This is a genomic window from Herbidospora sp. RD11066 (assembly GCF_054661255.1).
In genome coordinates this window covers 113,406-228,331 of sequence record NZ_BAAGDO010000012.1, presented here as the reverse complement: position 1 = coordinate 228,331, position 114,926 = coordinate 113,406, and the positions used below count along the sequence as shown (strand labels likewise).

At 69.8% G+C, this 114,926-nt stretch carries 99 protein-coding genes (2 of these 99 cut by a window edge); 64 read left to right on the top strand and 35 right to left on the bottom strand.

What is annotated here, in order from left to right; translation table 11 throughout:
- Positions 1–336, top strand: partial view of a hypothetical protein gene (locus ACYQ78_RS35105; RefSeq protein WP_459805276.1) — the 3' portion only. It extends 12 nt beyond the left edge of the window; only the last 336 of its 348 coding nucleotides appear in the window; its start codon lies off the left edge, out of view; it ends in the stop codon at positions 334–336.
- A gap of 429 nt (positions 337–765) precedes the next feature.
- On the opposite strand, the gene ACYQ78_RS35100 is transcribed toward ACYQ78_RS35105, so the two are convergent.
- A complete protein-coding gene (locus ACYQ78_RS35100; RefSeq protein WP_459805275.1) occupies positions 766–3,951 on the bottom strand; it encodes a DUF7824 domain-containing protein in 3,186 nt (1,061 codons plus the stop codon).
- Positions 3,948–5,276 (bottom strand): SWIM zinc finger family protein, encoded by a 1,329-nt coding sequence (locus ACYQ78_RS35095; protein WP_459805274.1) that lies wholly within the window; start codon positions 5,274–5,276, stop codon positions 3,948–3,950. Before ACYQ78_RS35095 ends, ACYQ78_RS35100 begins: the two co-directional genes overlap by 4 nt.
- A gap of 232 nt (positions 5,277–5,508) precedes the next feature.
- On the opposite strand from ACYQ78_RS35095, the gene ACYQ78_RS35090 reads away from it, so the two are divergent.
- Entirely contained in the window at positions 5,509–6,378 is an 870-nt protein-coding gene (locus ACYQ78_RS35090; RefSeq protein WP_459805273.1) for a DUF1707 SHOCT-like domain-containing protein, read from the top strand.
- Here the strand turns inward: ACYQ78_RS35090 and ACYQ78_RS35085 are convergent.
- The gene (locus ACYQ78_RS35085; RefSeq protein WP_459805272.1) at positions 6,366–6,638 is read right to left on the bottom strand and encodes an ArsR/SmtB family transcription factor; all 273 of its coding nucleotides are present in this window, start codon (positions 6,636–6,638) and stop codon (positions 6,366–6,368) included. The two genes, ACYQ78_RS35090 and ACYQ78_RS35085, sit on opposite strands and share 13 nt — an antisense overlap.
- 18 nt (positions 6,639–6,656) lie before the next feature.
- Here ACYQ78_RS35085 and ACYQ78_RS35080 point away from each other — a divergent pair, with 18 nt between their 5' ends.
- The gene (locus ACYQ78_RS35080; protein ID WP_459805271.1) at positions 6,657–7,190 is read left to right on the top strand and encodes a carboxymuconolactone decarboxylase family protein; all 534 of its coding nucleotides are present in this window, start codon (positions 6,657–6,659) and stop codon (positions 7,188–7,190) included.
- Here ACYQ78_RS35080 and ACYQ78_RS35075 read toward each other — a convergent pair.
- Positions 7,185–7,409, bottom strand: a complete 225-nt coding sequence (locus tag ACYQ78_RS35075) for a LuxR C-terminal-related transcriptional regulator (RefSeq protein ID WP_459805270.1) — start codon at positions 7,407–7,409, stop codon at positions 7,185–7,187. The genes ACYQ78_RS35080 and ACYQ78_RS35075 overlap by 6 nt on opposite strands.
- Before the next feature lie 49 nt (positions 7,410–7,458).
- Complete coding sequence (locus tag ACYQ78_RS35070) at positions 7,459–9,228, bottom strand: BTAD domain-containing putative transcriptional regulator (RefSeq protein WP_459805269.1); 1,770 nt, start codon at positions 9,226–9,228, stop codon at positions 7,459–7,461.
- Positions 9,229–9,378: 150 nt separating this feature from the next.
- Between ACYQ78_RS35070 and ACYQ78_RS35065 the strand changes: the two genes are divergently transcribed.
- The 7 genes from ACYQ78_RS35065 (at position 9,379) to ACYQ78_RS35035 (ending at position 16,396) form a co-directional block, all read left to right on the top strand.
- Complete coding sequence (locus ACYQ78_RS35065; RefSeq protein WP_459805268.1) at positions 9,379–10,305, top strand: ABC transporter ATP-binding protein; 927 nt, start codon at positions 9,379–9,381, stop codon at positions 10,303–10,305.
- Positions 10,302–11,111, top strand: coding sequence for an ABC transporter permease (locus ACYQ78_RS35060; RefSeq protein ID WP_459805267.1), 810 nt, complete (start codon positions 10,302–10,304; stop codon positions 11,109–11,111). The genes ACYQ78_RS35065 and ACYQ78_RS35060 overlap by 4 nt, the downstream gene beginning before the upstream one ends.
- 18 nt (positions 11,112–11,129) lie before the next feature.
- Entirely contained in the window at positions 11,130–12,269 is a 1,140-nt protein-coding gene (locus ACYQ78_RS35055; RefSeq protein ID WP_459805266.1) for a YcaO-like family protein, read from the top strand.
- The gene (locus ACYQ78_RS35050; protein ID WP_459805265.1) at positions 12,269–13,480 is read left to right on the top strand and encodes a TfuA-like protein; all 1,212 of its coding nucleotides are present in this window, start codon (positions 12,269–12,271) and stop codon (positions 13,478–13,480) included. Before ACYQ78_RS35055 ends, ACYQ78_RS35050 begins: the two co-directional genes overlap by 1 nt.
- Positions 13,480–14,586, top strand: a complete 1,107-nt coding sequence (locus ACYQ78_RS35045) for a cytochrome P450 family protein (protein WP_459805264.1) — start codon at positions 13,480–13,482, stop codon at positions 14,584–14,586. Before ACYQ78_RS35050 ends, ACYQ78_RS35045 begins: the two co-directional genes overlap by 1 nt.
- On the top strand, positions 14,583–15,569 hold the full coding sequence (locus ACYQ78_RS35040; protein WP_459805263.1) for a methyltransferase: 987 nt from the start codon (positions 14,583–14,585) through the stop codon (positions 15,567–15,569). The genes ACYQ78_RS35045 and ACYQ78_RS35040 overlap by 4 nt, the downstream gene beginning before the upstream one ends.
- Before the next feature lie 122 nt (positions 15,570–15,691).
- The gene (locus ACYQ78_RS35035; protein ID WP_459805262.1) at positions 15,692–16,396 is read left to right on the top strand and encodes a response regulator transcription factor; all 705 of its coding nucleotides are present in this window, start codon (positions 15,692–15,694) and stop codon (positions 16,394–16,396) included.
- On the opposite strand, the gene ACYQ78_RS35030 is transcribed toward ACYQ78_RS35035, so the two are convergent.
- The 4 genes from ACYQ78_RS35030 to ACYQ78_RS35015 all read right to left on the bottom strand — a co-directional run bounded on the left by ACYQ78_RS35030 (position 16,353) and on the right by ACYQ78_RS35015 (position 19,670).
- Positions 16,353–17,567: an NAD(P)/FAD-dependent oxidoreductase gene (locus ACYQ78_RS35030; protein WP_459805261.1), complete on the bottom strand. Its 1,215-nt coding sequence runs from the start codon at positions 17,565–17,567 to the stop codon at positions 16,353–16,355. The two genes, ACYQ78_RS35035 and ACYQ78_RS35030, sit on opposite strands and share 44 nt — an antisense overlap.
- Positions 17,567–17,842 carry a PqqD family protein gene (locus tag ACYQ78_RS35025; protein WP_459805260.1) on the bottom strand — a complete coding sequence of 92 codons (276 nt, stop codon included), beginning with the start codon at positions 17,840–17,842 and terminating at the stop codon, positions 17,567–17,569. Before ACYQ78_RS35025 ends, ACYQ78_RS35030 begins: the two co-directional genes overlap by 1 nt.
- Before the next feature lie 14 nt (positions 17,843–17,856).
- Positions 17,857–19,299 (bottom strand): StsB family radical SAM/SPASM domain sactipeptide maturase, encoded by a 1,443-nt coding sequence (stsB, locus tag ACYQ78_RS35020; protein WP_459805259.1) that lies wholly within the window; start codon positions 19,297–19,299, stop codon positions 17,857–17,859.
- An 80-nt stretch (positions 19,300–19,379) separates the two neighbouring features.
- Entirely contained in the window at positions 19,380–19,670 is a 291-nt protein-coding gene (locus tag ACYQ78_RS35015) for a StsA-related sactipeptide RiPP (protein WP_459805258.1), read from the bottom strand.
- A 185-nt stretch (positions 19,671–19,855) separates the two neighbouring features.
- On the opposite strand from ACYQ78_RS35015, the gene ACYQ78_RS35010 reads away from it, so the two are divergent.
- The 6 genes from ACYQ78_RS35010 to ACYQ78_RS34985 all read left to right on the top strand — a co-directional run bounded on the left by ACYQ78_RS35010 (position 19,856) and on the right by ACYQ78_RS34985 (position 27,460).
- Positions 19,856–20,056 (top strand): aroma-sacti cluster domain-containing protein, encoded by a 201-nt coding sequence (locus tag ACYQ78_RS35010; protein WP_459805257.1) that lies wholly within the window; start codon positions 19,856–19,858, stop codon positions 20,054–20,056.
- Positions 20,053–23,067 (top strand): AAA family ATPase, encoded by a 3,015-nt coding sequence (locus ACYQ78_RS35005; RefSeq protein WP_459805256.1) that lies wholly within the window; start codon positions 20,053–20,055, stop codon positions 23,065–23,067. Before ACYQ78_RS35010 ends, ACYQ78_RS35005 begins: the two co-directional genes overlap by 4 nt.
- Positions 23,068–23,069: 2 nt before the next feature.
- Positions 23,070–23,939 carry a S8 family serine peptidase gene (locus tag ACYQ78_RS35000; RefSeq protein ID WP_459805295.1) on the top strand — a complete coding sequence of 290 codons (870 nt, stop codon included), beginning with the start codon at positions 23,070–23,072 and terminating at the stop codon, positions 23,937–23,939.
- Positions 23,929–24,525, top strand: a complete 597-nt coding sequence (locus ACYQ78_RS34995) for a GAF domain-containing protein (protein WP_459805255.1) — start codon at positions 23,929–23,931, stop codon at positions 24,523–24,525. The genes ACYQ78_RS35000 and ACYQ78_RS34995 overlap by 11 nt, the downstream gene beginning before the upstream one ends.
- 112 nt (positions 24,526–24,637) lie before the next feature.
- Positions 24,638–27,232, top strand: a complete 2,595-nt coding sequence (locus tag ACYQ78_RS34990) for a LuxR C-terminal-related transcriptional regulator (RefSeq protein ID WP_459805254.1) — start codon at positions 24,638–24,640, stop codon at positions 27,230–27,232.
- An 81-nt stretch (positions 27,233–27,313) separates the two neighbouring features.
- Positions 27,314–27,460: a hypothetical protein gene (locus ACYQ78_RS34985; protein WP_459805253.1), complete on the top strand. Its 147-nt coding sequence runs from the start codon at positions 27,314–27,316 to the stop codon at positions 27,458–27,460.
- Here ACYQ78_RS34985 and ACYQ78_RS34980 read toward each other — a convergent pair.
- The gene (locus ACYQ78_RS34980; protein ID WP_459805252.1) at positions 27,457–30,441 is read right to left on the bottom strand and encodes an AfsR/SARP family transcriptional regulator; all 2,985 of its coding nucleotides are present in this window, start codon (positions 30,439–30,441) and stop codon (positions 27,457–27,459) included. The two genes, ACYQ78_RS34985 and ACYQ78_RS34980, sit on opposite strands and share 4 nt — an antisense overlap.
- Positions 30,442–30,670: 229 nt before the next feature.
- Between ACYQ78_RS34980 and ACYQ78_RS34975 the strand changes: the two genes are divergently transcribed.
- Positions 30,671–31,579, top strand: coding sequence for a carbohydrate ABC transporter permease (locus ACYQ78_RS34975; RefSeq protein ID WP_459805251.1), 909 nt, complete (start codon positions 30,671–30,673; stop codon positions 31,577–31,579).
- Positions 31,576–32,403, top strand: coding sequence for a carbohydrate ABC transporter permease (locus ACYQ78_RS34970; protein WP_459805250.1), 828 nt, complete (start codon positions 31,576–31,578; stop codon positions 32,401–32,403). The genes ACYQ78_RS34975 and ACYQ78_RS34970 overlap by 4 nt, the downstream gene beginning before the upstream one ends.
- On the opposite strand, the gene ACYQ78_RS34965 is transcribed toward ACYQ78_RS34970, so the two are convergent.
- Positions 32,400–33,545 (bottom strand): XylR family transcriptional regulator, encoded by a 1,146-nt coding sequence (locus ACYQ78_RS34965; protein WP_459805249.1) that lies wholly within the window; start codon positions 33,543–33,545, stop codon positions 32,400–32,402. The two genes, ACYQ78_RS34970 and ACYQ78_RS34965, sit on opposite strands and share 4 nt — an antisense overlap.
- 79 nt (positions 33,546–33,624) lie before the next feature.
- On the opposite strand from ACYQ78_RS34965, the gene ACYQ78_RS34960 reads away from it, so the two are divergent.
- The 8 genes from ACYQ78_RS34960 to ACYQ78_RS34925 all read left to right on the top strand — a co-directional run bounded on the left by ACYQ78_RS34960 (position 33,625) and on the right by ACYQ78_RS34925 (position 41,248).
- The gene (locus ACYQ78_RS34960; RefSeq protein ID WP_459805248.1) at positions 33,625–34,728 is read left to right on the top strand and encodes a Gfo/Idh/MocA family protein; all 1,104 of its coding nucleotides are present in this window, start codon (positions 33,625–33,627) and stop codon (positions 34,726–34,728) included.
- Positions 34,721–35,551: a DUF6807 family protein gene (locus tag ACYQ78_RS34955; RefSeq protein ID WP_459805247.1), complete on the top strand. Its 831-nt coding sequence runs from the start codon at positions 34,721–34,723 to the stop codon at positions 35,549–35,551. Before ACYQ78_RS34960 ends, ACYQ78_RS34955 begins: the two co-directional genes overlap by 8 nt.
- On the top strand, positions 35,548–36,501 hold the full coding sequence (locus ACYQ78_RS34950; RefSeq protein ID WP_459805246.1) for an NAD(P)-dependent oxidoreductase: 954 nt from the start codon (positions 35,548–35,550) through the stop codon (positions 36,499–36,501). The genes ACYQ78_RS34955 and ACYQ78_RS34950 overlap by 4 nt, the downstream gene beginning before the upstream one ends.
- Positions 36,498–37,445, top strand: a complete 948-nt coding sequence (locus ACYQ78_RS34945) for a Gfo/Idh/MocA family protein (protein WP_459805245.1) — start codon at positions 36,498–36,500, stop codon at positions 37,443–37,445. Before ACYQ78_RS34950 ends, ACYQ78_RS34945 begins: the two co-directional genes overlap by 4 nt.
- Positions 37,446–37,457: 12 nt before the next feature.
- Positions 37,458–38,852 carry an ABC transporter substrate-binding protein gene (locus tag ACYQ78_RS34940; protein WP_459805244.1) on the top strand — a complete coding sequence of 465 codons (1,395 nt, stop codon included), beginning with the start codon at positions 37,458–37,460 and terminating at the stop codon, positions 38,850–38,852.
- A 63-nt stretch (positions 38,853–38,915) separates the two neighbouring features.
- The gene (locus ACYQ78_RS34935; RefSeq protein WP_459805243.1) at positions 38,916–40,106 is read left to right on the top strand and encodes an MFS transporter; all 1,191 of its coding nucleotides are present in this window, start codon (positions 38,916–38,918) and stop codon (positions 40,104–40,106) included.
- A gap of 234 nt (positions 40,107–40,340) precedes the next feature.
- Positions 40,341–40,604, top strand: coding sequence for a hypothetical protein (locus ACYQ78_RS34930; protein WP_459805242.1), 264 nt, complete (start codon positions 40,341–40,343; stop codon positions 40,602–40,604).
- 362 nt (positions 40,605–40,966) lie between these two features.
- Positions 40,967–41,248, top strand: a complete 282-nt coding sequence (locus ACYQ78_RS34925; protein WP_459805241.1) for a hypothetical protein — start codon at positions 40,967–40,969, stop codon at positions 41,246–41,248.
- A 66-nt stretch (positions 41,249–41,314) separates the two neighbouring features.
- Here the strand turns inward: ACYQ78_RS34925 and ACYQ78_RS34920 are convergent, their stop codons facing one another.
- Positions 41,315–41,971, bottom strand: a complete 657-nt coding sequence (locus ACYQ78_RS34920; RefSeq protein ID WP_459805240.1) for a DUF305 domain-containing protein — start codon at positions 41,969–41,971, stop codon at positions 41,315–41,317.
- 160 nt (positions 41,972–42,131) lie between these two features.
- On the opposite strand from ACYQ78_RS34920, the gene ACYQ78_RS34915 reads away from it, so the two are divergent.
- Together ACYQ78_RS34915 and ACYQ78_RS34910 are read left to right on the top strand one after the other, a co-directional pair.
- Positions 42,132–43,931 (top strand): hypothetical protein, encoded by a 1,800-nt coding sequence (locus tag ACYQ78_RS34915; protein WP_459805239.1) that lies wholly within the window; start codon positions 42,132–42,134, stop codon positions 43,929–43,931.
- A gap of 121 nt (positions 43,932–44,052) precedes the next feature.
- Positions 44,053–45,393: a cytochrome P450 gene (locus ACYQ78_RS34910; protein ID WP_459805238.1), complete on the top strand. Its 1,341-nt coding sequence runs from the start codon at positions 44,053–44,055 to the stop codon at positions 45,391–45,393.
- Positions 45,394–45,397: 4 nt separating this feature from the next.
- Here ACYQ78_RS34910 and ACYQ78_RS34905 read toward each other — a convergent pair whose 3' ends face one another.
- The gene (locus tag ACYQ78_RS34905; protein WP_459805237.1) at positions 45,398–45,562 is read right to left on the bottom strand and encodes a DUF5999 family protein; all 165 of its coding nucleotides are present in this window, start codon (positions 45,560–45,562) and stop codon (positions 45,398–45,400) included.
- A 182-nt stretch (positions 45,563–45,744) separates the two neighbouring features.
- Here ACYQ78_RS34905 and ACYQ78_RS34900 point away from each other — a divergent pair, with 182 nt between their 5' ends.
- Positions 45,745–47,109: a hypothetical protein gene (locus ACYQ78_RS34900; protein WP_459805236.1), complete on the top strand. Its 1,365-nt coding sequence runs from the start codon at positions 45,745–45,747 to the stop codon at positions 47,107–47,109.
- Here ACYQ78_RS34900 and ACYQ78_RS34895 read toward each other — a convergent pair.
- Positions 47,061–47,945 (bottom strand): HEAT repeat domain-containing protein, encoded by an 885-nt coding sequence (locus ACYQ78_RS34895; protein ID WP_459805235.1) that lies wholly within the window; start codon positions 47,943–47,945, stop codon positions 47,061–47,063. The two genes, ACYQ78_RS34900 and ACYQ78_RS34895, sit on opposite strands and share 49 nt — an antisense overlap.
- 110 nt (positions 47,946–48,055) lie before the next feature.
- Positions 48,056–48,595 (bottom strand): matrixin family metalloprotease, encoded by a 540-nt coding sequence (locus ACYQ78_RS34890; protein WP_459805234.1) that lies wholly within the window; start codon positions 48,593–48,595, stop codon positions 48,056–48,058.
- A gap of 207 nt (positions 48,596–48,802) precedes the next feature.
- On the opposite strand from ACYQ78_RS34890, the gene ACYQ78_RS34885 reads away from it, so the two are divergent.
- Together ACYQ78_RS34885 and ACYQ78_RS34880 are read left to right on the top strand one after the other, a co-directional pair.
- Entirely contained in the window at positions 48,803–52,270 is a 3,468-nt protein-coding gene (locus ACYQ78_RS34885) for a WD40 repeat domain-containing serine/threonine protein kinase (RefSeq protein ID WP_459805233.1), read from the top strand.
- A gap of 4 nt (positions 52,271–52,274) precedes the next feature.
- Positions 52,275–53,150 (top strand): hypothetical protein, encoded by an 876-nt coding sequence (locus tag ACYQ78_RS34880; protein ID WP_459805232.1) that lies wholly within the window; start codon positions 52,275–52,277, stop codon positions 53,148–53,150.
- A gap of 11 nt (positions 53,151–53,161) precedes the next feature.
- On the opposite strand, the gene ACYQ78_RS34875 is transcribed toward ACYQ78_RS34880, so the two are convergent.
- From ACYQ78_RS34875 to ACYQ78_RS34860, 4 genes are read right to left on the bottom strand one after another with little or no spacing between them, the layout of a single operon-like run.
- Positions 53,162–53,884, bottom strand: coding sequence for a phytanoyl-CoA dioxygenase family protein (locus tag ACYQ78_RS34875; RefSeq protein ID WP_459805231.1), 723 nt, complete (start codon positions 53,882–53,884; stop codon positions 53,162–53,164).
- Positions 53,881–55,929 carry a spermine/spermidine synthase domain-containing protein gene (locus tag ACYQ78_RS34870; RefSeq protein WP_459805230.1) on the bottom strand — a complete coding sequence of 683 codons (2,049 nt, stop codon included), beginning with the start codon at positions 55,927–55,929 and terminating at the stop codon, positions 53,881–53,883. Before ACYQ78_RS34870 ends, ACYQ78_RS34875 begins: the two co-directional genes overlap by 4 nt.
- A complete protein-coding gene (locus ACYQ78_RS34865; protein ID WP_459805294.1) occupies positions 55,926–56,369 on the bottom strand; it encodes an RNA-guided endonuclease InsQ/TnpB family protein in 444 nt (147 codons plus the stop codon). The genes ACYQ78_RS34870 and ACYQ78_RS34865 overlap by 4 nt, the downstream gene beginning before the upstream one ends.
- Complete coding sequence (locus ACYQ78_RS34860) at positions 56,351–57,193, bottom strand: nuclease/transposase family protein (protein ID WP_459805229.1); 843 nt, start codon at positions 57,191–57,193, stop codon at positions 56,351–56,353. Before ACYQ78_RS34860 ends, ACYQ78_RS34865 begins: the two co-directional genes overlap by 19 nt.
- Positions 57,194–57,261: 68 nt before the next feature.
- Between ACYQ78_RS34860 and ACYQ78_RS34855 the strand changes: the two genes are divergently transcribed.
- Positions 57,262–58,320, top strand: a complete 1,059-nt coding sequence (locus ACYQ78_RS34855; RefSeq protein ID WP_459805228.1) for a lytic polysaccharide monooxygenase — start codon at positions 57,262–57,264, stop codon at positions 58,318–58,320.
- A 47-nt stretch (positions 58,321–58,367) separates the two neighbouring features.
- Here the strand turns inward: ACYQ78_RS34855 and ACYQ78_RS34850 are convergent, their stop codons facing one another.
- Both ACYQ78_RS34850 and ACYQ78_RS34845 read right to left on the bottom strand, forming a co-directional pair.
- Positions 58,368–60,224, bottom strand: coding sequence for an MGMT family protein (locus tag ACYQ78_RS34850; RefSeq protein WP_459805227.1), 1,857 nt, complete (start codon positions 60,222–60,224; stop codon positions 58,368–58,370).
- Between the two features lie 103 nt (positions 60,225–60,327).
- The gene (locus ACYQ78_RS34845) at positions 60,328–60,567 is read right to left on the bottom strand and encodes a hypothetical protein (RefSeq protein WP_459805226.1); all 240 of its coding nucleotides are present in this window, start codon (positions 60,565–60,567) and stop codon (positions 60,328–60,330) included.
- Positions 60,568–60,744: 177 nt separating this feature from the next.
- Here ACYQ78_RS34845 and ACYQ78_RS34840 point away from each other — a divergent pair, with 177 nt between their 5' ends.
- Positions 60,745–61,518 carry an FHA domain-containing protein gene (locus tag ACYQ78_RS34840; RefSeq protein WP_459805225.1) on the top strand — a complete coding sequence of 258 codons (774 nt, stop codon included), beginning with the start codon at positions 60,745–60,747 and terminating at the stop codon, positions 61,516–61,518.
- Here the strand turns inward: ACYQ78_RS34840 and ACYQ78_RS34835 are convergent.
- Positions 61,515–62,870, bottom strand: a complete 1,356-nt coding sequence (locus ACYQ78_RS34835) for an aldehyde dehydrogenase family protein (RefSeq protein ID WP_459805224.1) — start codon at positions 62,868–62,870, stop codon at positions 61,515–61,517. The two genes, ACYQ78_RS34840 and ACYQ78_RS34835, sit on opposite strands and share 4 nt — an antisense overlap.
- A gap of 229 nt (positions 62,871–63,099) precedes the next feature.
- On the opposite strand from ACYQ78_RS34835, the gene ACYQ78_RS34830 reads away from it, so the two are divergent.
- The 5 genes from ACYQ78_RS34830 (at position 63,100) to ACYQ78_RS34810 (ending at position 72,660) form a co-directional block, all read left to right on the top strand.
- Positions 63,100–63,924, top strand: a complete 825-nt coding sequence (locus tag ACYQ78_RS34830; protein WP_459805223.1) for a helix-turn-helix transcriptional regulator — start codon at positions 63,100–63,102, stop codon at positions 63,922–63,924.
- Positions 63,925–64,122: 198 nt separating this feature from the next.
- On the top strand, positions 64,123–65,388 hold the full coding sequence (locus tag ACYQ78_RS34825) for an ROK family protein (protein ID WP_459805222.1): 1,266 nt from the start codon (positions 64,123–64,125) through the stop codon (positions 65,386–65,388).
- A gap of 244 nt (positions 65,389–65,632) precedes the next feature.
- Positions 65,633–71,305: a ThuA domain-containing protein gene (locus ACYQ78_RS34820; RefSeq protein WP_459805221.1), complete on the top strand. Its 5,673-nt coding sequence runs from the start codon at positions 65,633–65,635 to the stop codon at positions 71,303–71,305.
- 92 nt (positions 71,306–71,397) lie between these two features.
- Positions 71,398–71,955, top strand: coding sequence for a hypothetical protein (locus ACYQ78_RS34815; RefSeq protein ID WP_459805220.1), 558 nt, complete (start codon positions 71,398–71,400; stop codon positions 71,953–71,955).
- A 108-nt stretch (positions 71,956–72,063) separates the two neighbouring features.
- The gene (locus ACYQ78_RS34810; RefSeq protein ID WP_459805219.1) at positions 72,064–72,660 is read left to right on the top strand and encodes a S1 RNA-binding domain-containing protein; all 597 of its coding nucleotides are present in this window, start codon (positions 72,064–72,066) and stop codon (positions 72,658–72,660) included.
- Between the two features lie 4 nt (positions 72,661–72,664).
- On the opposite strand, the gene ACYQ78_RS34805 is transcribed toward ACYQ78_RS34810, so the two are convergent.
- Entirely contained in the window at positions 72,665–73,570 is a 906-nt protein-coding gene (locus ACYQ78_RS34805) for a hypothetical protein (RefSeq protein ID WP_459805218.1), read from the bottom strand.
- Between the two features lie 395 nt (positions 73,571–73,965).
- On the opposite strand from ACYQ78_RS34805, the gene ACYQ78_RS34800 reads away from it, so the two are divergent.
- Positions 73,966–77,070 carry a CHAT domain-containing protein gene (locus ACYQ78_RS34800; RefSeq protein WP_459805217.1) on the top strand — a complete coding sequence of 1,035 codons (3,105 nt, stop codon included), beginning with the start codon at positions 73,966–73,968 and terminating at the stop codon, positions 77,068–77,070.
- On the opposite strand, the gene ACYQ78_RS34795 is transcribed toward ACYQ78_RS34800, so the two are convergent.
- The 4 genes from ACYQ78_RS34795 to ACYQ78_RS34780 all read right to left on the bottom strand — a co-directional run bounded on the left by ACYQ78_RS34795 (position 77,058) and on the right by ACYQ78_RS34780 (position 81,342).
- Positions 77,058–78,092, bottom strand: a complete 1,035-nt coding sequence (locus ACYQ78_RS34795) for a COG1470 family protein (protein ID WP_459805216.1) — start codon at positions 78,090–78,092, stop codon at positions 77,058–77,060. The genes ACYQ78_RS34800 and ACYQ78_RS34795 overlap by 13 nt on opposite strands.
- A 62-nt stretch (positions 78,093–78,154) precedes the next feature.
- Entirely contained in the window at positions 78,155–79,135 is a 981-nt protein-coding gene (locus tag ACYQ78_RS34790) for a hypothetical protein (protein WP_459805215.1), read from the bottom strand.
- A 36-nt stretch (positions 79,136–79,171) separates the two neighbouring features.
- Positions 79,172–80,095: a purple acid phosphatase family protein gene (locus ACYQ78_RS34785; RefSeq protein WP_459805214.1), complete on the bottom strand. Its 924-nt coding sequence runs from the start codon at positions 80,093–80,095 to the stop codon at positions 79,172–79,174.
- A gap of 89 nt (positions 80,096–80,184) precedes the next feature.
- The gene (locus tag ACYQ78_RS34780; RefSeq protein WP_459805213.1) at positions 80,185–81,342 is read right to left on the bottom strand and encodes a HupE/UreJ family protein; all 1,158 of its coding nucleotides are present in this window, start codon (positions 81,340–81,342) and stop codon (positions 80,185–80,187) included.
- A gap of 129 nt (positions 81,343–81,471) precedes the next feature.
- On the opposite strand from ACYQ78_RS34780, the gene ACYQ78_RS34775 reads away from it, so the two are divergent.
- Positions 81,472–82,119: a hypothetical protein gene (locus ACYQ78_RS34775; protein ID WP_459805212.1), complete on the top strand. Its 648-nt coding sequence runs from the start codon at positions 81,472–81,474 to the stop codon at positions 82,117–82,119.
- Here ACYQ78_RS34775 and ACYQ78_RS34770 read toward each other — a convergent pair.
- A complete protein-coding gene (locus ACYQ78_RS34770) occupies positions 82,085–82,702 on the bottom strand; it encodes a DUF4386 family protein (RefSeq protein WP_459805211.1) in 618 nt (205 codons plus the stop codon). The genes ACYQ78_RS34775 and ACYQ78_RS34770 overlap by 35 nt on opposite strands.
- A gap of 82 nt (positions 82,703–82,784) precedes the next feature.
- On the opposite strand from ACYQ78_RS34770, the gene ACYQ78_RS34765 reads away from it, so the two are divergent.
- The 4 genes from ACYQ78_RS34765 to ACYQ78_RS34750 all read left to right on the top strand — a co-directional run bounded on the left by ACYQ78_RS34765 (position 82,785) and on the right by ACYQ78_RS34750 (position 86,646).
- Positions 82,785–83,366: a TetR/AcrR family transcriptional regulator gene (locus ACYQ78_RS34765; protein WP_459805210.1), complete on the top strand. Its 582-nt coding sequence runs from the start codon at positions 82,785–82,787 to the stop codon at positions 83,364–83,366.
- A 186-nt stretch (positions 83,367–83,552) separates the two neighbouring features.
- Positions 83,553–84,716, top strand: coding sequence for a family 2 encapsulin nanocompartment cargo protein terpene cyclase (locus ACYQ78_RS34760; RefSeq protein WP_459805209.1), 1,164 nt, complete (start codon positions 83,553–83,555; stop codon positions 84,714–84,716).
- 18 nt (positions 84,717–84,734) lie between these two features.
- Positions 84,735–85,571 carry a geranyl diphosphate 2-C-methyltransferase gene (locus ACYQ78_RS34755; protein ID WP_459805208.1) on the top strand — a complete coding sequence of 279 codons (837 nt, stop codon included), beginning with the start codon at positions 84,735–84,737 and terminating at the stop codon, positions 85,569–85,571.
- 55 nt (positions 85,572–85,626) lie between these two features.
- Positions 85,627–86,646 carry a hypothetical protein gene (locus tag ACYQ78_RS34750; protein WP_459805207.1) on the top strand — a complete coding sequence of 340 codons (1,020 nt, stop codon included), beginning with the start codon at positions 85,627–85,629 and terminating at the stop codon, positions 86,644–86,646.
- On the opposite strand, the gene ACYQ78_RS34745 is transcribed toward ACYQ78_RS34750, so the two are convergent.
- The 4 genes from ACYQ78_RS34745 to ACYQ78_RS34730 all read right to left on the bottom strand — a co-directional run bounded on the left by ACYQ78_RS34745 (position 86,647) and on the right by ACYQ78_RS34730 (position 89,214).
- Positions 86,647–87,411 carry a hypothetical protein gene (locus ACYQ78_RS34745; protein ID WP_459805206.1) on the bottom strand — a complete coding sequence of 255 codons (765 nt, stop codon included), beginning with the start codon at positions 87,409–87,411 and terminating at the stop codon, positions 86,647–86,649.
- Between the two features lie 2 nt (positions 87,412–87,413).
- Positions 87,414–87,893, bottom strand: a complete 480-nt coding sequence (locus tag ACYQ78_RS34740) for a hypothetical protein (RefSeq protein ID WP_459805205.1) — start codon at positions 87,891–87,893, stop codon at positions 87,414–87,416.
- Entirely contained in the window at positions 87,893–88,495 is a 603-nt protein-coding gene (locus ACYQ78_RS34735) for a GTPase domain-containing protein (protein ID WP_459805204.1), read from the bottom strand. The genes ACYQ78_RS34740 and ACYQ78_RS34735 overlap by 1 nt, the downstream gene beginning before the upstream one ends.
- Before the next feature lie 167 nt (positions 88,496–88,662).
- Entirely contained in the window at positions 88,663–89,214 is a 552-nt protein-coding gene (locus ACYQ78_RS34730) for a hypothetical protein (protein ID WP_459805203.1), read from the bottom strand.
- A gap of 169 nt (positions 89,215–89,383) precedes the next feature.
- On the opposite strand from ACYQ78_RS34730, the gene ACYQ78_RS34725 reads away from it, so the two are divergent.
- The 19 genes from ACYQ78_RS34725 (at position 89,384) to ACYQ78_RS34635 (ending at position 109,922) form a co-directional block, all read left to right on the top strand.
- Positions 89,384–89,707 carry a thiocillin family RiPP gene (locus tag ACYQ78_RS34725; RefSeq protein ID WP_459805202.1) on the top strand — a complete coding sequence of 108 codons (324 nt, stop codon included), beginning with the start codon at positions 89,384–89,386 and terminating at the stop codon, positions 89,705–89,707.
- 143 nt (positions 89,708–89,850) lie between these two features.
- A complete protein-coding gene (locus ACYQ78_RS34720; protein WP_459805201.1) occupies positions 89,851–90,150 on the top strand; it encodes a hypothetical protein in 300 nt (99 codons plus the stop codon).
- Between the two features lie 199 nt (positions 90,151–90,349).
- Complete coding sequence (locus ACYQ78_RS34715) at positions 90,350–91,003, top strand: hypothetical protein (protein WP_459805200.1); 654 nt, start codon at positions 90,350–90,352, stop codon at positions 91,001–91,003.
- A 101-nt stretch (positions 91,004–91,104) separates the two neighbouring features.
- A complete protein-coding gene (locus ACYQ78_RS34710; protein ID WP_459805199.1) occupies positions 91,105–91,392 on the top strand; it encodes a hypothetical protein in 288 nt (95 codons plus the stop codon).
- A 94-nt stretch (positions 91,393–91,486) separates the two neighbouring features.
- Entirely contained in the window at positions 91,487–91,765 is a 279-nt protein-coding gene (locus ACYQ78_RS34705) for a hypothetical protein (protein ID WP_459805198.1), read from the top strand.
- Positions 91,762–92,475, top strand: coding sequence for a hypothetical protein (locus tag ACYQ78_RS34700; RefSeq protein WP_459805197.1), 714 nt, complete (start codon positions 91,762–91,764; stop codon positions 92,473–92,475). The genes ACYQ78_RS34705 and ACYQ78_RS34700 overlap by 4 nt, the downstream gene beginning before the upstream one ends.
- The gene (locus ACYQ78_RS34695; RefSeq protein WP_459805196.1) at positions 92,468–94,633 is read left to right on the top strand and encodes a cysteine peptidase family C39 domain-containing protein; all 2,166 of its coding nucleotides are present in this window, start codon (positions 92,468–92,470) and stop codon (positions 94,631–94,633) included. The genes ACYQ78_RS34700 and ACYQ78_RS34695 overlap by 8 nt, the downstream gene beginning before the upstream one ends.
- Positions 94,630–97,149, top strand: a complete 2,520-nt coding sequence (locus ACYQ78_RS34690; RefSeq protein WP_459805195.1) for an ATP-binding cassette domain-containing protein — start codon at positions 94,630–94,632, stop codon at positions 97,147–97,149. The genes ACYQ78_RS34695 and ACYQ78_RS34690 overlap by 4 nt, the downstream gene beginning before the upstream one ends.
- A gap of 1 nt (position 97,150) precedes the next feature.
- Positions 97,151–100,252 (top strand): type 2 lanthipeptide synthetase LanM, encoded by a 3,102-nt coding sequence (lanM, locus tag ACYQ78_RS34685; RefSeq protein WP_459805194.1) that lies wholly within the window; start codon positions 97,151–97,153, stop codon positions 100,250–100,252.
- Between the two features lie 19 nt (positions 100,253–100,271).
- Positions 100,272–102,512: a TOMM precursor leader peptide-binding protein gene (locus ACYQ78_RS34680; protein WP_459805193.1), complete on the top strand. Its 2,241-nt coding sequence runs from the start codon at positions 100,272–100,274 to the stop codon at positions 102,510–102,512.
- Complete coding sequence (locus tag ACYQ78_RS34675) at positions 102,509–103,831, top strand: SagB/ThcOx family dehydrogenase (protein WP_459805192.1); 1,323 nt, start codon at positions 102,509–102,511, stop codon at positions 103,829–103,831. The genes ACYQ78_RS34680 and ACYQ78_RS34675 overlap by 4 nt, the downstream gene beginning before the upstream one ends.
- A 104-nt stretch (positions 103,832–103,935) precedes the next feature.
- The gene (locus ACYQ78_RS34670) at positions 103,936–104,250 is read left to right on the top strand and encodes a hypothetical protein (protein WP_459805191.1); all 315 of its coding nucleotides are present in this window, start codon (positions 103,936–103,938) and stop codon (positions 104,248–104,250) included.
- Positions 104,251–104,364: 114 nt separating this feature from the next.
- On the top strand, positions 104,365–104,661 hold the full coding sequence (locus ACYQ78_RS34665) for a hypothetical protein (RefSeq protein ID WP_459805190.1): 297 nt from the start codon (positions 104,365–104,367) through the stop codon (positions 104,659–104,661).
- Positions 104,658–105,566 carry an ABC transporter ATP-binding protein gene (locus ACYQ78_RS34660; RefSeq protein WP_459805189.1) on the top strand — a complete coding sequence of 303 codons (909 nt, stop codon included), beginning with the start codon at positions 104,658–104,660 and terminating at the stop codon, positions 105,564–105,566. Before ACYQ78_RS34665 ends, ACYQ78_RS34660 begins: the two co-directional genes overlap by 4 nt.
- Positions 105,563–106,285 (top strand): ABC transporter permease, encoded by a 723-nt coding sequence (locus ACYQ78_RS34655; RefSeq protein WP_459805188.1) that lies wholly within the window; start codon positions 105,563–105,565, stop codon positions 106,283–106,285. The genes ACYQ78_RS34660 and ACYQ78_RS34655 overlap by 4 nt, the downstream gene beginning before the upstream one ends.
- Positions 106,264–107,448: a sensor histidine kinase gene (locus tag ACYQ78_RS34650; protein ID WP_459805187.1), complete on the top strand. Its 1,185-nt coding sequence runs from the start codon at positions 106,264–106,266 to the stop codon at positions 107,446–107,448. The genes ACYQ78_RS34655 and ACYQ78_RS34650 overlap by 22 nt, the downstream gene beginning before the upstream one ends.
- A complete protein-coding gene (locus ACYQ78_RS34645) occupies positions 107,445–108,080 on the top strand; it encodes a response regulator transcription factor (protein WP_459805186.1) in 636 nt (211 codons plus the stop codon). The genes ACYQ78_RS34650 and ACYQ78_RS34645 overlap by 4 nt, the downstream gene beginning before the upstream one ends.
- Before the next feature lie 68 nt (positions 108,081–108,148).
- A complete protein-coding gene (locus ACYQ78_RS34640) occupies positions 108,149–109,297 on the top strand; it encodes a sensor histidine kinase (protein ID WP_459805185.1) in 1,149 nt (382 codons plus the stop codon).
- Between the two features lie 13 nt (positions 109,298–109,310).
- Positions 109,311–109,922, top strand: coding sequence for a response regulator transcription factor (locus ACYQ78_RS34635; protein WP_459805184.1), 612 nt, complete (start codon positions 109,311–109,313; stop codon positions 109,920–109,922).
- Here the strand turns inward: ACYQ78_RS34635 and ACYQ78_RS34630 are convergent, their stop codons facing one another.
- From ACYQ78_RS34630 to ACYQ78_RS34620, 3 genes are read right to left on the bottom strand one after another with little or no spacing between them, the layout of a single operon-like run.
- Complete coding sequence (locus ACYQ78_RS34630; RefSeq protein ID WP_459805183.1) at positions 109,923–112,193, bottom strand: hypothetical protein; 2,271 nt, start codon at positions 112,191–112,193, stop codon at positions 109,923–109,925.
- Entirely contained in the window at positions 112,190–113,143 is a 954-nt protein-coding gene (locus ACYQ78_RS34625; RefSeq protein WP_459805182.1) for a hypothetical protein, read from the bottom strand. Before ACYQ78_RS34625 ends, ACYQ78_RS34630 begins: the two co-directional genes overlap by 4 nt.
- An 8-nt stretch (positions 113,144–113,151) precedes the next feature.
- Positions 113,152–114,537 carry a hypothetical protein gene (locus ACYQ78_RS34620; RefSeq protein WP_459805181.1) on the bottom strand — a complete coding sequence of 462 codons (1,386 nt, stop codon included), beginning with the start codon at positions 114,535–114,537 and terminating at the stop codon, positions 113,152–113,154.
- Positions 114,538–114,728: 191 nt separating this feature from the next.
- Here ACYQ78_RS34620 and ACYQ78_RS34615 point away from each other — a divergent pair, with 191 nt between their 5' ends.
- Positions 114,729–114,926, top strand: partial view of a DUF4407 domain-containing protein gene (locus tag ACYQ78_RS34615; RefSeq protein ID WP_459805180.1) — the beginning only. It continues 1,176 nt past the right edge of the window; only the first 198 of its 1,374 coding nucleotides appear in the window; it begins with the start codon at positions 114,729–114,731; the stop codon falls past the right edge of the window.

Sequence of the window (114,926 nt, the reverse complement as noted above, 5' to 3'; positions counted from 1 at the left end):
CTCACCCTGAAGACCCCGCTCGCCTTGCGGCCCTTGGGCTCCCCGCTCGCCCTGCGGTCCTTGAGTTCCGCGCTCACCCTGCGAGCCCTGCTCGCCCTGCTCTCCCCGAGCGCCCTGCTCTCCCTGTTCGCCTTGCGCGCCCTGCGGACCTTGAGCGCCGGGTTCGCCCTTCGCGCCCGGAGCGCCCTGCGCACCGGCGGTCCCCTGCTCGCCCTGCGGACCGGCGGCGCCCGGCTGGCCGGGGGCGCCTTCGGGTCCGGCTTTGTTCCAGGAGATCTGCTGATAGCCCGTCGGGCAGACGCCCGTGGTGGGCGCCACGGTCGGCACCGGCCGTAACATCGTCTGCTCGATCCGCCCCGGTACCCGGAGCACCCCGTCAGCCCCCACACACGCTGTGATCTGCGTGTCCTCCGCCACCGCGACCGCCACCCCGGCCCCACCGGTGACCAGCCCGGCGGCGATCCCCACGGTCAGCCACATCGCACGTTCTCTCCGTCGACGCATGTCATCTCCCCTACGAGACAGAAGCCGACGTCAAAAGGTAGGCGGACAGACATCGCGGGCTCGTCCCCCTGACAGCACCCTCCGATCACCCGCCAGGTGGACCTTTCGTCCCGACCGTCCAGGACATTCAGCGCCGTCCGACCTGGATGGCCGCCTCGATTGCCGACAGCGTGATCGCCCACGTCAACTGGATGGGTGCGGCCGGTAGGGCCCGGCCGCGCCAGGGTCGGAGTGGGTCGGGTCTGGTCGATGGTGTCAGTACTACGGCGGGGTGAGCTGGTCGCGGAGGCGGCGGCACTCTCTTGCGAAGCGGCTCCGGCTCTTGCCTGCCGCGTAGGCCGTGATCTCCGGGATCTCGCCGCTCGCGCCGGTCCAGGAAACCACGTCGTTGGCGAAGGCGAGGGTCTCCGTCTGGGGAGTCGTGGCGCGTTCGCCCTCGCGGGGCAGCAGGTCCGGCAGGAGGACGCGCAGGATGTCCCACACCTGGCGGGGTGCGCCCGCGCGGGCCAGGTCGGTCAGGGCGGTGAGGAGCAGGGGGAGCTCCAGGCACTCGCGGCGGACCAGCACGCCCAGTTGCCTGCCGAGGGCCTTGGTAGGGAGGGCGTCGCGGGCGGCCAGGTTGAGCATGAGGCGGACAACCGCGTCGAAGGTCGCGTGGTTGGCCAGGGACAGGCCGAGCACGACGGCCGACGCGTCGCCCATCGGGCCGTCGGTGGCGAGGCTTCCCCGGAAGGTTTTCACGCTGAAGGGCGCGTGGCGCCACGACTGCATGACGTAGGGCAGGTAGTTGACCGACGCCACCTCGCGATGCGACGGCACCATCGAGGCGAACCACTTCTTCGTGTCGGGGAAACCGTCGTAGTCGCGCGGCTGCGGAGCCGCCAGCAGCACGTCGTCGATCAGCCGGTGGCCCGTCGGCGCCGTCGGCCGCAGGATCGGGCGCATCCGACGGTTCCCCGGGTGGGAGACCTCGGGCCATTCGAGCCCCGCCACCGGGTCGGGCATGCCGTCACCGGCCAGCCACTCGGCCGCCGAGCGCGCCGCCGCCGAGCCGACCTTCGCGGCCCGTTCGGCCGCCGCCGGGTGGGAACCTCGCGGGAGGCGCATCAACGCCTGCGCCAGGTCGGCCGGGAGCGGCTCGATCCCGGCTTCGGCGCAGGTCTCCAGACGTTCGACCAGGACGTCGGGGTCGAGGTGTCCATTGTCGAGCGTCGGCGTCGCCAGCAGCACGGGCGGGAGCTCGTCGGCCCGAAGCGCGCTGAGGAGCTCGTCGAAACGGTGTAGCAGGAACAACTGCATCGGCGGGATGTACCGCGCCTCCGGCAGTCGCACGCCACTCCGCCGCATCTCCCCGGGATGAATCCACGCATCACCCGAAAGATCGCCCACCGAGGAACCGGCCATCCCGTCGGTAGCGGCGACGTAGTGAGCCACGCCCATGTGCGATTCGCCGGTCGTCTCGTCAAGGCCGGGCCCGAAGAGGTGAGCGGCGCCTACATGTGGCTCGCCGGTCACGTTGTCGGGACCTGGTTGGAGGAGGTGAGTGGCGCCCACGTGTGGTTCGCCGGTCACGGTGTCGGGACCGGGTTCTAAGTAGTAGACGGCACCCGCCCTCGATTCGCCGAGGATTCTTGTGAGGCCTGAACCCAGGACCCGGTATGAGCCGCCCACTACCTTTCCGTAGTCGGTGATTCCCGGCTCTGATCCGGCTTCGGGCACCTCGTCTACGAGACCAGGTGTCGCATCGGCGGCTCCCTGCATCGGGTGGCCCCGGTCGTTTCCGATGGTGTCTTCGTTAAAGGTCGCGGACATCGCCGCGTGGTTGACCTGCTCCATGAAGGCGGCGTGGGCCTGGAACATCTCGGTCATCTCTTCGGCGGACATCGGGGCGGAGTCGGCGTCGAGGGGGAGCGTGGTGATGGTCAGGACCTGTTCGAGGTCGACCACTCGGCCGTCGTCAGGGCGCCATGTCGTCGGTTCGTCTGCGGTCGCGCCGGGGGTGATCAGTTCGATCGACAGGGCTCTGACCCAGTCGCGGGGGTGGGCCCACACGCCGAATGCGGGCTGGGCCGAGCGCAGGTGCAGGCGGCGGCCCAGGTCGGTGCGCAGGGCGTCGCGGTCGGTGGTGGCGCGGGTCACGAAGGCGGCCAGCCACGATTCGGCCTGGATCCAGGCTCCGGCCGCCTCGTTGTCGGGCGACACGGCCGGTTCGGGGAACGGGCGGGGTTCGCGGACCTCGGGCAACGGCGGGAACGTCACAGCGGGAGGGGGTTCCACCTCGGGCGCTTCGCCGCCGAAGCCAGCTGTGAGGCGGGTGGCCAGGTCGGTGGGGAGGGTGGTGATCGCGTCGGCGATCAGGGATGCGTCGGTGAGGTGTTTGAGGGTCAGGTCGACCGCTCTCGACTGGACGTCGAAGGACGTGTGGCCGTAGGCCATCGTCAGGGCCAGGACGAACTCCTCGGCCGCCGCAGGGGCGCGCTTGAGTTCGGCGTCGAGCCATCTCAGGCCGATCGTCGCCAGTTTCGCCTCGGGGCGGAAGGCCAGCGATTCGACGGCTTCCACCAGGTCGGCGCGGTCGAGGGGGAACAGGTGCTTGACCTGCTTGGCGGCGAGTTCGGCCACGGTGCCGGGGGCCGACGGTAACAGGCGCAGGTAGTCGCGGAGCCTCCCCGCGGTCTCACCGGGGGTGGGGGCGAGGAGGTCGTGGAGGCGGACGAAGAAGCGGAGGTCCTGGGCGTCGCCGCCGCGCAGGAAGCGGCTGACGCAGCCTTCGATGGCCCGGTCGCGGGGGAGGTCTCTGCGGACGCGGGCCAGCCAGCGGGTCGGCGCGGGGGTGGCCTTCTCGTCACGTAGCTGACGGCCGGCGCCTTCGGCGTCGAAGATCCGGGGGAGGAGTTTCGGGGTCAGCGGGTCGCCGGGGTGGGTGATCATCCGCAGCCAGGCGGACACCAGCGGGTCGTGGTTGGGGGGCTCGGCGCCGGAGGCGCGCAGCAGGGCCACGGCCAGGGGGGCGATGCGGTCGTCGGGGCGGCGGATGCGGAGGGCCAGGCGGACGGCGACGTCTCGCTGCCACTCGATCGGGCGCGAGGCCGCTACCGCGACGGCGTCGGCCACGTTGACGTCGACGGCCCAGCGGCGGTTGACGTCGCGGCTGGTGATCCACGTGACGGCGGCGGCCGGGCCGGTGATGGTGCCCAGGCCCGCGAGCAGCAGGGCGGAGGCCAGGTTGTCGAGCAGGTCGTCCATCGCGGTGCGCAGTTCCCAATCGCGCTCCCACTCGTCGAAATTCCGCTGGTCGAGGTCCGCGGTTGCCTCGGCTCGGAGCTCTTTGACGAGGGCCGGGAGGTCGCGGCCGATCTCGCCGCGTTCGGGTTCGGTCAGGGCGATCAGGCGCCTGCGCAGTTCGTGGAGCTGGTTGCGTCTGATCAGGTCTTCGATCGGGTTCACAGGGTCACCGCCACGTCGGCGCGGGCCAGGATCCGGGCGGCGAGGACGTGTTTGCACGGGCCCCGCGACCCGCGGTGGTCCCACCACCACGGGCAGGTGCACGAACCGTCGGCCAGCGACACCTCGCGCGGGCCGCCCGAGGTGGTCACGGTGGCCTTCTCGCCGTCGAGGCGCACGGCTCCCTTCTCGACCAGGGCGCGGGCCGCCGCCAGGCGGGGGTTGAGGCGGGTGACGTGGACGCTGTCATAAGGGAGTTCACGGTGGAAGTGGGCCGCCTCGGCCAGGTCGTAGCCGACGCGGCCGGCCACGCCCAACTGGGTGAGGGCGGCCTTGACGCGGTCGACGGGCAGGCCCGACCGGTCGGCGAGCAGGCCGATCTCGACCTCGGGCTCGAAGTTGAGCAGCATGCCGACCACGTCGGCGTCGCTTTCGGCCTCGTCGGTGGACAGGTCGTTCAGCACCGCGCCCTCGCCGGAGAAGCCGCGCCAGCGTTCGGGCGACAGGGTGAGCGTGTAGCGCATGCCGGGCAGTTCGAGCTCCCATGCGCTGGAGGCGGCGTCAGTAGGGCCGTACACCCTCAAGGTTTTCGCGAAGCGGAGGAGCGGGAGCAGGGTGGCGAGGCGGTGGGTGCCGCCCAGGTAGACCGAGCCGGGTGCCTCGTGGTCGAAGACGCGCAGCTCACGGCCCGTGTGGGCGACCCAGACGTCGGCCCTCTTGGGCAGGCCACGCAGGAAGCGGACGGCGGCCATTCCGGCCGACTCGCCGCGCTGGTCCATGCCCGCCGCGATGACCTGCACCTCTGCGAAGCCGCGCAGCCAGCGCTCGGGGAGCGGCACCTTCTTCTCGACGACCGCGCCGTCGAACGTGGTCACGACCAGTTCGTCGGCGCCGACGCCCAGGTGGAGCGGGTCGCGGCCGCCCACGCGGGCCAGCGCCTCGCGCAGCGGCGGGTTGACGTCGACGTTGGTGGTGCCCCGGTCGAAGACCTCGCCGTCGAGCGCGCCGCCGAGCAGGTCGAGCCGGGCGTAGACCCCGCCGCAGGCCGAGAACGACTCGAACCGCAGCCGGTCGCCGTTGCAGGTGACGACCGGGTCGCGCACCCAGCTGGGCCGCGACTGCGCCTGGTGGTAGCGGGCCAGCGCGACATCGGCGACGCCGAGCAGGGCCGCCGCCGCGGGCGCCGCCTGGGTGACCAGGCCGCTGAAGAATTTGGGGGCCACGGCCGGACCGGAAAGGGCCCGCCCGCCGGACGTCGAAAGCCCGAGTCGCCCGTCAACGAGGGAGGAGGGCGCGGCGTAGCTGTACGCCTGCGTCGCTGAGGTCATGCCCCCGGACCCTAGGCGCCCCGACCGACAAACTCGCGAACCCGCAGGTCAGGCAAATGTAGAGATTGTGTGCAGTCGAGGGAATTACCGATCGCGCGTTCTGGCTGGTCAGGCATTCAGCGATATTTCAGGAAATGGGAATCGCCGCCCCACGCGTCTTCCCGACCCCAAAGAAGCCGAATCATCTCTTGGCCCTTGAGCTAGTTTGGAGGGCATACAGGGGAGGTCGGAATTGCAGCACATCCGTGTTTCCGACGTGGAGCGCGACCGCGCCTGCGCCATTCTGCGTGAACACTACGCCGTCGGGCGACTCGACGACCCGGAACTGTCGACCCGGCTCGCGGCCGCCCAGACGGCCGTCACCTGGGGCGACCTCCACGAGCTGATGAACGACCTGCCGCAGCTCCCCGGCATGCCCCTGATGCCGTCGGTCTACCCGCCGCCGCCTCCGCCCCCGGTCGCCCCCTACCCGCCGAACGCCTACGTCACCTACGCGCCGCCGGTCTACCACCCGCCACCCCCGCCGCCGGTGAGGCCGCCGGGCATGCCGGATCCCGGCAAGGCCTACGCCAGGGCCGCGACGGTCAGTTTCATCCTGGGGTTCGTCAGCTTCGGCATCATGTGGGCCCCGGCGCTGATCTTCACGGTCCTCGCCAAGAGGGCCAGGGAGCGGTGCCAACGTGACCGGAACACCGGCAAGGTGATCGCCTTCGTGTCCGCGGCGGCCGTGATGACGGCGCTGGTGGTGATGCCCGCCGCGTTCCACGTGCCCGACGACCCGACGCCGGGTTACATGGCGCTGCCGCCTCCGATGGAGCCCGATTTCGAGACCCACGAGGTCGGCCTGGAAGTGGTGTCCGACCAGCCGGACGCGACCGCCGACAACCTGATGATGAGCACCGAAGGGGAGACGACCGTCTCCGGCAAGGGCATGCGGCTGCCGGTCGAGCGGACGGTGGAGGTCGAGTCCCTCTCCGAGATCGTCGTGGAGGCCGACGCGCCCAAGGGGGTCCAGATGACCTGCCAGATCACGGTCGACGGAGAGGTCGTCGCGGAAGGCAAGTCGAAGAACGGCATGTGCGAGGCCGCCTACAACGGCTGACCCCGATAGCGGGTCAGCCACCTGTCGACCTCCGCGAGGGGCGCGGGGTCGACGGCGTAGAGCCGGCGGGCGCCGTCGACCCGCACGGTCGCGAACCCGTTCTCCCGGAGTACGCGCAGGTGCTGTGACACCGCCGGTTGGGTGATGCCGAACTCTTCTTGGACGATCGCGCCCACCTCCCCGGCCGGTCGTTCACCGTCGGCGAGCAGTTCGAGGATCCGGCGGCGCACCGGGTCGCCCAAAACGTCGAAGGCGTGCATGGCCACTACTTTATATAAGTGGCCACTGATATGAACCGCCTGCCCGACCCCATGACCGACGCCCAGCGGGCCGCCGTCGAGCGCATCGCCGCCGGTCCGCGCGGGGAGATCTCCGGGCCGTTCGTCCCGCTGCTGCGCAGCCCCGAGCTGATGACCCGGCTCCAGCTCGTCGGGGAGACGATCCGGTTCGGCGGCGTGCTCGACGAGGACCTCGTCGAGCTGGTCATCCTCACGGTGGCCCGTCATTGGAACCAGCCGTACGAATGGGCCTTCCACCACCCGATCGCCGTGGCCAAGGGTGTGCCGGTGGAGGCCGTCGGCCGGCGCGAACGTCCCGAGGACGAACGTCACGGCGTCATGTGGGCGCTCGTCGAGGAGTTGCAGCAGGTCAAGGAGGTGTCGGTGGAGACGTACACGAAAGCCGTTGAGCTTTTCGGGGAGGAGCGGGTGGTCGCGGCGGTCGCGACGGCGGGCTACTACACGACGCTGGCCATGGTCATGAACATGGCGCGCACCGAGCCGCCGGAGGGCGGCGCCCGGCTGCCGTCATGACGAGCGGGGCGGCCACGCGCCGACGCTGAGGACCCGGTGGGCGTAGGAGTAGGCGACGAGCTGGCTGCGGTTCGAGCAGGCGAACTGGTCGAGGAGTTTGCTGATGCGTTCGGCCACGGTGTAGCGGCTGAGGTGCATCTCGCGGGCGATCCTGGTGGTCGTGTAACCCTGGGCGAGCATGATGATCAGAGAACGGTCGCGATCGTTTACAAGATCCATTCTGACTCCTCGCGTGATCGCTTGCTGGTCCGAGCCTAGGTTTGCGCGCTTAACCGCCGGTATTGCGAGGCCTTGCGGCCGGTTTGCCCATCAGGATCGACGTGTAGAGCTGCTTGAGCACCGGGCTGGGGTCGATGCCCAGCTCGGCCGACAGCCTGATCCGCACCGCCTCGAACTGCGCCAGCGCCTCCGGAACGCGGCCGCAGTGGGCGAGCGCGGTCATCCGGGCGGCGATCAGGCGTTCGCGGGCGGGGAAGAAGGCGGCCAGGCCGTCGAGGCGGTCGAGCACGTCGACGAACCGGCCGCGCTCGATCTGGAGCTCGGCCCAGTCTTCGTTGAGGGTCAGGTAGAGCTCGGTCATCCGGCCCACTGCGTCGTCGACCAGGGGAACCCCGGCGAACTCGGCCAGCGGACGGCCGCGCCACAGGTTCAGCGCGCGGTCGAGCAGGGTCAGCGCCGCGTCGCCGGCGCCCCGGCGGCGCATCTCGCGGCCCGCCCCGGCGAGTTCGCGGAAGCGGAGCAGGTCGAGTTCGTCGCGCTGGGCGTCCAGGCGGTAGCCCCAGCCCTCGTACGAGATGCGGTCCCCGAGGCGTTTGCGCAGCTCCGAGACGTACACCTGAAGGTTCTTGCGGGCCGTGGCCGGGGGGCGGCCCGACCAGAGGGAGTCGATGAGGCCGTCGGTCGGGACGACGTCGTTGGGGTTGGAGAGGAGGATCGCGGCCAGCAGGCGCGACTTGCGGGCGCTGATCTGCACGGGGGCGCCGAAGCGCAGGTCCAGCGGGCCGAGCACCCGCACGTCCAGGGCCGGGGGACGGCCGCCGAGCAGCAGGAACCCGGCGAGGTCGATGCGGGTGGTCTCGCGGTGGAGGCCGCGGACCATCGCCAGGGTGGCCATCGAGATGTCGTCCACCCCGGCCTTCGACTCGAACCAGCGCCAGTCGCCGTCGGGGTTGACCTCCAGGAACACCGGCCCGTCGGGGGTGAGCAGGAAGTCGAAGGCGCCGTAGCGCAGGCCCCACAGGTCGGCCAGACGGGTGACCGCCTCGGCGACGTCGGCGGGCACCGCGACCGGGGTCACGGTCACCGAGCCCTCGTCGCGCCAGATCGCCGCCGGTGACGGCTTGTCGACCCGGAAGGCCCTGATCTCGCCGTCGACGTGGTAGACGCGCAGTTCGGCGCTGTGCTCGACGTACTCCTGGACGATCATCGGCACGTCCCGCGCGTGGAAGGCCGTCCGGTCGCCGATTTCCGGGAAGACGCCTTCGAGCAGGCCCGGCTCGGCCTCCACGAAGTGCCGGTTCAGCGCCTTGACCACGACCTTGCGGCCCGGGAACGGCGCACTCGCCGGGTCGGTGGTGACGATCGTGCGCGGCACCCGGATGCCGGCCTTCGCGGCGCCGTCGAGCTGGGCCAGCCTGCCGGGGTCGAGGCCGTCGGGGATGCGTACCGAGGAGAGGGCGGTCACCTGGTCGACCAGGGCGGCCCATGATTCGGCGCGGAACAGGGAGCGCGCCTCGTTCTCGCCGCACGGGCCGAAGTGGCGCACCCACACGACCGTCGGCCGGATGCGGCGGCCGTCGATGGTGAGGGAGCCGTCTTCGTGCCGGGTCAGCGCCGCGACCGAACCGGCGTCGATGCGGACGCTCGGCACGCCCAGCGTGCGCAGGCCACGTTGCAGACCTGCGAACTCGCCCATTCCGGCGCGGTCGGCCAGCACCACACAGGGGAGCGTGGCCCGGGGATCGGTGTCGTCGGGGAGCCGCCAGCTCACGCCGCGCGTCGCCACCGGCATGCGCAGGGTGTACGAGCCCGTGTCCATGCGCCGATGGTGTTCTCACGAAGCCGGACGGCACAATCGGGCCTCTGCCGTTCGGCATAAGCCCACTTTCGTGGGGTTGTCCGGCCCCGTGATCACCGGCCCATACTCAAGCCACAACCCGCTCCCGAGAGAAGAGGGTGGAGTATGGCCGTGTCGAGTGACGTGGTGACGGCCTCGGGGCTGACCAAGCAGTACAAGGGGATGGACCGGCCCGCGGTGAACGACGTGTCGTTCGACATCGCGCGCGGCGAGACCTGCGGACTGCTCGGCCCCAACGGCGCCGGAAAGACCAGTCTCATCAAATTGATCTGCGGTGTCACCGCCCCCACCTCGGGCGACATCCGCGTGTTCGGCGTCGACCCGATCCGTCAGCCGGTCGAGGCCAAGACCGGCATCGGCGCGATGCACCAGACCGCGCCCTTCGACATGATGCTGCCCGCCCTCGACAACCTGCACATCGCGGCCAAGTTCCGCGGCCTGAAGTGGCGCACGGTCGAACCGTGGGCGATGGAGGTGGTCGAGTTCCTCGGCCTGACCGAGGCCCTCGACCGCATGTGCTTCCAGCTCTCGGGCGGCCAGCGCCAGCGCCTCCAGCTGGTCAGGGCCCTGTTGAGCATCCCCCAGCTGCTGATCCTCGACGAGCCTTCGGCCGGTCTGGACGTCGCCGGCCGCCGCCAGGTCGAGAAGTTCGTCACCTGGCTCCGCGAGGAGCACGGCGTCACCATCCTGTGGACGACGCACCACATCGAGGAGCTGGAGCGCAACTGCCAGCGGGTGCTGGTCATCAACAAGGGCCAGGTGGTCAGGTTCGCCAAGCCCCGCGACATCGTCGAGGAGTTCGGCAGCACCCACGTGCAGGTCACCGTCGAAGACGCGCTCGCCCGCCAGATGGTCGCCGACTGGGCGACGGGCGCCGGGCACGAGACCACGCTCGGCGAGAACGAGGTTCGCGTTCACGGGGCCAAGGCCCAGGAAGTGCTGCCCGCGCTGGCCGGTCTGGCCGTCACGGGTGTGTCGACCGTGTCCGACTCGCTGGAAGAGGCGTTCCTGCGGATGACCGAGAAGGTGACCGCATGACCATGACCTTCCAGCACAAGCCGCCCGCCGCCGGCACCGCCCGGCAGGCCGACCTGGGCGCCGTGGTCTACCGCGAGTGGGCGCTGCTGGCCCGCAACCGGGTCTACCTGATCCTGGGTCTCGCGCCGATGCTCATCTACTTGCTGCTGGTCAACACCTCGCTGAGCAACCTGGTGCAGACCGTGGAGTACAAGGGCCTGGCCGTCGGGTTCGCGGTGTTCCTGCTGCCGATGACGCTCGGCATGTCGGTCGTCAGCGCGGCCGGAACGTCGGCCATGGCGATCTTCCAGGAGGAGATGAGCGGGGTCGCGACGCAGCTCTGGTCGTACCCGCTCAGAAGGTCGCGGTTCCTGCTCGGCAAGATGATCGCCGGTGTCTCGCTGGTGCTCGGGCAGAGCCTCCTCGGTCTGGTCGCCGCCGTGCTGATCTTCGAGTTCCCGTTCGACCTGGAGGGCTGGCTGGCCCTGCTGGTGACGCTGGCACTGGCGTCGCTGGCCATCAACGGGCTCTACCTGGCGGCGGCCATCACGGTCACCGACTACCAGGCGTTCATGGTCGGCTCGAACCTGTCGCTGCCGGTGCTCGTGTTCAGCGCGCCGTCGATGTACACCTACGACTCGATGCCGACGGTGCTGCAGTGGTTCTCCCACGTCAACCCGCTGACCTACGCCATCAACGGCATGCGTGACGCCAGCCTCTTCGGCTTCGGCGAGGCCGGGCGGGACATGGTCATCCTGGCCGTCATGGCGATCGTCGGCTACACGATCGGCGGCCGGGCGCTGCTGAACCGCGCACGCAACATCTGACTCCCAAGGGGCGAGACGATGTCCGACACCACATGGCTGCGCTCGGCCGCCGACACCTCGAAAGTGCTGCTCCCCGGCACCGACAGGGCGGTCGGACCGGCCAAGACGCTGGAGATGGCCGGTCAGGCCGCCCCGCTGGTCGGGATCACCCGGGTGGCCGACATCACCCGGCTCGACCACATCGGCATCCCGACCTTCCAGGCGATCCGGCCGGCCTCCCGGACGCTGGCGGTCTCCCAGGGCAAGGGGGTCACCCCCGACCTGGCGAAACTGTCGGCGATGATGGAGTCGATCGAGCTCTGGCACGCCGAGCAGCCGATGGAGGCGCTCACCGTCTCGCCACCGAGGGAGCTCCATCTCGGCTACGACGTGAAAGCCCTGCCGCTGTCGTCGCCGACCGTCCTGCACGAAGGGCTGCCCATCGCCTGGGTCGCCGGACGGTCGCTGACCGACGGCACCGAGACGCTGGTGCCGCGAGACACGGTCGCGTTCCGGCTGACCCGCAAGACCGGCTGGAACGCCCCCGTGTTCTTCGAGTCGACCAACGGCCTGGCCAGCGGGAACACGCTGATCGAGGCCACCCTGCACGCTCTCTACGAAGTGGTCGAACGCGACGCCGTTACGGGGTGGCTGACCGGCAAGGACAAGGGGGAGATCGTCGATCCGGTCTCCCTCGACGCACCGGTGATCAACGTGCTTCATGAGCTGATGGCCCGCGCCAGGGTCACGATGGAGTGCCGCGCCGTGCCCTCGCCCACCGGGCTGTCGGTGTTCGTGGTGAGGATCACCTGCGACGACTATCCGCCGCCCTTCATGGGTTACGGATGCCACCTCAGTGCCGAGATCGCGCTGTCGCGGGCGATCACCGAGGCGGCGCAGTCGCGGCTGGCCTACATCTCCGGCGCCCGCGACGACCTCAAGGCCGGGGCGCAGAAACAGCTCGCCACCGACTATCCGGCCCTGGTCGAGGGCGGCGCCGGGATCCAGGAGGTGCCCGCGCGCGGGAGCCTCGCCGACGACCTGGAGGACGTCGTCAAACGGTCCGCCGTCGCGTTCGGCCACGCCCCCATGGTGGCCGACCTGACCCGCGCGGACATCGGGGTGCCGGTGGCCCGCGTGCTGGCCCCCGGCAGCCGTGTCATCCCGGAGGTGTTCTGATGAAGGTCGTCGTCTACACCGGGCCGACGCTGTCGGCCCACGACGTGCACTCCGTGCTGCCGGGCGCGATCGTGGCGCCGCCCGCCGCGCGGGGTGACCTGCTCAGAGAGGAGTGGGGGCCCGACGACACCGCCGTCATCATCGACGGCTACTACCGCGAGCGGCTCTCCGTCGGGCACAAGGAGATCCTCTGGCTGCTCAACGAGGGCGTCCACGTCATCGGGGCGGCCTCGATGGGGGCGCTGCGCGCGGCCGAGCTCTCCCCGTTCGGGATGAACGGGGTCGGCGAGGTCTTCGAGATGTTCTCCTCCGGCGTGGTCGACGGCGACGACGAGGTCGCCGTGCTGCACGGCCCGGCCGAGCACGGCTACCAGGCCGCTACGGTCGCCCTGGTCAACCTGCGCTACGGGGTCGCCCGGGGGACGGTCGACCCGGAGGCGGGAGCCAGGATCGTCGCCGCGGCCAAGGCCCGGCCGTTCACCCACCGGTCGTGGGCGGAACTCTCCGACGCGCTCGATCCCGGGGACCGCCCGGCGCTGGCCCGGCTGAGAGACGAAAAGTGGGACGTCAAACGGCTCGACGCCCTGGCCGCCCTCGACGAGGTCAGCGGTGAGCGCCCCGACGTCGCCGGGGCCTGGTCGGCCGACATCGCGCTGACCGGGATCACCCACTACGAGGCGCTCAAGTGGCGCTCGGCCCGCGACCTCGACGTCATGAACGCCGCCAGGCTGTTCGCCCCCGAGTATCCCGACCTGCACGTCACCGTGCTCGAAGGGATGCTGGCCGAGTTCGGCGGGGAGGCGTACACGAGGGAGAAGCTCGGGGTGTACGGCGACGAACTGCCCCCCGAGCTGGAGACCTGGCTGGCCCCCGAAGAGCACGCCCTGCCGATGGCCGACCGGCTGAAGCTCGTCATGATCCGCGTCTGGCCGGTCTGGCAGTCGGAGGACTGGCGGCGGGCCGTGCTCGACCGGCTGCGCGCCCACGAGAAGTGGGACGAGTGGGCGGGCATCCTCGTCGCCGCCAAGCTCGCCCGCGCCACCGTCAAGGCCGCCACCCCGCCCCCGGAGTTCTGCGCGCGGCTGTTCCTGCGCCACTGGAAGACCGCGTCGCCGCAGGTCGAGATGGCCAGGCGCGGCTTCTACGGCATGGACGACCTCGGCCGCACCGTCGCGCCGTTCTTCCCCCTGGACGCCCAGCGGAGACGCTGATGGTCATCCCGCGCGCCGACCCGCATCCGGTGCTGCACCGGATGCGGGAGGAGACGCCGGTCCACCGGATGAACGGCGCCTGGTACCTCACCAGGTACGCCGACGTGCAGCGGGCGCTGCTCGATCCGGCCATCGGCCGGCAGGTCACCGTGCACGAGGGCGTCGACGACCCGCTCGCCATGGTCCGGCGGAACATGTTCAACCTCGACCCGCCCGACCACACCCGGCTGCGCCGCCTGATGGCGCCCGCGTTCGGCCCGCGCACGGTCGCCCGGCTCGACCGGCGCATCGGCGAGATCGTGTCCGCCCTGGTCACGGGCCTGCACGGTGAGGTCGACGTGATCGAGCGGGTGGCGTTGCCGCTGCCGATGCTGGTGATGGCCGATCTGGTCGGCTTCCCCGCGGCCGACGCCCCGAAGCTGCGCGTGTGGAGCGACGCGATGCTGCGCAGCTACCACGCGCCCCGGATCAGAGCGGCGGGGCTGGCGTTCGTCCGGTACATCGAGAAGCAGGCCGCCGCCCGCCGCGAGACACCCCGCGACGACCTGCTGACCCGGCTGGCGATCAGCGGCGAGCTCGACCACGAGGAGCTCGTGTCGAGCGTGTTCCAGCTGGTCATGGCCGGTGACGAGACGACGGTCAACCTCATCGGCAACGGGATGCTGGAACTGCTGCGGCATCCCGGGGAGCTCGACCGGCTCCGCCGCGATCCCGGGCTGATCGGCTCCGCGGTCGAGGAGATGATGCGGTTCAACGGGCCGGTCGGGCACTCCCGGCCGCTCTACGCGCTCTCCGACGTGGCGTTCGGCGACGTGGTCATCCCGCGCGGGGACATGATCATCCCGGTGCTGCTGGCCGCCAACCGCGACCCGGCCGTCTTCCCCGACCCCGACGTGTTCGACATCGGCCGCACCCCCAACCGGCACCTCGGCCTCGGCCACGGCATCCACTTCTGCCTGGGCGCCGCACTGGCCCGGTCGCAGGCCCGCGCGGCGATCGGCGCGCTGACCCGGTTCTCTCTCGAACTGACCGGCGACGACCTGGAGTGGACCCCTGACCTGTTCATTCACGGCGTGCGCCGCCTTCCCCTGCGAGTGGGTCCATGAATCTCTCCGCCCTTGCCTTCGGCTTCGCCGGTTCCCAGATCCTGTACGCCGCCACGAAGCTCGGCCTGCCCGAGGTGCTGGCCAGAGGGCCGATCACGGTCGAAGCCCTGGCGGCCGAAACGCGGGCAGAGCCGGACTCCTTGCACCGGCTGCTCCGCGCGCTGGTCGTCCTGGACGTCGCCATCGAGATCCCCCCGGGACGCTACGCGCTGTCGGCCTTCGGGCAGCCGCTCCGCGCGGGGCACCCCCGTTCGATCAGGTCGAGCGTGCTGCTCCTGGGCGACCCGGCGACCTGGCAGGCGTGGGGCGCGCTGACCTCGGCGGTGCGGACGGGCGAGACCGCCTGGGACCACGTGCACGGCAGGCCGCTCTTCGAGCACCTCTCCGCTTCGGAGGAGCTTTCGACGATCTTCAACACCGCCATGCGCGAGGGCACCGGGCAGGTCGCCGAGTTCGTCCCCTATGACTTCGCCGGCCAGACGGTCGTGGACGTGGGCGGCGGGAACGGCACCCTCCTGGCCACCCTCCTGGCCCGGAACCCCGACGCGCGCGGTGTCCTCTTCGACTCGGCCGAGGGCACCGCCGACGCTCCGTCCGTGCTGCGGGAGGTCGCCGACCGGTGCCGGATCGAGAACGGCGACTTCTTCGACGCCGTGCCCGAGGGTGACGTCATCATCCTGAAGGGCATCCTGCACGACTGGGACGACGACACCTGCGTCCGGCTGCTGAGGGGTTGCCGTAAGTCGCTGCGGCCGGGCGGACGGTTACTGGTCATCGAGCCCGTCATGCCCGAGAGTCTGGCCGCGCCCGAGGCGTCGGGGGTCGTGATGAGCGATCTGGCGATGCTCGTCTACACCGGGGGCAGGGAACGTACCCGGACCGGGTTCGCGGCCGTCCTGGACGCCGCGGGGTTCACGTTGACGCAGGTCAGCGAGTGTCTGGGCCGGTCGGCGATTCGCGTCGTCGAGGCCGTGGGAAGCTGACCGGCCTGAGTATGCCGTCCCTGCGGGCGGCTCTCATGAGTAATCGCCCTGCTCTGGTGAGCATTTTCGTATGCGCGCATCCTGTGCCTTGTGTTGCAAAAACGGGCAAATCAGGTAGTCAAGTGACACATCAGGCAGCCCTCGCGGTCGAGACGATGCCCGTCAGGGTGGTCGTCGGCGAGCCGGACCGCGGGGTTCGGGCCAGGCTCAGGGGCTCGCTGCACATGGGCACCGGGGTCTACGTCGTCGGCGAGGCCGGCGCCGCGACCCGGCTCGGCGACCTGGTGGCCCGGCAGCGGCCCCGGGTGGTCGTGGTCAGCGCCGGGCTGCTCTCCGGCGTCGACTTCGCGCTCACGGTCGGGGCGCTGACGCGGTGCCGTACTCAGGTGGTGCTGGTCGCCGACGAGCTCGACGAGGAGCTGCTCGGGCGGGCGCTGCGGGAGGGCGTCGGCGGGTTCGTCCACCGGGAGTCGCTGCTCGCCGAGATCGTGCCGGCGATCCGGCTGGTCGCGGCCGGGCACACGTTCATCTCCACCGCGATGATCACCCGCCTCCGCGACCGCATCGCGGGCGCCATGACCGGCGTCGACCATCACCTGGCCGCGCTGACCCGCCGCGAGGCCGAGGTGCTCGCCTTGGTGGCGACCGGTCTGTCGAACGCTCAGATCGCCGACAAGCTCGGCATCGGCGCCGGGACCGTGCGGTCGCATCTGGCCCGCATCCTCGACAAGCTCCAGGCGGCCAACCGCGCGCACGCGGTCGGCATCGCCTACGAGCTCGGGTTCATCGGCCCCAATCGAACCGGCCGATCGCCTGTTCACGGGTGAGAGGCTCCTCCAGGTCGTTGACCATGGCCTGGAAGATGGCCTGATGGTCGCGTACGGCCGGAATGAGCGCCTGCCCGTGGAACAGCTCGGCCGCGAGACCCGCACTGCTCAGCGTGGCCCGGCCGACCTTGGCGTTCCCCTTGCCCTTGACCGGCTCGGCGACGGCCATCCGCCACGACCTCTCCGCCTCCTCGGCGACGGCCTGCTGGCTGGGGCCTTCCTTGGCGATTCTCAAAGCGGTCAGCGCGGCGACGGACATGCCGTGTGAGTAGACCGGGTTGACGGTGACCACACTGTCCCCGACGGCGAGGAACCCTTCGGGGAGCCGGGCCCTCTCGAAGTAGCGCCGCCGGTTGGCGGTGTCATGGCAGGGGCGAATCGGCCCGACGGGCTTCGCATGCTCGATCAGGTCGGCGATCACGGGATCCCTGAGCTCTCTCGCGTACGAGAGGAAGCCCGCTTCGTCGAGGGGAGGATCACCGGTCATGGTGACGATCCAGCGGTCACCCTCGATGGGGAACAGGGTTCCGCCCCTGGCCGGGGTGTACTTGGGATGCACCATCACGGCCGGGATGGTGCCGGGGCCCTCGTAGAGGCGGGTGGCGTAGGAGACACCGGAGGGCACTTTGACCTCTTCGACCGGGTCCGCACCGAGCGCGGGCAGCCAGTTGAGCGCCTGAGATCGGCGGCCAGTGGCATCGACCACGAGGTCGGCGGATATCGCGCTCGTCGCGATACGGACTCCGGTGACCCTTTTCGCATCCCCGGTCAGCCCGATCGCGGTGGTGCCCTGGATGATCTCGACATCGATGTGTCTCCTGACGACCTCGTCCAGGAGGGGTCTGCTGCAGGCGATGAGGTCGGCATCCGTGCGGACCCGGTGGAACCAGCCCTCGCCGGAGAAGATCAGGCAGTCGCCCGGCATGTTGCGGCGGTGGGCGCCGGCGTTGAGGAGGTCGTCCACGACCCCGGGCAGTAACTCGTCGAGGGCGCGGATGCCGCCCTCGACGAGCACGTGGTTGTGGTGGGACTGGGGGAGCCCCCGCCTCGGGCGGGGGCTCGGCGGGTAGTGGTCGCCTTCGAGGACCACGACCTCGTCGGTGTGCCGGGTCAGCGCGGCGGCGGCCAGCACACCGGCCAGGCCGCCGCCCAGCACCACGGCGCGGGACATCACGCCTCTTCGAGGATCATGCCGTTCTCGACCATGTCGCCGATGAACTGGTTGACCTCGGTCACGATGCGGTGGCTCACGGCGTCGTTGCCGCGCGCGTAGGCCCGCGACATCGTCAGCGCGATCGGCTCACGCTCACCGGCCTCCTCGACCATCATCCAGATCTTGGAGCCGGTCTCGTTCAGCGTCGAGAAGTGGCCGGTCTCGGTGTGGTAGAGCGACACGCCGTCGGCGGTCTCCTGCCAGATCACGGAGTCGCTGATCGTCAGGGACATTCTTCGCACCTCACTTATACCGGGGTGATGGGGAGCAGCTTGCCGACCTTGATGGGTTCGCGCATCGGCGGGACGTACCGGGTCCAGTCGTCGAAGACCGGGTGGATCGAGCCGTCCGCCACCAGGCGCGGGGTCGTCATGGTCTCGTTGTCGCGGGCCAGGTCGGCGCCGCCGACGCCCGACTCCAGCCAGAGCTGGGTGGCGATGCCGTGGCGCAGGATCCTGCACTGGTGGCGGCTGTTGCGCTTGATGTCGAGCGACTCGGCCATGTGGGAGGCGCGGCAGCCGCCGCCGCACGACGCCTTGATGTAGCAGCGGGCGCAGTCGGCGTGGTATTCACCGCCGAGGACCGAGCTGGTGCGCATCTCCTTCAGGACCGGTGCGCCGAAGATCTCCGCGAGCGACTGCTCGCGCACGTTGCCCGCGTAGTGCTCGTGGCCGGTGACCAGCTTGCACGGATAGACGTCGCCGAGCGAGTTGATGTAGATCTCGTTGCCGCCCATGCCGCAGTTGGCCTTCACGGCGCACGGGCCGAGCGGCTTCGGGCCGTCGGGGCTGAGCTTGCCGGCCGCAGGAGAGGTCCACGCGATCTCCTGGATCCGCATGTGGTCCTGCCAGCCGAAGTCGGCGTTGTCGTCGACGCCCCGGCCGAGCTTGTTGTGGTACATCAGCCGGATGCTGTGGACCTCCAGCCCTTCGATGAACTGGGCGAAGTCCTCGAGCTCGTCGATGTTCTCCGACGTCACGATGTGGTTGATCTTCGGGATGACGCCGACCTGGTTGAGCAGCTGCAACGCCTTGTGGGTCTTGGCGAACGAGCCCGCGCCACGCGTGCGGTCGTGGGTCTCGGCGGTGCCGCCGTCGACGCTCACGGTGACCGAGTTGAACAGGTCGGCGAACCTCTGCGCGGTCTCCAGCTTCCTGATCATCGTCGCGTTGGTGACGATGTTGCACTTCAGGCCCAGCGACTTGGCGTACTCGACGATCTGGAACAGGTCCTTGCGGAGCATCGGCTCGCCGCCGGTGAAGATGACGTACTCGGCGCCGAAGTCGGCGATCTCCTCGATCAGCTTCAGCGACTCGGCCGTCTTCAGCTCGTTGGGCAGGCACTTCTCCGACGACGCGTAGCAGTACGGGCAGCGCAGGTTGCAGCCGTCGGTGATCGCGTAGTAGGCCTGCTTGAGCTTCGGCTCCTGGAACTGCACGTTCGGGCGGTGGCCGTCGTAGTAGGCGACGTAGTTCAGGATGAGCTTGGCCAGCGCCTTCTCGTTCTCCATCGTCTCGTCGAGGGGGAGCTCGCGGGCGAGTGCCGTCAACACGTCGAACTCCCGCGTCGTCAGCACCACCCGGCCGCCCGAGTGCGGGTTGACCACGAGACGGCGGTCGTCGTGGACGAAATAGGTGAGGCCCTCGGGGACCTCGAACAGGGCGCGGTTCTTGACCAGCTTCCCCGGCATGTCGCTCTCCCTCCCTCGTCACCGCGTGGACGCGGCCCCGCTTTCGGCGTCCGGGGCCGCGTCCACGAACTGGTGTCTACCTAGTTGGCCGCACCGGAGCCGGAACCCGACCAGGCGCCGCAGAGGCAGTCGGCCGCAGCGGCCATGGTGTGGGCGACGACCTCGGGCTCGCTCCACTCGCCGTCGGCGCTGGCGCCGGCGGAGACACCGGCCAGCACGCCGGGCAGGGCGTTCGGCAGCTTGTCCTTGAGCGAGATGAGCAGGTCGACCTCTTCACGGGTCAGGGTGGCGAACGCCTCCTCGACCTCGGCGGCGAGCTGGGAGTCGAGAATGCCGGCCTGACGCAGTTCCTCAGTGGGATCGAAGGACATGCCTTCACCTCTCTAGCAGATGGGCTTGCGTTGCGAGTCGAGTATGTGCCGGTGACGCGAGGCCCGGACAACCCCACAAACGTGGGCTGACCTGCTGGAAAGAACCCACGAATGTGGGGTGGCCGACCGCTCGGCCCGCTTTCAGACTTACGCAAAAGCGGACAATTTCCCGGTTAGGACGAGTGATGAACAGAACCGGTTCGGGGGCGTTCGACGCATTGGCCGATCTACGTGCCGCAGGGCACCCCATCGATCTGCTCGACGAGCGGCAACGTGAGGTGTTCGCCTCGCTCAACGAGACCGAGGTCATCCTGCTGAACTCCATCAAGCGCCGCCTCGACGACGTCGCACCCGAAGTCGAGGGCCAGGAGCTCAAGCTCGTATGAGCACCCAGGGGTCGCGGCCCGCACGCCGCCACATCGTGGTTCTGTTCATCGACCTGTCCGGGTCGACCGAACTCGCGGAGCGTCTCGACCCCGAGTTGCTCATGCAGATCCTGGAGCGCTACTACGCGGGATGCAGGGAGGCGATCTTCGCCAACGGCGGCGTGATCGAGAAGTACATCGGTGACGCCATCATGGCCGTCTTCGGCATCCCGCTCAGCCGCGAGGACGACGCCCTGCGCGCCGTGCTCGCCGCCCACGGCGCGATGAAGTCGGTGTACGAACTGGCCGACCAGCTGGAACGGACCGTCGGTGTCCGCATCGGGGCCCACGTCGGTGTGGCGTTCGGCGAGGTCATGGTGGTCGGGAACACCGGCACCGACGTACGGGTGATCGGCGACACCGTCAACACGGCCGCCCGCATCCAGTCGGCCGCCAAGGAGGGCGAGATCCTCCTGGGTGACGACGTGGCCCGGCTGGTGCGCCGCCACGCGGTCATGGAGGAGGTCCCGCCGCTCACGCTGAAGGGCAAGAAGGACCCGGTCCGCGCCTGGCGGCTGGTCGACGTCGAGCCCGACCGCGCGGGTGACGAGGGCACCGACACCGTCCCGCTGATCGGCAGGGACGACGAGCTCGCCCAGCTCACCCGCCTGCACGACCGCGTGATGAGGGAACGGCTCTGCGGGATGGCGACCCTGCTGGGGGTGCCGGGCATCGGCAAATCCCGGTTGGTGCGCGAGTTCCTGCACCGGCTCCCGGCCGACGTGCGGGTGCTGACCGGACGCTGTCCCTCCTACGGCATCGGCGCCACCTACCGGCCGATCGCCGAGATGCTGGAGGACGTCAACGGCGACTGGCCCGCCGTCGCGGCGGCCGTCGGGCCCGACGGCGAGCGCACGCTCAAGGCCCTGGCGGGCAACGGCCAGACGCCCGGCGTCAAGGAGATCGCCCGCGCGGTGCGCAGCTTCCTGGAAGTCATGGCCGACAACCGGCCCCTCGTGGTGGTGCTCGACAACCTCCAGTGGGCCGAGCCGACCCTGCTCGACCTCATCGACGACTGCGTGTCGTGGCTGACCGACGTGCCGGTGCTGTTCGTCTGCGTGGCCCGGCCCGAGATCTACGAGCTGCGCTCCGGCTGGGGCGGCGGCGTGGCCTGCGGGATGTCGCTGGAGCTGGGGCCGCTGGGCGGGGCGGACATCGCGCGGCTCGTCCAGGAACTGTGCGCGGAGCGCGTCGAGGTGATGGCGCACGCCGACGACGCCCTGCACTGGCGGGTGGCGGTCAGCAGCGACGGGAACCCGCTGTTCGCCGAGCTGATGCTGGAGACCCTGACCGAGGGCGACGGTTCGCTGCCGCCGACGATCACCGCGCTGCTCGGCGCCCGGCTCGACCGGCTCGGCGGCGACGAACGCGAGGTGCTGGAGCGGGCCGCGACGATCGGCCAGAAGTTCACCCTCGGCCAGGTCGAGCTACTGGGCACCGAGACGCCGTCGGTGCCGGTGCGCAGCCTCCAGCGCGACCGCCTGGTCAGGCGGGGCTCCCAGCCCGGGGCCTTCGAGTTCACCCAGACCCTCACCCGCGAGACCGTCTACTCGCTGACCAGCAAGGAACTGCGCGCCGACTGGCACCGCCGTCTCGCCGACTGGCTGACCGAGCAGGATCCGGCCGACGACACCCCGTTCCGGAGCTGGACGTCCGGCGACATCAGCCGCCACCTCCTCGCGGCCTGCCGCTTCACCCGGGAGGTCCGCCCGTTCGACCCCCTCCTCGACGACCTGACCGACCGGGCCGCGACCGCGCTGATCCGCGACGGCGGCGAGGCCCTGCACCGCAAGGACCTCCCGGCCGCCATCGCCCTGCTGGAACGCGGGCGGGAGATCCTGCCGAAGGGCCGCGAGGAGCACCGGCGGCTGGCGGTCCTGATCAGCGACGCCGAACTCGCCCGTGGGGAGGCCGGAAAGGCCGCCGCCGCACTCGACGTCGCCGAGGAGATGCTCCCCGGTGACGCGCGCAGCGCGCTGACCTGCACGATCCAGCGCGAGATCATGGGGATGCGCTCAGGTCGTACAACAGATCTGGAAGCGTTGAGAGAACGGCTGGAGCCGGGCGACGACTTCGGCTGGTGCCGGTTCCACCAGCTCGAAGCCTGGACGCACATCGACGCCGGCCGCTTCGGCGCCGCCGACCAAGCCCTGCGCGACGGGCTGGCGCGGGCCCGCGCGATGGGCGACCGCTACGAGGAGGACCGGCTGCTCGGCGGGCTCTGTGAGCTGGTGCAGTGGTCGCCCACCCCGGTCGACGAGGGGCTCCTGCTCTGCGCCGACCTGCTGGAGCGGTTCGTCGGCGACCGCGCGCTGCTGGTGCCGGTGCTGCTCACCAAGGCCCGGCTGCTGGGTCTGTCGGGCCACATCGACGAGGCCCGCGAGACCCTCGACACGACGGCCCGCTATGTCGACGAGCTCGACCTCGGCCTGCCCGCCATCGCGGTCACCCAGGTCAGGGGCCTGGTCGAGTCGCTGGCAGGCGACCACGACCGGGCGCGGATGCTGTTCCGCGACGCCGCCGCCGCCCTGCACGCGGCGGGGCACGGCGGGGCAGCGACGACGCTGGAGATCTACGCCGCCCGCGAGACCCTCCGTCTGGGCGATCCCCGTCTGGCCGCCCGCGAACTCGCTCGCCGCGAGGGCCCCCGCCAGCTCAGAGGCGAACTCACCGCCCTCATGCTGCGAGCCGCCATCGCCTCCCAGGAAGCCGGCCAGAGCGCCTCCGGAGAGGCCGGCCGCACCGCCGCCTTGGCCGAAGCCCTCGACACCGCCGACCGGGCCGCCGAGTTGATCGAGACGACCGACGATCCCTGTCTCCGCGGGGACATCTTGGTTGAGATCGCCCACATCCGGCGGGCGGCCGGGCGTGACCCCTCCGGCGCCCTGCGCGAAGCGCTCGACGCCTACGACAGCAAAGGGGCGAGCCTGCTCGCCCACCGGACCCGCGAACTGCTGGGGGATCCCTCGTGACCATGACCACTCCGCCCTGGCGGCGGGAGCAGCGTGACCACTTCCCGGGTGTGCCGGCCTGGGGGCTGGCCACCCGCAGGGCCTCACCCGAACCGTTCGAGATCAGCCGCCTGGAGACGGTCGACAAGGACTGGGCCTACGGCGGCGCCGACGGGACGGGGGTGCGGGTCTGCGTCCTGGACACCGGGGTCCAGGCCGACCATCCCCATGTCGGCGGGCTGGAGGCGTCGTACCAGGTGGTCGCCGACGACGCCGGGAAGCTGTCGGTCGTCGAGTGCGAACCGCACGACCCGGCCGGGCACGGCACCGCCTGCGCCTCGGTGATCCGCCAGGTCGCGCCGGGGTCGTCGATCAGCTCGCTGCGGGTGCTCACCGACGGCAAGAACGGCAGCGGCGACGCCCTGCTGACCGGGCTGCGGTGGGCCATCGAGGCCGGGTTCGACGTCATCAACATGAGCCTGTCGACGACGAAGTCGGACTTCCGGCACACCCTCCAGGAGCTGGCCGACCGGGCCTACTTCCGGCGCTGCCTGCTGGTCGCCGCCGCGCACAACATGCCGGTGCTGAGCTTCCCGTGGACGTTCAGCTCGGTCGTGTCGGTGGCCAGCCACGACCAGGCCGACCCGATGACCTACTTCTACAACCCCTCGCCACCGGCCGAGTTCCACGCCCGCGGGGTCCGGGTCCCCGTGGCCTGGACCGGCGGCAAGGTGGTGAAGAGCACCGGCAACAGCTTCGCCGCCCCGCACATCGCCGGGATCTGCGCGCTCATCCTGAGCAAACACCCCTGGCTGACGCCGTTCCAGCTCAAGACCGTGCTCTATCTCGCCGCAGACAACACCACTCAGAACGGAGAGCCCGATGTCCACTGAGGACTTCGACAGCACCGAGCGCAAGTTGCTGCAGTCGATCGTCGAGGTGGCCCGCCACATGTTCGGCGCGGCCGCCGCGTCGATCTTCCTGGTGGACCCGGAGACCGGCGAGCTGGTCTTCGAGGCCGTCTCGGGCGAGGGGGAGAAGGAGCTGGTCGGCAGCCGGTTCCCGGCCGGGACCGGGATCGCCGGGTGGGTGGCCACCAGTGGTCAGCCGATGGTCGCCGACGACCTCCAGACCACCAAGTTCGACCAGGACGCCGCCGAGTCGACCGGCTACGTGCCCGCCACGATCATGGCGGCGCCGCTGATCAGGTTCGAGGAGTGCGTGGGCGTGCTGGAGGTGCTCGACCGGGCCGAGTCGCGCAGCGACCTCGACGACATCGAGCTGCTCGGCATGTTCGCCACCCAAGCGGCCTGTGGCCTGGAGTTCCTGCTGCGGGTGCGGCAGAGCACCGAGCCCCGCACGATCGACGCACGGGCTGTGCTGGGGCGGATCGGCGACCGCCTGCCGAACGGCGACGGACCGCGTGACGTGGCGGCGCTGAAGCTGTTGGCGCTGGCCGACGAGCTGCTCGCCCTGTGAATACCCGAATCGCGCCAGATTTCTGACATTTCTTGACATGGCGTCAGTCAGTGGAGTTCTCGTCTACTCGAATGGTCACCGCGGCATTCGAAGGGACGAAATGGGACCTGACGTGCGCCCCAGAAGTTCATGGCCGCTCGTCGGACGCGCCGCGGCCCTTCGCGTCATCACCGAATCGGCGGCGCAGCCCGACATCGAAGGCGTCGTGGTCGTCGGCCCACCGGGGGTGGGCCGCACCCGCCTGGCCAAGGAGGCGGTGACCCGGCTGACGGCCGCGGGCCATCCCGGCTTCTGGGCGACCGGCACCCGCGCCTCCGGCACGATCCCCCTCGGCGCGCTGCTCCACCTGGCGCCCCCGGGCGAGGCGCTGGGCACCTTCGCCCGGATCGTGGACCGCTTCAGCGCCCCCGGCGGAAAGCGACCGGTGCTGGTGGTCGACGACGCCCATCTGCTCGACTCGGCCTCGGCCGCGCTGATCTTCCAGCTCGCCGTGCACACCCGCACGTTCGTGCTGCTCACCGTCCGGCAGGGGCAGACCGCGCCCGACGTGGTGACCGCGCTGTGGAAGGAGCGGGTGGCCCGCCGGGTCGAACTCCAGCCGCTCGACGACGACGAGATCGACGCCGTCCTCGAACGCGGCCTGGGCGGCCCGCTCGACGCCGTCACCCGGCGCAGCCTGCGCCGCCTGTCGGCGGGAAATCCTCTGGTCCTGTACGAACTGGTCCAGTCGGCCCTGGAGGGAAAGACCCTCCGCAACGTCGACGGCCTGTGGCACCTGGAAGGAAATCTGCGCGTCACCGGCAGGCTGGGCGACCTCATCGAGGCCCAGATGGACGTCGACGACGCCGCCGTGCTGAGCGTCCTGGAGGTGCTGGCCTGCAAGGAGCCGCTCAGCCAGCCCGTGGTGGAGGCGATCACCGGCCACGCGGCCGTCGTCGAGGCCGAACGCCGGGGCCTGGTCATGCTCGAACGGTCGGGCCTGCGCATCCAGACCCGGCTGAGGATCCCGGCGTACGCCGGGGTGATCAGGGCCAGGATGCCCCGCGCCCGCTACCGGGCGATCTGGGAGAACCTGGCCGAGTCGCTCGGCAAGACCCCGCGCCGCCGCGCCGACGACGCGCTGGAGCTGGCGGTCGCCCGGCACCGGGCCGGGCTCGGCTCCTCGGTCGGCGAACTGCTCGCCGGGGCCCGCCAGGCCGCCGAGCACCTGGAGTTCGACATGGCCGAACGGCTCGCCATGGCCACCCGCGACGCCGGTGGCGGCGTCGACGCCGACCTGACGCTGGCCGAGGTGCTCGCCTGGCAGGGCCGCTACGAGGCGGCGGCCGGCATCCTGCCCGAGCCGGAGGACTGCCCCGACGAGGAGAGCTCCGACCGCCGCGCCATGCTCCAGGAACGCATCGACTACTGGCACCGCGAGGCCGCCCCCGCCGGAGGCCACCCCACCGGCGAACGCGCCGCCGAAGCGGTGTCGACGTGGATCACCCTGCTGGAGGGCCACGTCGCCCGCTCGATCGCGGTCGGCACCGCCCTGCTGGCCCCGCCCGACCCGCAGCTCCCACCCCGCGCCGTCACCTGGGCCGCCACGGCGGTCATGGTCGCGGCGGGCCTGGCGGGCGACCGGCGGCTCATCGACCAGGCCGCCGCGACCGGCCTGCGCGTCGCGATCGACCACCGCAACACGCTCCCGAGGGCGCAGAGCCAGGTCCGCAGCGTCCGCTGCGTGGCGCTGGTGGTGGCGGGGGCGCTCGCCGACGCGTCCGCCGCCGTGGAGGCGGGTTACGAGGAGGCCGTCGAGACCGGCCTGCCGCAACTCGTCGGCATCTGGACGGGCCTGCGCGGCATCGTCGCCAAGTCGCAGGGCCGGATGACCCTGGCGCAGCAGGCGCTCCGCGAGTCGATCGTGCTGCTCGAAGGCCACGACCCGCTCCGCCTCCAGCGCCTCTACCTGTCCGAACTCGTCGGCGCCCACGCCATGGCGGGCGACACGGCCGGCGCCGACCAGTGGCTGGCCCGGATGGACGACTCCCCGGCCCCGCCCGGCGCCCTGGTCGACCCGTGGATCAACCGCAACCGCGCCTGGGCCGCCGCCGCGGCCTCCGACCTGACGCGCGGAGTGGAACTCGCGGTCACCGCCGCGAAGGAGGCCCGCAGAGCCGGGGCGCCGCTGCTGGAGGCGCACGCGCTGGCCGACGCCTGCCGGATGGGCGGCGCCGCCTCGGTCCGCGAGCGGCTGGCCGAACTGTCGGCCGTCACCCCGACCCCGGTGACCAGGGTGTTCGCCGCGATGGCGACGGCCTACGCCGCCGAGGACCCCGATCTGCTGCTGGAGTCGGCGGTGCCGCTGCACCGGCTCGGCCACACGCTCGCGGGCGCCGAATGCGCGGCGACGTCATATCGGTTACTCGTGGCGGCCGGACGACGGACGGCCGCCAAGAACGCGCAGACCCTGGCCAGAGAACTCCTGGCCGATTGCGGCGGGGCGAGGACGCCGCAGTCGGAACTGTCGGGAGGCGAGACGGCCCTGACCCCCCGCGAACTCCAGATCGCCAAACTGGTGGTCTCGGGCCTGTCGGGCCGGGCGGTCGCCGACCGCCTCGACCTGTCGCTCCGCACGGTCAACAACCACCTGGGCCGGGTCTACACGAAACTCGGGGTCTCGGGCCGCCAGGCGCTGGCCCAGGTGCTCGGCCCGAATGACCCCTGACGACCGGGCCGGTATACGGGCCTTATACGCGATCTGTGCGAGCGTGAAGGGAAATCGGACCTAGTAGAGGGAGTCTCCCGGATGTCGGCGAAGATTCGGAAGTCGGCGGTCGCGCTCATGTCGGCGCTCGCGGTGATGGCCGTGGTGCCCGCGCCGTCCGCGCCGGCCGTGCCCGAGGGGCCCGTGCTCGCCAACATGCTGTGGGGTACCAGCCTCAAGAAGATCTAGCCGATCCGGCTGGAGACCTCTTCGGCCTGCCGGAGCAGGCTCCTGGTGCGGTCGTGGTCGCCACGCGTCTCGCTGATGGCCGCCAGCGCCCGTAGCGCGCGGGCCCGCCAGGGGTCGTTGCCCATCGCGGTGAAGATCGCCAGCGCGCGGGCGACGTGGTCACCGGCCTCCGGCCGTCCGGTCCGCAGCTCGCCGAGCGCGAGCAGCGCCGACGCCCGCGCGAACGGTTCGTCGAGCGTCTCGGCGATCTTCAGCGCCGCGCGCAGCGTGTGGTCGGCCTCGGCGGTCGCGCCGAGTTCGGCCTGCGCCTGGCCGAGCCCGCGCAGCACATAGGCCTCGCCCAGCAGGTCGCCCAGCCCTCTGACCAGCGGCAGCGCCGCCCCGAAACACTCGGCCGCCGCCTCGTGACGGCGGCGCCGCAGGTGGTTGTCGCCGAGCCGGAACCGGGCCTGCGCCTGGCCCCGCACGTTGCCGACCTCCTCGAAGACGGCCAGCGACTCGCGCAGCAGCTCCTCCCCGGTATCGAACTGGTCGCGGTCGAGGCTGATCTGGGCCAGCCCCGCCAGCACGTGGGCCTCGGCGACCCGGTCGCCGGTCGCGCGCAGCAGCGGGAGGGCCGTCTCCGCCGCCGCCGCGGCGTCGTCGAGGCGTCCGGTCGAACGGTCGAGGATGGCCAGGTTGCGCAGGGTCAGCGCCCCGCCGTGGCTCTCGCCGACCGAGGCGAACAGGTCGCGGGCCTGGTCGAGCAGGCGCCGCGCCTCGGGGTAGCGCTGGCGGGCGAGGGCGAGGCTGCCCAGGCCGTAGAGCATGGCGGCCTGGCCCCGGACGTTCCCCGCCGCCCGGGTGGCGGCCAGGGCGGCCTCGTGGGTGGTCTCCCAGTCGGCCAGGTGGAAGTGGGACTCGAAGAGGGTCACCGAGGTCATCGCCAGGTCCCACGCCAGGCGGTGGTCGGTGGTGTGGACGATCGCCCTGACCAGCGACGACCGTTCGATCTCCAACCAGCCGAGCGGGTCGGCCAGCAGCCGGTCGACGGTCGCCCGGTCGGGGCGCCAGCGGGGGGCGTCGTCGTGGAGGACGACGTAGTCGCCGCCGTACACGCGGATGTGGGCCTCACCGGCGAGGGCGAGCAGGCCGCCGTAGGCGCGGGCCAGGGCGGCGGCGCGTTCGGCGGGGGGCTCCTCGGCCAGGGCGCGTTCGCGGGCGTAGAGGCGGACCAGGTCGTGGAAGTGGTAGCGCGGCGGGTGGTCCGGCGACCAGCAGTCGACTTCGAGGAGCTGGGCGTCGACGAGCCGTTCGATGAGGCCGTGGGCGGTGTACGGGTCGCCGTCGAGGAGGGCGGCGCCGACCCAGGTGCCGAACGAGGTGGTGTCGAGCAGGCCGAGCAGCCGGAACAGCCGGGCCTCCGCCGGGTCGAGGCTGCGGTAGCTGAGCGCGAAGTGGGTGCGCAGGCGCACGTCGCCGTGGGCCAGTTCGTCGAGGCGGCGGCGTTCGTCGGCGAAGCGCCGGGCCAGGTCGGCGGCGGTCACGTCGGGGCGTCCGGCCAGGCGGGCCCCGGCGATGCGCAGGGCCAGCGGCAGGCCGTCGCACAGGGCCGCGAGCCGGGCCGCCGCCGGGTCGCGGCGTAATCGGGCCGTTCCCGCGACGTCGGCGAGCACGGCCAGCGCGTCGCCCGGCGCGAGGGTGCCCAGCCTGACCACCTGGGCGCCGTCGCGGGAGACCAGGCCGTCGAGGCTGTCGCGGCTGGTCACGATGGCCGCGCAGGTCGCCGAGCCGGGCAGCAGCGCCCGGATCTGGGCGGCGTTCCTGGCGTTGTCGAGCACCATGAGCACCCGCCGCCCGGCCAGCGCGCTGCGCAGCAGACCGGTCCACTCCTCGGGGTCGGCCGGGATCCGGTTGCCCGGCACCCCCAGCGCCCGCAGGAACCCGTCGACCACCTTCTCGACCGCCACCGGCTCGATGTGCTCGGCGTATCCGTGCAGGTCGGCGTAGAGCTGCCCGTCGGGGAACAGGTGCGCGACCCGATGGGCCCAGTGGACGGCCAGGCCGGTCTTGCCGACCCCGCCCATGCCGGTCACCCCGAGGAACGCGGGCACCCCCTGGGCCGACCGGTCGGCGAGGATCCGGTCGAGCGCGGCGAGTTCGGCGTCGCGGCCGGTGAACCCGGCCACGCCGGGCGGGAGCTGCGCGGGCACCGGCACGAGCTGCTCGGCCGGGCCGGATGTCCGCACCACGGCGCGGGGCGGTTCGAGCGACGGGTCGGAGCGCAGGATCGCGGCGTGCAGTTCGACCAGGTCGGAGCCGGGTTCGCGGCCCTGCTCGGCGACCAGGAGCCGCCGCCCCGACCGGTAGACCTCCAGGGCGTCGGCGCGGCGCCCGGCGCGGTGCAGCGCCAGCATCAGCAGGCCGCGCAGCGCCTCGCGGCCGGGATGCCGGGCGACCTGGGCGGTGAGCTCGCCCACCAGGTCGGCGTGGCGCCCGAGGGCCAGCTCGGCCTCGACCCGCCGCTCCCCGGTGCGCAGCCGGAGTTCGTCGAGGCGGTGGGCCTCCTGCCGCAGGAACGGGATCCCGGCGAGGTCGTCGTAGGCGGGGCCGCGCCACAGGGCCAGGGCGTCGGTGAGCAGCGCGCTGGCCCGTGCCGGGTCGCCGTCGGCCAGGGCGCGGGCGCCTTCGGCGGCGCGGTGCTCGAAGAGGTGGACGTCGAGCTCGCCGGCCCGCACGCTCAGCGCGTAGCCGGAGGGGTGGCGGACGATGCGCTCCATGTCGGCGACGGTCCGGCGGAGCTGGTAGACGTACAGCCGCAGGTTCTCCTTGGCCGACGCGGGCGGCGAGTCCCACAGCAGGTCGCAGAGCCGGTCGACCGGCACGATCGTGTTCGCCCGGCTGATCAGCCCGGCCAGGAGTAATCGCTGTTTGGCCGACCGCAGCGGGATCACGCCGTCGTCGGCCGTGAGGGTCAGCGGGCCGAGGACCCCCATCCACATAAGCGGCAATCTATCGGGTCGCCGCCTCTCGAGGTGTGTAAGGGATCGAAGGAACCCAGCGAGATACTGCATGGCTCCCGGGACGCGGGCTACGTACGTTGCTCTGCACAACGAAAACTCGCCGATACGGCACCGTAACCGTTTGTACCCCCTATTCGTACTTAGAGGGATGAAGAGTACAGACGGCGCAATACGGCCGAAATCCGACACAGAAGGGAGCGGCCGAGAGGTGACCACCACCACGCTTGAGGCCGAGCGCCGCCGACGCAGACGCGGGCGGCGGATGGTGGCCATCGCCTTCGCCTTCCCCGCGCTCGCCATCAACCTGCTCGTCATCGCCGGTCCGGCGGTGAGCAGCCTTTACTACGCCTGGACCGACTGGAACGGCTTCTCCGCACCCAGGTTCACCGGCCTCGAGAACGCCCTGAGGCTGATGGACGACCCGACGTTCTGGAACGCCCTCGGCCACAACTTCATCTGGCTGGCGATCTTCCTGTCCGTCCCGACGATCATGGGACTGGTCGGCGCGTTCATGCTGTCGCGCATCAAGAGGGGCGCCTCGCTGTTCCGGGTGATCTTCTTCATCCCGTACGTGATCGCCAGCGTCGTCAACGCGCAGATCTGGAAGAGCCTGCTCGACCCCGCCACCGGGATCGCCGCCCAGCTCGACAAGATGGGCATCACCTTCCTCAACGACGTCTACTTCTTCGGCGACTCGAACCTGTCGCTCTACAGCGTCGCCTTCGTCGACAACTGGCACTACTGGGGCTTCCTCGTCGTGCTGTTCCTGGCCGCGATGCAGGGCGTCGAGCCCGCGCTGTTCGAGGCGGCCAGGATCGACGGCGCCTCGCCGTTCCGGGAGTTCTGGCACGTCACCCTGCCCGGCATCCGGTCGACCCTGATGTTCGCCATCATGATCGTCTCGGTCGGCTCGCTGCTGGCCTTCGACTACTCCTACGCGATCACCGGCGGCGGCCCGGCCGGGTCGAGCGACCTGGTGTCGCTGCTCATCAACCGCACCGGCCTGACCGGCGGAGAGGCCGGTTACGCCTCGTTCATGGCCCTGGTGATCTCACTGCTCGGCGGGATCATGCTCGTGATCTTCCACTTCATCCGCAGGAACGAGGACGCGCGATGAACAAGGGGCTGCGGCGCACGCCGATCTCCTACACCGTCCTGATCCTGCTGGCCCTGTTCGCCGGGCTGCCGCTGCTGGTGCTGGTGTTCAACTCGTTCAAGTCGAACCTGGAACTCGGCAACAACCCGCTCGGCCTGCCCTCGGGCCTCGACTTCTCCAACTACAGCGAGGCCTGGACGCAGGGCAGCATCGGCCAGGGCATGTGGAACAGCGTCATCCTGGTCGGCGGCACGGTCATCGGCACCTGCGTGACGGCCGGCATGTGCGCCTACGCGATGGCCCGGCTCGACCTGCCGTTCAAGCGGGGGTTCGAGAACTACCTGTTCGTGGTGATCTCGCTGCCGGTGCAGATGTTCATCGTGCCGCTGTTCTACCTGTGGACGAACCTGTCCCTGATCGACAGCCTGCCCGGCCTGATCATCATCTACGTCGCGCTGAACACGCCGTTCTCGGTGCTGCTGCTGCGCACGTTCCTGGTCGGCATCCCGAAGGAGCTCGACGAGGCGGCCAGGATCGACGGCGCCAACGAACTCCAGGTCGCCTGGCGGATCATCCTGCCGCTGGCCCGGCCGGGGCTGCTGACGGTGGGGCTGGTGTCGGGGCTGGGGGCCTACTCGGAGCTGATGTTCGCGGTCATCTTCCTGACCGACCCCGACAAGTTCCCGATGGCGACCGCGCTGCTCAACTACAGCCAGGGGCACACCCAGCTCTTCGGGCTGGTCAACGCCGCCGCCGTGATCATGGTCATCCCCGCGGCCGTGCTGTTCCTGTTCATGCAGCGCAAGTTCATCGCGGGCCTGGCCAGCGGCGCGGTGAAGGGTTAACGGGCGCGATGGGCGCGGCGATACTCGCCCGGAGACTTGCCGGTGAACTTCTTGAACGCCACCCCCATGTACTCGGAGTGGCTGAAGTTCATCCGGGAGGCGAGCTGCGGCAGCGACCAGTCGGTCTGCACGAGCAGGTCGGCGAGGCGCTCCATGCGTACACGAGTGATCTCCTCGTGGACCGTGCGGCCCAGCACCTGCATGAACCGGTAGTCGAGCGAGCGGCGCGACAGCCCCACGTGGCGCTGCACCGCCTCGACCGGCAGCCCCTCGTCGACGCGGTCCCTGATCACCCGCAGGGCCTTCGCCACGATCGGGTCGCCGACGGCCAGGATGTCGCTCGACTGGCGGGTCACCACCCGCAGCGGCTTCATCAGATGGAGCTGGGGCGGCAGGTCGGCGCCGCCCATCATCTGGTCGAGCAGGGACGCGGCCAGGTAGCCGGTCTCGGTCGTGTCGGGCTGGACGCTGGACAGCGGCGGGGTGGTCAGGTTGCAGATCAGCTCGTCGTTGTCGACGCCCAGCACCGCCACCGTGTCGGGCACCGCCAGACCGGCGATCTTGCACGCCTCCAGGATCTCCTGCCCGGCGATGTCGTAGCAGGCCAGCACGCCCACCGGCTTGGGCAGCCCGTCGAGCCAGCGGGCCATCGCCTCGCGCTCGACCGCCAGGTTGCGGTGGTGCTCCATCTTGAACTCGTGGGCCGCCAGGCCGTGGGCGGCGGCGTGCGCGGCGAACCCGGCGCCCCGCTTGACCGACCACCCGAACTGGTCGTCGCCGCAGAAGGCCAGCGTGCGCAGCCCCCGGGTGGTGAAGTGTTCGACCGCCAGCCGGGCGATCGCGTCGTCGTCGGTCTCCACGCAGGGCAGCTCGGGGGCCAGGTAGGCCGCGCTCAGGTCGACCGCGGGCACCCCCAGCCGCCGCACGTGGGAGGCGGTGTGGGAGTTCTCGATCCGGGCGAGCACGCCGTCACCGCGCCAGCCGTCGAGCCACGACAGGTCGGTCTCCTGACGGCTGTGCTCGCCCAGGTAGATCGACCAGCCGGGATGGGTGACGAGGTACTTCTTGATGCCCACCAGGAGCCCCCGCGCGTAGGCGTTGGAGGTCTCCACGAGGAGCGCGACGTGACGGGTCCGAGCCATTCGGTGACTGTACTAAATCAAAGGAAGGCTGCGAGATAATGCATGGTCGCAGTTCAGCGTCGTTCGTAACTTGGTCGCCATGACAGACAAGGTGCGCGTCGCCCTCGCGGGGCTCGGGTTCGGAGCCGAGTTCATTCCGATCTACCAGGCGCATCCGAACGCCGAACTGGTCGCCGTGTGCCAGCGGTCGGAGGGCCCCCTCAACGAACTCGCCGACCACTTCGGCATCGAAGGCCGCCACACCGACTACGACGAGATGCTGGCCGACCCCACGATCGACGCGGTGCACATCAACACCCCGATCCAGGCCCACGCCGAGCAGTCGATCAAGGCGCTGAACGCGGGCAAGCACGTCGCCTGCACAGTGCCGATGGCGATCTCGCTGGACGACTGCGCCCGGGTCGTGGCGGCCCAGGAGGCGTCCGGCCGGGCGTACATGATGATGGAGACCGCGGTCTACACGCGGGAGTTCCTGCTGGCCAGGCAGATGTTCGACAGCGGTGAGCTCGGGCGCATCCAGTTCCTGCGGGGCGCCCACATGCAGGAGATGGCCGGCTGGCCGGCCTACTGGGAGACCATGGCGCCGATGCACTACGCCACCCACGCGGTGGCGCCGCTGCTGGCGCTGGCGGGCGCCGAGGCCGCGTCGGTCAGGTGCGTCGGATCGGGACGGGTCGGCGGTCGCGATCCCGAGGCGGGCCTGCACTTCGCGGCCGAGAGCGCCGTCTTCACCCTGCGCGACTCCGACGTCGCGATGGAGGTCACCCGCTCCCTCTACGACGTCGCCCGCGAATACGTCGAGAGCTTCGACGTCTACGGCTCCCTCAAGAGCTACGAGTGGCAGCAGCTCGAACGGGAGCGCCCGGTGGTCTTCACCGGCGAAGACGGACAGCGCGTGGAGGTGCCCGACTTCGCCCACCTGCTCCCCGAGGAGATCCGCCCGTTCACCACCGGAGGCGTCTACGACGCCGACGAGAACCAGCACCTCTCCTTCACCCAGGGCGGCGGCCACGGCGGCTCCCACCCCCACCTGGCCCACGAGTTCCTGACCGCGATCCTGGAAGGCCGCCGCCCGTTCCCGGACGTCTACCAGGCCGCCAACTGGACCAGCGCCGGCATCTGCGCCCACGAGTCGGCCCTGCGCAACACCGAGATCGAACTGCCGAGGTACGGAAATGCTTGAGGTCACCTCCGACGCCGGTTGGGCCGGGATCTTCCACACGGGTTCCCCGACCCCGATCGTGGTCCAGAACGCCTCGCCCGACCGGCGCCCCTACATCCACCCGATCGTCGTCCCCGGCGGCACCGCGGCGATCACCGAGGACGCCCCCGACCACCACCCCTGGCAGCACGGCCTCTACGTCGGCCTCAACGACGTCAACGGCATCGGCTTCTGGCTGGAGGGCCTGCGCCCGGCCGCCGCCGCCACCGACGGCACCTTCCACCCCCGCCTGCGGGACGCCCCGAAGGCCGACGGGAACCGCGCCTGGTGGTCGGTCGCCACCGACTACCGCCACCCCGACGGCACCCTGATGATGCGCGAGACCCAGGACTGGCTGCTCACCGACCACGGCGACCGCTACGACCTCGACGTCGTGCTGGCCTTCCACGCCGAGATCCCGCTGACCTTCGGCGCATACCCGTACGGTGGCCTGTTCCTGCGGATGCCGTACCGGAAGGAGACCGGCGGCCACGCGGTCAACAGCGAGGGGCAGACCGGCGCCGAGACCGAGCAGCAGCGGGCCCGCTGGGTGGCCGTGACGATGGCGGTCCCCGGCCACACCGGCGAGGCGCAGGTCGCGATCATGGACCACCCCGACAACCTCGAACACCCCGTGCCCTGGCGGGTCGACAACGAGCTCGGCGTCGCCCCGAGCGCCTGCGTGGCCGGGGCCTGGTCGATCGAGGCGGGTTCCGAGAGGGCCTTCCGGCACCGCGTGGCGGTCTTCGCCGACCCCGTGGACGTCGCGGCCATCGACGAGATCTGGACGGAGTTCGCCCGATGAAGACCGTGATCGTCGCCACCCCCGACTACGAGTGGCACTGGCCCTTCACCGTCGACCACCTGACCGGTCTGCTTCCCGGTACGACGCTTTTCCGGCAGTCCGATCTGGAGGGTCTGCCCGCCGACACCGACCGGCTGGTCTCCCTCGGCCTGCTGCCGACGACCGAGGACCTCGACCGGCTGCCCCACCTCACCGAGGTCTACGCCAGCAACGGCTACCGCTCCCTGCCCGAGACCGACGAGCTTTTTGCCCAAAGGGGCCTCCACCAGCTCAAACTGCCCTCGGAGGGCTACTGGGGCCAGTCGGTGTCGGAGTTCGCGCTGGGCCTGACGATCGGCGCGCTGCGCCGCATCCCGCAGACCCACCACGAGATCATCGGCGGCCTCGGCGAGTGGGACTACAAGTACGGCCAGTACTCCGACGACCCCCGCTTCACCGGCGGCACCGTCGAGGGGACCCGGGTCAGGATCGTCGGCGCGGGCAACATCGCCAGCCGCTACGCCTCGTTCACCCACATGCTGGGCGCCGACGTCGCGGCCTGGGACCCGTTCGCCCCCGAGCCGTCGTTCCACCGGGCCGGGGCCCGCCGGGTGCTCCAGCTGGAGCACCTGGTCCGCGACGCGGAGATCTTCGCGCCGATGGTGCCGCTGCTGCCCTCGACCGAGGGACTGATCACCCCCGAGCTGATCCGGGCGCTGCCCACGGGCTGCCTGGTCGTGCTGGTCACCAGGGCCGCCGTGGTCGACATGCCGGAGCTGCGCCGCCGGGTGCTCGACGACGAGCTCAGCCTGGCCGCCGACGTGTTCGACGTCGAGCCGGTGCCGCTCGACGACCCGCTGCTCGGCCGCCCCAACGTGGTGCACACGCCGCACAACGCCGGGCGGACCCGGGAGTCCAACATCCGGCTGGCCGAGGCGCTGGCCGCGCTGTTCCCGAGGCCGGGCAGATGATCAAGGTCGCGGTGGCGGGCCTGGGGTTCGGCCGCGCGTTCGTCCCGATCTACCGCGACCACCCCCTCGTGTCGTCGGTGGTGACGGCCGATCCCCTGGAGGGCACCTCCCTCGAAGAGGTGCTGGCCGACCCCACGGTCGACGCCGTGCACGTCGTCACCGGGCTGCCCGACCGGGCCGCCCACGTGATCGCCGCGCTGGAGGCGGGCAAACACGTCGCCAGCACGGTGCCGATGGCCCTGTCGTTCGGCGACGTCGAGCGCATCCTGGCGGCCCGGGAGCGGGCCGGGACGACGTACATGATGATGGAGACCGCCGTCTACACGCGGCAGTACCTCTACGCCCGTGAGCTTGACTTCGGCCGGATCACCTACGCGCGCGGCGTGCACACCCAGGACATGACCGGCTGGCCCGGCTACTGGGCCGGCCTGCCGCCCATGCACTACGCCACCCACGCGATCGGGCCGATCCTGCACCTGCTCGACCGCCGCGCCGCGGAGGTCACCGCCCTCGGTGGCATGGCCGTCGAATCCGCTCTCGTACGTCTCTCCGACCACGACGCCGTCGTGGAGCTGACCCGGTCGCTGCACGACGTGGCCCGCCCCTACGAGGAGTCCTTCGCGGTCTACGGAGACCGGCTGGGCTTCGAGTGGGACCGCGTCCACGTGCTGGGGGACCCCGCGGGCCGGGGCCGGCAGGTCACCACCTCGGCGATCACCCCGCCCGACCGGCCCGACCTGCTCCCCGAGGAGATCCGCCCCCACACGAGCGGCGGCCACGAAGGTTCGCATCCGCATCTCGTGCACGAATTCGTATCCGCCGTCGTCGAGGGGCGCCCGCCCGCGATCGACCAGACCCGGGCCGCCAACTGGACGGCGGTGGGCCTCGCCGCCCACGCCTCGGCCCTGCGCGGTGGCGTTCCCGTCGCCGTACCCCCTTTTTAGAAGGAGCCCGATATGGTCCCACGCCGAACCTTCGCGCTGGTGGCCGCGCTCGCCCTGCTGGGCGGTTGCGCCTCGGAACCCCCAGCGGTGAAGAACAACACGGTGGTGCCCACGGCCGCCGCCCCCGCCGAGATCGGCGGGAACCTCACGATGTGGTACGGAGTCGACGCCAACACCGAGAAGGCGCGTACCGACTACGAGACCTGGTACATCGACCCGTTCACGAAGCAGCACCCCAAGGTCACGGTCGACGCGGTGGCCAACGTCGCCAGCACCCTCAAGGAGAAGGTCAAGACCGCCCTGGCGGCCGGGCGCGGCCCCGACTTCATCGAGACCCCCGGCTCCTCCGACGCCGTCCCCTACGCCCAGGCCGGATATCTGGCCGACCTCGGGCCGCTGGCCGACAAGGAGGGCTGGAAGGACCGCATCCTCCCGTGGGCCTACGACATGGGGATCATCGACGGGAAGTTCCAGGCCGTCCCGCTCTACTACGAGGCGCTCGTCCTCTTCTACAACAAGACCCTGTTCGAGAAGAACGGCTGGACCCCGCCGACCGACCGGGCCTCCCTGGAGGCGCTCGCCGGTCAGATGCAGGCCAAGGGCGTGATCCCGTTCGTCAACGGCAACGCCACCTACCAGGGCGCCACCGACTGGCTGGTGTCGTCGTTCATGAACGGCTACGCCGGTCCCGGCAAGATCAACCAGGCGCTCTCCGGCGCCCTGCCCTGGACCGACCAGTCGTTCGTCGACTCGATCCAGCTGCTGGCCGACTACTTCGAGAAGGGCTACTTCGCGGGCGGCGCCAAGCAGTACTTCACCCTTCAGGACCCCCAGAAGTACGCCATGATGGCGCAGGGCAAGGGCGCCATGCTGATCTCCGGAAGCTGGGAGTTCGGCGCCCTCGACGAATACTTCAAGGAGTCGGGCCAGGAGTGGGCCGAGGTCCCGCTGCCCCCGCTGGCCCCGGGCGTGCCCCAGGGCGTCTACCCGCTGTCGGTCGGCGGCACGATGTCGCTCAACGCCCACTCGAAGAACCTCCCGGCCGCCGCGTCCTACGTGAGCTGGATGCTCAACGACACCAAGACCATGTGGGAGGCCACCGCGGCCGGCCAGCGGCTGCCGCTCCCGGTCTCCTTCACCCCGGCCGACGTCCCGCCCGGCGTCGACCCGAAGATCGTCGACCACTACCAGAAGATCAACGACGCCTCCGAGAAGGGCGAGGTCGGCTACACCTCGTGGACGTCCTTCGGCGGCAAGGCCGAGCAGTACATCGTGGAGAACATCGACAAGGTCGTGAACGGCGACATGGGCGCGGCCGAGTTCTGCGCCGGGATGGACAAGGCGTTCAAGACCGACCTGGCCGCCGGGGTGATCCCGCCGGTCTACGCGACCCAGGCCACGGGCTGATAGGGGCCCCGGCCGCCGTCCCCTGCGCGGGGGCGGCGGCCGGGCACGTGCGAGCATGGCCCGGTGAGTGCCCAGCCCCAGGTCATGACCCCCCGTCTCACGTTCCTGTTCGCCGTCGCCGGTGGCGCGGCGGTCGGCAACCTCTACTGGGCCCAGCCCCTCCTCGATTTCATCGCCGCCGACCTCGACGCCTCGACGGCCAGCGCGGGCCTGCTGGTGACGGCCACCCAGGTGGGCTACGCCCTGGGGATCCTGCTGTTCGTGCCGCTGGGCGACGTGCTGAACCGGCGCAAGCTGATCCCGGTGATGCTGCTGGTGACGGCGGGGGTGCTGGTGCTGTGCGCGCTGGCGCCGACGTTCGGCCTGCTGCTGGCGGCGATCTCGCTGCTCGGCCTCACGACCGTGGCCGGGCAGCTCCTCACGCCCCTGGCCGGTGACCTGGCCGAGGAGTCGAAGCGCGGCCACGTGGTCGGGACGGTCGCCTCGGGCATCCTGACCGGCATCCTGGTCTCCCGGACGATCAGCGGTCTCGTCGCCCAGTTCGCGGGCTGGCGCACCATCTTCGTGGCGGCCTCGGTCGTGGCGGTGCTGTTCGCCGTCCTGCTCTACCGGGCCATCCCCGACCTGGAACCCAAGACCCGGCTGCCCTACCACCTGCTGATCGCGTCGGTCTTCGGCGTGGTCCGGCGCGAGCGCGTGGTCCGCTGGACGCTCGTCCTGTCGGCCACCGGCTTCGCGACCTTCACCATGTTCTGGACGTCGCTGACCTTCCTCCTCAGCTCCCCGCCCTTCGACTACCCGGTCTCGGTGATCGGCCTGTTCGGCCTGGCCGGGCTGGCCGGAGCCCTGGCCGCCCAGCGGGCCGGACGCCTCCACGACCGCGGCTGGTCGCTGCCCGCGACCGGGTTGCTGTGGGTGCTGGTGCTGGTGTCGTTCGGCGTGGCCGGGTTCGCCGGCGGGTCGATCGCGGTGATCCTGGTGATCGTGGTGCTGATCGACGCCGGGATACAGGGCCTCAACATCCTCAACCAGACGCGCATGTTCGCGATCTCCCACGAGGCCCGCAGCCGCTTGAACACGGCCTACGTGACGGTCAACTTCATCGGCGGCGCGATCGGCTCGGCGGCGGCCTCGGCGCTGTGGTCGATGGGCGGGTGGCGGGCGGTGACCCTGGCGGGCATGACGCTGTCGGTCGTCGCCCTCGCGATCTGGGCCGCGGGCCGGAGAAACGCCCTCGTCGTTACCTCGACGTGATGGGCGAACCCCGCCTTTCACGGCGTTCTCCGCGATTTTCGGGAAATGGTTCTCGCTAAACCCAAACGAGGGCCACTCGCGGGTTCATCCGTGGCCCGTTGGACAAGGCGCGCTTATCGGTGTCTACAACCTCGTCCAACCAGCCTCAAATCGACGCCACTTCGCTCGCTATTCGGCCGGAAGTCGAAAAAGGTAGAAGTGTACACAACGTCGGGAGAACCCAGAGGAGTACCCATGAACGGCAAGCGATTCGCGATGGTGGGGGCCGGGTTCCTCGGAGCGGCGGCCCTGGTCCTGGGCCCGGTGTCGGCGGCTTCCGCCACCGAGGCCGCGAGCCCGGCGACGACCACCGCAGTGAGCACGTCGGCGAGTGTCGCACCCAGCCATCACCGCTGGGACGACAACTACTACCGCCACCACAACCACTACAACCACTACAACAACTACCACTACAACCACCACTACCACCCGCATCACCACGGGCACGGCTGGTGGTGAGCAGTGGCGTAGTAGCCGAGGAGTAGCTCCCACCTCCACCGTCCGGGCCGTCCCGGGCGGTGGATCCTTTTGTGTACGCCCCCGCTCACATAAGGGCCGCATAAGGGCTTTACCAACGAGTGGTGTGCCACACCGCCGCCGCCTCAGGAGATCCCGGGCTTCGGCCCTGCTCGTCCCCAACCCATTCCCACTCAACGCGCACCGCAACGTAGCTCGATAAGCCCGACATAAAAGCCCAGGCCCCCCAGGTGGCCAGTTCCTCGCCGGTGCGCCGTCAAAAGGACGCCACGCCCCCTAGAGCCGCCCCCCGGTCGTCGGCAAGCCTGAAATGGCAAGCCAGGCGAATCCTAGGAGGAGTAGCCATGATCGGTAAGCGAGTCGCGACGGTGGGGGCGGGGGTCCTCGGTGCGGCGGCCCTGGCCCTGGGGCCTATCTCGGCGGCTGACGCCGAAACGGTCAGCGCCACGACCACTACCGCGGTCAGCACGGTCGCCACGCCCGCGTCCACGACCTACGACGACTGGGACTACGACGACTGGGACGACGACGACTACTACTACGACGACTACTACTACGACGACTGGGACGACGACGGGTACTGGGACGACGACTACGTCGTCGAGGAGTACTACTACTGGGACTAGCCTCTAGCGGCTCCCGCCTCCACCGCCCGGGTCATCACCCGGGCGGTGGTGGTCTCCCGGGGGTCTTTACGAGAGGGGCCCTCCCATGGAGGCCAGCAGCCGCTGCATGCGGTCGATCTCGATGCGCTGGTCGGAGTCGACGTGGGTGGCGAAGATGTAGCTCTCCGTCTCCACCCCGCCGCCGCCGTCGAACAGCTTCCCGACCATCTCCAGGGCGCCCATGTGGTGCCCGATCATGAACTCGGTGAAGAGGCGGTCGAAGTCGCCGTCCTTCGCCTTCTCCAGCCGGTCGAACTGCTCCTCGGTCAGCATGCCGGGCATCGGTTCGCCGGTTCCGTGCGGGTGGTTCGCGTCGGGCACGTCCTGTCCCCTGGACGTCAGCCACTTGCGCATCTGGGTCATCTCGTCGTCCTGCGTGGACGAGATGCGCTCGGCGATCAGGGTCACGTCCCGGTTCTTGGTCCGGGTGGGCACGAGCGAGGTCATCCGGAGCGCCTGGGCGTGGTGGGGGATCATCCCCTGGAAGAAGATCACGTCGGCGGCGGTGAACGGAGCGGCGGAGGCCGAGGGCACGGCGGAGCCCGTGAGCGTCTTGGCGGCCTGTCCGGGAGCACCGGGCTGCACGACGACCGGCGCCTGGGGGGCCGGGGGCGAATCCTCGCTACATCCGGCGACCAAGCTGGTGACCAGCAGTAATGCGCTCAGTTGACGCAATGGGCTCATGGTGTGGGGCTGCTTCCGCTGTACCGTCGGCATCTGTCCGGAAAAGTAGATATGTCTACGTATAGAACATCAAGACCCTTTCGGTTACGGTACGCGGTGAAATACCACATAGGACCTACGCCCAACATAAGGCCTAGGTTCCAACCAGAAGGGACGGCCCTTGACCAGTAGCCGTTCGGCGCGTGGTGCACGCGCGCGACTACGCACTCTCGGGATCATCGCCGCCGGCGTGTTAGTCGCGGGGCTCCTGCCCGCACCCGCGCAGGCCGCCGACGACCCCCGTGTCGGCCTCGGAGCCGGTTGGCTGGACGCCCAGTCGGCCATCAGTGGCCTCGAACTGACCAAGCACAACGACAAGCCGGCCGGGTTCGTCAACCCCGACAGCCCCGGTGCCGGCTCGTTCCTCAACTCCGACCTCGCGTTCAGCGGCAACTACGCGTTCTCGGGGAACTACCAGGGCTTCAACATCTACGACATCAGCACCGGCGCCGATCCGGTCCTGAAGACGTCGGTGGTGTGCCCCGGTGGACAGGGTGACCTGTCCGTCTACGGGAACCTGCTGTTCATCTCGGTGGAGGAGACCCGCGGTCGCATCGACTGCGGTACGCAGGGTGCCACCGGCACCGTGAACCCTGAGCGGTTCCGCGGTGTCCGCATCTTCGACATCAGCAACATCAGCGCCCCCGTCCAGGTGGCGGCCGTGCAGGCGTGCCGTGGTTCGCACACCCACACCGTCGTGACCAGCCCCAAGGACAAGAAGAACGTCTACATCTACGTCCAGGGCACCTCCAGTGTCCGGTCGGCGGATGAGCTCGCCGGTTGCGCCAACACCGCCGCGACCGACCCGAACACCTCGCTGTGGCGCATCGAGATCATCAAGGTCCCGCTCGACGCCCCGCAGAACGCCGCCATCGTGGCGCAGCCCCGTCTGTTCACCGACCCCGCCACGGGCGCGATCGACGGCCTGCAGAACACCCCGCCGACGGCGACCCACCCGTCGGGCACCAACTGGTCGCCTCGCCCCGTGACCAGCGCGTGCCACGACATCACCGCGTACCCGGAGATCGGGCTGGCGGCCGGAGCCTGCGCGGGCAACGGCATCCTGCTCGACATCAAGGACCCGGTGAACCCCAAGCGCCTGGACGCGGTCTCTGACCCGAACTACGCGTACTGGCACTCGGCGACCTTCAACAACGACGGCACCAAGGTCGTCTTCACCGACGAGTGGGGCGGTGGCTCCGGCGCCCGCTGCCGTGACACCGACCAGCCGTCGTGGGGTGCCAACTCCATCTACGACATCGTGAACGGCAAGCTCGTCTTCAAGAGCTACTACAAGCTGCCGGCTCCGCAGACCACCCTCGAGAACTGCGTGGCCCACAACGGCTCGCTGATCCCGATCCCCGGTCGTGACGTGATGGTCCAGGCGTGGTACCAGGGCGGTCTGTCGGTCTTCGACTTCACCGACTCGGCCAACCCCAAGGAGATCGGCTACTTCGACCGTGGCCCCGTCAACGCCACCTCGCTGGTGACCGGCGGTTTCTGGTCGGCGTACTGGTACAACGGCCACATCTACGGCAACGAGATCGCCCGCGGTTTCGACGCCTTCAAGCTGGCCCCGACGACCTCCGTCGCGCAGACGGAGATCGACGCGGCCAAGGCGGTCAAGCTGAACCTGTTCAACGCGCAGGGTCAGCCGCGTGTCACGTGGGAGTCCAGCTTCGAGCTGGTCCGCGCCTACCAGACGCAGGCCGAGCGCGCCGGTCTGGGCAAGATCCAGGCCAAGGCCGTCGACGCCCTGATCGACGAGGCCCAGCGTCTGAAGGACCGCCACCAGAAGCTCCTCGCTTCGGTGGCCCTGAAGACCGCCGCCGCCCTGCTGAAGAAGTCCGACCCGGCCCAGAAGCGACTCCAGGACTCGCTGAACGAGCTGGCGAAGACCGTTCTCAAGGGTGGCAGGTAGTCACCTGAGTAAGTGAGAAAGCGGGCGGGTCCCCTCGGGGGCCCGCCCGTTCACATGAAGTTTTCTTGATGGGCCCCGATCCCGCGCATACGCTCCGCTGGAGCGAACGAAAGTGTGCGGCATGGCGAAGATGTTCGACACCTCGCTGCGGATCGACGCGGCCGGGCCCAGCGGAATCCCCGTCGTCAACAACCTCAGGTTCCTCCGGCACTCCGCCTGGTTCGCGATGGATCGGGTGGCCTCCGCGTTCCCCGGTCCCGTGGTCCCGCTGACCAGGGGAAACGCCTCGGTCGTGCTGCTGCGGGGCGAGGAGGGCGCGCGCCGCTACTTCACCGAGAACGACGTCTTCGAGCGGCTCAGCGACGGCGTCTTCGCGCTTCCGCAGGGACGTCCCTGGTCGAAGATGTTCGACGCCGTCATCACCTTCAACGGCGACCGGCACCGCCGGGCCCGCAGGCTGCTGATGCCGATCGTCCACAAGAGCGCGATGGACCACTACGCGACCGTGTTCGCGCGGACGTTCAAACGCTCGAAGTTCGCCGCGAGCGACGGAGAGCCGTTCGACATGGCGGCCGAGTTCCTCGCCATCACCCGCGCCAACCTGCTGGTCTGCCTGCTCGGTCTCGAACCCGACGAGGAGAACGCCGAACTGGCCGAGGCCGTGGCCTCGTTACTCGGCCCGATCACCAACCCGCTGGTCTTCATGTTCCAGCGCGAGCACCCCTGGACCCCCTACGGCCGCTGGACCCGCGACATCGCCGCCATCTACGACCGGCTGTCCCTGCTCATCGAGCGCAAGCGGGCCGACGAGCCGCGCAGCGACGCCCTGTCGATCCTCTGCCACACCACCGACGAGAACGGCGACCGGCTCACCACCCCCGAGATCGCCGGGGAACTGCACGCCCTGTTCTCGGCCGGGTTCGAGACCACCGCGATGTCGATGACCTGGGCGCTGCTGACCATCCTCGGCACCCCCGGCCTGACCGTCGACGGCGAGGAGGAACTCGACGCCGTGGTCCGCGAGTCGCAACGGCTGATCCCGACCGTGCCGTTCAGCCTGCCCCGCCGCGTGGTCGAGGACGTCGAGGTGGGCGGGACCACGATCCCGGCGGGCGCGCTGGCCTTCGCCTCACCGCTGCTCGAACAGCGTGACCCGGGCTCGTTCCCCGACCCGGCGGTCTTCCGCCCCGGGCGCTGGACCGACGCGAAGGTCTCGCCCTACGCGTTCCTGCCGTTCGGCGTCGGTGCGCGACGGTGTCTGGGCGCGGCCTTCGCCGACCTCCAGATCCGGACCACCCTCGGGCTCATGGAGTGGCCGTCGCTGCTCACCACCGACGTCGACTACGTGATCAGGCACGGCGCGACGGCGTTCCCCGCGAAGCCCGTGCTGGTGCGGACCGGAAAGCGCACCCCCGCTCCCGGCCCCGTCACCGGAACGGTCCGCCGTCTGTGGGCCGCCTGAACGGTTAGCGCATGGCGCTGCCGTCGGGAAGCAGCAGGCCGAGGTCCTCGAACAGCACGACCCCGTTGCACAGCAGGCTCCAACCCTGTTCCGGATGGGCCGCCACGACGTGGGCGGAGACGCGGTCGGAGGCGTAAGGGGACGGACATTGGGGCTGATGCTGACACATCATCGCGACCTCTCAGGTGAGCTCCTGGATCATCAAACGAACGAATCCGCGGATTTGCGCCCGGACTTCCTACTTTGGACATCTATAGAGTGACCTGCCTCACTATCACTCCGCTTTCCGTCCGCTGTACGCGGATTGCAGCCCAAGTCCGGGGCAGTTGCAGGGGTATGACACGAGTTGTCGTGTTCGTCTTGACCGTCGCCATGGGAATCTGGGGCCTCGATCGCGGCTCCATGTGGCAGGACGAGGCGACCACTTATGCCATCGCGAGCCGCCCGCTCGGCGACCTGTTCGCCACCCTGGGCAACGTCGACGCCGTCCACGGCCTCTACTACCTGATCGTCCACGCCGTGCTGTACCTCCCGGGCGACCCGGAGATCCTCATCCGGCTGCCGTCGGTGCTCGCCACCGGTCTGGCCGCACTCGCCGTCACCGGGGCCGCCCGGCTGATGGGCGGCAGCGGTCTCGCGGCCGGGGCGGCTTATGCGTTGCTGCCCGTCGTGTCCCATTACGCCCAGGAGGGCCGTTCACCCGCTCTCGTGTGTGCGGCGGTGGCCTGGGCGGTGTACGCGCTCGTACGGCGATCCTGGGTGATGTACGCCACAGCGGTGACCGTGGCGGCCTACCTCAATCTGACCGCGCTCCTCGTGCTGGCCGCTCTGGCGGTGCCGGGCCTGCTGATCGACCGGCGACGGTGGTCTGCGGCGTCGGGCGCCGCGCTCGCGGCGAGCGTGCCGCTGATCCTGGTCGCCTATCCGCAGAGCGCGCAGGTCGCCCGGCTCACCGCGCCGACGTGGGCCGACGCCGGGGCGCTGGTGAGCGGGTTCGCCGGGGTCACCGTCGTGCTGGCCGTGCTCGGGATGCTGCGCGGCGGGCCGCTGCGGGTGGTGGCGGTCCCGCTGATGGTCGTACCGCCCGCGCTGCTGTTGCTGCTGTCGCAGGTCAAGCCCTACTACGAAGAGCGCTATGTCCTGTACGCGGTCATCGGGCTCGCCCTGCTGATCGGGTCGGCCGTCGACGGGATCGCCCGGCTGGCCCGGCCTCTGGTGGCCGTCCCGGCCGCCGCCGTGCTGCTGGCCGTGACGATGATGCCGGCGCTGCCCGCACAGGCGGAGGCCCGGCGGCTCGACTCGCGCAGCGACGACCCGGCCGCCGTCGCGAAGCTCATGAGCCAACTGGCACTGCCTGGGGACACGGTGGTCTACCTGCCGTCGATCCGGCGGCTGGTCGCGCAGGCCTACCCCGCCGAGTTCGCCAACCTCCGCGACGTGGCGCTGATGAAGTCGGGCGCCGCCTCGGGCACGCTGGCCGGGCGCGAACTGCCCAGCTCCGAGATCAGGCTCGGCGACCGGGTGTGGACGGTCAGCCGTAACTACCCCAAACCGGAGGACCTCGACTCCGAACAGGACCGGGCCAAGCAGCTCATGCTGCACTACAACTACAAGAAGGGGCCCGTCTACCGGTCGCTCGGCTACGCGATCCGGCTGTACGTCCGGGATCAGTCCTCCTCGTCGTCCGGTAAGGGTTCGAGGGTCCGCCCCCGCTGAATCCGGAGCGCCGACTGACCCTTGATCAGCAGACGGCCCTCGGCGATGTGCACATCCGCCCAGAGGAGGGGAACGCCCGGCCCCGCCACGGACATCAGCTTGAAAAGGAACCCACTCCCGTCGTGACCACCCTCGCCGACACAGAGCAGTTCGCCGGACAGGCGGGTCACCCACAGCCGTCCATCGGCCGGATCCGTCATCGCGAGGTGGATCGGCTCCAGCGTCTCGGTCTCGTTGTGGACGACGGAGACGACGCCCGCCAGATGGGTCGTCTCCAGAAGCAGGCCCGGATTCACCGCCAGTTCTCTGCGGATCGCCAATGCCATGACCTTGTCGCCGCATCTGAGTTTGTAGACGCTGAAATCGTCGCGAGTGACGTCAGGGAAAATCTTCCGGATCCCCTCGACGGTCAGGTCTTTAAGGGGAAAGCCGACCTCCTCGCCGGATATTTCCACGACCGGTTCAGCGCCGGGGTGCACGCGTTCGTACGGCGGGAAACGCAGACCTGGAAGGTGATGCCGGCTCTTCGCCAGATTCACGGCGGAACGCGCGAGTTCCCTGACCGACTCCGAGGCCGGGAACTCCTCGACGTTCCTCAGGACATCGATGTGGTGTTCGTCGCCGAGTTGCCCGAGAAGAGTGACCGCCTTGGCCGTGACCAACTCCGGCCGGTCGGCCATCTGCAGGATTTCGGCCAGTAAATCAGGGGCGGAACGAGGGTCGATCAAAGGAATGGTGAGCGTGGCCGCCGCACGCACGTGATCGGGGAAATCCGGTGACGAGATGACGTTGCGGAGAAACTCCAGTCGCTCCTGAACGGAGAGGTCCAGGCTCACCAGTAGCCGCAGGGCGGCCGAGGGAGGCAGTTCCGGGAGCGCGCCCGCGAGGGCCCTCTCGATGCTCTCGAGATTCCGGTAGGCGTCGGGGATGACGGGGACGGCGACCATCACGGCTCCAACGCGGGACTGGTGACGGCGCAGTGCCGCGCCATCTTCTCGAACTGGTCGGTTGTCAGCTTCCGGCCGTTCGGGACGGTGGGGTGCATGAGGTTGTCCGGCTCGTCGGGCAGGTGTGACAGGCCGAGGTAGTGGCCGATCTCGTGGGCGGTGATCGTCCCTGTCAGTTCGGGGTTCAGTTCGACCACGGCGCCGAGTTGCTCCTTGTCGTCGCCGGTGCACTGCTTGGGTTCGGGCGAGGTGCCATAGGTTCCGATGACGTGCTGGCGGACCACGAAGACGTTGATTCCGCTCGTCGCGATGCCCGACCATTCTTGGGTCAGGTCGACGGCCTCGGCGAAATTACTGATCACCGCTCGCGCACCGGCGTCTTTGGCCCGGATGCGATAGAAGGTGACGGTGTTGAGGGTCAGGCCCACGGTGCCGAAGATTTTCCCGACCTCGTCGACGGTGGCCTTCATTTCCGGCTTGTACGCCTTGGCGACCGGATTGAACGCGACACCGATAATGTTCAGATCGATGGAGGGCATGAGAAACGCCTCTCGCGGAGACACTCTCCGAAGAATCCGTTCGGCGGCCGAACCTGTCAAGCCTGTGATTTCGGCCATGCATCAACCGTTCTGGGCGGGCGAATCATGAGAAACGGTCGAATCGGTGGCGGGTAACGCAATTCACCGAAAGGCCGTCCGCGTTTTACGATCTGGCCTGTCTGCCACTGAAAAGAGGGCCTGTCGGCGATGGCGAATCTCGTCCCCGGTGATCCGACCCACGTGGGCGGATACCTGCTGGCGAGACGCCTCGGCGCCGGTGGGCAGGGTGTGGTCTACGAGGGATACGACAAGACCGGGCGGCGGCACGCCGTCAAGATCATGCAGCCGGAACTCCTCGGGCGTCCCGATGTGCGCGCCCGGCTGACCAAAGAGGTCCTCGCGGCGCGCCGGGTCGCCCCGTTCTGCACCGCGCCGCTGATCGCGGCCGACCTCGACGGCGACCTGCCCCATGTCGTGAGCGAGTACATCTCCGGGCCCACGCTCCAGCAGGCGATCGAGGAGCACGGCCCGCTCGGCCCGGCGGCGCTGCACCACCTGGCCGTCGGCGTCGCGACCGCGCTGACCGCGATCCACCAGGTGGGCGTGGTCCACCGCGACCTCAAGCCGCACAACATCATCCTCGGCGCCGACGGTCCCCGCGTGATCGACTTCGGCATCGCCCGGGTGGCCGGCACCACGCTCACCTCCGACAGCTCACGGGTCGGCGGCACCCCCGCCTACATGTCGCCTGAGCAGGTGAACAGCGAGGTCGTCGGCTCGGCGGCCGACATCTGGGCCTGGGGCGGCGTCGTCCTGTTCGCCGCGACCGGCGAACTCCCGTTCGGCCGGGGCGAGATCACCGCCCTCTACCACCGCATCCTCACCTCGGCTCCCGACCTGTCGCCGCTCGACGGCACGCTGCGCGAGCTCGTGCACACGTCCATGACCCGTGATCCGTCCCGGCGGCCGACCGCACGGGCACTCTTACGGGCCCTGCTCGGCGGGACCGGCGGCACCACCTCGCTCCTGACGGCGGGCCGGGACGCCGCGCGCACGGTCACGCCGCCCGAGCCGGACGCCGATCCGTCGCTGGGGGAGCTCGCCGAGAACGTCTACGTGCGGCTCGATCCCGGGTGCCGGGCGCGGGTGCCCGGATTCTTCCTCCGGCTGGTGCAGCCCGGCGACGGGTCCGACTTCTCGGTCGGCCACGTCGACGCCGAGAGCCTCCGCGACGCCGAGACCCCACCGGCGGTGATGGACGAGATCGTGGCCGCGTTCGCCGAGGCCGGAGTGGTCGTCCGGTTCGGCGAGTCGGTGACGTTGCCCGGACCGGCCCTGGTCTACGCCTGGCCGCGCCTGCGGACATGGCTCGACGCCTCGCGTGACACCCTGCGCGTGGTGGGCCCGCTGGGCCGGGCCGCCCAGGGCTGGCACCGGAGCGGGCGCACCCCCGCGGAGCTCTACCAGGGCGCGGCACTGCGGACCGCGCTGGCCTGGTGGTCCGGCGGTGAGTCGGAACTCCTCCGCCTCAACCCGCTGGAGCGCGCGTTCCTCGCCGCCTCCGCCGCCCGCGAACGCCTGCTCACCTGGCGGCGCCGCCGGGTCAGGTCAGGAGTGGCGATCCTGCTGGCGGTCTCGCTCTCGGTCGGCGTGGTGGCCGTGGTCAGCGCGGAGTCCGAACGACGGCAACAGGAGGTCATCGCGGCCAAGGAGGCGGCCACCCGCGCCAACGCCCTTCGCGCGACCGACCCCGTGGCCGCCCAGTACCTCAGCGTCGCCGCCTGGGAGCTGGCCCGCGACGAACCCCAGGCCGTCCGCGCCCTGTACGACGCCCTGGCCCAGCGCGAGACCCACCTGCTCCCTCCGCTCATCGCCACCGGCACCGTGCTGCGCTACGCGCTGAGCGCCGACGGACGGCGTGTGGTCCTCAACGACGGCACCGCCACCTGGACCGACCTGGCGACGGGCGGCACCGTGGGCCGTGTCACGGGAGTCTCGCGCGATCCGACGGCCATGACCGTGAGCGCCGACGGAAAGACGCTGGTGGTCGGCACCGCCGAGGACGTCGAGCTGTGGCGCCCGACCGGCGGCGGTCCGGCCCGCTTCGGATCCGGCGCCGCGTGGCTCGGCCTTAACCGGTCCGGCGACGTGCTGACGGTTCAGGACCCCGACGGGGCCTGGGAGATCTGGGACCTCACCGACCTGTCCGCACCGATGTGGCGGGAGCCGGCCATCACCGTGGCCGACGTCGTGGTCTCCCCGGACGGCCGGTCGGTCTTCGAACTGCTGGAGGACGACGGCCACCGGCTGGGAGTGGCCCGTGCCAGAGGAGAACCCCTGTCGTTCCGCCCGATCGACGGCATGAACGGCGTCGCCGCCTTCAGCCCGGACAGCGGGACCCTGGCGGTCGCCGACGGCTCCGGCATGCGTCTCGTCGACATCCGGTCACGGAAGCAGACCACCTTCCCGCTCCGGGGCGTGGATCCACGTGCCGTGGACTACAGCTCCGCCGGACGCTACCTGATCGTGGACGAGGGCTCGGCGATCAGCCTGTGGACAACGGGTGGCAAGCGGGTGTTCCGCCACACGGTGCAGGGCGCGGCCGAGGCGATGAGCTTCGACGAGCAGACCGGCGCCCTCGATCTGCTCCTGGAGAACGGCGCGCTCCGCATCCAGGTCACCGAACTGGCCGCGCTACGTCCTCTCGTCCACGAGGCACGGGCCGCCGCCTTCAGCGACGACACCCGGTATGCCGTGCTCGCCGGCCGGACGGTCAAGCTCCTCGACGTGACCACGGGAAAGAGCATCCGGACCCTGTACACGCCACGGAATCCGGAAGGCCGGGTGGCCTTCAGCGCCGACGGACGGTTGCTGGCCTACGGCGAGCAGGGTGACGCCGAGGTCGTCATCTGGAACGTCCCGCCACAGCGGCGTCCCCTGATGCGATTCCCCATCCCGGGAAACGACATCGGCGGACTGGCGTTCGACCCGAAGTCGGGAGCCCTGGCCGTCGCTCCGGTGACGACCGAATGGGGCGACGTCCAGCTCTGGAACGTCCAGCGGCGGGAATGGAGCGGGGAACTCGGCGTCGCGGGCAGCGTGCGGATGACGTTCAGCGCCGACGGCGGCCTGCTGGCCAGCTACGGCTGGGGACACTACACGCTGTTCGATCTGCGGGCCGGTGCGGCACACTCCCTGACCTTCGGCGGCACTCCGGGCTCGGTGCTGTCCCTCACTTTCAGCAGGGACGGGAAGACGATGGCCATCGGCCGGAAGGCGGCCGGTGTGGAGATCTGGGACAGCACCGGAAAGAACCTGCTGCGGCAACTGCGGCCCTCCTCCGCCTCGTCGGACAGGTTCGACGTGATCGCCCTCACCCGCGACGGGCGCATGGTGGCCGCCGGTGGTGACGACGGCCTCCTGTGGTTGTGGAACGTCGAGGAGGACCGGCCGATCGGAGGACCGATCCCGGCGCACGCGGCCGAGGTGCTGGCCCTGGCGTTCAGCCCCGACGGGAAGACGCTGCACAGCATCGGCGCCGACGGCAGGGTCCTGCGAACACCGGTGTCGCCCGCCCTCGTGGCCGCGATGATCTGCGACCGCCTGGGGAACCCGATGAAAGAACAGCTCTGGAACGAACACATCCGCAACGCGTCGTTCAGAAAGGTGTGCTGAGGCAGTGGACGATCTGCGCGCGAAATACGATCCCGTTCAGGGCCGGATCAGAGTAACCGTCGTGAACCCCTCGGGGGCCGTTCTCCAAGGCCTGTTGATACAACCGAACGGAGGCTGGCGGCGCCTGCTGTTCACGATGGGAACAGGCAAGAAGAACTGGTCCGCCACTCATTTCCTGGGCCCACGCAATTCACCGGGGGTGTGGACGGCCAAGGCGGAGGACGCCGAAGAGACGGCGGTCGTCGACATCGTGGTTCCGGGGGAGACGAAAGAGCCGGTGCGATTCCGGGAGTTCGCCGCCGACCCCGTGGAGGTCGTCGAAGGTCAGGGCACGGAGATCACCGGCAGACTGGAGGTCGAACGAGGCGGGCTGTGGGTGCCCTTCGCCCGCCAGCCGGTCTCCGTCCGGTTCCGGCCCAGCGCAGGAGAGTGGGACGAGGTCGATACGGTGGCGACCTCCAGAACAGGCCTCTTCGCTCTCCGGCTGGACCCGGGTGAAGCCGGTGACGTGGATGCCTGGTTCAGGCCATCGGACGACGTGCTGGTCGTCGCCGGGCCCATCCGCCTGACCTATATCTCGCAAGCCGGTGTGCAGGTCAAATACATCGGCAAGCCGAAGACGGTCAAACAGCCGAGGAACGGCGGAGGGAAGAAGTACCGGTGTTTCGAACACACCACCCAAGTGGACCTGAGCAACGACGACGCCACGTCGGGCTCCGTGGTGGTCTGGTTATCCAAGAAGAAGAACGGAAAATACCGGGAATCGCGGGGGATCAACGGCATAGGGATCGCCAAGAATCCCGTCACCGGCTCGACGAGCTTCGTCTACGGTGATTTCGTCGCCGGGAAGAGATATTGGAAGGCCCGCTGGCAGCTGTGAAGCGGCCGGGGTCAACGCATACCCGGGTCGACCCCGCGCAGCATCATCCCCTGCCCCCGCGACCGATGCACGTCGTCCGCCTGCCGATCCTCCGGGTCCCGGAACTGGACCAGGAACGTGGTCCGGTCCTCGCCCGAGGTGTTCAGCCCCGACCCGTGCACCAGCAGATAGCTGAGGAACAGCACGTCGCCCGCCTCCGCCTCGACCGGGACGGCCGACGACAGTGGCCACGCGTCGAGCGGCAGGTGCCAGCCGCCCTCCTCGACGTGGGGGAGCGGGCCGTCGCGGTGGCTGCCGGGCACCACACGTACACAGCCCTTCTCTTCCGGGGCGTCGTCGAAGTGGAAGATGGCCGCCGCCATCGTGTGGCGGGTGTGCGGGAAGTGCGCGGCGTCCTGGTGCATCGGGAACGGGGAGCCGTGCTCGGCCGGCTTGATGAAGATCTTCGTGTGGTGCAGCTGGACGTTGGGCGAGCCCACCACCTGCGCGGCCACCTCGGTGAAGCGGGGGTCGACGAGCAGGCGGGTGAAGGCGGCCTCGTAGTACTGCGCGTCGTGGCAGTGGCGCAGTTCGGTGTGCCGGTCGGTCAGCTTCCTGGCCACCGCCCACGTCGGGTCGACCGCCCGCAGCCGGGAGATCAACGCGTGCGTCGTCTCCCGGTAGGCCGCCGCCTCCTCTTTGGTGAGGAGGCCCTTGACCAGGACGTATCCGTTGTCGCGGTAGAAGTCGATCACGCTATCGCCCGGGACGCCCTCGGCAGCAGCACGAACGCCCCCAGGTACAGCAGGCCGGCCACGATCAGCAGCGAGTTGTAGCCGAGCACCAGGGCGGCGTACTCGAGGCAGCCGCCGACCATCGCGCCGAGCAGGTTGGCGCCGAAGGCGGTCGTCGAGTCGTCGGTGTCGGTGAACCGCTTGGCGAACACCACGTTGGCCGCGAAGATCGGCAGGAACGCGATGGCCACCGCCACCGGGATCCGCAGCACCAGCGGCAGCGACAGCAGCCACGAGTTCGGCACGAGCCAGCCGATGACCAGGCCGACCGCGATCACTCCGTACATGAACGGAAGGGACGGGGTGCGGAAGCGGCGCGTCACCTCCACCGCGGCGAGCACCGCGACCAGGACCCCGGCGAAGACGATCGCGTTCACCACCCAGGTGGTGCCGAACAGCAGCGCGAAGCCGGTGATGCTCTTGGTCTCCAGCAGCATGAAGCCGACGCCGAGCAGGAACAGGTCGGCGTAGGGCCGCATCTGCCGGAACGGCCCCGACACGAACCGCACCGCCAGCAGGCTGAAGACCAGGATCAGCGCCAGCGCGATGAGGTAGAGCGACGGGATCGACGACGTGCTGAGGTAGAGGAACGGCCGGTCGTCGCTGGTCGGCGCCGGGGTGTTGGCCGCCGCGCCCGCCCATTCCTGCCCGCAGGCCTGGTCGGCCGTGGTGAGCCCGGCGGTGATGACGGCCTGCCCGCCCCAGCCGGTCATGTCGACGCACGGCTTGTGCCCGAACGCCGCCTCGGCGGTCAGCGCGAGCCGGTCGATCAGCCAGTTCTCGCGGTAGTAGTTGTACATCGAGAAGGCGCCACCCGGCTTCAGGTGCTCCTTCGCCGCCTGCATGGCCTGCTCGGTGAACAGGTAGCTCTCCAGCCGCAGCGAACTCGCGCCCGACACGAGGGTCAGCGAGTCGGGGAGGGCGAAGAGGATCAGGTCGTACTTCTTGTCGGTCCGCTCCAGGAACGCCCGGCCGTCGTTGATGTGCGTCGTCACGCGCGGGTCGGAGTAGGGCTTGTCGGGGTGGAACTCCCCGCCGAGCTGCCGCAGCTTGGGGTCGATCTCGACGGCGTCGACCCGCTTGGCGCCCTTGAGCAGCGAGATCGCGACGTCGGTGCCGCTGCCCGCGCCGACGATCAGCACGTCGTCGAGGCTCTTGGTCGCCGAGACGGCCCGCTGGTAGGGCATCCCGTACTGCGCCTCCCACTCCAGCCGCTTGGCGGCCGGGATGGCCTGCTGGTGGGGGATACCGTTGACCTGGATGTCCAGGACGTCCACACCCTGGTTCTTGAACGCCTGGGTGGTGACCTTGTAGTAGGGCGACCAGAGCGCGCCCGCGGAGAACGTCTCGATGGCCAGCGCCCCGATGACCAGCAGCGCCGGAACGGCGAGGTGCACCCCACCGAGGATCTTGCGGGGCCGCAACACCACGAAGTAGCCGATCGCGACCACGAGCCCCCACGCCAGCGGCGGCGCGCTCAGGAACGACAGCAGCGTGAACAGCCCGATGCCGCAGAGCGACCCGACGAGGTCCCAGCGGTAGGCCTCAAGCCGGGGCAGCTCGGGGAAGCACCGCCCGACGAGCTCCGCCGGACCCATCAGCACCGCCGCGACCACCACGAAGATGACCGGCAGGATCAGCCAGGCGGGCGGCCCGCTCGTCTCCAGGCTGGTGAAGTAGAGGATCCCCTCCGCCTGCCGGTTGACGTGCACCGGAAAGAAGCTGATGACCAGGACGAGCAGCGCCAGCAGCACCGGCGAGTAGTAGGGCTGCCGCTTCGTGCGCCCGACCCGAAGGAACCCGAGCCCGATCCCGAGGAACGACCCCAGCAGGACGAAGTTCGTGAAGTAACTCAGATGGACGACGTTGGAGCCGGTCCATCGGATGAGCGACAACTCCAGGAAGAGCATCAAGCCACTCGCCACGACCAGGCGCGGACGCACCGATAGCCAGTGGAGGGGTTCGTTGTCGTCCTGACGGGCGGGGGCTTCCTTCTGGACAGTCACGGGGGCACGTTAGCGAACCGGTCATAGTGTGACCAGGGTCTGTCAACTACTCGGTTGTGTACGACCGAGTTCGCAGCTCCCGGCCGCCGATGGCTCGTGGCGGCGCGCGAGTCGATGTTGCGGGCCGCGTTGACGTCGGCGTGCTCAGCGAAGCCGCACGACGTGCAGGAAAAGACGGCCTGACTCGGCCGATTCTTCTTGTCGACATGCCCGCAGGCCGAGCATTCCTGACTGGTGTAGGCCGGATCGATATACATCAGAGCCACGCCCTGACGGGCCGCCTTGTAGGCGATGAAGCGGCCCAATCGGTGAAAGTTCCAAGAGTGCAGAGTGACCCGCTGGGGCTTGCGGAGCCGTACCCGGTCACGGATTCCACTCAGGTCTTCCAGTGAAATGCCGCGCTCGGTGCGTTTCGCCTCGGTCACGATGCGTTTGCTGATGACGTGGTTGGTGTCGGCGGCGAAGCGGGCCTCTTTGCGGGAGCGCCGTTTGAGGAGTCATTCGCGGACTTGGTGTTCTTGGCCTGCAACCGGCCGCGTAGTTCCCGGTGCCGGTGACGCATCGCGTTGTGGGCCTTGCCGGCGTAGAGCGTGCCGTCGGACGTGGTCGCGATGGCGGCGATGCCCAGATCCACACCCACGAAGGTCGTCGGGTCGGCGATCGGGACGTCGGGCAGGTCGCAGGTGGCGTACAGGAACCACATGCCGTCACGGTGAACCAGGTCGGATTCGCCTTTGCGGTGCGCGGTGAGCACCTTCAACTGGTCGGCGAAGCCGGTGAAGGCCACGTTCCTGAGCCGGCCGGCCGTCGTCCAGATCGACACCGTGTGGGCGTCGTGGTTCCAGGTCAGGCGCCGGTCGTCATAGGGATGGGCGGAGTCGGGACGGAAGGTGATCGGTTTGGATTCGGCTCTGGCTCGGCGCGGCGAGCCTTCCGGGCCCAGGTTCCCCGCCCGGAGGTTGCCCTTCAGGGCGGTGTAGGCGTCGGCCACCTTCTTGATCGCGTGCTGGGAGGCCTGCGCCGCGAGACCGAACTCCTCCCGCACGGTGCCGTAGGTGAGTTTCCTCAAGTCGTAGTGGCGGCGCGCGTTCCGTTCGAACGCGACCTTCGACGCGTGGTTCGCGGCCAGGTTGACCATGCGCGGGGTCGCCTCCAGCGCCGTCGCCTGCTCGGGCGTCGGCAGCATCTTCACCTGCACCACTTCACCTGAACCGTTCAACGCCTCCGTTGTGAACGTGCAGGTCGTGTCCGGGCGCCGACCCATCACCGTTGTCCCTGACAGTGAGTTAGGAGACGTTGGGCGCCCCCCACACCTCTCCTAGGAGGAGCTCCGTGCACACGCTCTCCCGGACCTGGCTCACGGCCCTGGGCGCCCTACTACTCCTCGCAACCGCACTGGTCGTGCCCGCGTTCGCGCACGGCTCCGTCACCGACCCGCCGTCCCGTAACTACGGTTGCTGGCAGCGGTGGGGCGGCGACTTCCAGAACCCCGCGATGGCCCAGCAGGACCCGATGTGCTGGCAGGCCTGGCAGACCGACGTCCAGGCCATGTGGAACTGGAACGGCCTCTACCGCGAGGGTGTCGCCGGCAACCACCAGGCCGCCGTCCCCGACGGCCAGCTCTGCAGCGGCGGCCGCACCCAGGGTGGCCGCTACGCCGCGATGGACACGCTCGGCGCGTGGAAGACCGTCGACAAGCCGACGCGGTTCACGCTGAACATGACCGACCAGGCGATCCACGGCGCCGACTACATCCGCGTGTACGCCACCAAGCAGGGCTTCAACGCTCTCACGACCCCGCTGAAGTGGAGCGACCTGGAACTGGTCGGCCAGGTCGGGCGCGTGCCGACCGGCGCGACCACCCCGGTCGAGGTCAACGCCCCCAACCGGTCGGGCCGGCACATCGTGTTCACGGTCTGGCAGGCCAGCCACATGGACCAGTCCTACTACTTCTGCAGCGACGTGAACTTCACGGGCGGCAGCACCAACCCCAGCCCGACGCCGACCCCCACCCCCAGCCCCACGCCTTCGGCGACGCCCACCCCGCGGCCGACCCCGAGCCCGACCCCCACTCCCACGCCGTCGTCCGGCCCGCGGTCGTGCACCGCGACGTACACGGTCGTCTCGTCGTGGGGCGGCGGCTTCCAGGCCGACGTCAAGGTCTCGCCCGGGTCCCAGGCGATCAGCGGGTGGACGGTGAACTGGACGTACACCGGCGGGCAGACGGTCAACTCGTCGTGGAGCACGACGCTGACGAGTAGCGGCGGAGCCATCACGGCCAAGAACGTGAACTACAACGGCTCGCTGTCCCCGGGCGGGTCGGCCACGTTCGGCCTGCTGGCGTCCGGCACCCCGGGCACCGCACCGACGCTGACCTGCACGGCGGTCTGATGACCGCAGGTGCTCCCGCCCATCGCGGTGGGCGGGAGCACCGCAGGTCACTTCGCGTCCCCGCTCAGAAGGTCGTTCAGGGCGGCGATGATGACTCCGGCGGTACTGCTGCGGGCGAGGACCAGGGGACCCAGCGTGGCCCGCTTGGAGAAGTCGGCGGCGAAGACGGCCTGGCGTGCGGACGCCCAGCCGGGCAGCGGCAGGAGCGCGTCGGCGAACTGGGCGAGGCGCTGGGTGGAAGGGCCCCGGTTGCGCATCCATTCGAAGTTCAGGGACAGGACCGTCTTGTGCTCGCCGATGTGGATGCTCCAAACGGCCGCTTCGTCGTAACCCAGGCTGAATGACGCGGCGACCGACGGGTGGTCGGCTTCGCCGAAGCTGTAGCCACGGAAAGCGGGATGGCTCTCCGCGTGCCGGTAGAGGGCGAGCAGGGTGGTGGCCACGTCAGGCGGACAGTGGGTGTGCACGGCGGCGAGGAGGCTCTCCTCATCCCATGTTTGACCCACCCCGTCGCCGCTCCCGAATGGTCCGGCCTCGGCGGGCCTGACATCCTCCGCGACCGGTAGCGGATCGCCTAGCGCCAGCAGGATCGCGATGGCGATGGATTCGAGCTGGGCGATAGTGCGCTCGGCCTCTTCGGCGGTGATGTGCTTCTTGTGGTCGGAGAGTTCGGGATCGTGGTCGGCCGTGTGGGCGATGTTGTTGCGCCTCCAGGCGATCTCCCTGAGTTGAGTGCGCACGCCGTCGGCGGAGATCGGCGTGGTGGGATCCTGGTCGGTGAGGACCTTGGCGACGGCCGGCCACAGGTTGACCGCGCTGACGTAGGCGAAACCTTCCTTGATCTTCTCGGGGTTCTGGAAGGTCATGAACCCGAAGACCTGCTCCAGATGAGCACGGAACGTCTCGCCGAGAGGCGCTTCGTGGTGATGGACCTTCTCGAAGAGTTCCACCGGCATCGAAAGATTGTTGAACTTCGGCGGCCGAGCCACTTTCGGCTGCTGCGCCAGCGCCACTCCCCGGTCGACGATCTCCCGGGTGACCCAGTGGTCGAGCGCAGCGACGGCCTGGGTCCACGCGGCCCGGTAGAGGTCGGTCACATCGAACGCGCCGACTTGCAGGAGTTCCAGATTCCGGCCGCCGTGCACCAGTTGCCGCGCGTAATTGAGGTTCTGCTGGAACTGGTGGAAGGCGGGAGGAGCCACGGCGACCGGCTCCTTCTCCACCGTCTCCGTGCTCATCAGCAAGCGGAAGTCGAGCACGGTGATTCGCTTGGCCGAGTCCGCGCGCCCGCTCGGATCGAATCGCAGTCCTTCCTGCTCCAGGACCTCCCTCGGCTGGTCGGTGCGTTCGGGGTCCGGCCATCGGAAGCCGGGAGAGATACGTCCACTCGCCTGAAGCACCCGGTGGGCGCTCCCCCCGCCCGACGCCGAGGCCATGAACCCGCCCACAGACTGGGGTGACATTCCAACCAATTCCGCCAGCTCGCCATATGTCGTCCAGTTGCCCGGCTCGACGAAGGTCAGCGCCTCAAGAACGGTCTTCCAGCGAGGGTCGGCATAGGAACGTTCCTGGGTGGGAAGCCTCCGTGCCTCATATTGACGGGTCAGCTCCCGGAAGAGCTCATTCCCCGGGAACTCCTCCAATGCCGCGATGCCGGCCTCGACTATGGACCACCCGTTTCTCTTGACCATCCAGCCCAATGCCGCCGCCTCGCCGGTCCGGAATCCGAGTTGCGACCACCAGAGTGCCTGGCCCTGGGCATCGGGCAGTTGGTACTCAGGAGCGATCTCCACCTGGCTTGCCACGGCTTCACACACCGAGTTCGGCTGCATTGGGCCATTCGCATCACGAAGGACCTCCATGGCCGCGCGGAAGATCGGCGCGAAATTCTCGGTTAAGGACACGACAGGCTCCGTTGTTCGGTCGTCGGCGCTTTGATCCAGTATTGCGGCCCTGAGTCGGCGACGGCCACCAATGATCACGCGGACGGCGAGCAGTGGGTGGGTTTCATATTCCGTGCCTGGGGAGTAACCGATTGATCGTGGACCGAAGTTTGGCGCGTAGGTCCTCCAGGGAGACACCATCGGTGATGACGTCGCGTTTCATCGCCTTGACCATGTCGCGGGCGGTGTCGGCCACCGACTCGTCGATGTTGGGCGCCGGACCGAAGTCCTGGTCCGTCGCCGTCTCGACCGGCGCGGCAATGATCTCGACAGTAGTCGCGTGCCGGTCGGCGTACTTCCACATCTCTCGTTCGATCAGGCGGGGCAGCGGCCTTCACACCCAGGTCGACGCGACCCTCCTCGACGATTCTGCCTCTGGGAAGACCGGTGGCCCTACCTTCCGACCGAAAAGACGCGCATTAGTGTTCCTCTCCGTCGATGGTCGATCACGGGGCGTGCCGGATCGACGTACCGTCGAAGAATGGAACGGGCCTATCTTGAGGTTGTCGACGGTTCCGCACCTGTAGAGCTCTATGGCAGACGTGTCTCCATAGGGCGCGCGCGAGGAAATGTGGTGTCGTTTCCATTGGATTCGACGGTCTCGCGAAAACACGCCCTTCTGGAGCGGCGGCGCCGTGGCTGGTGCCTTCGTGATCGGGGGTCGTCGAATGGCACTTATGTCAATGGCAGAAGGGTGACCACCCGATTCGTGCTGCGGCCCGGCGATGAGATCGAGGTCGGGCAGAACCGGATCGTGTTCATGGTCTCCGGTGGCCGGTGGTCCGGTTACCGCCCTGACCAGGCTCCCACCTCGGCCGACTTCGGTCGGCGGGGGCCGCATGTGGGTTGGTGGGGTCCGCATGCGGCTTCCCGGCCGACCGGCCGCGACTTCTCGCGGCGGCGTGGACGGGCCACGGTCGAAGGTTATGTACGGGGCGTCCGGCAGCGTCACGAGAATTACGGCGAGAATGGCGGGCTGATCGTCCTGACGTTCCGGCTCGAACGGTTCGACCGGGCCGGAAACTGTTTTCCCCCGGTTCCCATCCAATTACGGGCGACCGCGTTCGACGGATCGTTCGACGAAGGGGACGAGGTCCGGGTCACCGGTCGCTGGAAAAGGGGCACGTTGCATGCCCGCCGGGTGCACAACATAACGACGGGAGCGGCCGTCGGGCCCGCGTCGGTGACGGGCTGCCTGCTGTTCCTCCTCGCCAGCGTCATTGTCGTCGCCGCAATATTGGTCGTCATCGGTTAGCGCTGGATCGACTTGGTCTCCAGGAACTCCTCCAGGCCGAAGCGGCCGAACTCGCGGCCGTTGCCCGACTGGCCGTAGCCGCCGAAGGGGGCGAGCGGGTTCCAGTGGCCGCCGTTCACGTCGACCTGGCCGGCCCGGATGCGCAGCGCCACGGCCTGCGCTTCGTCGGGAGGGCCGAAGACGCCGCTGGTCAGGCCGTAGGCGGTGCCGTTGGCGATGGCGACGGCCTCCTCCACGCTCTCGTACGGGATGATCGTCAGCACCGGGCCGAAGATCTCCTCCTGGGCGATCGCCGATGTGGGGTCGACGTCGGCGAAGATCGTCGGGTGGACGTAGGCTCCCTTCTCGAACGGGCGCCCCGGGCCGCCGAAGACCAGCCGGGCGCCGTCGGCGAGGCCGCGCTCGATGTAGCCGTGCACCTTCTCCCGGTGAGCCTCCGACGCCATCGGGCCGATCATCGTCGTCTCCGCCAAAGGGTCGCCGACGGTGTAGCCCTCGGCGACGGCGACCGCGCGGGCGACGATCTCGTCCTGGAGGTCGGCGGGTACGAGCAGCCTCGGCCACGAGCCGCAGACCTGACCGCCGTTGGTGAAGGCCATCGCCACGCCGGTCGGTACGGCCACGTCGAGGTCGGCGCCGGGGAGGATCACGTTGGCCCCCTTGCCGCCCAGTTCCAGGGCGACCCGCTTGACCGTCGCAGCCGCCACCGCGCCGATGCGGCGGCCGGCCCTGGTCGAGCCGGTGAAGCTGATCATGTCGATGTCCGGGTGGGCGGAGATGGCTTCGCCGACGACCTCGCCCGTGCCGTACACGACGGAGAAGACCCCGGCCGGAAGGCCGGCCTCGGCCGCGACTTCGAGCAGGACGCGAGCGGTGAGCGGGGCGATCTCGGACGGCTTCCAGACCACCGTGTCGCCCGCGACCAGCGCCGGGGCGAGTTTCGAGACGATCTGCTGGAGGGGGAAGTTCCACGGGGTGATGGCGCCGACGACGCCGATCGGCTCGCGGACGATCAGGGAGGTGCCGAGCTCCTCGGTCCAGGCGAAGGTCTCCGCGAGGGCGGCGAACGACTGGGCGACGGCCACCGGGAACTGGATCTGCGCGGTGCGCGACAGGCCGATCGGCGCGCCCATCTCGGCGGTGATCAGGGCGGCGATCTCGTCGGTACGGGCCAGCAGGCCCTCGCCGATGCGGCCGACGATCGCGGCGCGCTCCAGCGGGTCGGTCGCCGACCAGGCGGGGAGGGCCGCGCGGGCGGTGGCCACGGCCCGGTCGACGTCGGCGGCGGTACCGGCGGGCACCTCGGCGATCACGTCGCCGGTGGCGGGGTTGAAGACGGGGATGGTTGTCATGCCATCGAACCTGCCGGGTGCCGGAAAGCGCATCCAGGGACGAAGTGTCCCTGTCTACGGGTTCCCGCCGCTGACCAGCGTCGATCACGCAGGCGAAGCACCTCGCCGCACCGGCGCGGAATTCCGTGAGGACCTACCTGGCCGGAAGCCCACGGTCTGCCGGGATCGCTCAGGGCCGGAAGGCCGGGCACTGTCGGAATCAGCCCAGGCCCGGGGCTGTTACCCGGACATGCAACGGGGTCGGCTCGCTGAGTTCCTGCGGTCGCGGCGTGCGGCCGTGCAGCCCGAGGACGTCGGGTTGCCGCGGGGTTCGCGGCGCCGCACCGGTGGGCTGCGCCGGGAGGAGGTCGCGGCGCTGTCGGCCATGTCGACCGACTACTACAGCCGGATCGAGCAGCGACGCGGGCCGGAGCCGTCGGAGCAGATGCTCACCGCGATCGCCCGCGCGCTGCGGCTCACCACCGAGGAGCGCGACCACCTGCTCAGGCTCGGCGGGTATGCCGTCCCCTCGCGGATCACGCCGTCGAAGCAGGTCAACCCGGGCATGGAGCGGATTTTCGAGAACCTGCCCGGTGACGCCGCCGCCCTCGTGGTGAGCGATCTGGGGGAGACCCTGCGGCAGACGCCGCTGGCGCGTGAGCTGCTCGGCGACGGGCTGGCCCACGACGGGCTCTCGGCCAGCCTGCACTACCGCTGGTTCGCCGACCCGGCCGTACGCGGAAGGCACCCTGAGGAAGACCACGCCACGGTGGGCCGGGAACTGGCCGCCGACCTGCACCGGGTCTACACCCGCGACGGCGACCGCTCCCGGGCCGGGGAGATCGTGCGGGAGCTGACGGCGCGCAGCCCCGAGTTCGCCGCGCTCTGGCGGGAGCATCCCGTCGCCGGGCCGTCGTGCGCGCGGAAGCGGCTGCGGCATCCCGAGGCCGGGCTGCTGGAGCTCCACTGCCAGACGCTGGTGGACCCCGACCAGAGCCAGTCGCTGCTCGTCTACACGGCCCCAGCAGGCTCAGAGACCGCCTCGAAGCTCAGGGCGATTGGTTTGCACGGGTAGCCAAATTAAAGGTTGACGGCTCGTGCCCGGTCCGGCGCGCCGCTTTGTAACGGTCCAGTTACGCGCCGCACAAGCCTTTAACCTGCACTTATACGTCGATGTCAACTCGTTATCCGCTCACACGGTGCGCTCCAGACACGTGCGTGTTACAAACCTCATTAATTAATCGCAGAGACAAATCAAAGGCGGTGACCCCGCGTGACGCACGACCACCGCACCACCCACGCGGCCGGCACCGCCCTGCCGACGAGCTCACCGATGCTCCGGCAGACGAACCTCTCGTTAGTGTTGCGCCACCTCCGTGATCACCCGTCGCAGTCCCGGGCGGACATCGCCGAGGCGACCGGCCTTCATCGGGCCACGGTCTCCAACCTGGTGGCGGAACTGCTCGACCGGCGGCTGGTCCGGGAGACCGGAACCGAGCACGCCGGTGCGATCGGCCGCCCCCGGCGGCCTGTGACACTGCACGGCGCCCACGTCGGCGCGCTGGGTTTGGAGATCAATGTCGACTACATCTCCGTTCATGGATCCGACCTCAGCGGCCGGGTGCTCGTCGAACGGCGTATCGCCTTCGACGCCATCGCCGGTGGCCCCGAACTCTCCCTTCGCCAGCTCGGCCGAGTCGCTCTGGAGGCCGTCGAGGCGATGAAGACGGCCGAGGCCGCGCCCGCCGGGTTAGGCGTTGCGGTCCCCGGTCTGGTCGACGTGACGAACGGCATCGTCACTCTCGCCCCGAACCTGGGCTGGCACGACCTTCCCCTGGCCGCGCGACTCTCGGCGGCTCTCGGGCCGTGGCGGGTTCCCGTCACGGTCGACAACGACGCGAATCTCGCGGCGCTGGCCGAACACACCTCCGGTGTCGCCGCAGGTACGTCCCATCTCGTCTACCTGACGGGCGAGGTCGGCGTGGGTGGCGGCATCGTCCTCGACGGGAAGCTGCTCCGCGGTGCGGACGGTTTCTCCGGCGAGGTCGGCCACCTGCCTGTCGATCCCGGTGGCACCCGCTGCGGTTGCGGGAGGCACGGCTGCCTGGAGACCAAGGTGGGACTCGCCGCGCTGATGAGGGCGGCACTCCCGGAGACCTCGCTCCCGGCCTCCGACCCGGAGGAGCGGGCGAACGAGATCGCCAGAGGACTGGCCGCGGGCGACCTCCGCATGGCGGAGGCCGTGGCACAGGTGGGCAAATGGCTCGGGCTCGGCGGCTCGATCCTGGCCAACCTGTTCAACCCGCGGGTCATCGTCGTCGGCGGTTACTTCGCCACGCTCGCCCCCTGGCTGCTTCCGCACGCACAGGCCGAACTGGAACGGCTGGTCGTGGCGCGATCAGCCAGTCACTGCCGGTTCGTCGCCTCCGACCTGGGCTTCGGCGCCGCCTCTCGCGGCGCCGCGAGCACGGTCGTCAATCGGCTCATCGACCATCCGACCATGATCTCTGATCCGATCCCCCGGCTGGCGCCTCACTGACGGCGCCGGCCCCCAAAAGCCTGGAGGTGGCACCCTCCAGCTGTTGCAGTACCGATACACCCCATGTAACAAGTGGCACCAGCGCGGCGGCGCGCGCTTTGCCTGACATCCCCAGTCAGGAAAGGGATTCCCCATGTCACCACGTTCTCGAACGTGGGCCAGGCTCTCCGAGATCCTGCCTTTCAAGAGAAAAATCTCTCTGCGCCGGACCGTGGCGGTCGCGTCGGCAGTCCTCATGCTGCCCATGCCCGTCCTGGCCTTCTCCGCCGCTCCCGCCAACGCGGCTGCGGACCCGGAGTTCAAGGTCCTCGTCTTCTCCAAGACGACGGGTTTCCGGCACGACGCGATCCCCGACGGCATCGCTGCCATCCAGAAGCTTGGCACCGAGAACAACTTCGCGGTCGACGTGACCGAGGACAGCGCCCTGTTCACTGACGCCAACCTGGCGCAGTACAAGGCCGTTATCTTCAACTCGACCACCGGCGACCCGGTGAGCACGGCGGACCAGAAGGCCGCCTTCGAGCGCTACATCAAGGCCGGCGGTGGCTACGTGGGTATCCACGCCGCCTCCGACGGTGGTTACAGCTGGGACTTCTACGGCAAGCTGGTCGGCGCCTACTTCAAGTCGCACCCCGCGACCCAGCAGGCGACCGTCGTCACCGAGGACCTCGCCCACCCGTCGACCAAGCACCTGTCCACCTCGTGGACCCGCGTCGACGAGTGGTACGACTTCCAGACGAACCCGCGCAACACGGTCCACGTGCTGCAGTCGATGAACCAGAAGTCGTACACCGGTTCGACCCAGGGCATCGACCACCCGATCTCCTGGTGTCAGGACTACGAAGGCGGCCGTTCCTGGTACACCGCCCTTGGTCACACCAAGGAGAGCTACACCGAGGCCAACTTCACCAAGATGCTGCTGGGTGGTATCCGTACCGCCGCCGGCGTCGAGAAGGCCGACTGCTCCGCCTCGCTGACCGCGAGCTACGAGAAGGTCGCCCTCGACACCAACACCAGCAACCCGATGATGACCGACATCGCCAAGGACGGGCGGGTCTTCTACATCGACCGTCTCGGTGACGTCAAGATCATCAAGCCGTCCGGTGGCACCGTCACCGCGGTCAAGATGAACGTGTTCACCGCCAACGAGTCGGGTCTTCTCGGCATGGTGCTGGACAAGGACTTCGACACCAACGGCTGGATCTACCTCTACTACTCGCCGGCCGCCGGCGGGAACGTGGACCGGCTGAGCCGCTTCACCGTCACGGGCGACACCATCGCCCTCAACACGGAGAAGATCATCCTCGACGTCCCCGTCCAGCGGGCCGAGTGCTGCCACCACGGTGGCGGCATGCTGATGGACCACAAGACGGGCGACCTGTGGCTGGGCACCGGTGACAACACCAACCCGTTCGCCTCGGACGGCTACACGCCGACCGACGAGCAGGCCGGCCGCTCCTCCTGGGACGCGCAGCGCTCCTCGGGCAACACCAACGACCTGAGCGGCAAGGTGCTCCGCATCACCCCGCAGGCCGACGGTACGTACACCATCCCGGCGGGCAACCTGTTCCCCCCGGGCACCGCGAAGACCAAGCCCGAGATCTACGGCATGGGTTTCCGTAACCCGTTCCGCATCGGCATCGACCCGAAGACCGGCAACGTCATGGTCGCCGACTACGGACCCGACGCCGGCGCCGCGAGTGCCACCCGCGGTCCGCGCGGCACGGTCGAGTGGAACGCGCTGTCGACCCCCGGTAACTACGGCTGGCCGCAGTGTGTGGGCAACAACACGCCCTACATCGACTACAACTTCGCGACCAAGGCGTCCGGTGCCGCTTACAGCTGCACCAACCCGGTCAACGACTCGCCGAACAACACCGGTCTGCTCAACCCCCCGGCCGCCAAGGCCGCGAGCATCTGGTACACCGGCGCCGTCGACCAGAACAACTTCCCCGAGCTGTCCGGCGGCGCGCCGATGGCCGGTCCGGTCTACCGCTACGACGAGGCCTCGACCTCGGTCGTCAAGTGGCCGGCCTACTGGGATGGCAAGGCCATCTTCGGTGAGTGGAACAACAACACGCTGTTCTCGTTCCAGCTGAACGAGGCCGGCACCCAGCAGATCAAGATCAACCGCATCCTGCGTGACATGGGCTTCATCCGCCCGATGGACATCAAGTTCGGTTACGACGGTGCGCTGTACCTGGTCGAGTGGGGCTCGGGCTTCGGTGGCGACAACGCCGACTCGGGCATCTACCGCATCGAGTACGTCAAGGGCGTCCGCCCGCCGATCGCCAAGATCACCGCTGACAAGACCGACGGCCCGGCTCCGCTGACCGTCAACTTCTCCAGCGAGGGTTCGCGCGACCCCGACGGCCAGCCCGTCACCCTGTCGTGGGACTTCAACGACGACGGCACGGCCGACTCGACCGCCGCCAACCCGTCGTACACCTACACCCAGCCGGGCAACTACAGCGCGGTCCTGACCGTCACGAACACCGACGGCCTGGTCTCCCACGCGAACGTGCCGATCGTGGCGGGCAACACCCGTCCGGTCGTGAACGTCTCGCTGCCCCCGCAGGGTGGTTTCTTCGACTTCGGTGACGTCGTCAAGTACGACATCTCCGTGTCGGACGCCGAAGACGGCACCATCGACTGCACCAAGGTGCAGCTGCAGGCCTACCTCGGCCACGACAGCCACGGTCACCCGCTCGACCAGAAGGCCGGTTGCTCGGGCACCATCCAGACGCTGTCGGACAGCGGCCACGGCATCAACGACAACCTGTACTACATCCTCGAGGCGACCTACGCCGACAAGGGTGGCCAGGGTGGCGCCGGTTCGCTGACCGGCCGGGTGCAGATCATCCTGCAGCCGAAGCGCAAGCAGGCCGAGCACTTCACCACCACCGGTCGGGTCGCGGGCGGTGTCGGTGACGACGCTCCCGGCGTCCAGATCGAGACCACGACCGACCCGCAGGGCGGCAACCAGAACATCGGCTTCACCAAGGACGGCGACTACTGGGCCTACGAGCCGGTGAACCTCACGGGCATCGACTCGGTCAACCTGCGCGTCTCCTCGGCCGGCGCCGGTGGCACCGTCCAGATCAAGACCGGCAACCCCGACACGGGCACGCTGGTCGGTTCGGTCAACGTCACCCCGACGGGTGGATGGCAGACGTTCGTGAACGTCAACGTTCCGCTGACGAACGTGCCGACCACCTCCGGCCCGCTGTACTTCATCGTCCGCAAGCCGGCCAGCGCCACCGCTGCCGACTACCTGGCGAACTTCAACTGGGTCGACTTCGTCGGCAAGGGCGTCACCGACAACCAGCGTCCGACGATCACCGCCAGCGGCACCCCGCTGACGGGCACCGCGCCGCTGCAGGTGGCCTTCACCTCCACCGCCAGTGACCCCGACGGCAACACCCCGCTCACGTACAAGTGGAACTTCGGCGTCACCGGCGCTGCGCAGCCCACCACCCAGAACGCGAGCTACACCTACACCGCTCCGGGCACCTACGTGGCCACGGTGACGGTGACCGACGCCAAGGGCGCCTCTTCTTCGGCGACCGTCAACGTCCAGGTGAACCAGGCGACCACGACCTGCTTCTCGGGCCGTTCGGACGACTTCCTGGGCACCACCCTCGACCGCAACCGCTGGTCGGTTCTCCGTGAGAACCAGGACCTGCGGGTGGCCGACGGCGCGCTGGTCATCCCGACCTCCGCGACCGAGATCTACAACACCGGCAACACCACGCCGACCACGAACATCGTGCTCCAGCCCCTCCCGCAGGGTGCCTGGTCCGCGACGGCCAAGGTCACCATGCGTGCCGACCAGCAGTACCAGCAGGCGGGTCTCGTCGTGTACGGCGACGACGACAACTACGCCAAGATGGTCATCCAGGGCCGCGCCGCCACCGCGACGCCGGACCACGCGCAGCGCATCTTCCAGTTCATCCGTGAAGAGGCCGGCGTTCCCAACGAGGTGGCAGCCAGCAACACCGGCAACCTCGGCGACGCCTTCCCCGACACCTACTACGTCCGGTTCACCAGCAACGGCAGCAACCTGACGGCCTCCTACTCGGCCGACGGCACCACCTACACGGCGATGCCCGAGACCAAGCAGCTGGCCGGCATCACGAACCCGCGCATCGGCCTCATCTCGTTCGCGAGCACCGGCCAGCGCTCGATCGTGGACGCCAAGTTCGACTGGTTCCACATCACGCCGGACGACACCGCCTCCGCGGGCGGCGCCGACCCGAACGACGACTTCAACGGCACCACGATCGACCCGTGCCGCTGGAACGCCATCGTTCGCCCGGACAACACGCTCGCGCGTGTCACCGGTGGCAACCTGGAGATCGACACCAGCAACGGTGACATCTACGGCGGCGACAACAGCAACCCGAAGAACTTCATCCTGCAGACGGCGCCGGAAGGCGACTGGACGCTGGAGACGAAGGTCGACGCGACCACGTTCAACCAGCAGTACCACCAGGGTGGTCTGCTCGTTTACACCGACGACCAGAACTACGTGAAGTTCGACACGCTCACGACCAACACGGCCGGTTCGACCGTGGCCCGTGGCATCGAACTGCGCAGCGAGGTCGGCGGCACGGTCACCAACCCGCAGCCCAACGCCAACCCGAACGCCGCGGTCGTCTGGCTGCGCCTGAAGAAGACCGGCACCGTCTTCGCCGGTTCGTACTCGACCGACGGCACCACCTGGGTCGACCTTTCGCAGACCGTCAGCAACACCGCTGTCGGCGCGCCGAAGGTCGGTGTCTACGCCTTCGGCGTGAACGGTCCCACGGTCCGGGCCAAGTTCGACTACTTCAAGCTCACCAAGGCCTCGGCCGTCGACACCACCGCTCCCGTCACCACCGCCAGCACCACGCCGGCGGCTCCGGGCGCCAGTGGCTTCTTCACCCAGGCCGTCCTGGTGAACCTCGCCGCCACCGACAACGCCGGCGGCAGCGGGATCTCCAAGACCGAGTACCAGGTCGACGGCGGCGCCTGGACCACGTACACCACCTCGTTCGCGGTCGCCGGTGACGGCAACCACACCGTGAGCTACCGGTCGGTGGACAAGGCCAACAACACCGAGACGGCCAAGTCGCTCGCACTGAAGATCGACGTGACCGCTCCCGTCACCACCGCGGACTTCCTCCCGGTGGGTCAGGGCACGGTTCCGGTGACCCTCGCCGCGACCGACGCCACCTCGGGCGTCGACAAGATCGAGTACTCCCTGGACGGCGGCGCGTGGACCGCCTACACCACGACGGTCAACGTCACCGGTGTCGGCGACCACACCCTGCAGTACCGCGCCACCGACAAGGCCGGCAACGTCGAGACCACCAAGGCCGCCACCATCAAGATCGAGGACGTGGCCACCGAGCCGACCATCCTCATCTCCGGTGTCTCCGAAGGTGCCTCGTACGGTGACAGCACCGACGTCACCATCGCCTGGGAAGTCGCGGGCACCGGCATCAAGACGGTCGCCGGCACGCTGGACGGCCAGCCGTTCACGTCCGGTTCGGTCCAGCAGCTCTACCGTCTGGCCCTCGGTGAGCACACGCTCACCGTGACCGTCACCACCAACTCGGGTGGCACGTTCACCTCCTCGGTCAAGTTCAAGACGGTCACCTCGACCGACGAGATCTCGGCCCTCATCTCCCGCTTCAAGGCTGCCGGCACGCTTTCCGCCACCGCCGCCGCGAAGCTGCAGGACGACATCAACAAGGTCATGGTGTCGGAGAACAAGGAGCGCGAGCGCGACCAGAAGAAGATCGTCAAGAAGCTCACGCGCTTCATCGAGGCGGTCAACGACCCGAAGAACGTCACCAACGTCGTCGTGAAGGCCACGCTCATCCGTGACGCCAACGCGCTGATCGTTGAGAACGGCGGCACCCCGGTCTAACCGGTAGCCGCAGTACAACCTGGATAGAGGGGTGCCCCGCGCGCCGAGTGCGCGCGGGGCACCCCGTTTTTTGTAGAAGGGGACCCCCACGAATGAACAAGGCACTGAGGTACGCCCTGGCCGTCGTGCTGGCAGGTCTCGGCCTGCTGCTCGGCGCGCAGCAGGCCACGGCCGCCGCTGACGGCCCGATCAAGCTCGAAGTCGCCGGCGACGGCGGTCGCGGCGTGAACGTCCTGGTGACGTGGAAGAAGGACGGCACCCCGGTCACCGACATCCTCGACGCGACCCTGTTCGCGGAGAGCCCCGACGGACGCACCTTCGGCCCGGTGGCCCTCATGTCGGCCCCCGAGGGCCAGAACCTCTACAACCCCGCCGAGCCCCTGCCGGACGGCGAGTGGAAGGTCACCGTCAAGGCGACCAAGCCGAGCAAGGCCCAGGCCTCGACCAAGGTGACGTCCGGCGAGGTCGCCAACGTCCCCACGACCGAACCCCTGACGACGGCCAAGATGGCGGAACGAGCGGCGGCCTCGGAGGCGTCCGCCTCCTCGGGCCTCCCCCTGACCCAGATCCTCGTCATCGGCGTGGCCGTACTCGCCGCGGCCGTCCTGTTCTTCGTGCTGGTCCGCAGCAGACGCTCGACGGGCGTCTGAGTTCATATATGCGAACAGCCACCCGGCCTGCTCCGGGTGGCTGTTCTTTTTTCTTGTACGGCTCCGCCTTCCCTGAGGCGATCCACGCGGCGGGCATAAGGTCCGGCTGTGGACAGACCAGAAGACGGCGACCAGGAGGAGGGGGCGGAGTACCCCGAACTGTGGGCGTTTCTCAAGTCGCTGAACCCGGGAGACCTCCTCACCGGCACCGTGGCCGCCATCGAACGCTTCGGCGTCTTCGTCGCCCTGGACGATGGCCCGCCCCACCCCGTGTTCCCGGGCGTCGGCTTCATCTCCGCACCGAACCTGTCGTGGCGGCATGTCGAGGCGTTCTCCGACGTCGTCCAGGTCGGAGAACAGATCACCTGCTCCTTCATCTGCATGGACGATGGCAACGGCGAGGCGAGAATCTCGCTGAAGGACCTCCAGCCCGACCCGTGGCAGGAATTCCTCGCCGCCCATGTCGACGGCCGGCCATACGACGGCAGGGTCACGAAGGTGGTTCCCTCCGGCGTCTTCGTCTGGATCGCCGACGGAGTCGAAGGTCTGCTGCTTGATAGGTCACACGAGGTCGGCGACCGGCTCACGGTCTGGGCCGCCCGGATGGAGCCCGACAGACGCCGCCTGTTTCTCATCCGCGAGGCCACCCCCACGACGGTTGGCAGAGTCGGGCAAGAGCTGAAGGAACCACCACAAACGGGTTGATCGTTTACGTCCAGAGTTCGCGTCGCACCTTGAGGTAGGTGCGGCGGGGCAGGACCGAGGCCGAGGCCCATGGCAGCCATTCCGGGATGCGCATCGGCAGGTCGGTCATGATGCGCCGGGCGCGGTCGTGGTCGCCGCCGTAGTAGAAGGCGGCTCCGAACAGGTGGCGGGCCTCGGTGGTCATCGGGTGGTCGTGGGGTGCGCTCATCCACCGGTCGGTGGCCTCGGCCAGCTCCTGGCGTACTTCGGGGCGGCCGAAGTAACTTTTCACGATCATCTCGTGGTCGTGCTGCCCGTCGTCGGCCAGCATCCGGCGTTCGGCGATCTCGAAGTGGGCCAGGGGCAGCATCGCGACCACGGGGTCACCCGTCTCGGCTGTCAGGGCGGTCTCCCTGGCGAACTCGTAGGCCTCCTCGTTCGAGCCGCGCCACTTCTCGCACAGGGTCTGGAGACGGGCGTGGCGGCCCGCCCACAAGCCGGGATCCCTGGCCTCCGTCTCCGCCCAGAACCGGTCGAGTTCGGGACGGGGCAGGCTCATGCCGAGCCCGAACCACTGGAGGCACTGCCACGGCACCGGGTCGGCCGGGGCCATCTCCGCGGCGGCGAGCAGCGGCTCCGCCGCCGTTTCGAGGACTTCGTGGAAGCCCCGCCAGGCGCCCTCGGTGACGTACTTCGCGTAGCCGCCGCCTCTGATCTCCCAGGCGTGGCTGATGCGGGCACTGCCCAGCCAGAGCAGCGCGTCGGGGTCGTCGCCGAACTTCCCGTCCAGGACGTCGAGGTGTTTCTCGACGGCCTCGCCGAGCCGCGAGATCCGCAGGGCCCGCAGGTTGTTGCGGCCACGCGCCTGCTTGATGAGCCTCAGGCCGAGGTCGAGGTTGCCTTCGGACACCCTCTCAAGCGCTTCGGCCATGGGCGGGTCGTACCAGACGTCCCCTACCTCGACACCACTCCGGCGCTCACTGCGGGACATCGCCCACCAGATCAGTCTCCCCAATACCACCGCACATACATATCGTGAGATCGTCTCTTTTGTGGTGGTTAGCGACGGCGAATTCCCCGCACTCCACTGACGGGTCGGCCTGTCCTGTGCATGGGATTGAAGTCGATCCGAGCGGAGCGAGAGCCGCCCGAGCGGAGCGAGGCCCTGCCTGGGAGCGCGAGGGGCGGAGCGCCTTCGCGAGGAGCGAAGCGACCCGGAGCGACAGCGACGCCGGGGGCGCGTCAGCGCACCGGGGGAGCGCGAGGGGGCGAAAGCCCCTTCGCAGCGGGGGGTTTCGGGGGGTCGTCCCCCCGTATATTCGAGCGATGTCGGTAGAGCGGTTGATCGAGATCGGGCGGTTGGCGGCCGTCGGGGCCGTTGCGCGGGATGACCATCGCTTCGACGACGCGCTGGGGGCGTTTCTCGGGGCGTTCGCGCAGAGTCGTGATGACGAGCCCTGGCGGGGTTCGATCGCGGAGGCCTACGCCGAGGCGCTCTACCAGAAGCATCGGATCACCGGTGAAGGCGAAGCGGGCACGTGGGATGCCAACGCTTCTCCGGCCGTTCTCCCGGCGATCCTCAGTGTCGCGTTCGCGCTGCTCTATGAGGCCACGCTCGATGACGGCATCTTCTACGCCGCGATCACCCGTGCCCGTGAGGCGGCCGAGGCGGCTGAGCCGGGTAGCGAGATGGCGGCGCACTGTCTGTCGAATCTCGCCCACATGGCGCACAGCCGACACGAGCTGACCGGTGATCAAGACGCGCTCGCGGAGGCGCTCGACGCGGCCCGGCGGTCGCTTGCCGCGTTGCCCGAAGGGCATCCCGACGCGCCCCGATTACGTCACGACTACGCCGTCATGCTGCGGAGCCGCTACCTGCGGGAAGGCGCGCCGGAGATCCTCGCCGAGAACTGCGCGCTGCTGGCGTGGGTCATCGAGGCCGTACCCGATGAACCCCTCTATCTGATCAGCTGGGCCACCTCGCTCATGGAGCGCTTCCACGTCGCCGGTGACCTCGACGACGTCCGCGCGTCGGTGGCCGCCGCCGAGAAGGCCCTGGCTGCGACTCCGCCCGAGGATCCTCGGCTGGCCTCCTATCTCAACATTCTCGCCGCGGCGATGTTCGAGCTGGGGAAGGCGGAGAACGACGTACACAAGCTGGAAAGAGGCCTCGAACACGGCAGGGCCTCCGTCGGAGCCACCCCCGAGGGCGCGCCCGAGCTGGCCCTCCACCTGAGCAACCTCGCCGCTCATCTGGGTGTCATGCGGGCTCCCGAGTCGCTCAGGGAGTCCGTCGTCGTCCTCGACAAGGCATTCGAGGCGCTTCCCGTCGGCCATCCGGCGCGGGCCGACTGTCTGGCCAGACGAGCAGAGGCTCTCTTCTCTCTGTACGACCACACCGGCGAAGCCCGCCTCCTCGGTGAGGCCGCCGCGACGGGACGCGAAGCGCTCACCCTGATCCCCGAGAACAGCCCGCTGCGAGGGCGGGTGCTCAACACGCTCAGCGTCGTCCTGCGGCAGGGGAACACCCGGGAAGCGCTGGAGGAGGCGGTCGCCGCCGCCCGGCGCGCGGTCGCCCAGCCGGGGGACGAGCCCAGCCTGGTGCTGCACCTCGACTCGCTGCGCCACTGCCTGTCCCGCTACGACGACCTCCTCGGCGGCGATCCGGCCGTGCGGCGGGAGATCGCCGAGGTCGCGCGGCGGATGGTGCTGCTCACCCCGGGCCACGCGCGCCGGCTCTCCTCCCTGTCCTGGGCGCTGCTCCAGGCGCGGGAGCTCGACGAGGCGGTGGACGTCGGGCGCGAGGCCAGCAGGCTTTCGACCGATGCCGAGATCGCGTTCCGGACCGGGAGCGCGCTGCTCGCCCGGGAGACCGAGAGCGACGCCCGGGAGGCGGTGGAGGTCCTCGGCAAGGGCGTCGCCGACGAGGGATCGGCGCCGCAGCACCGGATCGAGGCCGCTCGCGCCCTGTCCTACGCCCACTCCGGGCTCGGTGACCACGTCAACGCGCTCAAGGCCATGGACGAGGCCGTCGCGCTGTTCCCCGTCGTCGCGTCGTGGCGGCTGGCCCAGGAGGGCAGGACCCGCGCGCTCGGGAGGCACGGCGGGCTCGCCGCCGAGGCCGCGGCGGCGGCGCTCGACGCGGGGGAGCCGGGGCGCGCGGTCACCTACCTCGAACAGTCCCGGGTGCTGCTGCTCGGCGAGGCCCTGCGCATGCGCGCCGACCTGCGGGATCTGAGCGACAGCACGGTGGCGGAGTTCCTGCGCCTGCGCGACCTGTTGACCGCCGAGACGGAGGAGAGGCCCGGCCACCTTCCGCCGTTCGACTCGTCGGAGGAGCGGCTCAAGCTCTCCCGGGCGCTGGACGACCTCGTCACCGACATCCGCCGCGAGCACCCCGGGTTCCTCGCCCCACCGGACATCGACGGCCTGCTCGCCGAGGCCGCCGACGGGCCGATCGTCCTGGTCAGCGCCGCACCGTGGCGCGGTGACGCGCTCATTCTGACGCCGGGGGAGGTCAGGCACGTCCCGCTGCCGAAGCTGGCGCACGACCACGCCGAGATGTGGGCGCGGCGGCTCGACGGGGAGGTCACGCCCGGCAACGACCTGCTGCTCGACCTGCTGGAGTGGCTCTGGGACACGGTCGCCGAACCCGTGCTGGCCGCGCTCGACCCGGCTCCGGGGGCGCGGCTGTGGTGGTGTCCCGTCGGCGCGCTGGCGTCGTTGCCGCTGCACGCCGCCGGTCGTCACCGCGACGGCGGCCCGAGCGTGCAGGAGAGGGTGGTCTCGTCGTACACGGCGACGGTCCGGGCGCTCGGCCACGCGCGCACCCGCCGTCCGGGGGCGGGCGGGGCGCTCATCGTCGCCGTGCCCGGGACCGAGGGCCGGGCGCCGCTCCCGGCGGTGGTCCGGGAGCTCGCGTCCGTGACGGCCCATCTGGAGAAGGCCGGGATCTCGGTCGGCACACCCTCGCGCGCCGACGAGATCCTCGGCGCGATGCCCGCCAGCCCGGTGGTGCACGTCGCCAGCCACGCCATGGCCGACCCGGTGTCGCCGTGGGACAGCGGCATCGAACTGGCCGAATCGATGCTGACGGTCGGCGAGATCGCCCGGCTCGACCTCTCCGGCGCGGGCCTGGCCTACCTGTCGGCGTGCGAGACCGGCAGCATCCGCTTCGGCCTCGCCGACGAGGCCGTCCACCTGGCCGGGGCGTTCCAGGTGGCGGGATATCCCCAGGTCATCGGCAGCCTGTGGACGGTCCAGGACCGCATCGCCGCCAAGGTCGCCGACCAGGTGTACGCCGAGATCCTCGGCACCGGACTCGATCTCGACCGGGTTCCCCACGCACTGCACGCCGCCGTGGAGCGCCTGCGCCAGGCCAACCCGGCGACCCCGGCGCTCTGGGCGGCGTTCGTCCATCACGGCCGGTAGGAGCCCTGACCCCGCAGCGCCTGCTCGACCGCCTCCTGCACGCGCGCGTCCTCGCGCGCCTTCCGGCCCACCCGGCGGCGCCGCGACAGGACGATCACGCCGACGACCAGGGCCACGAGGAGCACGAGCAGCACGAGCTGCGTCCACGGCAGCGCCCACGCGTCGGCTGTCACCGAGACCGGCTCCAGTGACGTCGTCGCGCCGGACGCGTCGGTCATCAACGGCATGAGCACGGTCGTGGCCGCCAGCCGGAAGGCGGGGGCCACCCCGTGGACCGGCACCGACACCTCCCAGCTCTCACCCGGCAGCAGGTCCGGCGGCGCGGCGAGGTCGCCCGCGTCGGTCGCCATCCAGCCGAACGGGCCGGCCACCGACATGGACTGCTTCGCCGACAGGACCGCGTTGCCCGTGTTGTGGATCGTGTAGCTGATGGTCGCGTCGCCCGAGCCGAAGGGGTTGAAGGTCCCCGCGTAGTCCATCCGCAGGTCCTCGACGGTCAGGTTCGGCTTGAGTTCGCCGCTGACGCGGAGCTTGATGCGGATGCCGAGGCGGCGGTCGACGTTGATGCCCTGGCCCGTGGTGGCCTGGGTCAGCGAGGTCAGGATGCCGCCCACGTAGTCGCCGGGAGGGGCGTTGCTGGGGACGTTCACGGCGAAGGGGATCTTCGCGGTGGCGCCGGGGGCGATCGTAACGGAGTCCTTCCCGGCCTGGACCCAGGCGCCGATGCCGACCGACTTCTTGTCCCTGGCCAGCAGGTCGAGCTGGCCCGTGTCGGTGGTGTAGCCGTCGGAGGCGTACACGCCGAGAGTGAGGGGGGCGGTGCCGCGGTTGGCGACGACGAGGCCGTCGTCCAGGCGGGAGCCGGGGTTGATCGAGTAGGTGAAGCTGGAGCGGTCGGCGCCGAAGCTGTTGGCGTCGGTCCGGACCGTCCAGGCGACGTCGCCGTCGTCGGCGAGCGCGGGGGCGGCCGGGAACGCGAGGATCGCGCAGGCGGAGAGCAGAGCCAGGGCGGTACGGAACATTCTCGGATCCTTCGAAAAAACGGGGTGGGCACCCGGACGGGCACCCACCCCGCACCAAGGGACTAGCTGGACAGCGCGGTGATGGTCAGGGTGGCGCGGTAGCCACCGTTCTCCACGTTGCCGGGGATCTTCAGGGTCAGGTCGGCGCCGAGCTTGGCGACGCCCTTCGGGTGACCCTGCGCGGCCTCACCGAGGCCGCGCGACTTCGCGAGGCCCTGGCCGTTGTCGTCGAAACCGGACACGACCGGGTTACCGGCCTTGGCGCCGGCGCCCGCCTCCACGACCTTCGGAGCCCAGCCCAGGTAGGAACCCGAGAAGGTCTTCGCGGCGTCGGCGAAGTCGCTGACGCTGGCCGAGATCGACCAGGGGGCCTGCGAACGGCGGTTGTCCGAGACCACGATCGGGTTGATCGAACCGACGGCCTCGAAGTGGTCGCCGTTCTTCTCCTCGGCGGTGCCGAGGTTGACCAGGCCGTTGTAGCCGTCGATGGTCCAGCCGAACTCGCCCGGGGCGGCGTTCGGCACGGTGACCGCGAGGGCCTGGCCCTCACCGTTGTAGGGCTTGATCGTGACCTTGTCGACGGACGAGCCGACCGGCTTGGCGGCCGGGTCGTTGTCGCAGCTCAGGCCCTTCTCGACGGCCGCGTTCGGGGCCGCGCAGGTGCCGGAGCGGAGGTTCTCCACGACCAGCTTGTCTTCGCGGACGCCGACCTTGACGTAGGTCCGCACGTGCTCCTGGTTCTGCACCGAGTTGTACCAGAAGCTCGACGGGTTCAGCGGGTCGGGCCCGTTGCCGTTGCCGGTCGAGGGGGTGCCGTCGGGGGCGGAGATGTCGTAGTACTTCGAACCCGAGGCGGAGTTCGAGGTGACGTACAGAACCCCGCCGGGGCCGGCCTCGACCTCGGCGGCGCCGGGCTGTTCGTCGGCGTTGGCCTTCGCACCGTTCTTGATCATGTACGACCGCGAGTAGCTGTGGTCGTGACCCTGCAGCACCAGGTCGACACCGAGGTTCGAGAATGCGGTCGGGAAATCGACCCGCCGCACCTTCGCGTCCGAATCCTTGGCGTGCGCGGCGGGCGACTACATGGCGTGGTGGAAGACGAGGACCGTCCACTTCGCCTCGGCGCCGTGCTGGTTGACGACGTCGGTCACGTACTTCACGTGGGCCGCGTCGCCGCCGCCACCCTGCGAGGTGGCGTAGCTGTTGCTGTTCAGGTCGATGAACAGAACGTCCTTGTAGATGAACCAGTAGTCGCCGCCCGAGTTGTTCGAGGCGGGGTTGCCGTTGGAGTAGAGCGGCCCCGACCGGTCCGAGTTGGGAACGGTGAAGTGCTGCTCGTACGCCTTGCTGCCAACGTCGTGGTTGCCGATGGTGGCCACCCACGGGTACTGACGCAGGCCGTCGGGCGCGAGGAAGGCGTCCCACTGCGTCTCGGTGCCGGCGGTCTCGACCTGGTCGCCGCCCGAGACGAGGAGCTCGGCGTCGGGGTTGGCGGCCGTCGCGACGTTCACGGTGTCGACCCAGCCGGCCTGGTCCTTCGGCACGTCGCCGGAGGAGCCGATCTGGGGGTCACCGAAGAAGAGGAAGTCGTACTCGCCCTCGAACTTCTGCGTCTTGAAGGCGTAGGCGGTCGACCAGTTGCCGTCGGTGCCGACCCGGTACGAGTAGGCGGTCGACTCCTGGAGGTTGGTGATGGTGGCGTGCCGGTTGAACTTGCCACCCGAAACGTTGGCCCCGCCGACGGCGTCGAAGGTGGGGGCGTTGGCCGGGAACTCGCCGTTGACGACCTGCTCGGTCGGCACGACCTGCACCTTCTGTGCAATGTCGGCCGAGGAGTACCAGGTCACGGTCCGCTGGGCCTGGTCGGCGCCGACGCCCAGCACGATGCCGGTGAGCGTGGCGGCGTCCGCCGCGGCCGCGGGCACCGTGGCGCCGCCCAGGGCCACAGCGAGGCCCAGGAGTGCCGCGGTGGCGCCGGTGGCCACGCGTGTTACTAATGTCATTGCTTGTTCCTTATGTCGCAAAATATTGCACAAGCGGCAAGAATGGTGGCGGTGTGGGGTTAACCAACCCTTACGGCCTGTTTGCGTGGTTATGGACTGTTCCAGAAGGTCCGCTCGACGAACCAGATCAGCCCCATGACCGCCACACCGGCCGCGACGAGCCCGGTGGCCCATCGCCCGGCGACCGGCGAACGCCGCCGCAGCAGGCTCAGCAGCGGGAAGATCAGCGCGATGAGACCCAGCTGAACTGCCTCGATGCCGACGTTGAACACCAGGAGCGACCAGAGGAGCGTCCACGACCACGCCTCCTGGATGCCGAGCGCGCCGGCGAACCCGAGCCCGTGCACGAGCCCGAACAGGAACACCACCCCGAGCCGGGCCACTCCGGAACGATCCACGCGCTCACTGAGCAGGTGCCAGACCGCCACGACGGCGATCGACAGCGCGATGACCGGCTCCACGACGCTCGCGGGCACGCTCACGAGCCCGAGCGCGGCCAGCAGGAACGTCACCGAGTGGGCCAGCGTGAAGCTCGTCGCGACCAGCACGACCTCGCGCAGCCGCCGCGACCCGGCGATCAGCGCCAGCAGGAACAGCACGTGGTCGAGGCCGAACAGCAGATGCTCGGCGCCGAGCAGGAAGAACTCCCACGCGCGCTCGTACCAGGGCAGCGCGGTGGAGAACTCCGGGTTGGCGGCGTCGAGGGCGGCGCTGCCGGAGATCCCGCCGAGGTCGTAGGTGACGATCGTCTTGGTGTCCTTGACGAAGGTCTCGGCGTCGGGGAACAGCGCGCTGCGCACCTCGTGCTCGCCCGCCTCGGGGCAGGTCCAGTCGAGGAGCAGGGCCGCGTACGGCACGTCCTCACGGATCCCGATCGTGAAGTCTCCCGACTTCACCGGCGAGCACGGTGCGCCTTCGGCGGTGACCGCGAAGCGCCTGGTCACGTAGGCGACGGCCGAGTCGGCGTAAGCGTTGAGCGCGGCGGCCTGGGCCTCGGTGTCCCGGGCGTCGAAGGCGGCGGTGCCGTCCTTGAACAGGGGGTCGTTCTTCTCCGTGTCGGCGGTGGAGACGACGTACAGGTCGTATTCGAGCTCCAGCCTCGTCAGGACGTGACCCGCTCCACCGGAGGTGACGTCGACGTAGACCGTGGAGGTGAACCCGTGGGCGGCGGCCGGGACGGCGCAGCTCAGCAGGGTGATGGCCGCCGCGACGAGCCCGAGGGCGATCCGGCGGGCGTACTGGAACATGAGTCTCCTTACGTTGCAGGAGTGCACGTTCCTCGCCACGCGTGAACAAAAGTGGAACGAATCGCTAAATAACCGCAGAACAGCACTGACAACTACAAATCGGTAAAAACGGGATAGCAGGATGTACGGGTGTCGATCACCCTGCTCCGCACCGCCGCCCTGGCGGTCGTCCTGCTCCTGGCCGGTTGCGGCGCCGACTGGTCGCAGCCCCACCCCGAGCCCAGCGCGGTCGGCGCGCTGGGCCCGGGGTTCCTCTCGGCGTCGCCCCACCCGGAGGCGACCATCACCCCCGACCCGGGCTCCTGGACGAACGTCCGCCCGTCGGCGGACTACCGCGTCGTCCTGGTCACCCACGGCACCGACACCCCCACGAAGACGCTGGTCACAGCGGTGGAGACCTGGGCTGAGGAGGTCGACGCCGACCTGCGCACCGTCGCCATCACCGACCCCCACGACCTCGTCCCCGGCATCACCCGGGCCCTGGACCTGAAGCCCGACCTCATCGTCAGCGCGGGCAACGACCTGGTCGACCCGCTCGCGCTGGTCACCGCGAGCCACCTGTCGCAGCGGTTCCTCGTCGTCGGCGCCGAGCTGGCCGAACCCACCCACAACGTGACGTCGGTCGACTGGACGGGGGCGTCGTTCCGGGGGGAGGGGCTGGGGACGTCGTCGACGTACGACCCGGCGTCGTTCACCCCGGAACGGTGCGCGGCGGCGATCAGGGCGGGCGTGGCGGCCGTGCTCAACGGACTGACGGGGATCGTCGTGTGGCTGTGAACGCCAGGCAGACCATCCAGACGCTCCAGCCCAGGTAGCCGGCGAAGTTGGCCAGGTCGGTGCCCGGCACGTCGAGCGGGATGAGCAGCCCCGACAGGATCGCCACCGCCGACACGGCCCCGAGCGCGGTGAACCAGCGCGGCCCCTTCAGGGCCACCAGCACGAGCAGGGTCCATGCCCCGGTGAGCAGGTAGCCGAGGGTCTCGCCCAGTCCCGTACCGAGATAGGTGTGGAACACCTCGAAGACGGCCGGGTCGGCGTGAACGAGCGCGGGCACCGCGAACGGCCAGCGCAGCAGGCCGATGACCTGCACGAGCCCGGCCAGTACACCGACCTGCACCGACAGCGCGGCGGCCGGATCGTCGGGGAGGCGGCGGCCGAGCAGGACCGCCACCGGGACCATCGTGCCGGCGCCGAAGGCGAGCAGCAGGAACAGGGCGGTGATCGCCGTCTGGTCGGCGGTGAAGCGGGCGAGGATCTCGGCGGGCGGCTCGGCCAGCACGTCGGGGTAGCCGAACACGCTGCCGAGGCCGACGAAGGCCAGGTTGGCGGCGACGACGCCCGCTATCAGGATCGATCTCATGGGGGACTCCTCGGGAGAACTCTGAACGATGTTTAAAGTAAACATCGTTCAGAGTTTTTTGGGAAGAGGCTAGGGTCGCCCTGTGACGCGAGGACCCCGGCGCTCCGTGCATCCCGACGCCGTTCTCGACGCGGCCCTGGAGCTGGTCGACGAAGGCGCGTTCACCATGCGCGCGCTGGCCACCCGGGTCGGGCTCACCCCCGGCGCGCTCTACACCTACTTCCCCGACCGCGCCGCCATCGTGACCGCCATCGCCGACCGGCTGCTCGCCGAGGCCGACCTGTCGCTCCTCGACGACTCCGCGGAACCGCCCCACCGGCGCATCGAGAACTACGCCCTCGCGCTGCGCGAGGTCCTGCTCGCCCATCCCGCCGCCGTCCCCGCCATCCTCGGCGCCGCCTTCAACGGGCCGATAGCTCTGCGGGTGGGCGAGTCGCTGCTGAGGGTGCTGCCGGACGCCCGTGCCACTTACACCGTGATGGTGTACGTCTTGGGCGCCATCGCCCTGGAGGCCGCCGACCGGGTGACCGGCGCGCCGGTGTCGTTCGAGATCGATCCGGCCGAGTTTCCGCTCACCTATGCCGAATTGGGGACGATCGCCGAATACAACTCGGTCGGCCAGTTTCAGTGGGGATTGCACCGGGTTCTGGCCGGGTTGAGCTGAATTATTTCCGACATTATTGGTCGATGTCGGCATATTGCGGGCGCATTGATCGACCATTGCGTGTCCGTGGGACGCCCTTTAGTATTGGCGCGGGGACGGGGAAGAGGATTTCTTTTTCGGGGGCCGCATTATGCATTCTTCTGTTGTCGGAAGACGTACCGAAAAAGAAATCCAGGAGGGGGCCTGATGCCCGAGTTCGGCGAAACTCCAGGGGGCCGCCTGCCGGGCCCGACCGGTCTCGGCACCACCGCACTCCGGCTCCCTGTCATCGATCCGGCCGAGACTCCGATTTCCCCCGACGGCCACCAAGAACCGGCACCTTCGCTCGATCCGACTTCGGTCGTCCGCCGTTTCAGTACGACCCCGCTGCCCTATCGCGAAAGGGAATGGGGCGACGGAAGTCACCCGCCGCTCTACATTCCCGAGACGGTCCGCGTCAACGAACCGCTCGCCGAAGAGGTCAACCGCCGCCTGGTCGCCTGGGCCGAGGGCATCGGCCTCCACGAGGGCCGCATCGAGACCTTCCGCGACGCCGGCTTCGGCCGCTTGGCGACCCTCGCCCACGCCGACACCGACGAACCCGACCAGATCCTGATCTCCGCCCAGATGAACGCCGCCTGGTGGGCCGCCGACGACTACTACGCCGACGAGACCGACCTGGGCGCCACCCCGACCGAGCTGCCGCCGCGGCTGGCCCTGGTCACCTCGGCGATGGACCCGCCGCCACCGGCCGGTTCCTACACCGCGCAGCTCGAAGAGGCGATCACCGCCGACCCGGTCCTGGTCGCCCTGCGGTCGGCCACCGCCCACCTCAGCCGCCATGCCACCCCGTCCCAGGTGATGCGGGTGTGCAACATCACCTCGCAGATGTTCGTGAGCTGGACCGCCTACGCCGCCTGGCGCTATTTCGAGGCGCCCCCACCGGTGTGGCGCTATCTGGCCGCCCGGCAGCACGACAGCTTCTACACGTCGATGGTCCTCATCGACATCGTGGGCGAATACGCGCTGCCCGCCGACCTTTTCGCCGACCGGCGGTTCCACACGGCGCTCATGCAGGCCGGGACCGCCAGCGTCATCGTCAACGACCTCTATTCGGCGGAGAAGGAGGCCGCCGACGAACTGCCCGACTCCAATGTGGTGCTGCTCATCGCCGCAGAGGAGAAATGCTCGATCCGCGAGGCCACCGAACGCGCCGTTGCCCTCCACAACGACTTCGTCCGGGGTTTCGAGGCCAGCCAGAGGTCATTGGCCGCCGTCCCCTCCACGGAACTCCAGCGGTTCCTGCGCGGCGCCCAGGCCTGGATGGCCGGATGTCTCGAATGGCACGGCTCCAGCGAACGCTATAGATAGCGAAAGGAATTTCGTTCGGTGACCATCACCCAAAGCGATTACCAGCGCTCCGTGGCTGATTACTGGAACACCGAGAAGAACCCGGTCAATCTCCGGCTGGGTGAGGTCGACGGCATCTATCACCACCACTACGGCATCGGTGACGTCGACAATTCGGTCCTGGAGGGGCCGGCGGAGACCCGCGAAGAGCGCATGACCAGGGAGCTCCACCGGCTGGAGTCGGCGCAGTCCGACTTCCTGCTCAGCCACCTGGGCGACATCAAGCCCCATCACCGCCTCCTCGACGCCGGTTCGGGCCGCGGCGGCTCGTCCCTGGTCGCCAATCTGCGCTACGGCTGCCACGTCGACGGCATCTCCATCTCCGAATCCCAGGTCGAGTTCGCCAACGAACAGGCGAAGATCCGCGGCGTCGACGACCGGGTGCGCTTCCACGAGCGCAACATGCTCGACACCGGCTTCGAGACGGGCTCCTACCAGGCGATCTGGAACAACGAGAGCACCATGTACGTCGAGCTGGCCCTGCTCTTCAAGGAACACGCGCGCCAGCTGGCACGCGGAGGCCGCTACGTGACGATCACCGGGTGCTACAACGACGCCTACGGCCTGCCGTCCAAGGCGATCAGCCAGATCAACGCCCACTACATCTGCGACATCCATCCGCGAAGTCAGTACTTCCGGGAGATGGCCAACAACCGGCTGGTCCCCGTGAGCGTCGTCGACCTCACGGCCGCGACCATCCCCTACTGGGAGCTGCGGGCCAAGTCCCACCTGGTGACGGGCATCGAGTCGGCGTTCCTCGACGCCTACCGCAACGGCAGCTTCCAATACCTGCTGATCGCCGCCGACCGCGTCTGACCGTAAGACCACGAGGGCTCCGGATCCCCCTGCCGGAGCCCTTAGTGTTTCCGGGATGAACACCGGGGACACCTGGCGTGAGGTCCGCCGCCACCTCAACGCGAACCGCCACGACCTGGCGAGGCGGGCCGACCTGCTCTACCCGCACCTGCCCCGGGTGGGCTCCACCCGCCTGCTGACCAGGCAGGCGTGGGCCCTCCCCGAGCCCCTCGACCTGCACCGCGTCGTCCTCCACTGGACCGGCGAACCGGTCGCACCCGTTTTCGAGGTCCCCGGCGACCAGACCTACGCCGAGGCGATGACCGCCTACGACAAGCCGAAACTCTTCGAGAACCGCACCTGCTACCGCCTGCTCGACGTGACCTGGCCGGAACTGACCTTCACGCGAGGCATGTACTTCGACGCGGTCAACGTGGGGGAGGCGGCGGCCCACGAGTTCGCGGCCGGGGAACCGGGCCTGCCGATCCGTGCTCTGGTGGTCGACCCGACCGACCTTTCGGCGCGGCCCGCGCATCCGGCCATCTCCATGTTGACGTTGCGCCATGACCGGGAGACCGGCGAGACGACGTTCGTGCTGCACTGGCGGGATCCCGCGCTCGTCGCGCACGGTGGCGGGCTATTCCAGGTCATGCCCGTCGGGGTTTTCCAGCCCTCGGAGGAGACCCCGGACGCCGAGAAGGCCGATTTCGACCTGTGGAAGTGCGTGGTCCGCGAGTACGCGGAGGAGTTCCTCGGCAGGTCGGAGCACTACGGTTCGGGATTCGACTACGAGTCGTGGCCGCTCTACCGGTCGCTGACCGACGCCCGCGAACGGGGCGATCTGCGCTGTCTCGTCCTGGGCGTCGGGGTCGACCCGCTCAGCTTCGCGACCGACATCCTCGCCGTCACCGTCTTCGAGGCGTCGGTGTTCGACGAACTCTTCGGCGCGATGACCGGCGACAACGACGAGGGCCGGGCCACCCAGGGTGTCCCGTTCGACGAGGAGTCGGTCCGCCGGTATGTCACCGGCGAGCCCATGCAGGCCGCGGGTGCGGCCGTGCTCGAACTCGCGTGGCGGCACCTCAAGGCGGGGTAGTCACGCCCCGGCGGGTGGGAACACCACGCGGATCGTCAGCACGAGGTGCTGCGTGTTCTTGGTCACGCTCTGGAAGGTGACATCGAACGACGGACCGAGTTTGCGCAGGACGGAGGCCACCTGCGCCGCGCCGCTCATCTCGCGCAGCGCTTCGGAGCTCACGTCGAGGTCGAGCGAGTGCTCTTCGAGCACGTTGCCGGGGAAGCGGCGCTGCTTGATGAGGCTGCGCACGACCGGGTCGTTGTGGATCCCCTCGCGACGGGCGTGCTCGGCTGCGGCGTCCGTGGCGGGGTCGGCGCCGCGCCAGGTCCACGAGGCCTTGATCGACTGGGCGACCCGCCGCATCGACTCGCTGGCGCCGTTCACCGAGGCGGTGACGGCCTTGGTGCTGAGATTGAGCGTGCCGCCGGTCTTGCCGTCTTCGGTGACCTCGCGGAGCTCGCCGACCTCCAGGCGGGTCGCGCCGAGCATCTGGCAGATCTCCGCGACGAGGTTGAACTTGGCCACCGCGATGCGTTCGTAGGCCTGTGTCGCCTCGACGTAGGTGTCGGCGTCCCAGTGGTTGCGGATCAGGAAGGCTCCCGGCTGGAGCGCGTCTTCGATCGACCGGAGTTCCGCGTCCTGGTCGAGCGGGGCTCGCAGCGGTACGGGCACGACGGTGGTGAACGGATCGGTGAGAAGCTCCGGCGCCACCGTCCTGGCCCGGTTGTAGTCGTCGCGGTGGAGAACGACGATCTTCTTCTTCAGCCGGGGGGAGTCCGGCACGACTAGCCCTTCAGCTTTCTGACCAGCAGGAACAGGACGACCAGCGACAGGGTCGCGACGGCCCCCCGGGCCAGGGGGCCGTTCAGCGCGAAAGGGTGCCCCGCCGTCCACCCCTGAACGAGCAGCCGGTCGACGATCGTCCGGTCGACGGACAGCCCGCCTTCGCTGAGGAGCGCCGCCGCCTCGGCCGCCGCGACGCGGGTCCAGCCGGGCTGCTTGTCCGGCGCGGTGACGACGAGGGTGGCCTGGAGCCGGCGACCGGTCGGGTTGTCGGTGACGGGTAACTCGACCAGCAGCCGCGATCCGGACAGGACATATCGCCCGAGCCGGGTGTCGCCCTGCTTAGACGCCCCGGTGACCAGGTCCACGAAGTCCTGGTGGACCGCCGCCCGGCCGTCGTCGTCGAGGACCTTCCCCCGGCGCCAGGCGAAGGGCTCTCTGTCGGGGAACTCCACGTAGACGACGTCGACGTGCCCGGTCATCACAGGCCTCCTTCGTGGCTCACGATGTGCTCCATGATCTTGGACGTGAGCAGGTCGGCCGACTCCTGATCCTTGAGCGATCCGCTCACGATGCGGACCCGGGCGTCGCCGCCGAGCCGCAGCAGGATGGGATCGAGCTGGTCGGCGATGGTCTGGGCGTAGTCGGCCTCGTCGAGTTCGGCGGAGCGGGGATCCTCGTCGGTGTGCGTCACCACGAGGACGCACAGGTAGGCCTCCCGGTCGCTCAGCCACTTGCCGATCTGCCCGGCGTCGTCTTCGACCCGGTGCCAGCTCCGTTCGGCCGGCATCGGGAATCCGGCCAGCAGGCGCGCGTCGACCAGGTAGAGCACATAACGGCTCTCCGAAACCCGGTTCTCCCATTGGGGCCAGGCTTTTTCCTCGCCACTCAGGTCACCCAGCCCGAGGAAGGTCAGGCTGAGCCCGTTGGTGGTGATTTTGGTCTTCTCATAAATGCGTGGCGCGTGTGTGTGATCGGGGTCTTCGACCCAGGTGCCGCGCCAAGAATTGATCAGCGTGGTCTTTCCCGTGCGCCGGGCTCCGAGCGGCGCGATTCGGAACGTCTTCTCCTTGAGCCTGTTCATCAGGAAGTATGACGTGACAGAACCGACTGCCGCCGCGGCGGCCAGACCGACGCCGATGGCGATGAAGGGTAAAGGCAAAATCGGCCGCCTGTCCGGAGACTTTGTAGCGGTCCAAGAGTGACAGATGGATATCCCCATTGGCTACCCGCGCGGACCCGGAAGCGCGGTCAGGGGTTGATGTTCAGCACCTGCAGAGTGACGTCGGTGGCGTCGCCGCCGCTCCATTCGATCCGCCCCGATGCCACGCCGGCCTGCGTCTCCGGCTGGACGACCTGGTTGAAACCCTTGCGCGCCCGGATCGTGTCGCTCTGACAACCGCACTGCCCCTCGCGCAGCACGATTTCCCCGTGGTAGCGGATGGCGTTTCCGGGGAGCAGTTCGACGAATCCGTGGAGTTCGGTGAGAACCTCTCCGCCGCACGACCAACTCTGGTCGATGACCATTTGCTGGCTGTTGAAGACGAGGTCGTTGTCCAGCAGCGAATAGGTGCAGCGTTCATTGGTGCCGAAGGTCTCGTCGTCCATGATGTAGACGGTTCCCGAGACGACGACGCGCCGTTTCGCCTCGTCCGCCGAGGCCGGCGCCGGGGCGAACCCGATCGTCGCCAGTGCCGCTCCGGCGCCCAGCGCCGCGATCTTCCTGAGCATGGTGCCGATCCTGCCGCGCGCGCGTTCACGCGGGGGGCGGGCGCCGTACGGGGCGTCCCAAGAAGGTGTCATGGTCGGCCAATGATGGTTGTCACATAGGGCTGGTGTTAGTTGTTTCTGGTGACGGCTCCTGAATCGGGCGAATCTTGTTATGTGACGAAAGGGCAGCGAGCAGTCCAGATGCCCGCTGCCACTCCCGCCGGATCTCGGCTGACAGCCGAGGCAGAAGGAGAGTGCCCCGATGGCCGAAAGCATTTACATCCTTGGTGAGGAAGACCGCAAGCAGTTCGCCCGCCTGATCGCCGCCGCCTGGTCGGACGAAGAGGTCAAGGCCCGTTTCGAGGCGGAGCCCCGCGCCCTGCTCGCCGAGTACGGCGTCGTCATCCCCGAGGGCATCCCCACCCCGCCGCTGCCCGCCCGCCCCGAGGGCGAGTTCAGCGTCGAGGAGCTGGAGATGGCCGCCGGTGTGCAGGCCGAGGGCACTGCGGGCACCGCGGGCACGATCGGCACCATCGGTGGCTGCTTCGGCACCGCCGGCACCTACGGCTCCGCGGCCGTGTCGTAACCACTACGACCTGATCTGCCCCGGGCGCGCGGTTCCCCGCGCATCCGGGGCATTTCTTTTTTCGGTTCCATATGACGGTTATCACACCTGAATGGTGTTGTTCGTTTCTGGTGACGAAGATCGATTCCAGCGAATCTGAAGACATGACGAATTTCCAGGGAACCGCTGTTCTCAGTGACAAAGACCGTCTGAAGTTCGCCCATTTGATCGCCGCCGCCTGGTCGGACGAAAAGGTCAGGGCCCGTTTCGAGCGGGAGCCCCGCACCGTGAGCGCCGAATACGGCGTCGTCATCCCTGAGGGTGTGCCCACTCCGCTGCTGCCCGTGCGTCCCAAGGGGGAGCTCACCATCGAGAAGCTGGGGATGACGTCCGGCACCGCGAGCCTGCAGTGCGTCGGCACCTCGGGCTCCATCGGCGCCACGATGCCCTGCCAGCAGGGCTGATCGCCGGCGGCTCTTCGAAGTGAGGATGTCCCGGCGTCGCGTATCCGGGACATCCCCATGACCCGTTGCCTCGGAGGCGGTGGAGGGTCATGATCCGTTTGTGAGTGGACCGGGAGACTCCGGACAGCGGACGGCCGTTCGCGCGCCCCTGGAGGTGCGGGTCGGGCGGGCCGCCATTGTCGCGTTCGCATTTTTCCTGATGAGCCAGACGTTCGCGAACTACATCCAGAACGATCCTGACCGTGCCGTCCCCGGGGTGATCCTGGGCGCCGCCGTGGTCGCCCTCTACGTCTGGGCCAGCTTCCTGGGCGCCCGTGGGCGCCGGAGGTGGTGGGTCGTCGGGGCGATGACCCTGCTCGTCTACGCGCCGCTGCCGCTGCTGGGAGAGTGGTGGTCGGTGTCGGGCGTCTTCCTGGCCGCGACGGCGCTGTGCTTCCTCGCCCGGCCCTACGCCCTGCCGGCGTTCGCGGTGGCCATCATCGGTGAGCTCGTCAAGTCGCTGGCCCTCGGCGACGACGCCGCGGCGGCGATGTCGTGGATCCTGACCGTCGTGGTGGCGTCGGTGCCGCTGGCGGCGCTCACGCACTTCGCGGAGACGGCGCGGGTGCTCTACGAGACCAGGGCCGAACTCGTCGCGGTCGAGGTGGCGGCGCAGCGGGTGAGGGCGATGGGGGAGCTGGAGAAGATCCTCGGCAGCCGGCTCGACACCATCGCGCGGCAGGGCCTCGCGGTCCTCGGCAACGCCGAGGGTGAGGCGGAGGCCGTCAAGAAGCAGCTCGGCCGCATGCTCGACGTCGCGTTGGAAGCGCAGCGGGAGATGCGGGAGTTCGCCCATCGCACGCCCCGTACATGATGAATATCACGTCATGTCCGTGATGGTCGGTTCTGGTTGGGTTGGAGGTCGCTGGCAAAACTGATGGCACAGGCGGCCCCCGCCAAAACGAGGTGACATCAATGCCCGATGACCCGACGCTGCCCCCCGAACTCCGCCCCCAGCTCGCCCGGTTCTTCGCCCGCACCTGGTCAGATGAGGCGCTCAGGCAGGACTTCGAGCAGGACCCCCGCGCCACGCTCGCCGCCGCGGGCATCGACTGGCCCCACGACCTCGCACTCCCCGAGTTGCCCGAACGGCCCGACCAGGCGATCGACCTGGAGAGCCTCGAGTCGTCGGCCGGTGCGGCCCTCAGCACGATCGGCACCGTGAGCTGCCCGACCGGGTGTTTCTCCGGTCAGACCGGCTGACCTGATCATCAATTGGGCGCCGGGTGGTGGGCAGTCCAGATGCCCACCACCCCGCCATTGAAGCATCTCATACCACGCTGCGGGGAGACCTGTGATGACTGTAGACATGATCGGCTGGGACACCGCCCAGCGCAGAGGGTTCGGCGAACTGACCGCTCGCTCCTGGTCGGACGAGGGTCTGCGGCTCCGCTACGAGCGCGAGCCCGCCGCCGTCCTGGCCGAGTTCGACATCCACCTCACCGACGGGGCGCTGTTCCCGGCGCTGCCGCCGCGGCCCGCCATCGAGACGGTCGTCGAGACGCTCACCGACCCCCAGGCCGCCGTGCCGCCGTGCCTCAGCTTCTGCTTCTGCATCGGCGGAACCGGGCGATGACCACGACCGCGGTCGAGACGTCCGGGGGCGAGCGGATCGAACAGCTCGTCTCCACGGTGCGGACCAAGGCGTGGCTCGCCGCGGTCGCCCTCATCCTCGTCGCGGGCTGCGGAGCGGGCTGGGCCTGGTTCGGGCAGGTCCGCGACGTCGTCTTCGCCTCCGGTGTGCTGGTGACGGGCAGCGGGCCCGTCCCGGTCGCCGCCCCCGTGGCCGGCAGCCTGGCCGAGGTGTTCGTCACCGCGGGCCAGGAGGTGACACCGGGCACGTCGCTCGCGGTCATCTCCGACGCGACGGGCGCCAGGCGCGTCGTCACCGCCGCGTCCGCCGGTCGTGTCATTCGCACCGCCGTCCCCGGCACCGCCCTCGCGGCGGGCGCCGCCGTCGTGGTGGTCGACCCCGCCGCCGGGCCGCTGAAGGCCGTGCTCGCCGTCGGGCCCGACCGCGTCGGCTCGCTCGCCGCCGGTCAGACCGTCTCCGTCGCGGGCGCCGGGACCGGGAAGGTCAGCGCCGTCGACCGCTATCCCGTCTCGAACGACCAGATCAGGCCCCTGTACGGCGACACACTCGATGCCGAGGGCCGCTATCTGGTGACCGTCGACCTCGACGCCCCCGCCTGGCCGGGAGCCACGCTCACCCCGGTCGCCGGGGAGATCACCGTCGCGGTCGTCCGTCCCGTGGACGCCCTCTTCAAGGGGGCCGCACGTGGCTAGAACCGCGACCAGGACGCGCCCGGTCCGCACCGAGCGCCGCCCGCAGATGGAGGACGCCGACTGCGGGCCGGCCTGCCTCAGCATGGTCTTCGCCTACCACGGCCTGCGGCTTCCGCTCCACGAGATCAGGGAACGCTCCGGCGTCGGCCGCGACGGCCTGTCCGGCGCGGGGCTCAAGAAGGCCGCCGAGGCCTACGGCTTCGAGATCAGCGGCTTCCGGCTGGACGCCGACGAGCTGGAGAACCACCCGGTCCCCTCGATGATCTTCGTCGACCACCGCCACTTCGTGGTGCTGGAGGGGATGCGGAAGCGGTGGGCGTACATCAACGACCCCGCAGTGGGTCGTATCCGCCTGTCACGGCCGGAGTTCAAGAAGCGGTTCAGCGGGATCGTGCTGGTGCCGCGCCCCGGCAAGGACTTCCAGCCCGGCGGGAAACGCTTCCCGCTGGGCCGGTCGGCGCTGGCGAAGGTGCGGCCCTACCTCTCGACGCTGCTCGCCATCGCGGTGATGGCCTTCATGCTCGCGCTGCCCGCCGTGGCCACCGCGCTGCTCACCCGCCTGCTGCTCGGCGAGGTGTTCGTCGCCGGGGAGACCACCTGGTCGGCGCCCGTGCTGCTCGGCCTGGCCGCCTGCGCCGGGTTCACCATCGTCGGCACCTGGCTGCAGCAACGCCTGCTCGGCGCCGTCCAGACCGCGATGGCGGCCGACCTGTCGGGCCGGTACATGTGGCGGCTGCTGCGGCTGCCGGGTGACTTCTTCCACCGGCGGATGACCGGCGGCCTGGTGATGAAGACCTCCTTCGGCGCCGGGCTCGCCATCCTGCTGTCCGACCGGGCCGCCGCCGCCGTGGCGGCCGTCCTGACGATCGGGCTGCACTCGGCCATCCTGTTCGCCTTCCACCCGGCCTTCGCCCTGGTCGCCGCCGCGCTGGCGGCGGTCAACCTGCTGGCGATGCGCGCGGTCAGCCGGGCCGCCGCCCCGCACCAGCAGAAGCTCCTGTTCGACGAGCACCGCCGCGACAGCATGGCCTTCAACGGCATCTCGATGGCCGAGTCGCTCAAGGCCGACGGCGCCGAGGGCTGGTTCTTCGCCAAGTGGGCGGGCCTGTCGGCCAAGGCGCTGGCCGCCACCCAGGACCTCATGCGGGTCACCCAGGCGCTGCTCGCGGTGCCCGCCGCGCTCGGCTCGCTCGCCGGCGCCACCATCGTGATCACCGGCGCGGTCCTGATGGCCAACGGCGAGGTCACCATGCCGACCGTCATCGCCGCCCAGCTTCTCGTCGGCGCCTTCCTGGTGCCGGTCACCGCCCTGGTCGGCCTCGGCGCCGAGGCCCAGATCACGGTCGCCCAGACCAGCATGTACGACGACGCCATCAGCGCGGAACCCGACCCGCAGTACGCCGCCCTGCCCGGCCTCCCGGAAACGGCCGGCGGCCTGCGCGGCGCGGTCGAGTTCGTCGACGTCTCCTTCGGCTACGACCGCCAGCGCGGCCCCGTCATCAGCGGCCTGTCGTTCCGCGTCGAACCCGGCCAGCGGGTGTCGGTCGTCGGCCGCACCGGCAGCGGCAAGTCGACCGTCGCCCGCCTGCTCACCGGCGCCGTCAAGCCGTGGTCCGGCCAGATCCTCCTCGACGGCATCCCCCGCGAGCACTGGCCGAGGGAGACCCTGACCACCTCGGTCGGGTACGTCGAGCAGAACCTCCAGGTCTTCGAGGGCACCGTCGCCGACAACCTCACCCTCTGGGACCCGACGATCCCGCAGTACCGCCTCCACCGCGCCCTCGCCGACGCCAGCCTCGCCGACGTCGTCGCCCGCCGCGGCGGCCTGTCGGGCGGCTGGATCCAGGAACGGGGCCGGAACCTGTCGGGCGGCGAGAGACAGCGCCTGGAGATCGCGCGGGCGCTCGTACTGTCGCCGTCGGTGCTCGTGCTCGACGAGGCGACCAGCGCGCTCGACGCCGAGACCGAGGCGTTCGTCGACGCGAACGTCCAGGCCAGAGGGTGTACGAGCCTCGTGGTGGCCCACCGGCTCAGCACCGTGCGCGACAGCGACCTGATCCTCGTGCTCGACCGGGGCAAGGTCGTCCAGCGCGGCACCCACGCCGAACTCATCGCGGTGCCGGGCCACTACCGCACCCTGGTGGAGGAGGCGTCATGAGCGGCTACCCCGTCAGTGAGATCGAGCTGATCGACCCCTACGCCTGCTGGACCGTCGTCAGCGGATCCGTCGACGTGCTGCTGTCGCCCGTCGACGGCCAGGGCCCGCGCCACCGGGTCGTCCGGGTGGAGAGCGGCGAGCTCATGCACGGGTTCGCCGCCACCGATCTGCCCGGCGGCTACACCGTGCTGGCCTCACCGGCCGAGGGCACCTCCGTTCGCCGGGTCAAGCGGGACACCGAGGCGGTCACCTCGTGGGTGCGCCGCCTCAACGGGCCCGTCGGCGAGGGGCTTCCCAACCTCCGGGACGTCCACCGGGGCACCCTGACCCGGGTGCTCATGCTGGCCGAGGCGGAGGACGCCGACCGGGACAACTGGCGGGCGGCCCGCGCCCGCGCCTCCAGTGACATGCTGCACCGGTCGTTCGCCGACATCGCCGCCGCGGCCGGGGTGGCGCCGGTACCCGGCAGCCCGCGTACGGCCGCCGACCGCGCGATGGAAGTGGTCAGGGCGCTCGGTGAGCACCTCGGGTTCCCCGCGCAGGAGATCGACCCGGCGTCGGTCGACCCGATGGGCGCCGCGCTCGACCTCGCCCGGGTCCGGCACCGGAAGGTGACCCTCGACGACGGGTGGTGGCGTGACGCCACCGTGCCGCTGGTCGGGTTCCTCAAGGACGGCGGCAAGCCGGTCGCGCTGCTGCCGCACAAGGGCGGCTACAAGATCTCCGACCCGTCGGGGGAGGTGCGCCGCGTCACCGACGAGGTCGCCGCCACCCTCGACCGGAACGCCTGGCAGCTCTACCCGCCGCTCGACGAGGGGCTCACCTCGCCGCTGGCGCTGCTGAAATACGGGCTGCGCGGGGCCGGCCGGGAGCTGGCCTGGCTGCTGGCGGCCGGTGGTGGCGCCGCGCTGCTGGCGCTGGGCGTGCCGATGCTCACGTTCGTGCTGCTGACCACCGCGCAGAACCCGGCCGACCAGCCGGCCATGATCTGGATCGCGGTCGTCATCGCGGGCGCGGTCGCCGCCAGCACGATGTTGCTCGCCGTGCGGAACGCGGTGCTCGTCCGGGTGCAGGGACGTCTTCAGGAACGGCTCGAACCGGCGATCTGGAGTCATCTGGTCTCGCTCGACCTGCCGTTCTACTCGCAGTACAGCACCGGGAACCTGGTCCACCGCGCCAACGCCGTCGCCGACATGCGCAAGGCGCTGGGGGAGGCGGCGGTCAACTCGCTGCTCGGTGGCGTGTTCTCGCTGCTGGGCCTGCTGATCCTGGTGACGGTCGACTGGCGGCTCGCGCTGGTCGTGCTCGGCGGGGTGCTGGTGCTGCTGGCCGTGCTGGCCGTGCTGGCGGTCCGCCAGCAGAAGCACGAGCTGATCATGCACGAGGAGTACGGCCGGATCTACTCGATGCTGTACGCCTGCCTCAGCGCCATCGACAAGATCCACGTCGCGGGCCGGGAGGCGCAGGTCTTCGGCCTGTGGTCGAAGGCGTTCTCCGCCCAGCAGGGCGCGGCGGCGGCGTCCAGGAAGGAACGGGCGGTGTCGGCGGCGATCGGCGCCTCGGCGCAGCCGTTGCTGCTGCTCCTGCTCGCCTTCACGGCGCTGTCGCTGGGGGTGCCGGCCGCCTCGTTCGTCATCGCGGCGGTGGCGCTCGGCCAGTTCGTGCTGGCGCTGGGCCAGGTGAGCCGGGCGGTGGAGGCGGCGTTCGCGCTGCTGCCCCGGTTCGAGCGGCTGAAGCCGCTGCTGGAGCGGGCGCCCGAGACGCCGCCGGGGGCCAAGGACCCGGGCGAGCTGGTCGGGCTGGTCCGCATGCACGACGTGTCGTTCGCCTACCCGGGCACCGCCAAGCAGATCCTCGAAGAGGTCTCGATGGTGTTCCGGCCGGGCGAGTTCGTCGCGGTCACCGGTCACTCGGGCGCGGGCAAGTCGACGCTGGTGCGTCTGCTGCTGGGCTTCGAGCCGCCTCGTACGGGCCAGGTCCTCTACGACGGCGGTGACCTGCGCGACCTGGACCTGCGCCGGGTACGCACCCAGGTGGGCGTGGTGATGCAGCAGGCCCGCGTGCTGCGCGGTTCGGTGCTGGAGAACATCATCGGCGACGTGCCGGGCGCCAAGGAGGAGGACGCCTGGCGCGCGGCCCGGCTGGCCGACCTCGACGGCGACATCGCCCGGCTCCCGATGGGCATGCAGACGATCATCAGCGAGGACAACGCGTCCTTCTCCGGCGGGGAGCTCCAGCGGCTGCTCATCGCCAGGGCGCTGGTGAAACGGCCCCGGGTCCTCATCTTGGACGAGGCCACCAGCGCGCTCGACAACGTCACACAGGCGTTGGTCAGCCGCCGGATCGCCGAACTCGACATCACCAGGATCGTGATCGCGCACCGGCTGAGCACCATCAGGCAGGCCGATCGGATCTACGTACTGGACCAGGGCAGGGTCGTCGCCAACGGCACCTTCGAGGAGCTGATGGAGGACAACGAGCTGTTCGCCCGGATGGTCCGCCGACAGGAGGTCTGACATGCGGGTCGAGGTTCAGCATGAGGGACTGCTCTCCGTACCCGGCGGCGACGCCCGGCTGATGGCGGTGGTCGCCGCGGCGGCGCCGTTCCACGAGCGGGTGGCGGGCGACTACTTCGTCCCGGTCGCGGGACGGAACCGGCGCCAGGCCTCCGAGCGCACCCAGCGCTGGCTCAAGGCGGCCGTCGGCGACGACGAGGCCGCGAAGCGGGCGGTGCTACACCACCGCAACCGGTCGGGCCGTGACCTCGGGGCCGGTCTGGTCGACGTGCAACTGGCCGATCCGCGCCGGCTGCCCGACTGGGGATACGCCCTGGTCGACTTCCTGCTGGCCCAGCCGCCCACGGCCGCGGCCGACCCGGCGACCGGACGTCCCGGTGCCCCGTTCGTGGCGTTTCGGCGCGCCATGAACCGGCTCGTGGACGTCAAGGACGGGTCGGTCCGCGGCGTGCCCGTGACGGCGGAGGCGCGGGAGGACATCGCAGGCCAGCTCATCGAGCGGCTGACCCAGGCCTGCTGGGCGGGGTTCGCGTTCGAGGCCCAGCTCGCGGGCACCTCCAACGACCTGTCGTCGTGGTTGCAGAGCCCCGGCCTGGACGTCAGCCAGTCGGGCTGGCTCGACCGGCTGGAGACGCTCCCCGGACTCGCCTACGTCATGGGCACCACCTGCCTCCAGTGGCGGCGGGTCGTCCACGAGCTGTTCGACCGGCTGCGGGCCGACCTGCCGCAGCTGCGCAGGAACCTGTGGGGCTGGGCCGCGCCAGGCCCGGTCACCGGCTACTCGGGTGACTCGGGCGACCTGCACAACCACGGCCGCGTGGTCACCCTGCTCACCTTCGCCTCGGGCGAGCGGGTCGTCTACAAGCCGAAGGACCTGCGCTCGGTCGCCGGGGTGATGGACGTCTGCACGCTGCTCAACAACCACGGCCTGCCGCTCGCCCTGCACACCCGCGAGGTCGTGCTGCGCGACGGCTACGGCTGGGAGGAGTACGTCGTCGCCGAACCCGGCACCGACGAGAACAGCGTCCGCCGCTACTACACCCGACTCGGCATGTTCGCCCGGCTGGCCCAGTTCCTGGAGTGCCGCGACCTGTGGGCCGACAACCTCGTCGCCATAGGGGAGACACCGGCCTTCATCGACCTGGAGAACGTGCTCCAGGGCCGGATCAGCCAGCCGTCGGTGATCGGCGAGCGGATCGAGTCGCTGTGGGGGAAGGTCGAGGACACCGTCGCCAAGACCGCCGTGGTCTCCTTCCCACGGATGATCGGGGTCGGTGTGCAGGCGCAGGACGTCGGCTGCCTGGCCGCGCTGCGGGAGCAGATCGCCGAGAACTCCACCGGCTTCCCGGCCGGGTGGGAGGAGCCGCCGTACCGGCCGACCTGGGGCGCGGGCGAGCTGGCCGACCCTCGCGCCTACGCCGACGAGGTCGCCGAGGGCTACCGGCAGATGCAGGAGTGCCTGGAGCGCAACCGGGAACTCCTGGCCGACACGACCGGACCGCTGGCGCTGCTGGAGGACGCGCCGGTCCGCTACATCTGGCGCAGCACCTTCGACTGCGGCGACATGCTGCGCATGAGCGTCAGCCCGGGATCGCTGGTCGACGGCGTGGCCAGGGAGATCTGCCTGGCCCACCTGTTCCGCAGCGCCATGGGCACCCTCCGGGTGGACCCCGGCCGCACCGACATCCTGGAGATCATCGAGCAGGAGATCGACGCGTTCCGCCGGATGGACATCCCCCTCTTCCTGTCGAAGCCGGCCTCCGACTCGGCCTTCACCCCCGACGGCGTCGAGATCCCCGGCCACTTCACCGGCACGGCCTGGCAGCGCCTCCAGGACCGGATCTCCGACCTGACCGGCTTCCCCATGGACGAGCACCTCGGCGTCCTCCAGACCTGCCTCGACATCACCGGCGCGGCCGAGATGCCCGTCTCGTTCCCGGCCCCGGCGCCCCGGCCCAAGACGATCCGCGAGATCGGCCTGCACGCCTACGAGCTGTCGGCCCGGGGCGACGAGCCCCCGGTCGAGGAACTGCTGGCCCGCGCGGGCGACCTCGCCAACGAGATCCTCGAAGCGGCCGTCTCCGCGGGCGGCGACCGGTCGGCCTGGATGGGCGTGGTCACCTACCCCGCCCACGGCCTCGACCAGGTCGAACCTCTTCACGGCGACCTGCTCAGCGGCACCGCCGGGCTGGCGATCTTCCTTTCCGAGCTGTACGCCAACACCGGCGCCCCCGGCCACTGGACCGCCGCCCAGGAGGCGCTGGAGGCGTCGGTCGAGTTCGCCACGCTGTCGACGCAGTCGGCGTTCTACCGGCGGATGTGCGGCGGGCTCTCCCCGGTCGGCGCGTTCGTCGGGATCGGCTCGGCCATCTACGCGCTGAGCCGCTGCGGCGACGCCCTGGGCGACACCCGGCTCGTCGAGCGGGCGGCCGGGCTGCTGCCGCTGGCCGAGGCCGAACTGACCGGGATCACCTCGGCCGAGCCGATCCTCGGGCGGGCGGGCCTGCTGCTGGCCGTACACAAACTGAGAGAGGTCTCGGCCACGCCGGTGCCGCAGGCCGACGCGCTGGCCGAGCGCCTGCGCGAGGGACTGCTCCCCGAACTGGCCGCGCGGGGGAGAACGCCCTACCCGCCGAACGTGCCCTCCCTCGCCGGGCTGCCCACCGGCGCCGACGGGCTCGCGTGGGCACTGGCCAGGTCGGGCGAGGACGGCGACCACCGGTTCGCCCTCGACACCCCCGGCTCGCTGCTCGCCGCCGTCGCCACCGCCCACGCCCTCACCGGTGAGGTCCCCGATGACCTGCGCGAACGCGTCGCCCGGCACTGCGGGCCCGCCAGGAGGCGCACCTGCGCCGGGCTCGTGGTCGACGCCGAGATGGCGATCCACACCGCCCGGCTGACCGGCGACCAGGGGCTCGCCCGCACCGCCAGGGACCTGGCCGCCGAACTGCTGCTCCGCCGGGACCACACCGGCCGCTGGTTCGCCGACCGGCGCCGTGCCGACCGGCTCTCCCTGTCCGCCGTCAACGGCCTGGCGGCGGCGGGGCTCACCCTGCTCCGGCTGGCCGACGACGAGGTCGCCTCCCTCCGGCTCGTGCACTGACGCTGAGAAAGGAACACCCATGGACGCCAGGCCTGGATTTCGCCGGCACTTCCGCGTGGAGGTCATCGAGGGCGAAGGGGTCTTCTTGGTCTCCGAGCGTGACCTGCACCTGCTGACCGGACGTTCGATCGAGGCGGTGGCCGGTCTGCTCGACGGCAAGCACACCGTCTCGGACATCCTCACGGCGGTGGAGTCGGAGATCCCGCCGGAGCACGTCTTCTTCGCGCTGCACCAGCTCAAGGAGCGGGGCCTGCTGGTCGACGTGACCCAGGACCTCGACCGGGGCACCGCGGCCTACTGGGAGATGGCCGGTCTTCAGGGCGAGGCGGCGGCCGAGGGCGTGCGGGCCGGACGGGCCGAGGTGGTCACCGTGGGGGACGTCCAGGGTGACGCGCTCAGAGACCTGCTGGCCGCCGAGGGTGTGCAGCCCGGTGAGGGCGGGCTCACGGTCGTGCTGACCGACGACTACCTGCGGCCCGAGCTGGCCGAGATCAACCGGGCCCACCTGAAGGAGGGGCGGCCCTGGCTGCTGGCCCGCCCGGCCGGGCCGGTCCTGTGGGTCGGGCCCGTGTTCCAGCCCGGTGAGGGCGGCTGCTGGCGCTGCCTGACGCAGCGGCTCGAAGGGCACCGGCAGTCGATCTCCTACCTGGAGACCCGCCTGCGCAGCACCGGGCCGCTGGCCCTGCCCACCGCCGACCTGTCGCTGACCCGCGACGCCGGGCTGCGCCTGGTCGCGACCGAAGTGGTGAAGTGGCTGGCCGGAGCCCGCAACGGGCAGCAGCGCGACGTCATCACCCTCGACACCCAGCGGCTCGGCAGTGAGCGCCACCCGCTGCGCGCCCGGCCCCAGTGCCCCGAGTGCGGCGACCCCGGCCTCATGGCCGCCCAGGCCGAACGTCCGGTCGAGCTGGTGTCGCGGCCCAAGTCGTTCACCTCCGACGGCGGCCACCGCTCCCGCCACCCCGAAGACACCTTCGAGCGGTACAGCCACCTGGTCAGCTCGGTCACCGGCGTGGTCAAGGAACTCACCCGCATCGACACGGGCACGCCCTTCGTCAAGACCTACGCCGCCGGCCACAACTTCTCCCGGCAGATCCGCGACCTGCAAGGACTGCGGGCAGGCCTGCGCAGCCAGAGCGCCGGGAAGGGCACCACCGACCTCCAGGCCAAGGTCAGCGCCATCTGCGAGGCGATGGAGCGCTATTCGGGCATGTTCCAGGGCGACGAGTCGCGCCGCCCGGCGAGCTTCCGGGAACTGGGCGCCGACGCGATCCACCCCAACTCCTGCTCGCTCTACAGCGACGAGCAGTATCGGATCCGCAAGGAGCGCAAGGCGCGGGCCAGCTACGACGCCGTCAACGACCCCCTCGACGAGGACGCCGTGATCGACTGGACCCCGGTCTGGTCGCTCACCGAGCAGCGGCACAAGTACCTGCCCACCGGCTACCTGTACTACTACCACCAGGAGAAGGACCGCTCCGGCCCGACCTACGCCTGGGCCGACTCCAACGGCAACGCCGCCGGTTCGTCCCTGGAGGACGCCGTCGTGCAGGGCTTCATGGAGCTGGTCGAACGCGACGCGGTGGCCGTGTGGTGGTACAACCGCCTGCGGCGTCCGGCCTTCGACCTCGACGGCTTCGACGACCCGTGGATGAACGAGTTCCGTGAGGTGTACGCCTCCCTCGGCCGCGACATCCAGGTCCTCGACCTGACCAACGACCTCGGCGTGCCGGTGGCCGTCTCGGTCAGCCGCCGTGTCGACGGGCCGACCGAGGACATCATGATGGCCTTCGGCGCCCACTTCGACGCGCGGATCGCCGTCCAGCGGGCGCTCGCGGAGATGAACCAGTTCATCCCGGCCGTCATCGACGTCGGCCCCGACGGCCGCACCCGCTACCGCTTCCACGAGGGCGACCAGATCAACTGGTGGAAGCACGCCCGCCTGGAGAACCACCCCTACCTGGTGCCCGACGGACCGGCGGTGAGCGCGTCGGCCTACGACCGGCCGGCCACCGGCGACCTGCTCGACGACGTCGCCGCCGCCCGCGCGCTGGTCGAGGCGCGCGGGATGGAGATGCTCGTGCTCGACCAGACCAGGCCCGACATCGGCCTGCCCGTGGTCAAGGTCGTCGTGCCGGGGATGCGCCACTTCTGGCGGCGCCTGGCGCCCGGCCGCCTCTACGACGTGCCCGTCCAGCTCGGCTGGCTGTCCGAGCCGACCCCGGAGGACCAGATGAACCCCATCACGATGTTCCTGTGATCGGCCTGCGCCCGGACGCCACCGTCGCCTGGCAGGACGGCGTCCTGACTATCACCCACCAGTTCGGCACCCAGGCCGCGCGCGGCCTCACCCCCCGCGTCGCGGCCCTGATCGCCGGGCTCCCCGGCGTCCTGGCCGACGAGGACGACCTGGCCGAACGCCTGCTCAAGGGCGGCGGGACCAGCCAGGAGATCGCGCTGCTCTACCTGGTGATCGACCGGCTGCACGCCGTCCTGGTGCACACGGTCGAGCCGCTGCTGCGGGTCACCCCGATCACCCGCGACGCGGTGTTCCGGCTGCCCGATCTCGCGCCCGACGACGTCGTGCGGCTGTCCCGGTTCGCGCTGGTCCGCGGTTCCGGCGACGGCCTGATCCTGGAGTCGCCGCTGTCGCGGCACCGGGTCACCCTGACCGAGGAGGCGATGCCGCTGGTCGCGGCGCTGGCCCGGGGCGTCATGGTGAAGGAGGCCCCCGCGGCGCTGGCCCACCTGGTCGCGGCCGGGATGGCGGGTGGCGACGTCGAGGACGAGCACCCCGCGCTGCGCGCCTGGGAGTTCCACGACCTGCTGTTCCACAGCAGGTCCCGGGTCGGACGCCACGACCAGCCGGTCGGCGCCACCTTCCGCTTCACCGGCGTGACCGACCCCGAACCCGCGCTCAAGCCGGTGCCCGAGGGCCCGGTCACCGAGCTGTTCCGCCCCTCACTCGACGACCCGAGCCCGCCGTTCACCACCGTCCTGGAAGGACGCCGGTCGGTGCGTCAGTACGCCGACGCGCCCACCCTCCGCCAGCTCGGGGAACTGCTCTACCGGACCGCCCGGGTCAGGGCCGTCTTCCCGCCCGCTCCCGGTGCGCCGTACGAGACCAGCAGCCGCCCCTACCCCGGCGGGGGCGCCGCCCACGAGCTGGAGCTCTACCTGACCGTCCACCGGTGTGAGGGCCTGGAGAGCGGCGTCTACTACTACGATCCGCTCGGCCACCGGCTCGTCACCCTGCCCGCCCGGCCCGAGGACGCGCGGGCGATGCTCCACCTGGCGAGCATCTCGACCGGCATGCAGGCGCAGCCCGACGTGCTCGTCACCATGACCTCGCGCTTCCAGCGCATGTCGTGGAAGTACGCCGGTCTCGCCTACGCCGCGTCGCTGAAGAACGTCGGCGCGCTTTACCAGACCTTCTACCTGGTGGCCACGGCCATGGGGATGTCGCCGTGCGGCCTGGGCGCGGGCGACGCCGAGCTGGCGGCCCGGACCTTCGGGCTCGACTGGGCGACGGAGTCCTCGGTGGGCGAATTTCTCATCGGCGGTACGCCCGGCTTGTGATGTCCGTCATCGGTGACTGGTGTCGTCTGCATCTGCCGGGCGTCCGCTGAATTCCGGATCGTTGCAGGTGAGAGACCCGTACTGACATCCAATGAGGAGATCTGATGGCGGAGAGCATGTACGTCCTCGGGGAAGAGGACCGCAAGAAGCTGGCCCGCTTGATCGCCGCCGCGTGGTCGGACAGCGAGCTCAAGGCGCGCTACGAGACCGAACCACGGACCGTGCTTCGCGAATACGGCATCGTCTACCCGGCCGGCGTGCCCACCCCGCCGTTGCCCGCCAAGCCCGAGGGCGAGTTCGAGATCGCCGACCTGGAGAGCGCGGCCGGAGCGGTCGGCCTTCCCACGACCGGCACCATCGGTGAGCCCTGCGGGTCGTGCTACTCGCAGGGGGCCACCTGGATCACCGGCAACCACTGACCGGTTTGTGATGTCCGTCATGGGCGACAGGTGTCATCCGCATCTGCCCCCGCCCGTCGAGAGTCCGGATCGTTGCAGGTGAGAGACGCCGTACCGAAGGAATGAGAGTGTCTGATGGCCGAGTACCTGTACATCTTCGGAGATGAGGACCGCAAGAAGTTCGCTCGCCTGATCGCGGTCTCGTGGTCCGACGGGGAGCTCCTGGCGCGTTACGAGGCCGAGCCCCGGGTCGTGCTGCGCGAATACGGCATCACCTACCCCGAGGGGATGGCCACGCCGCCGCTGCCCGCGCGGCCACGGGGTGAGTTCGACGTCTCCGAGATGGAGTTCGCGGCCGGTGCCGAGAACGGCGCGCTCGCGACCATCAGCACGGTCGGCTGCTATGCGGGGTGCATGGGGAGCACACCGTGACCGCCGAGACGGTCATCGAGGTCGACGGCCTCCGCAAGCGCTACGGCGCTTTCACGGCGGTCGACGGCATCTCCTTCGAGGTCCACCAGGGTGAGGTGTTCGCCCTGCTCGGCACCAACGGCGCCGGCAAGACCACCACGATCGAGATCCTGGAGGGCTACCTCAGGCCCACCGACGGCACCGCGAAGGTCTTCGGCCACGACCCCGCCGAACGCGGCCCCATCCGGTCGAGGATCGGCCTGGTCCTCCAGGAGTCGGGCCTGTTCGGCGACCTGACGGCGGCCGAGACGGTCACCGCCTGGCGCCGCTTCACCACCAACGCCCGGCCCCTCGGCGAAGCCCTCGACCTCGTCGGCCTGACCGGCCAGGCGAAGACGAAGGTCAAGCAGATGTCCGGCGGCGAACGCCGCAAACTCGACATCGCGCTGGCCACGCTCGGCCGTCCGAAGCTGCTCTTCCTCGACGAGCCGACCACCGGCCTCGACCCGGAGGCCCGCCGCCGCATCCGCGACCTGGTCGCCGGCCTCGCGGCCGACGGCACGACGGTGCTGCTCACCACCCACTACCTGGAGGAGGCCGAGCAGCTGGCCTCCCGGGTGGCCATCATGGACCGGGGCCGGATCGTGGTGCACGGCACCATGGCCGAGGTGCTCGGCCGTGGCAGCGGCCGGGTCGCCTTCGAACTGCCCGACGGCGTGACCCCCGAGGGGCTGGAGGTCGGCGCCTCCGACGTGCTGACCGTGACCGGCCGCAGGTGCGTGATCGTCACCTCCGAGCCCGAGACGGCCGCCCACGGCGTACTGGGCTGGGCGGCCCGCACCGGCGTGCGGGTGAGTGGTCTCGACGTGCGCCAGGCGACCCTCGAGGAGATCTTCCTGGACGTCGCGCAGGAGGTGCGGGCGTGACCGCGTACACGATCGCGCACTTCAGGCTGACGCAGAAGCTGTTCTGGCGCACCCCCGTCTCGATCTGGGTGGCGCTGGGGTTCCCCATCGGGTTCGCCTGGCTGCTGCCGCTGGCGGTGCCGAACCCCGAGCGGCTCATCGTCGGCATCATCGTGATGGGCGCCGGGCTGCTGGGGTTCGCGACCCTGCTGGAGTCGTTCGTGGTGAAGCGCCAGGCGCTGATCCTCAAGCGGCTGCGCGGCACCGAACTCCCCGACCTGGCCATCTTCGGCGGCGAGATCCTCACCGTGGTGTCGATCGGGCTGGTCCAGCTCGTGGCCATCGTCGCCGTGGCCAACGGGGTGCACGGCCTCGCGCTGCCGGTCAACCCCGCCCTACTCGTGATCACGGTCCTGCTGACGCTCGCGGTGTTCGCCGCGATGGGCGTCGCGGTGAGCGGCCGGACCCCCTCGTCGGGCGCCATCATCGCGGTGAGCCTGCCGTTCCACCTGCTCACCATGGGTCTGTCCGGTCTGTTCGTGCCGCTGTCGGCCTTCCCCGACTGGGCCCGCGCCGCCTCCGGCTTCCTGCCCTTCGGGCGGGCGGCCGAGGGGATCGAGCTGGCCTACTTCGGCGGCTTCGAGGTGCTGTGGCCGGGCTGGCTCGTCCTGGCCGCCTGGCTGGTTCTGTCGCTGCTGGTGGCGAGGAGGTGGTTCAAGTGGGAGCCCAGGAGAGGCTGATCGGCGTCGGCCCCGGCACGGTCCGGCTGGCGCGCATCGCGGCGGCGGTCTTCACGGTGGGCATGGCGGTCTTCGCCGTCATCCCCCTCGCGGAGGTGCTGAGCTTCTTCCCCGGAGCCAGGGGCGCGCTCGGAGTGCTGCTCATCACCGGCCTGACCGGCGGATATCTGTGGCTCGGGGTGCGCGCCGTGCTCGGCCGCGGCGCCCGCCGCGACCTGCTCGTGTTAGGTGCCATGACCGCCCTGACGGTGGCGATGCCGTTCACCGCGGGCCCGTCGTGGCTGAGCCTCGGTTTCATGCTTCCGTACGTGTTCGCGGTGACCCTGCGCGGCCGGGCGGCGTGGATCGGTTTCTTCGCCGCGCTCGCCCTGGAACTCGCCCTGTCGGCCGGCCAGAACCTGAGCTGGGTACTTTTCAGCGGGCTCCAGAGCACGCTCACCGCCGCCGCGATCGCCGGCCTGACCATCTTCGCGACGCTGCTCAGCGAACTCCAGCGCACCCGCGAGGAACTGGCCCGGCTCGCCATCACCGAGGAGCGGCTCCGCTTCGCCCGCGAACTGCACGACGTCCTCGGCCACAACCTGTCGGTGATCGCGATGCGCACCGAACTGTCCATGCGCATCCCGGCCGACCAGCTCCCCCGGATGCACCGCGAGCTGACCGAGATCCACGACATCGCCCGCCGTTCCCTCCACGACGTGCGCGCGGTGGTCAAGGGCTACCGCGAGATGTCGCTGGAGAAGGAGCTCAGCGGGGTCCGCAAGGTCCTGGAGAGCGCCGGGGTCAAATGCGACTTCGCAGCCCTGCCCGCGTCCCTGTCGACGGAGGTCAGGGTGGCGCTGGCCTGGGCCGTCAGGGAGGCGGCCACCAACCTGCTCCGGCACAGCGACGCCACGGTGTGCCTGCTCGACGTCGAGGAGGAGGGTGACCGGATCAGGGTCACCGTTTCCAATGACGGTGTACGTCCGGAACGCCCCTCCGCCGCCAAGGCCGCCGAGAACTCGGTCGGCGGCAGCGGACTGGCCGGACTCGACGAACGACTCTCGCAGGTCGGCGGGAGCTGCGACAGGCACCTCGAAGACGGCTGGTTCACGCTGTCGCTGGACGTTCCGGGTCGCCCGCTCGCGGCCACCCTCACCTCTGCCACAGGAGACCGGAAATGATCAAAGTTCTTATCGCTGAGGACCACGATCTCATCAGAGGCGCCCTGATCGCCCTGCTGTCGGAGGAACGCGACATCCGGGTCATCGAGGAGGTCTCCCGGGGCGACGAGATCCTCACCGCCGTCGTCGACAGCAAGCCCGACGTGGCCCTCCTCGACATCGGTCTCCCCGGCATCGACGGCCTGGAGGCGGCAGGCCTGATCCGGGAACTGGAGCAGCCGCCCCCCGTGCTGATCCTCACCAGCGTCGGCTCCCCGGGCAACTTCGACCGCGCCATGGCCGCCGGGGTGCGCGGCTTCCTGGTCAAGGACGCCCCCGCCCACCGCCTGACCGACGCCATCCGCGCCGTGGCGAGGGGTGAACGCTACATCGATCTCGACCTGGCCGACGACGGCGGCAACGGCGACCCCGAGATCACCACCAACCCGCTGACCGCCCGCGAGATCACCGTCCTGTCGGCCCTGGCCGCCGGTGGCCGCAGCAGTGACCTGCGCGGCAGCCTCGGCCTGTCGGCCCACACGATCAGGAACTACCTCGCCGCCGCCCGCCTGAAGACCGGTGCCCGCAGCGACGAGGAGGCCGTCCGCATCGCCCGTGCTAACGGGTGGTTAAAGGACAATGCCGACGGTTGATCGCGAACCCCTTAAGCGTCACGATCAGTAGGAAACTCGACGCCCCGGACACACAGCGGAGACCACTCGTGGCGCAGGAGAGCGAAGCGCAGGTCAGAGGGCTGTCCATCGGCGTTGTCGCGCCCACGGGCGCGCTCTGGGCCCTCACCCCCATCGCGTTCCTGCTCGTCGGCGACGTGATCAGAGCCCTGCTCGCGACCGTCATCCTCGTCGGCCTGCTCGTCGTCCACACGAAGGTCGTCGTCGCCCACATCGCCGCGACCACCCCCCGGCCGGGCGCGGCCCGCACGTTCCTGCTGTTCGCGGCGGTCGTCTACGGCTCGTTCCTGTTCCTCGGCCTGTCGTGGATCTACACCCCCCTCATCGTCGGCACGGCGGCCCTGCTCCTGCTGCGCTTCCGCCTGGCCGTGGGGGTGCTGTGCGCGGTGACCGTGGCCGAGTTCCCGCTGGCCCTGGCCCTGGGCGAACCCTCTCCGTCGTCCGCGCTCCAGACCAGCGCGGCCGTCCTGGTCGCCTCCGTGGTCGCCGCCGGGATCGTCCACTACGCGCGGTTCATCCGCGAGCTGCGCGAACTGCGCGCCATGCTGGCCGAGATGGCCGTGGACGAAGACCGGATGAGAATGGCCGGAGAACTCCACGACCTGCTCGGGCAGACGCTCGCGTCGATCCGGTTGAAGACCGAGGTCGCCCTGGCCCTGTTCGACCAGGACCGGAGCCGCGCCATCGACGAGATCGAGGCCACCATCCTCATCGCCAGCGAGGCCCGCGAGGAGATCGGTGACGTCATCGCCGCCCGCCGCTCCCTGGACCTCGGCGCCGAACTCTCGGCGGCCGTGGCCCTGATCGAGCTGACCGGCGCCCACTGCGACCTGCGGCTGGGCATCACCGAGATCGACGAGGTCACCGGCGACGCCCTGGCGTGGATCGTCCGCGAGGCCGCCACGAACGTGGTCAGGCACAGCGGCGCCCGCAACTGCCTGATAGAGCTCGACGACAAGGACGGCCGGGTCGGGCTGCTGATCCGCAACGACGGCTCGCGCCGCTCGGCCAAGGGCGACGGGTCGGGCCTGGCGGGCCTGGCCCAGCGGGTGGACAGGCTGCACGGTGAGCTGGAGGCGGGCGAGACCGGCACGGACGGCTTCGAACTGCGGGTGTGGCTGCCCGCCGTACACGATCAGGAGAGAGTGATCACCGTTGATTCGCGTACTGCTGGCTGAAGACCATGGCGTCGTGCGGGGAGCCCTGACCGTCCTGCTGAACCTGACCGGCGACATCGAAGTGGTGGCCGAGACCGACCGCGGCGACAAGGTGGTGGCCCAGGCGCTGGTGTCCCTGCCCGACGTGGCCGTTCTCGACATCGAGATGCCGGGGGCCGACGGGATCGAGGCGACGAGCCGGCTGCGGGCGGCGGTGCCGACGTGCCGGGTCCTCATTCTCACGGCGCTGGCGCAGACGACGCTGCTCAAGCGGGCCATGGACGCCGGTGCCAGCGGGTTCCTCCTCAAGGACGCGCCCACGGAGCGGCTGGCCGAGAGCATCCGGCGGATCGCGGCGGGGGAACGGGTGATCGACGCCTCGCTCGCGGTGGCGGCCATGACGGCGTCGGCGTCCCTGCTGACCGACCGGGAAGCCGACGTGCTGAGCCTGGTGGGCCTGGGGGCGACGACGGGGGAGATCGCCGCCGAACTGCATCTGTCGGCGGCGACGGTACGCAACTACATCTCGAACATCATCACCAAGACGGGCGCGCGGAACAGGACCGATGCGGTGCGGATCGCGGTCGACTCGGGGTGGATCGAGAGGCCCCGGCCCAACACGGCCACACCGGCCTCCCGCCGCTGATCACCGCCGCGCGGCGCCGGGGGCGCGGGAGGGCGACCAGAAGAGCGTGAACATCCCGCCCGCCAGGACGAGGATCGAGACGATCAGCAGCACGACCGTGGTGGGGAAACCACTCCCTTCGTCCGCGGCGGCCGTCTCGGTCGGCTGAACCGACGGCCGGTCGGGCGTCGGCCCCGGCGCCATGAGGTCGTCCGCGAACTTCCGCGCCGACTCCTGGGGGTTCAGGCCCGGTCCTGATCGCCACTCGGCCTCCAACTGCTCGGAGACGCCCACCAGGCTCGCCTGGATCCCGGTCGGCAGTCCCGTGCCGAGCACGTGGATGGCCTGCGGCGGCAGCGTCTCGTCGAGCAGGGGCGACTGCTTGAACACGACGGGGAGGTCGGAGGGCAGGATCGCCATGGTGACGTCGCCCCGCTCGACCGCCTCGACGATGTCCTTCTGCGGCATGCGCACCAGTTCGAGCCGGGGGTACTTCTCCTTGAGCTCCTCGGCGTCCGGGAAGTCCGTCCGGACGGCGATGACCGCGTCATCCGCTTCGAGCGAGCCGGGCAGCTCGGCCTCTTCGATCTTCTCCGGGTTGAAGATCAGCTTGTTCTCGACCGGCGGCGGCTCCAGCAGGGGGCTGTAGCCGGGATAGCGGTCCCGGTGGGTGGTGACCACGATCTGCGGCTGCGACGCATCGAGGGTGCCGAAGCCGCGCACCTCGGCGAAGTAGCCCCGGTTGCGCATCATCTGGGCGTAGATGTCGGCCAGATACTGATCGCTCTGCCCGGCCTGGACGACGACCGTCTGCCGGGTCTGCTGCACGCCGGACGTGGCGGTCCCGACGGGCAGCGAGACGCCGTCCTTCGCGCCGGTGAAGACGTCGACCGCGACGACGAGGAAGAGCACGACGCCGGCGGTCATCAGCGACAGGCCGACGGCGTATTTGGGGACGTTGCCGGGGAGCACCCTCCGGCCGCGGGCCCTCTTGATGATCTGCTTGACCTGCCGCGGGGTCGTCCCCTTGCGGAGGAGGTGCGCGGCGGTCTCCGTGCCGGCGGTCTCGGAAGTGAAGGCGGCCGAGGCCAGGGCCGTGTAGCGCAGTTCGGGGTGCGCGTATCTCCCGATGGGGCTGGTGAAGCAGTCATATCTGTCCATGACCGACTGCAGCCGGATCCGGTCGTCGTCGGTGGTGACGGCCGCCAGCAGCGCCTTGATCAGCTGGGACACCTGGGTGTCCTGTGTCGCGTGCCGCAGCGACTCGGCGTACCGGTCGAGCATGAAGGAACCGTGGTGCGAGACGGTGGGCTCTTCGGGAGCCGGAGCCGGGGTGGGCAGGACCTGGGTCGGCGGCGTGGGTGCCTCTTCTTCGGCGGGTGGTTCCGCCGCCACGACGTCACGCCGGTGCCGCTCCGCATCGGGATCGGCGCACTCCTCCAGGAGATTGAGCGCCTTGAGGCTGCCGTTCGGGGTGAACGAGAGCCGGGCGGTCTTCTGCGCGAGCCGCTCGACGAGCTCCCCGGGAGTGATCCGGAGATCCTGGAGCTGCCGGAAGTAGTCGGTGGCCGTCCGCTCCCCGGCGGGCGGTTCGGTCCCCTGGCTCCAGACGACCTTGTGGGTTCCGTCGGCGGCGTGCGGCGCGAACGACAGCCTGATCTTGTGGTCGGCCGTCGCGCTGACCCAGGTCGCGGCGGTCAGCCTGGTGCGCATGCCGTAGGGGAGCAGCGACGCGACCTCGTCGATGAACTGAAGCCGTTTGTGCATCGGCTTCTGGTCGGCGCCGACCACGCACACGTGCTTGCCGGTCATCAGCAGCCCGGCGGCGCTCGCCGCGTCGACGTACATCTTCTCGGGGAGGTCGGCGTGGGCCCGGACCGCGATCGTGGTGGGACGGGTGTCGCCGAGGTCCTTGAAGGCGTCGTACAGGGCCTCGTAGCTCACCCGATGCCCCATGAGCTGCTCATAGGGGATGTAGAACCACCGGGTGTAGAAGATCTTGCGGTTGGTGCCGTCGCGGTGGCCCGAGTATTCGTTCTGGAGGGCGAGGACCACGTAGTGGATCTCCTGCCCGTCGGGCTGGCGGGTGCCGGCGAAGGCGATCGTCACCTGGGGCTGGTCGCCGGAGGCGCCGGTGGCGTAGCGGCTTCTGATCTCGTCGAAGATGCGCAGGTCGAGGCCCCGGCTGTGCTCCAGGACCTCGTAGTCGTTGTAGCTGCCCGGCGGTTTGCCCTCCACTGCCCACTCATAGTCGACGGTCACGTGACGGACGGTCGCGGGGCTCTCGGTCATCGCGAACGCCCCTGTTTCGCCAGACGCTCACCGAGCCACAGCATCGGCTCGACGACGTTGATCGGATAGACCGGGCCCCGGATGCGCAGGGCGGCGCGGTCGGACTCGTCGGGGATGAGGTTCAGGTAGTCGTTCCAGTCGAAGGTCTCGGTGTGCTGGTCGACGTAGAACCCGATCGACGACGTCACGTAGAAGCGGATGCGGTCGCGGTGGAAGAACTTGTCGAGGGAGTTGATCACCATTTCGGCGCTGCCGGTCGCCGAGACCCGGGAGAGCTCGCGGAACAGTTCGCGGGCGTCTTCGACGGCGACCCGGGGGAAGCCGTGCTTGTCGTCGAGGTCGGGGGCGATCAGACGCTGCTTCTGCGCGGTCTGCAGGACGCGGGGGTCGTCGAACTTGGTGATGCAGACGGCGATGTGGTGCGGCAGTTTGCCGCCCTCGAACTGGCCGGTCTCCAGCATCTTCTCGGCCAGCCGGTTCAGCGGGCCGTGGAGGTGGTCGTAGGCGTCGCCGACCTCGAACTCACGGATCGGGTCGAAGAGGAAGACGATGCCGCGGCTCTGGGTGAGGTTGGCCATCAGCTCCTCCTGCCGCTCTTCCGCGCCGCCCACCCTGCTCTTACTGGGCGCGAAGTGGCCGCCCGGGGCGTCGACCATGGTGAGCCCGATCATGGTGGACGTGCGCCGGCTCCGGAACAGGCCCGACGGCGACGGGCCGATCAGCGCCCACTGGTAGGTCTCCAGGGCGGTGCTGGCCTCGGGGAACTCCTTGCCCGAGGTGAGCGCGCTCGTCATGTCGGTCAGGTAGGCGGAGGACTCCGGATTCTGCCCGACGATCTTCCAGTCGTCGTCGCGGCGGTTCAGCGCGACGGACAGCGCGGCCAGCAGCGTCGTCTTGCCGCTGCCGGGGGCGCCCCACATGGCGATGTGGTGGCGGGGCGTTTCGGGCATCTGTTCAGTCACTCCACGTCGATCAGGGGGAACGGGACGGGGACGGCGTCGGAGGTGAGCCCGAGACCGGAGGTGAGCCCTCGGATGTCGAGCGCGTCGAAGTTCGCCAGGGCGGCGGAGCCCAGCCGCTGCCACACCCGTGGCAGCTTGTCGCCGATCTGGAAGTCGACGACGGCGCCGAAGACGACGCTCTGCTCCAGGCGCGCGACCGTGGCCCGCCAGTCGTGGCGGTGGGGGCAGGGCAGCACCCGGGATTCGTCGATCTTCGGCGGGTGCGGGGGCCGGTCGCCGATGGTCAGCAGCGCGACGGGGGAGGCCGGGTCTCCGGCGAGCCGCCGGTCGACGACGGCCAGCATGTCCTCCACCTGGGCGGCGTGCGGGTGGTAGGGGTAGCCGGTGGTGATCGGGCCGCGCTCCTCGAGGTCGTCGAGGACGCCCTGGGCGGTGGCGACGTCGACCTTCCACGCGCGCACCTCCACCCGGTGCTCCTTGGCCGAGCGGTCGAACGAGTGGGCGCCGTAGGCCACCACCGAGACCGCCAGCCCCGGCCGGTTCGACAGCGTCGAGACCACCTGACGGGCCCGGCCGACCCGCTCGGCCACCTTCGGCTCCGCGCCGCAGACCTCGATCGCGCAGATCAGATGCCCCGGGCCGGTGCCGCGCGCGGGCATCCGGGCGGGGACCTCGGCGACCAGTTCGGCCCAGCCACGCCGGTCGGCCGACAGGGCGGGGAGCCCGCCGAACCGCACCCGGCCGGGCCGCCGCAGTTCGGCGGTGACCTCGTAGGAGCCGGGCGGCAGCGCGGCCGACTGCACCGACAGCAGCAGCGGTTCGTGCCCCTGCCAGGTGACCACCGCGAAGGCGGTGCCGTTCGGCCCGCCCCGCTCGCAGTGCAGGGTCATCGTCGTGGTCGCGCCGGGCCGGGCCTGCACCGGGAACAGCGGCACCGTCGCCAGTTCCAGGCTTCCGTCGGTACGCGGCCGTAACACCACCAGGTCGTAGGAGCGCGTCAGCGGATCGGTGCCGAGGACATCGGTGACCACAGGGGAGATCGACTCGTCGGCCCGCAGCGCCGGCGCGTCGGGGAAGGCCGCGCGGAGCCACTCGAACGCCTGGTCGGCCCGCGAACTGCCGGGCGAGGAGCAGACGAACACGGCGTCGTCGTCGGGGTCGATGTCGGCCACCCGGAACAGGGCCTCGCGGTCGTGCGCCAGGTCGACCCACGGCGTGTGCCACCGGCGGCCCCGGGGGACACCGTGGTCGTCGCGGACGATCTTGAACGAGGTGACCCCGTCGGCGGCCACCTCGACCACATCCAGCCTGCCGCTCCCGGTGAGACCCGCCACGGCCTTGGCGAGCGCCTTGCGGAGAAGGTCGTTGTCGGGATCGGGCACCGGGTGCGCCTCCGATTTGGTGTCGTCAATTAACGGGTTAGGGATGGTGCCGTAATCACATCCCGAAGCTTTACACGAAGTTCCCCGGTTTAAAGCGAAGTGCGATAATGCGGATAGGCTAGCGGGGGTTGGCCGTGACTGCGAGGATCTGGACCCAGCACGGAACGTGAAGCTTCACGGGTGGGGAAAACATGAGGCGCTTTCTGATCGCGTTATCCGGAGCGCGACCGGACGTCCTGGCACGAGTCAAAGGTGAATCCGCGAAATTCGAGGGTGTCGGCGGCGCGGTGCTGACCACGGCCGTGATCGCCGTGATCTCGATGTGTTTCGCCCTGGTCAGCGCCCTCGGCGTGAACGTCTTCCTGGCGGTGCCCGCCGCGCTGATCTGG

Excerpts from the sequence above, each read along its gene's own strand:
- ACYQ78_RS34920 (WP_459805240.1), bottom strand. The coding sequence starts at position 41,971 with ATGAGCCCATTGCGTCAACTGAGCGCATTACTGCTGGTCACCAGCTTG.
- ACYQ78_RS34955 (WP_459805247.1), top strand. The coding sequence starts at position 34,721 with ATGCTTGAGGTCACCTCCGACGCCGGTTGGGCCGGGATCTTCCACACG.
- ACYQ78_RS35005 (WP_459805256.1), top strand. The coding sequence starts at position 20,053 with ATGAGCACCCAGGGGTCGCGGCCCGCACGCCGCCACATCGTGGTTCTG.
- ACYQ78_RS34945 (WP_459805245.1), top strand. The coding sequence starts at position 36,498 with ATGATCAAGGTCGCGGTGGCGGGCCTGGGGTTCGGCCGCGCGTTCGTC.
- ACYQ78_RS35040 (WP_459805263.1), top strand. The coding sequence starts at position 14,583 with ATGAATCTCTCCGCCCTTGCCTTCGGCTTCGCCGGTTCCCAGATCCTG.
- ACYQ78_RS35045 (WP_459805264.1), top strand. The coding sequence starts at position 13,480 with ATGGTCATCCCGCGCGCCGACCCGCATCCGGTGCTGCACCGGATGCGG.
- ACYQ78_RS34730 (WP_459805203.1), bottom strand. The coding sequence starts at position 89,214 with ATGACACCTTCTTGGGACGCCCCGTACGGCGCCCGCCCCCCGCGTGAA.
- ACYQ78_RS34780 (WP_459805213.1), bottom strand. The coding sequence starts at position 81,342 with ATGTTCCAGTACGCCCGCCGGATCGCCCTCGGGCTCGTCGCGGCGGCC.
- ACYQ78_RS34930 (WP_459805242.1), top strand. The coding sequence starts at position 40,341 with ATGAACGGCAAGCGATTCGCGATGGTGGGGGCCGGGTTCCTCGGAGCG.
- ACYQ78_RS34770 (WP_459805211.1), bottom strand. The coding sequence starts at position 82,702 with ATGAGATCGATCCTGATAGCGGGCGTCGTCGCCGCCAACCTGGCCTTC.
- ACYQ78_RS34795 (WP_459805216.1), bottom strand. The coding sequence starts at position 78,092 with ATGTTCCGTACCGCCCTGGCTCTGCTCTCCGCCTGCGCGATCCTCGCG.
- ACYQ78_RS34670 (WP_459805191.1), top strand. The coding sequence starts at position 103,936 with ATGGCGGAGAGCATGTACGTCCTCGGGGAAGAGGACCGCAAGAAGCTG.
- ACYQ78_RS34805 (WP_459805218.1), bottom strand. The coding sequence starts at position 73,570 with ATGGCCGAAGCGCTTGAGAGGGTGTCCGAAGGCAACCTCGACCTCGGC.
- ACYQ78_RS34760 (WP_459805209.1), top strand. The coding sequence starts at position 83,553 with ATGCCCGAGTTCGGCGAAACTCCAGGGGGCCGCCTGCCGGGCCCGACC.
- ACYQ78_RS35070 (WP_459805269.1), bottom strand. The coding sequence starts at position 9,228 with ATGGACACGGGCTCGTACACCCTGCGCATGCCGGTGGCGACGCGCGGC.
- ACYQ78_RS34665 (WP_459805190.1), top strand. The coding sequence starts at position 104,365 with ATGGCCGAGTACCTGTACATCTTCGGAGATGAGGACCGCAAGAAGTTC.
- ACYQ78_RS35050 (WP_459805265.1), top strand. The coding sequence starts at position 12,269 with ATGAAGGTCGTCGTCTACACCGGGCCGACGCTGTCGGCCCACGACGTG.
- ACYQ78_RS34910 (WP_459805238.1), top strand. The coding sequence starts at position 44,053 with ATGGCGAAGATGTTCGACACCTCGCTGCGGATCGACGCGGCCGGGCCC.
- ACYQ78_RS34705 (WP_459805198.1), top strand. The coding sequence starts at position 91,487 with ATGACTGTAGACATGATCGGCTGGGACACCGCCCAGCGCAGAGGGTTC.
- ACYQ78_RS35085 (WP_459805272.1), bottom strand. The coding sequence starts at position 6,638 with ATGCACGCCTTCGACGTTTTGGGCGACCCGGTGCGCCGCCGGATCCTC.
- ACYQ78_RS34735 (WP_459805204.1), bottom strand. The coding sequence starts at position 88,495 with ATGAACAGGCTCAAGGAGAAGACGTTCCGAATCGCGCCGCTCGGAGCC.
- lanM (WP_459805194.1), top strand. The coding sequence starts at position 97,151 with ATGCGGGTCGAGGTTCAGCATGAGGGACTGCTCTCCGTACCCGGCGGC.
- ACYQ78_RS34690 (WP_459805195.1), top strand. The coding sequence starts at position 94,630 with ATGAGCGGCTACCCCGTCAGTGAGATCGAGCTGATCGACCCCTACGCC.
- ACYQ78_RS34830 (WP_459805223.1), top strand. The coding sequence starts at position 63,100 with ATGCAACGGGGTCGGCTCGCTGAGTTCCTGCGGTCGCGGCGTGCGGCC.
- ACYQ78_RS35030 (WP_459805261.1), bottom strand. The coding sequence starts at position 17,567 with ATGTCCCGCGCCGTGGTGCTGGGCGGCGGCCTGGCCGGTGTGCTGGCC.
- ACYQ78_RS34885 (WP_459805233.1), top strand. The coding sequence starts at position 48,803 with ATGGCGAATCTCGTCCCCGGTGATCCGACCCACGTGGGCGGATACCTG.
- ACYQ78_RS34860 (WP_459805229.1), bottom strand. The coding sequence starts at position 57,193 with ATGGGTCGGCGCCCGGACACGACCTGCACGTTCACAACGGAGGCGTTG.
- ACYQ78_RS34645 (WP_459805186.1), top strand. The coding sequence starts at position 107,445 with ATGATCAAAGTTCTTATCGCTGAGGACCACGATCTCATCAGAGGCGCC.
- ACYQ78_RS34680 (WP_459805193.1), top strand. The coding sequence starts at position 100,272 with ATGGACGCCAGGCCTGGATTTCGCCGGCACTTCCGCGTGGAGGTCATC.
- ACYQ78_RS35075 (WP_459805270.1), bottom strand. The coding sequence starts at position 7,409 with ATGGATCTTGTAAACGATCGCGACCGTTCTCTGATCATCATGCTCGCC.
- ACYQ78_RS34715 (WP_459805200.1), top strand. The coding sequence starts at position 90,350 with ATGAGCCAGACGTTCGCGAACTACATCCAGAACGATCCTGACCGTGCC.
- ACYQ78_RS34995 (WP_459805255.1), top strand. The coding sequence starts at position 23,929 with ATGTCCACTGAGGACTTCGACAGCACCGAGCGCAAGTTGCTGCAGTCG.
- ACYQ78_RS34845 (WP_459805226.1), bottom strand. The coding sequence starts at position 60,567 with ATGTGGAAGTACGCCGACCGGCACGCGACTACTGTCGAGATCATTGCC.
- ACYQ78_RS34700 (WP_459805197.1), top strand. The coding sequence starts at position 91,762 with ATGACCACGACCGCGGTCGAGACGTCCGGGGGCGAGCGGATCGAACAG.
- ACYQ78_RS34925 (WP_459805241.1), top strand. The coding sequence starts at position 40,967 with ATGATCGGTAAGCGAGTCGCGACGGTGGGGGCGGGGGTCCTCGGTGCG.
- ACYQ78_RS34800 (WP_459805217.1), top strand. The coding sequence starts at position 73,966 with ATGTCGGTAGAGCGGTTGATCGAGATCGGGCGGTTGGCGGCCGTCGGG.
- ACYQ78_RS34710 (WP_459805199.1), top strand. The coding sequence starts at position 91,105 with ATGCCCGATGACCCGACGCTGCCCCCCGAACTCCGCCCCCAGCTCGCC.
- ACYQ78_RS35055 (WP_459805266.1), top strand. The coding sequence starts at position 11,130 with ATGTCCGACACCACATGGCTGCGCTCGGCCGCCGACACCTCGAAAGTG.
- ACYQ78_RS34835 (WP_459805224.1), bottom strand. The coding sequence starts at position 62,870 with ATGACAACCATCCCCGTCTTCAACCCCGCCACCGGCGACGTGATCGCC.
- ACYQ78_RS34785 (WP_459805214.1), bottom strand. The coding sequence starts at position 80,095 with ATGACATTAGTAACACGCGTGGCCACCGGCGCCACCGCGGCACTCCTG.
- ACYQ78_RS34970 (WP_459805250.1), top strand. The coding sequence starts at position 31,576 with ATGAACAAGGGGCTGCGGCGCACGCCGATCTCCTACACCGTCCTGATC.
- ACYQ78_RS35000 (WP_459805295.1), top strand. The coding sequence starts at position 23,070 with ATGACCACTCCGCCCTGGCGGCGGGAGCAGCGTGACCACTTCCCGGGT.
- ACYQ78_RS34820 (WP_459805221.1), top strand. The coding sequence starts at position 65,633 with ATGCCCGTCCTGGCCTTCTCCGCCGCTCCCGCCAACGCGGCTGCGGAC.
- ACYQ78_RS34950 (WP_459805246.1), top strand. The coding sequence starts at position 35,548 with ATGAAGACCGTGATCGTCGCCACCCCCGACTACGAGTGGCACTGGCCC.
- ACYQ78_RS34905 (WP_459805237.1), bottom strand. The coding sequence starts at position 45,562 with ATGTGTCAGCATCAGCCCCAATGTCCGTCCCCTTACGCCTCCGACCGC.
- ACYQ78_RS34720 (WP_459805201.1), top strand. The coding sequence starts at position 89,851 with ATGACGAATTTCCAGGGAACCGCTGTTCTCAGTGACAAAGACCGTCTG.
- ACYQ78_RS35095 (WP_459805274.1), bottom strand. The coding sequence starts at position 5,276 with ATGACCTCAGCGACGCAGGCGTACAGCTACGCCGCGCCCTCCTCCCTC.
- ACYQ78_RS35015 (WP_459805258.1), bottom strand. The coding sequence starts at position 19,670 with ATGTCCTTCGATCCCACTGAGGAACTGCGTCAGGCCGGCATTCTCGAC.
- ACYQ78_RS34725 (WP_459805202.1), top strand. The coding sequence starts at position 89,384 with ATGGCCGAAAGCATTTACATCCTTGGTGAGGAAGACCGCAAGCAGTTC.
- ACYQ78_RS34965 (WP_459805249.1), bottom strand. The coding sequence starts at position 33,545 with ATGGCTCGGACCCGTCACGTCGCGCTCCTCGTGGAGACCTCCAACGCC.
- ACYQ78_RS34815 (WP_459805220.1), top strand. The coding sequence starts at position 71,398 with ATGAACAAGGCACTGAGGTACGCCCTGGCCGTCGTGCTGGCAGGTCTC.
- ACYQ78_RS34630 (WP_459805183.1), bottom strand. The coding sequence starts at position 112,193 with ATGACCGAGAGCCCCGCGACCGTCCGTCACGTGACCGTCGACTATGAG.
- ACYQ78_RS35010 (WP_459805257.1), top strand. The coding sequence starts at position 19,856 with ATGAACAGAACCGGTTCGGGGGCGTTCGACGCATTGGCCGATCTACGT.
- ACYQ78_RS34625 (WP_459805182.1), bottom strand. The coding sequence starts at position 113,143 with ATGCCCGAAACGCCCCGCCACCACATCGCCATGTGGGGCGCCCCCGGC.
- ACYQ78_RS35060 (WP_459805267.1), top strand. The coding sequence starts at position 10,302 with ATGACCATGACCTTCCAGCACAAGCCGCCCGCCGCCGGCACCGCCCGG.
- ACYQ78_RS34740 (WP_459805205.1), bottom strand. The coding sequence starts at position 87,893 with ATGACCGGGCACGTCGACGTCGTCTACGTGGAGTTCCCCGACAGAGAG.
- ACYQ78_RS34940 (WP_459805244.1), top strand. The coding sequence starts at position 37,458 with ATGGTCCCACGCCGAACCTTCGCGCTGGTGGCCGCGCTCGCCCTGCTG.
- ACYQ78_RS34750 (WP_459805207.1), top strand. The coding sequence starts at position 85,627 with ATGAACACCGGGGACACCTGGCGTGAGGTCCGCCGCCACCTCAACGCG.
- ACYQ78_RS35025 (WP_459805260.1), bottom strand. The coding sequence starts at position 17,842 with ATGTCCCTGACGATCAGCGACTCCGTGATCTGGCAGGAGACCGCCGAC.
- ACYQ78_RS34985 (WP_459805253.1), top strand. The coding sequence starts at position 27,314 with ATGTCGGCGAAGATTCGGAAGTCGGCGGTCGCGCTCATGTCGGCGCTC.
- ACYQ78_RS34890 (WP_459805234.1), bottom strand. The coding sequence starts at position 48,595 with ATGCCCTCCATCGATCTGAACATTATCGGTGTCGCGTTCAATCCGGTC.
- ACYQ78_RS34980 (WP_459805252.1), bottom strand. The coding sequence starts at position 30,441 with ATGTGGATGGGGGTCCTCGGCCCGCTGACCCTCACGGCCGACGACGGC.
- stsB (WP_459805259.1), bottom strand. The coding sequence starts at position 19,299 with ATGCCGGGGAAGCTGGTCAAGAACCGCGCCCTGTTCGAGGTCCCCGAG.
- ACYQ78_RS34960 (WP_459805248.1), top strand. The coding sequence starts at position 33,625 with ATGACAGACAAGGTGCGCGTCGCCCTCGCGGGGCTCGGGTTCGGAGCC.
- ACYQ78_RS34840 (WP_459805225.1), top strand. The coding sequence starts at position 60,745 with ATGGAACGGGCCTATCTTGAGGTTGTCGACGGTTCCGCACCTGTAGAG.